Source organism: Streptomyces sp. BBFR51, assembly GCF_044591655.1.
In the GTDB taxonomy this organism is placed as follows: Bacteria; Actinomycetota; Actinomycetes; order Streptomycetales; family Streptomycetaceae; genus Streptomyces.
In genome coordinates, this window is record NZ_CP172448.1 from 5,778,966 (window position 1) to 5,892,299 (window position 113,334).

General features: G+C 70.7%; 105 protein-coding genes, 1 tRNA gene and 2 pseudogenes (2 of these 108 running past the window's edge). 63 read left to right on the top strand and 45 right to left on the bottom strand.

The window, feature by feature from the left end:
• Positions 1-60, top strand: the final stretch of a protein-coding gene (locus ACGH7X_RS26565) for a hypothetical protein (protein WP_399888900.1). The gene continues 621 nt to the left of window position 1, outside the view; only the last 60 of its 681 coding nucleotides appear in the window; its start codon lies beyond the left edge, outside the window; the stop codon is at positions 58-60.
• A gap of 215 nt (positions 61-275) precedes the next feature.
• Here the strand turns inward: ACGH7X_RS26565 and ACGH7X_RS26570 are convergent, their stop codons facing one another.
• Positions 276-950 carry a hypothetical protein gene (locus ACGH7X_RS26570; protein ID WP_399888903.1) on the bottom strand — a complete coding sequence of 225 codons (675 nt, stop codon included), beginning with the start codon at positions 948-950 and terminating at the stop codon, positions 276-278.
• 320 nt (positions 951-1,270) lie between these two features.
• Here ACGH7X_RS26570 and ACGH7X_RS26575 point away from each other — a divergent pair, with 320 nt between their 5' ends.
• Together ACGH7X_RS26575 and ACGH7X_RS26580 are read left to right on the top strand one after the other, a co-directional pair.
• Positions 1,271-3,244 (top strand): fibronectin type III domain-containing protein, encoded by a 1,974-nt coding sequence (locus ACGH7X_RS26575; RefSeq protein WP_399888906.1) that lies wholly within the window; start codon positions 1,271-1,273, stop codon positions 3,242-3,244.
• 76 nt (positions 3,245-3,320) lie between these two features.
• Positions 3,321-4,412 carry a WxL protein peptidoglycan domain-containing protein gene (locus ACGH7X_RS26580; protein WP_399888909.1) on the top strand — a complete coding sequence of 364 codons (1,092 nt, stop codon included), beginning with the start codon at positions 3,321-3,323 and terminating at the stop codon, positions 4,410-4,412.
• Between the two features lie 102 nt (positions 4,413-4,514).
• Here the strand turns inward: ACGH7X_RS26580 and ACGH7X_RS26585 are convergent, their stop codons facing one another.
• Entirely contained in the window at positions 4,515-5,993 is a 1,479-nt protein-coding gene (locus tag ACGH7X_RS26585; protein ID WP_399888912.1) for an MDR family MFS transporter, read from the bottom strand.
• A 96-nt stretch (positions 5,994-6,089) separates the two neighbouring features.
• On the opposite strand from ACGH7X_RS26585, the gene ACGH7X_RS26590 reads away from it, so the two are divergent.
• Positions 6,090-6,659, top strand: coding sequence for a TetR/AcrR family transcriptional regulator (locus ACGH7X_RS26590; RefSeq protein WP_399888915.1), 570 nt, complete (start codon positions 6,090-6,092; stop codon positions 6,657-6,659).
• A 32-nt stretch (positions 6,660-6,691) separates the two neighbouring features.
• Here the strand turns inward: ACGH7X_RS26590 and ACGH7X_RS26595 are convergent.
• The 3 genes and pseudogenes from ACGH7X_RS26595 to ACGH7X_RS26605 all read right to left on the bottom strand — a co-directional run.
• Positions 6,692-6,823 (bottom strand): annotated as a pseudogene (locus ACGH7X_RS26595) (DNA-binding protein); the annotation flags it as partial.
• A gap of 136 nt (positions 6,824-6,959) precedes the next feature.
• Complete coding sequence (locus tag ACGH7X_RS26600) at positions 6,960-8,207, bottom strand: PP2C family protein-serine/threonine phosphatase (protein ID WP_399888918.1); 1,248 nt, start codon at positions 8,205-8,207, stop codon at positions 6,960-6,962.
• Between the two features lie 948 nt (positions 8,208-9,155).
• Complete coding sequence (locus tag ACGH7X_RS26605) at positions 9,156-10,673, bottom strand: ATP-binding protein (protein WP_399888921.1); 1,518 nt, start codon at positions 10,671-10,673, stop codon at positions 9,156-9,158.
• A 317-nt stretch (positions 10,674-10,990) separates the two neighbouring features.
• Here ACGH7X_RS26605 and ACGH7X_RS26610 point away from each other — a divergent pair, with 317 nt between their 5' ends.
• Positions 10,991-11,884 carry a hypothetical protein gene (locus tag ACGH7X_RS26610; protein WP_399888924.1) on the top strand — a complete coding sequence of 298 codons (894 nt, stop codon included), beginning with the start codon at positions 10,991-10,993 and terminating at the stop codon, positions 11,882-11,884.
• On the opposite strand, the gene ACGH7X_RS26615 is transcribed toward ACGH7X_RS26610, so the two are convergent.
• The gene (locus ACGH7X_RS26615; protein ID WP_399882081.1) at positions 11,817-13,019 is read right to left on the bottom strand and encodes an IS110 family transposase; all 1,203 of its coding nucleotides are present in this window, start codon (positions 13,017-13,019) and stop codon (positions 11,817-11,819) included. The genes ACGH7X_RS26610 and ACGH7X_RS26615 overlap by 68 nt on opposite strands.
• A gap of 321 nt (positions 13,020-13,340) precedes the next feature.
• On the opposite strand from ACGH7X_RS26615, the gene ACGH7X_RS26620 reads away from it, so the two are divergent.
• Positions 13,341-14,066, top strand: a complete 726-nt coding sequence (locus ACGH7X_RS26620; RefSeq protein ID WP_399888927.1) for a hypothetical protein — start codon at positions 13,341-13,343, stop codon at positions 14,064-14,066.
• Between the two features lie 532 nt (positions 14,067-14,598).
• Positions 14,599-14,922 carry a hypothetical protein gene (locus ACGH7X_RS26625; protein WP_399888930.1) on the top strand — a complete coding sequence of 108 codons (324 nt, stop codon included), beginning with the start codon at positions 14,599-14,601 and terminating at the stop codon, positions 14,920-14,922.
• Between the two features lie 4 nt (positions 14,923-14,926).
• Here ACGH7X_RS26625 and ACGH7X_RS26630 read toward each other — a convergent pair whose 3' ends face one another.
• On the bottom strand, positions 14,927-15,826 hold the full coding sequence (locus tag ACGH7X_RS26630; protein ID WP_399888933.1) for an alpha/beta fold hydrolase: 900 nt from the start codon (positions 15,824-15,826) through the stop codon (positions 14,927-14,929).
• Positions 15,827-15,911: 85 nt separating this feature from the next.
• On the opposite strand from ACGH7X_RS26630, the gene ACGH7X_RS26635 reads away from it, so the two are divergent.
• Positions 15,912-16,502 (top strand): TetR/AcrR family transcriptional regulator, encoded by a 591-nt coding sequence (locus tag ACGH7X_RS26635; protein ID WP_399888936.1) that lies wholly within the window; start codon positions 15,912-15,914, stop codon positions 16,500-16,502.
• Between the two features lie 174 nt (positions 16,503-16,676).
• On the opposite strand, the pseudogene ACGH7X_RS26640 reads toward ACGH7X_RS26635, so the two are convergent.
• Positions 16,677-17,323, bottom strand: a pseudogene (locus ACGH7X_RS26640) (transposase family protein); the annotation flags it as partial.
• Positions 17,324-17,746: 423 nt separating this feature from the next.
• Positions 17,747-17,818, bottom strand: a tRNA-Arg gene (locus tag ACGH7X_RS26645).
• 187 nt (positions 17,819-18,005) lie between these two features.
• Here ACGH7X_RS26645 and ACGH7X_RS26650 point away from each other — a divergent pair.
• The 25 genes from ACGH7X_RS26650 (at position 18,006) to ACGH7X_RS26770 (ending at position 44,321) form a co-directional block, all read left to right on the top strand.
• Complete coding sequence (locus ACGH7X_RS26650) at positions 18,006-18,491, top strand: response regulator (RefSeq protein ID WP_399888939.1); 486 nt, start codon at positions 18,006-18,008, stop codon at positions 18,489-18,491.
• A 95-nt stretch (positions 18,492-18,586) separates the two neighbouring features.
• A complete protein-coding gene (nrtL, locus tag ACGH7X_RS26655) occupies positions 18,587-19,693 on the top strand; it encodes an ArgS-related anticodon-binding protein NrtL (RefSeq protein ID WP_399888943.1) in 1,107 nt (368 codons plus the stop codon).
• Positions 19,694-19,711: 18 nt separating this feature from the next.
• The gene (gene lysA, locus ACGH7X_RS26660) at positions 19,712-21,103 is read left to right on the top strand and encodes a diaminopimelate decarboxylase (protein ID WP_399888946.1); all 1,392 of its coding nucleotides are present in this window, start codon (positions 19,712-19,714) and stop codon (positions 21,101-21,103) included.
• A gap of 176 nt (positions 21,104-21,279) precedes the next feature.
• On the top strand, positions 21,280-22,572 hold the full coding sequence (locus ACGH7X_RS26665; protein WP_399888949.1) for a homoserine dehydrogenase: 1,293 nt from the start codon (positions 21,280-21,282) through the stop codon (positions 22,570-22,572).
• A 6-nt stretch (positions 22,573-22,578) separates the two neighbouring features.
• Complete coding sequence (gene thrC / locus ACGH7X_RS26670) at positions 22,579-23,637, top strand: threonine synthase (RefSeq protein WP_399888953.1); 1,059 nt, start codon at positions 22,579-22,581, stop codon at positions 23,635-23,637.
• Positions 23,638-23,965: 328 nt separating this feature from the next.
• The gene (gene thrB, locus ACGH7X_RS26675; RefSeq protein WP_399888956.1) at positions 23,966-24,895 is read left to right on the top strand and encodes a homoserine kinase; all 930 of its coding nucleotides are present in this window, start codon (positions 23,966-23,968) and stop codon (positions 24,893-24,895) included.
• 430 nt (positions 24,896-25,325) lie between these two features.
• Entirely contained in the window at positions 25,326-27,467 is a 2,142-nt protein-coding gene (gene rho / locus ACGH7X_RS26680) for a transcription termination factor Rho (RefSeq protein WP_399888960.1), read from the top strand.
• Between the two features lie 376 nt (positions 27,468-27,843).
• The gene (locus ACGH7X_RS26685) at positions 27,844-28,992 is read left to right on the top strand and encodes an LCP family protein (RefSeq protein ID WP_399888964.1); all 1,149 of its coding nucleotides are present in this window, start codon (positions 27,844-27,846) and stop codon (positions 28,990-28,992) included.
• A gap of 124 nt (positions 28,993-29,116) precedes the next feature.
• Positions 29,117-29,338, top strand: coding sequence for a 50S ribosomal protein L31 (gene rpmE, locus ACGH7X_RS26690; RefSeq protein ID WP_217166588.1), 222 nt, complete (start codon positions 29,117-29,119; stop codon positions 29,336-29,338).
• 108 nt (positions 29,339-29,446) lie between these two features.
• Positions 29,447-30,523 carry a peptide chain release factor 1 gene (gene prfA, locus ACGH7X_RS26695; protein WP_399888968.1) on the top strand — a complete coding sequence of 359 codons (1,077 nt, stop codon included), beginning with the start codon at positions 29,447-29,449 and terminating at the stop codon, positions 30,521-30,523.
• Positions 30,524-30,594: 71 nt separating this feature from the next.
• Positions 30,595-31,434, top strand: coding sequence for a peptide chain release factor N(5)-glutamine methyltransferase (gene prmC, locus ACGH7X_RS26700; protein ID WP_399888971.1), 840 nt, complete (start codon positions 30,595-30,597; stop codon positions 31,432-31,434).
• Positions 31,435-31,484: 50 nt separating this feature from the next.
• A complete protein-coding gene (locus ACGH7X_RS26705; RefSeq protein WP_399888974.1) occupies positions 31,485-32,132 on the top strand; it encodes an L-threonylcarbamoyladenylate synthase in 648 nt (215 codons plus the stop codon).
• The gene (locus ACGH7X_RS26710; protein WP_399888976.1) at positions 32,129-32,809 is read left to right on the top strand and encodes a protein-tyrosine-phosphatase; all 681 of its coding nucleotides are present in this window, start codon (positions 32,129-32,131) and stop codon (positions 32,807-32,809) included. Before ACGH7X_RS26705 ends, ACGH7X_RS26710 begins: the two co-directional genes overlap by 4 nt.
• 81 nt (positions 32,810-32,890) lie before the next feature.
• Positions 32,891-34,147: a serine hydroxymethyltransferase gene (gene glyA, locus ACGH7X_RS26715; protein WP_399888979.1), complete on the top strand. Its 1,257-nt coding sequence runs from the start codon at positions 32,891-32,893 to the stop codon at positions 34,145-34,147.
• Positions 34,148-34,277: 130 nt separating this feature from the next.
• Entirely contained in the window at positions 34,278-35,591 is a 1,314-nt protein-coding gene (locus ACGH7X_RS26720) for an MraY family glycosyltransferase (RefSeq protein ID WP_399888982.1), read from the top strand.
• A gap of 291 nt (positions 35,592-35,882) precedes the next feature.
• Positions 35,883-36,317 carry a hypothetical protein gene (locus ACGH7X_RS26725; protein ID WP_399888985.1) on the top strand — a complete coding sequence of 145 codons (435 nt, stop codon included), beginning with the start codon at positions 35,883-35,885 and terminating at the stop codon, positions 36,315-36,317.
• Positions 36,318-36,527: 210 nt separating this feature from the next.
• Entirely contained in the window at positions 36,528-37,364 is an 837-nt protein-coding gene (gene atpB, locus ACGH7X_RS26730) for a F0F1 ATP synthase subunit A (protein ID WP_399888988.1), read from the top strand.
• Positions 37,365-37,441: 77 nt separating this feature from the next.
• Positions 37,442-37,672, top strand: coding sequence for an ATP synthase F0 subunit C (atpE, locus tag ACGH7X_RS26735; protein ID WP_399888991.1), 231 nt, complete (start codon positions 37,442-37,444; stop codon positions 37,670-37,672).
• A 41-nt stretch (positions 37,673-37,713) separates the two neighbouring features.
• Entirely contained in the window at positions 37,714-38,268 is a 555-nt protein-coding gene (locus ACGH7X_RS26740) for a F0F1 ATP synthase subunit B (protein WP_399888995.1), read from the top strand.
• Entirely contained in the window at positions 38,265-39,080 is an 816-nt protein-coding gene (locus ACGH7X_RS26745) for a F0F1 ATP synthase subunit delta (RefSeq protein ID WP_399888998.1), read from the top strand. The genes ACGH7X_RS26740 and ACGH7X_RS26745 overlap by 4 nt, the downstream gene beginning before the upstream one ends.
• Positions 39,081-39,259: 179 nt before the next feature.
• Positions 39,260-40,849, top strand: coding sequence for a F0F1 ATP synthase subunit alpha (gene atpA, locus ACGH7X_RS26750; protein ID WP_399889001.1), 1,590 nt, complete (start codon positions 39,260-39,262; stop codon positions 40,847-40,849).
• Between the two features lie 21 nt (positions 40,850-40,870).
• On the top strand, positions 40,871-41,788 hold the full coding sequence (locus tag ACGH7X_RS26755; protein WP_399889004.1) for a F0F1 ATP synthase subunit gamma: 918 nt from the start codon (positions 40,871-40,873) through the stop codon (positions 41,786-41,788).
• Positions 41,788-43,224 (top strand): F0F1 ATP synthase subunit beta, encoded by a 1,437-nt coding sequence (atpD, locus tag ACGH7X_RS26760; RefSeq protein ID WP_399889006.1) that lies wholly within the window; start codon positions 41,788-41,790, stop codon positions 43,222-43,224. The genes ACGH7X_RS26755 and atpD overlap by 1 nt, the downstream gene beginning before the upstream one ends.
• A 130-nt stretch (positions 43,225-43,354) precedes the next feature.
• On the top strand, positions 43,355-43,729 hold the full coding sequence (locus tag ACGH7X_RS26765; protein WP_217166575.1) for a F0F1 ATP synthase subunit epsilon: 375 nt from the start codon (positions 43,355-43,357) through the stop codon (positions 43,727-43,729).
• Positions 43,730-43,871: 142 nt separating this feature from the next.
• The gene (locus tag ACGH7X_RS26770) at positions 43,872-44,321 is read left to right on the top strand and encodes a DUF2550 domain-containing protein (RefSeq protein WP_399889009.1); all 450 of its coding nucleotides are present in this window, start codon (positions 43,872-43,874) and stop codon (positions 44,319-44,321) included.
• 74 nt (positions 44,322-44,395) lie between these two features.
• Here ACGH7X_RS26770 and ACGH7X_RS26775 read toward each other — a convergent pair whose 3' ends face one another.
• From ACGH7X_RS26775 to ACGH7X_RS26785, 3 genes are all read right to left on the bottom strand, one after another.
• Positions 44,396-46,219, bottom strand: a complete 1,824-nt coding sequence (locus ACGH7X_RS26775; RefSeq protein ID WP_399889012.1) for a glycosyl hydrolase family 18 protein — start codon at positions 46,217-46,219, stop codon at positions 44,396-44,398.
• Positions 46,220-46,354: 135 nt separating this feature from the next.
• A complete protein-coding gene (locus tag ACGH7X_RS26780; protein WP_399889015.1) occupies positions 46,355-46,996 on the bottom strand; it encodes a response regulator in 642 nt (213 codons plus the stop codon).
• Positions 46,993-48,204, bottom strand: coding sequence for a sensor histidine kinase (locus ACGH7X_RS26785; protein ID WP_399889018.1), 1,212 nt, complete (start codon positions 48,202-48,204; stop codon positions 46,993-46,995). The genes ACGH7X_RS26780 and ACGH7X_RS26785 overlap by 4 nt, the downstream gene beginning before the upstream one ends.
• A gap of 152 nt (positions 48,205-48,356) precedes the next feature.
• Here ACGH7X_RS26785 and ACGH7X_RS26790 point away from each other — a divergent pair, with 152 nt between their 5' ends.
• Positions 48,357-48,959: a hypothetical protein gene (locus ACGH7X_RS26790; protein ID WP_399889021.1), complete on the top strand. Its 603-nt coding sequence runs from the start codon at positions 48,357-48,359 to the stop codon at positions 48,957-48,959.
• On the opposite strand, the gene ACGH7X_RS26795 is transcribed toward ACGH7X_RS26790, so the two are convergent.
• From ACGH7X_RS26795 to ACGH7X_RS26805, 3 genes are all read right to left on the bottom strand, one after another.
• The gene (locus ACGH7X_RS26795; protein WP_399889024.1) at positions 48,956-49,528 is read right to left on the bottom strand and encodes a cob(I)yrinic acid a,c-diamide adenosyltransferase; all 573 of its coding nucleotides are present in this window, start codon (positions 49,526-49,528) and stop codon (positions 48,956-48,958) included. The genes ACGH7X_RS26790 and ACGH7X_RS26795 overlap by 4 nt on opposite strands.
• Positions 49,529-49,541: 13 nt before the next feature.
• A complete protein-coding gene (locus ACGH7X_RS26800) occupies positions 49,542-50,291 on the bottom strand; it encodes an ABC transporter permease (protein WP_399889026.1) in 750 nt (249 codons plus the stop codon).
• A 93-nt stretch (positions 50,292-50,384) separates the two neighbouring features.
• Positions 50,385-51,167 (bottom strand): ABC transporter ATP-binding protein, encoded by a 783-nt coding sequence (locus ACGH7X_RS26805; protein WP_399889029.1) that lies wholly within the window; start codon positions 51,165-51,167, stop codon positions 50,385-50,387.
• An 81-nt stretch (positions 51,168-51,248) separates the two neighbouring features.
• Between ACGH7X_RS26805 and ACGH7X_RS26810 the strand changes: the two genes are divergently transcribed.
• The 4 genes from ACGH7X_RS26810 (at position 51,249) to ACGH7X_RS26825 (ending at position 56,302) form a co-directional block, all read left to right on the top strand.
• Entirely contained in the window at positions 51,249-51,890 is a 642-nt protein-coding gene (locus ACGH7X_RS26810; RefSeq protein ID WP_399889032.1) for a TetR/AcrR family transcriptional regulator, read from the top strand.
• A 157-nt stretch (positions 51,891-52,047) separates the two neighbouring features.
• A complete protein-coding gene (locus ACGH7X_RS26815; protein WP_399889035.1) occupies positions 52,048-52,896 on the top strand; it encodes a 3-hydroxyacyl-CoA dehydrogenase family protein in 849 nt (282 codons plus the stop codon).
• 180 nt (positions 52,897-53,076) lie between these two features.
• Positions 53,077-53,400 (top strand): STAS domain-containing protein, encoded by a 324-nt coding sequence (locus tag ACGH7X_RS26820; protein WP_003973611.1) that lies wholly within the window; start codon positions 53,077-53,079, stop codon positions 53,398-53,400.
• 286 nt (positions 53,401-53,686) lie between these two features.
• Positions 53,687-56,302: an ATP-binding protein gene (locus ACGH7X_RS26825; protein WP_399889038.1), complete on the top strand. Its 2,616-nt coding sequence runs from the start codon at positions 53,687-53,689 to the stop codon at positions 56,300-56,302.
• A gap of 82 nt (positions 56,303-56,384) precedes the next feature.
• On the opposite strand, the gene nucS is transcribed toward ACGH7X_RS26825, so the two are convergent.
• Complete coding sequence (nucS, locus tag ACGH7X_RS26830; RefSeq protein WP_399889040.1) at positions 56,385-57,056, bottom strand: endonuclease NucS; 672 nt, start codon at positions 57,054-57,056, stop codon at positions 56,385-56,387.
• Between the two features lie 280 nt (positions 57,057-57,336).
• Between nucS and ACGH7X_RS26835 the strand changes: the two genes are divergently transcribed.
• Positions 57,337-57,729 (top strand): SCO5389 family protein, encoded by a 393-nt coding sequence (locus ACGH7X_RS26835; RefSeq protein WP_399889043.1) that lies wholly within the window; start codon positions 57,337-57,339, stop codon positions 57,727-57,729.
• Positions 57,730-57,810: 81 nt separating this feature from the next.
• Here ACGH7X_RS26835 and ACGH7X_RS26840 read toward each other — a convergent pair whose 3' ends face one another.
• On the bottom strand, positions 57,811-58,839 hold the full coding sequence (locus ACGH7X_RS26840) for an LLM class flavin-dependent oxidoreductase (RefSeq protein ID WP_399889046.1): 1,029 nt from the start codon (positions 58,837-58,839) through the stop codon (positions 57,811-57,813).
• Between the two features lie 255 nt (positions 58,840-59,094).
• Here ACGH7X_RS26840 and ACGH7X_RS26845 point away from each other — a divergent pair, with 255 nt between their 5' ends.
• Positions 59,095-59,427 carry an ATP/GTP-binding protein gene (locus ACGH7X_RS26845; protein ID WP_399889049.1) on the top strand — a complete coding sequence of 111 codons (333 nt, stop codon included), beginning with the start codon at positions 59,095-59,097 and terminating at the stop codon, positions 59,425-59,427.
• A gap of 22 nt (positions 59,428-59,449) precedes the next feature.
• On the opposite strand, the gene ACGH7X_RS26850 is transcribed toward ACGH7X_RS26845, so the two are convergent.
• The 7 genes from ACGH7X_RS26850 to mce all read right to left on the bottom strand — a co-directional run bounded on the left by ACGH7X_RS26850 (position 59,450) and on the right by mce (position 69,257).
• On the bottom strand, positions 59,450-60,319 hold the full coding sequence (locus ACGH7X_RS26850) for an ABC transporter permease (RefSeq protein WP_399889052.1): 870 nt from the start codon (positions 60,317-60,319) through the stop codon (positions 59,450-59,452).
• The gene (locus ACGH7X_RS26855; protein WP_399889055.1) at positions 60,316-61,551 is read right to left on the bottom strand and encodes an ABC transporter ATP-binding protein; all 1,236 of its coding nucleotides are present in this window, start codon (positions 61,549-61,551) and stop codon (positions 60,316-60,318) included. Before ACGH7X_RS26855 ends, ACGH7X_RS26850 begins: the two co-directional genes overlap by 4 nt.
• 148 nt (positions 61,552-61,699) lie before the next feature.
• Positions 61,700-62,476 carry an ABC transporter permease gene (locus ACGH7X_RS26860; protein WP_399897372.1) on the bottom strand — a complete coding sequence of 259 codons (777 nt, stop codon included), beginning with the start codon at positions 62,474-62,476 and terminating at the stop codon, positions 61,700-61,702.
• Positions 62,473-63,465, bottom strand: a complete 993-nt coding sequence (locus ACGH7X_RS26865) for an ATP-binding cassette domain-containing protein (RefSeq protein ID WP_399889058.1) — start codon at positions 63,463-63,465, stop codon at positions 62,473-62,475. The genes ACGH7X_RS26860 and ACGH7X_RS26865 overlap by 4 nt, the downstream gene beginning before the upstream one ends.
• 96 nt (positions 63,466-63,561) lie before the next feature.
• Entirely contained in the window at positions 63,562-64,494 is a 933-nt protein-coding gene (locus ACGH7X_RS26870) for a cellulose-binding protein (RefSeq protein ID WP_399889061.1), read from the bottom strand.
• A gap of 207 nt (positions 64,495-64,701) precedes the next feature.
• On the bottom strand, positions 64,702-68,583 hold the full coding sequence (scy, locus tag ACGH7X_RS26875; protein ID WP_399889064.1) for a polarized growth protein Scy: 3,882 nt from the start codon (positions 68,581-68,583) through the stop codon (positions 64,702-64,704).
• 233 nt (positions 68,584-68,816) lie between these two features.
• Positions 68,817-69,257 (bottom strand): methylmalonyl-CoA epimerase, encoded by a 441-nt coding sequence (mce, locus tag ACGH7X_RS26880; RefSeq protein ID WP_399889067.1) that lies wholly within the window; start codon positions 69,255-69,257, stop codon positions 68,817-68,819.
• A gap of 149 nt (positions 69,258-69,406) precedes the next feature.
• Here mce and ACGH7X_RS26885 point away from each other — a divergent pair, with 149 nt between their 5' ends.
• Together ACGH7X_RS26885 and meaB are read left to right on the top strand one after the other, a co-directional pair.
• Positions 69,407-70,639 (top strand): acetyl-CoA C-acetyltransferase, encoded by a 1,233-nt coding sequence (locus ACGH7X_RS26885; protein WP_399889071.1) that lies wholly within the window; start codon positions 69,407-69,409, stop codon positions 70,637-70,639.
• A 38-nt stretch (positions 70,640-70,677) separates the two neighbouring features.
• Positions 70,678-71,634: a methylmalonyl Co-A mutase-associated GTPase MeaB gene (gene meaB / locus ACGH7X_RS26890; RefSeq protein WP_399889074.1), complete on the top strand. Its 957-nt coding sequence runs from the start codon at positions 70,678-70,680 to the stop codon at positions 71,632-71,634.
• A gap of 167 nt (positions 71,635-71,801) precedes the next feature.
• On the opposite strand, the gene ACGH7X_RS26895 is transcribed toward meaB, so the two are convergent.
• Positions 71,802-73,022 (bottom strand): RNA-guided endonuclease InsQ/TnpB family protein, encoded by a 1,221-nt coding sequence (locus ACGH7X_RS26895; protein ID WP_399889077.1) that lies wholly within the window; start codon positions 73,020-73,022, stop codon positions 71,802-71,804.
• Positions 73,023-73,323: 301 nt separating this feature from the next.
• Complete coding sequence (locus tag ACGH7X_RS26900; protein ID WP_399889080.1) at positions 73,324-73,989, bottom strand: PepSY domain-containing protein; 666 nt, start codon at positions 73,987-73,989, stop codon at positions 73,324-73,326.
• Between the two features lie 125 nt (positions 73,990-74,114).
• On the opposite strand from ACGH7X_RS26900, the gene ACGH7X_RS26905 reads away from it, so the two are divergent.
• Both ACGH7X_RS26905 and ACGH7X_RS26910 read left to right on the top strand, forming a co-directional pair.
• Positions 74,115-74,783, top strand: a complete 669-nt coding sequence (locus ACGH7X_RS26905; protein ID WP_399889083.1) for a response regulator transcription factor — start codon at positions 74,115-74,117, stop codon at positions 74,781-74,783.
• A complete protein-coding gene (locus ACGH7X_RS26910; protein WP_399889086.1) occupies positions 74,780-76,195 on the top strand; it encodes a sensor histidine kinase in 1,416 nt (471 codons plus the stop codon). The genes ACGH7X_RS26905 and ACGH7X_RS26910 overlap by 4 nt, the downstream gene beginning before the upstream one ends.
• 42 nt (positions 76,196-76,237) lie before the next feature.
• Here the strand turns inward: ACGH7X_RS26910 and ACGH7X_RS26915 are convergent, their stop codons facing one another.
• The 4 genes from ACGH7X_RS26915 to ACGH7X_RS26930 form a co-directional block, all read right to left on the bottom strand.
• Entirely contained in the window at positions 76,238-76,714 is a 477-nt protein-coding gene (locus tag ACGH7X_RS26915) for a MarR family winged helix-turn-helix transcriptional regulator (protein ID WP_399889089.1), read from the bottom strand.
• Positions 76,715-76,815: 101 nt separating this feature from the next.
• Positions 76,816-77,592: an AIM24 family protein gene (locus tag ACGH7X_RS26920; protein ID WP_399889092.1), complete on the bottom strand. Its 777-nt coding sequence runs from the start codon at positions 77,590-77,592 to the stop codon at positions 76,816-76,818.
• A complete protein-coding gene (locus ACGH7X_RS26925; protein WP_399889095.1) occupies positions 77,589-78,239 on the bottom strand; it encodes an AIM24 family protein in 651 nt (216 codons plus the stop codon). The genes ACGH7X_RS26920 and ACGH7X_RS26925 overlap by 4 nt, the downstream gene beginning before the upstream one ends.
• Before the next feature lie 2 nt (positions 78,240-78,241).
• Entirely contained in the window at positions 78,242-78,874 is a 633-nt protein-coding gene (locus ACGH7X_RS26930; protein WP_399889098.1) for an AIM24 family protein, read from the bottom strand.
• A gap of 183 nt (positions 78,875-79,057) precedes the next feature.
• Between ACGH7X_RS26930 and ACGH7X_RS26935 the strand changes: the two genes are divergently transcribed.
• From ACGH7X_RS26935 to ACGH7X_RS26955, 5 genes are all read left to right on the top strand, one after another.
• On the top strand, positions 79,058-79,402 hold the full coding sequence (locus tag ACGH7X_RS26935) for a DUF3817 domain-containing protein (RefSeq protein WP_399889101.1): 345 nt from the start codon (positions 79,058-79,060) through the stop codon (positions 79,400-79,402).
• The gene (locus tag ACGH7X_RS26940; protein WP_399889103.1) at positions 79,399-79,704 is read left to right on the top strand and encodes an MTH1187 family thiamine-binding protein; all 306 of its coding nucleotides are present in this window, start codon (positions 79,399-79,401) and stop codon (positions 79,702-79,704) included. Before ACGH7X_RS26935 ends, ACGH7X_RS26940 begins: the two co-directional genes overlap by 4 nt.
• Before the next feature lie 66 nt (positions 79,705-79,770).
• On the top strand, positions 79,771-80,280 hold the full coding sequence (locus tag ACGH7X_RS26945) for a MarR family winged helix-turn-helix transcriptional regulator (RefSeq protein ID WP_399889106.1): 510 nt from the start codon (positions 79,771-79,773) through the stop codon (positions 80,278-80,280).
• Between the two features lie 65 nt (positions 80,281-80,345).
• Positions 80,346-80,684, top strand: a complete 339-nt coding sequence (locus tag ACGH7X_RS26950; protein WP_399889109.1) for a DUF3817 domain-containing protein — start codon at positions 80,346-80,348, stop codon at positions 80,682-80,684.
• Positions 80,685-80,759: 75 nt separating this feature from the next.
• Positions 80,760-82,460 carry a methylmalonyl-CoA mutase family protein gene (locus ACGH7X_RS26955; RefSeq protein WP_399889112.1) on the top strand — a complete coding sequence of 567 codons (1,701 nt, stop codon included), beginning with the start codon at positions 80,760-80,762 and terminating at the stop codon, positions 82,458-82,460.
• A gap of 33 nt (positions 82,461-82,493) precedes the next feature.
• Here the strand turns inward: ACGH7X_RS26955 and ACGH7X_RS26960 are convergent, their stop codons facing one another.
• Positions 82,494-83,534 (bottom strand): GlxA family transcriptional regulator, encoded by a 1,041-nt coding sequence (locus tag ACGH7X_RS26960; protein WP_399889115.1) that lies wholly within the window; start codon positions 83,532-83,534, stop codon positions 82,494-82,496.
• Positions 83,535-83,604: 70 nt separating this feature from the next.
• Here ACGH7X_RS26960 and ACGH7X_RS26965 point away from each other — a divergent pair, with 70 nt between their 5' ends.
• On the top strand, positions 83,605-84,624 hold the full coding sequence (locus ACGH7X_RS26965; protein WP_399889117.1) for an NADP-dependent oxidoreductase: 1,020 nt from the start codon (positions 83,605-83,607) through the stop codon (positions 84,622-84,624).
• A 35-nt stretch (positions 84,625-84,659) separates the two neighbouring features.
• On the opposite strand, the gene ACGH7X_RS26970 is transcribed toward ACGH7X_RS26965, so the two are convergent.
• Entirely contained in the window at positions 84,660-85,298 is a 639-nt protein-coding gene (locus tag ACGH7X_RS26970; protein ID WP_399889119.1) for a TetR/AcrR family transcriptional regulator, read from the bottom strand.
• Positions 85,299-85,564: 266 nt separating this feature from the next.
• Here ACGH7X_RS26970 and ACGH7X_RS26975 point away from each other — a divergent pair, with 266 nt between their 5' ends.
• The 4 genes from ACGH7X_RS26975 to ACGH7X_RS26990 all read left to right on the top strand — a co-directional run bounded on the left by ACGH7X_RS26975 (position 85,565) and on the right by ACGH7X_RS26990 (position 89,959).
• On the top strand, positions 85,565-86,542 hold the full coding sequence (locus ACGH7X_RS26975; protein WP_399889122.1) for a tetratricopeptide repeat protein: 978 nt from the start codon (positions 85,565-85,567) through the stop codon (positions 86,540-86,542).
• A gap of 637 nt (positions 86,543-87,179) precedes the next feature.
• Positions 87,180-87,812 (top strand): DUF6230 family protein, encoded by a 633-nt coding sequence (locus tag ACGH7X_RS26980; protein WP_399889125.1) that lies wholly within the window; start codon positions 87,180-87,182, stop codon positions 87,810-87,812.
• A gap of 118 nt (positions 87,813-87,930) precedes the next feature.
• Positions 87,931-88,569, top strand: a complete 639-nt coding sequence (locus tag ACGH7X_RS26985) for a DUF6114 domain-containing protein (RefSeq protein WP_399889128.1) — start codon at positions 87,931-87,933, stop codon at positions 88,567-88,569.
• The gene (locus ACGH7X_RS26990; RefSeq protein ID WP_399889131.1) at positions 88,559-89,959 is read left to right on the top strand and encodes a hypothetical protein; all 1,401 of its coding nucleotides are present in this window, start codon (positions 88,559-88,561) and stop codon (positions 89,957-89,959) included. The genes ACGH7X_RS26985 and ACGH7X_RS26990 overlap by 11 nt, the downstream gene beginning before the upstream one ends.
• A 119-nt stretch (positions 89,960-90,078) precedes the next feature.
• On the opposite strand, the gene pyk is transcribed toward ACGH7X_RS26990, so the two are convergent.
• From pyk to pta, 3 genes are all read right to left on the bottom strand, one after another.
• A complete protein-coding gene (gene pyk, locus ACGH7X_RS26995) occupies positions 90,079-91,509 on the bottom strand; it encodes a pyruvate kinase (RefSeq protein WP_399889133.1) in 1,431 nt (476 codons plus the stop codon).
• Positions 91,510-91,582: 73 nt separating this feature from the next.
• Positions 91,583-92,803 carry an acetate kinase gene (locus ACGH7X_RS27000; RefSeq protein ID WP_399889135.1) on the bottom strand — a complete coding sequence of 407 codons (1,221 nt, stop codon included), beginning with the start codon at positions 92,801-92,803 and terminating at the stop codon, positions 91,583-91,585.
• A complete protein-coding gene (pta, locus tag ACGH7X_RS27005) occupies positions 92,800-94,893 on the bottom strand; it encodes a phosphate acetyltransferase (protein ID WP_399889138.1) in 2,094 nt (697 codons plus the stop codon). The genes ACGH7X_RS27000 and pta overlap by 4 nt, the downstream gene beginning before the upstream one ends.
• A 217-nt stretch (positions 94,894-95,110) precedes the next feature.
• Here pta and ACGH7X_RS27010 point away from each other — a divergent pair, with 217 nt between their 5' ends.
• The gene (locus ACGH7X_RS27010; RefSeq protein WP_399889141.1) at positions 95,111-96,136 is read left to right on the top strand and encodes an ATP-dependent 6-phosphofructokinase; all 1,026 of its coding nucleotides are present in this window, start codon (positions 95,111-95,113) and stop codon (positions 96,134-96,136) included.
• A 43-nt stretch (positions 96,137-96,179) separates the two neighbouring features.
• On the opposite strand, the gene ACGH7X_RS27015 is transcribed toward ACGH7X_RS27010, so the two are convergent.
• On the bottom strand, positions 96,180-96,707 hold the full coding sequence (locus ACGH7X_RS27015; RefSeq protein WP_399889144.1) for a sugar O-acetyltransferase: 528 nt from the start codon (positions 96,705-96,707) through the stop codon (positions 96,180-96,182).
• Positions 96,708-96,821: 114 nt separating this feature from the next.
• On the opposite strand from ACGH7X_RS27015, the gene ACGH7X_RS27020 reads away from it, so the two are divergent.
• Positions 96,822-97,751 carry a LysR family transcriptional regulator gene (locus ACGH7X_RS27020; protein WP_399889147.1) on the top strand — a complete coding sequence of 310 codons (930 nt, stop codon included), beginning with the start codon at positions 96,822-96,824 and terminating at the stop codon, positions 97,749-97,751.
• A gap of 32 nt (positions 97,752-97,783) precedes the next feature.
• Here ACGH7X_RS27020 and ACGH7X_RS27025 read toward each other — a convergent pair whose 3' ends face one another.
• The 6 genes from ACGH7X_RS27025 to ACGH7X_RS27050 form a co-directional block, all read right to left on the bottom strand.
• A complete protein-coding gene (locus ACGH7X_RS27025) occupies positions 97,784-98,497 on the bottom strand; it encodes a helix-turn-helix domain-containing protein (RefSeq protein ID WP_399889149.1) in 714 nt (237 codons plus the stop codon).
• 113 nt (positions 98,498-98,610) lie between these two features.
• Complete coding sequence (locus tag ACGH7X_RS27030; protein WP_399889152.1) at positions 98,611-99,450, bottom strand: carbohydrate ABC transporter permease; 840 nt, start codon at positions 99,448-99,450, stop codon at positions 98,611-98,613.
• Position 99,451: 1 nt separating this feature from the next.
• Positions 99,452-100,396: a carbohydrate ABC transporter permease gene (locus ACGH7X_RS27035; RefSeq protein ID WP_399889155.1), complete on the bottom strand. Its 945-nt coding sequence runs from the start codon at positions 100,394-100,396 to the stop codon at positions 99,452-99,454.
• Complete coding sequence (locus tag ACGH7X_RS27040; RefSeq protein ID WP_399889158.1) at positions 100,393-101,769, bottom strand: extracellular solute-binding protein; 1,377 nt, start codon at positions 101,767-101,769, stop codon at positions 100,393-100,395. The genes ACGH7X_RS27035 and ACGH7X_RS27040 overlap by 4 nt, the downstream gene beginning before the upstream one ends.
• 98 nt (positions 101,770-101,867) lie before the next feature.
• Positions 101,868-102,059: a hypothetical protein gene (locus tag ACGH7X_RS27045; protein WP_399889161.1), complete on the bottom strand. Its 192-nt coding sequence runs from the start codon at positions 102,057-102,059 to the stop codon at positions 101,868-101,870.
• A gap of 10 nt (positions 102,060-102,069) precedes the next feature.
• A complete protein-coding gene (locus ACGH7X_RS27050) occupies positions 102,070-102,843 on the bottom strand; it encodes a DUF5753 domain-containing protein (RefSeq protein ID WP_399889164.1) in 774 nt (257 codons plus the stop codon).
• Positions 102,844-103,195: 352 nt separating this feature from the next.
• Here ACGH7X_RS27050 and ACGH7X_RS27055 point away from each other — a divergent pair, with 352 nt between their 5' ends.
• Positions 103,196-103,693: an ATP-binding protein gene (locus ACGH7X_RS27055; RefSeq protein WP_399889167.1), complete on the top strand. Its 498-nt coding sequence runs from the start codon at positions 103,196-103,198 to the stop codon at positions 103,691-103,693.
• A 41-nt stretch (positions 103,694-103,734) separates the two neighbouring features.
• Here ACGH7X_RS27055 and ACGH7X_RS27060 read toward each other — a convergent pair whose 3' ends face one another.
• Entirely contained in the window at positions 103,735-104,583 is an 849-nt protein-coding gene (locus tag ACGH7X_RS27060; protein ID WP_399889170.1) for a nucleosidase, read from the bottom strand.
• Positions 104,584-104,610: 27 nt separating this feature from the next.
• Here ACGH7X_RS27060 and ACGH7X_RS27065 point away from each other — a divergent pair, with 27 nt between their 5' ends.
• Positions 104,611-105,150 carry a hypothetical protein gene (locus ACGH7X_RS27065; protein WP_399889173.1) on the top strand — a complete coding sequence of 180 codons (540 nt, stop codon included), beginning with the start codon at positions 104,611-104,613 and terminating at the stop codon, positions 105,148-105,150.
• Between the two features lie 209 nt (positions 105,151-105,359).
• Entirely contained in the window at positions 105,360-107,654 is a 2,295-nt protein-coding gene (locus ACGH7X_RS27070) for a tetratricopeptide repeat protein (RefSeq protein ID WP_399897374.1), read from the top strand.
• Here the strand turns inward: ACGH7X_RS27070 and ACGH7X_RS27075 are convergent.
• Both ACGH7X_RS27075 and ACGH7X_RS27080 read right to left on the bottom strand, forming a co-directional pair.
• Entirely contained in the window at positions 107,539-108,231 is a 693-nt protein-coding gene (locus tag ACGH7X_RS27075) for a response regulator (protein ID WP_399889176.1), read from the bottom strand. The two genes, ACGH7X_RS27070 and ACGH7X_RS27075, sit on opposite strands and share 116 nt — an antisense overlap.
• Complete coding sequence (locus ACGH7X_RS27080) at positions 108,228-109,886, bottom strand: ATP-binding protein (protein WP_399889179.1); 1,659 nt, start codon at positions 109,884-109,886, stop codon at positions 108,228-108,230. Before ACGH7X_RS27080 ends, ACGH7X_RS27075 begins: the two co-directional genes overlap by 4 nt.
• A gap of 155 nt (positions 109,887-110,041) precedes the next feature.
• Between ACGH7X_RS27080 and ACGH7X_RS27085 the strand changes: the two genes are divergently transcribed.
• From ACGH7X_RS27085 to ACGH7X_RS27100, 4 genes are all read left to right on the top strand, one after another.
• Positions 110,042-111,436, top strand: a complete 1,395-nt coding sequence (locus ACGH7X_RS27085) for a cation:dicarboxylate symporter family transporter (RefSeq protein WP_399889182.1) — start codon at positions 110,042-110,044, stop codon at positions 111,434-111,436.
• Positions 111,437-111,580: 144 nt separating this feature from the next.
• A complete protein-coding gene (locus tag ACGH7X_RS27090) occupies positions 111,581-111,979 on the top strand; it encodes a MerR family transcriptional regulator (RefSeq protein WP_399889185.1) in 399 nt (132 codons plus the stop codon).
• 14 nt (positions 111,980-111,993) lie between these two features.
• Positions 111,994-112,308, top strand: coding sequence for a thioredoxin (locus ACGH7X_RS27095; RefSeq protein WP_399897377.1), 315 nt, complete (start codon positions 111,994-111,996; stop codon positions 112,306-112,308).
• Positions 112,309-112,429: 121 nt separating this feature from the next.
• A protein-coding gene (locus ACGH7X_RS27100; RefSeq protein ID WP_399889188.1) for a HelD family protein crosses the window boundary here: on the top strand, positions 112,430-113,334 show its 5' portion. Its footprint extends 1,363 nt past the window's final position; 905 of the gene's 2,268 nt are visible here — the first part of the coding sequence; it begins with the start codon at positions 112,430-112,432; the stop codon falls past the right edge of the window.

Genomic DNA, 113,334 nt, shown 5'->3' on the forward strand with positions numbered 1-113,334 from the left:
TTCGCCCCCGACCGCCGCGCCCGGGCCACGACCTTCGCACGCCGCGACAGCCGCCAGTAGCGGCGTCGTCACGACAGTCGCCCCGACCACCCCACGCGTGACGGACCGCTCCACGCGTGCCCCGACCGCTCCACGCGTGACGGACCCTTCACGATGCCGTCCCGGCGCTCTGCCGCCGGGACGGCATCGCGTTCTGCCGCCGGAGCGGCACCGCGGTAAGTGGCGCACCGGCACCCGTCCTTCGGCACCGGTCACGGCGCCCTTCGCGACTCCCCTCAGAAGTCGTCCAACCACACCACGATCCCCGTCCGTCCCGACAGCACCGCCGCCGTGCCCGCCCGTACCGCCGCCGCGCAGCGAGCCGGGGTGAAGGACGCGGCGTCGTACGTCGAGGCCGTGCCGAGGCCCTCGCCGCGGAACGACGCGCCCGTCCAGTCGACCGCCGTGACGTTCTCCGTCGGTTCGGCCAGTTCCGCGCCGACGACCAGGAACTGCTGGTCGAGATGGTTCGGGGTGACCGTGACGAGCGGGTCGACGAGGTCCTCGCCCGCGCTGATGATCAGATCGGGGTCCAGGTCCATCGCCCGGGAGACGGCGGGGACGAGGTCGGAGGCGTCGGCCGCGGTCACGGTCTCCAGGTCGACGTCCTGCTCCCCGGCCCACTCCTGGACCGCGTTCACCAGCGTCCGGGTCGGCCGGTCGTCGCCCCTCGTGACCAGGGCCACGCGGTAGCCGGCCGAGGGCCGTACGCCGGCCCAGGAACCCGGCCGCGGGGTGATGGTCGACTCCGGCGCGGGGGTCGACGCCGGGTCGATGAACCCCGCCCCCAGCCGGCCCACGGCGGACGGGGCCGGGCGCGACGGTGACCCGTCGTCACCCGAGCCGCATCCGGTGAGCAGAGCGGCGGCGGCCACGGTCAGGGCCGCGGCGGCCAGGTGGGGGCGGCGCAAGGGATCGTCCCTCCGGGAGTGCGGTGAAGGTGATGCGGGGGATCCGTGTCCCCGGCGCTCCTCATCCTGCGCCGACGCGCACGCACTTCTCCAACGCCGAGCCCCTGAACGATCACATGTTCGTACACGGTTCGCCGCCCGCTCCCTTGCGGTTCACCGGAGGCCGTGCAGCCACGCCGGCGGCCGGGTGGAGCCCCGAAGTTCAGCCGTATCCCAGGTCGCGTTCGCCCCGTCTTCACCTGCCCCGGAGAGCTTGACGATCTCCACAGCACGCACACAAGTGCAACGGATGCACCGGAAGACGGAAGAAACGACACTCCATGAGATCCATATCCTCCGCACGGGCCGACAGGTCCGTGCGTCGCCGCATGGCCACCGGCGCCACCGCGGCCGTCCTCGGACTGACCGTGTCCCTGGGGGGCGCACTCGCCACGCCCGTGGCCGCGGCCGACTCCGCCACCCTGACCGGCATCGTCCTCGGCGTCGGCGCCAACGAGACCCAGCGCACCGTCAGCTGGTACTCCTCCGCCGACACCGCCCAGAAGATCCAGGTGGCCCCCACCGCCCGGCTCACCGGCGGCGCCTTCCCCGCCGACGCGGCCACCTTCGACGCGCTGGGCGCCGCCAACACGGTGAACGGCGGCCACAACCGCAGCGCCACCATCACCGGCCTGAAGGAGAACACCGCGTACTCCTACCGGGTCGGCGGCGAGGGCAACTGGTCGTCCACGTACTCCTTCAAGACGCAGGACTTCGAGGGCGAGTACGACTTCCTCTTCTTCGGCGACCCGCAGATCGGCTCCTCCGGCGACGTGGCCAAGGACACGGCCGGCTGGAAGGACACCCTCGACGTCGCCTACCAGGCGAACCCGGACGCCGAACTCCTGGTCTCCGCCGGTGACCAGGTCGAGAGCGCCGGCAACGAGACGCAGTGGGACGGCTTCCTCGCCCCCGACCAGCTGCGCCAGTACCCGGTCGCCGCCACCATCGGCAACCACGACGTCGGCAGCAAGGCCTACGAGCAGCACTTCGCCATGCCGAACACGGACCGGTCCGGCGCGTACTACGCCAACGGCGACCCGGACTCCAACACCTCCGGCGGCAACTACTGGTACATCTACAAGGATGTGCTGTTCATCGACATCAACAGCAACAGCTACGCGGGATCCCAGGGCGGCGGCGGAGACGAGGCGCACGCCAAGTACGTCACCGACGTCGTCAACCAGCACGGCGACGAGGCCAAGTGGAAGGTCCTCGTCTTCCACCACTCGATCTACTCGCCCGCCGCGCACGCCAAGGACAAGGACAACAAGGCGCGCCGCGCGGACCTGCCCACCACCTTCTCGAAGCTGGGCGTCGACCTGGTCCTCCAGGGCCACGACCACAGCTACTCGCGCAGCTACGAGATCAAGAACGGCGAGAAGGCGAACCCGGACGAGAAGCCCGGCCAGGGCGACATCTACCCGGGCCCCGGCGGCGTCCTCTACGTCACCGCCAACTCCGCCTCGGGCTCGAAGTACTACGACATCACGAAGCCCGACGACAGCGGCACCAGCGGAGCCGGCAACGGCGCGGACCCGAACGACCCGGACCGCTACTGGTACAACTCGGTGCAGAACCAGGAGCACGTCCGCTCCTACATGAAGGTCCAGGTGCGCGACGACAGGCTCGTCGTGGAGAACCTCCGCAGCGGCACGTGCGCGGCGCCCAACGCCTCGGTCGAGCACGGCAACTGGTGCGACAACACCAGCGAGGACCAGCCGGTCGGCTCCGTCGTCGACAAGGTGAGCATCCACCCGTACCACGGTGACGGCCAGCAGCTCCAGGTCAACGTGCCCGACGCGGCGCCGGGCGAGTTCGGCTGGACCATCGACGGCTACAACGGCCTGGTCGACCTGGGCACCGCCAAGGAGGTCGGCGGCGACCACTTCACCGCCACCGGCAAGATCAACCCGATCGTCGTCTCCGACACCCGCCGCTCGCTCTCCCCGTGGTCGGTGTCGGCCGACGTGAGCGACTTCAAGGACGCCCAGAAGACGTTCTCCGGCTCCTACCTGGGCTGGTCGCCGTACGTCCTCGACCCGGGCGCCGGCGCCAAGGCGGGCACCTCCGTCGCCTCCGGCTACGACGACCGGGGCAAGGGCCTGTCCGTCTCCCGCGGCCTGGGCTCCGCGGAGCAGGGCCACGCCCGCGGCAAGGCCAAGCTGGGCGCAGGCCTGGACCTCAAGATCCCGGACACCGTCGGCAAGGGCGGTTACCGCGCGACCCTCACGATCACCGCGCTGAGCAGCTGATCGACTCGTTTCCCGGCGGGGGCGGACCCGGCCGACCGGCCGAAGCCGCCCCCGCCCCCTCCAGGAGAACCCCGAGATGCACACCTCCGCACCCCACCGCCGCCGTCCCGCCCTGCCCCTCCTGCGCACCCTGGCCACGGCTCTGCCGGCGGCTCTCCTGACGGCCTTGGCCTTCACCGGTCTCACCACCGCCCCCGCCCGGGCGGCCGACGGCGACGTCACCTGGACCGTGCGGACGGCCTCCAACTCCTACGGCGAGGACCGCTCCAGCTTCAGCTACGGCGTCAATCCCGGCGGCGAGGTCGAGGACGCCATGGTCGTCGCGAACCGCGGCAAGACCGACCTCACCCTCGCGGTCTACGCCGCCGACGGCTACACCACCGAGAAGGGCCAACTCGACCTGCTCACCCGGGGCGAGAAGTCCACCGGCGTCGGCACCTGGCTGCGGGCCGGCCGCGACACGGTCAAGGTCGCCCCCGGCAAGGCCGCCGAGATCCCCTTCACCGTCAAGGTCCCCGACAACGCCACCCCGGGCGACTACGTCGGCGGCATCCTCACCTCCCTGCGACAGTCCGACGACACCGAGGGCATCGCCGTCGACCGCCGCCTCGGCATCCGCGTCAAGCTGCGCGTCAGCGGCGCCCTGAAGCCCACGCTCGCCGTCGAGGACCTGCACGTCGACTACCACGGCACCGCCCACCCCTTCGGCCAGGGCGACGCCACCGTCACCTACACCCTCCACAACACCGGCAACGCGCTCCTCTCCGGCGCCCAGAACGTCACCCTCACCGGCCCCTTCGGCATCCTGAGCACCGACGCCGGAAAGATCCCGGCCCCGCCGGAGCTGCTCCCCGGCGAGAAGTGGAAGGTGCGGATACCGGTGCACGACGTCACCCCGGCCTTCCGTCTCACCGCCGAGGCGACCGTCACCCCCGTCATCACCGACGCCGCCGGCTCCGCGACCTCCCTGAAGCCGGTCCACGCCACCACCACCGGCTGGGCGGTCCCCTGGCCCCTCGTCCTCCTGGTCGTCCTCGCCGTCACCGCAGCCGTGGTCACCGTCCTGCTGCGCCGCCGAACCCGGGCCCGCCGCAGGTCCCGCGAGGACGCCCGCGTACAGGAGGCCGTCGAACAGGCGCTGCGCGACCGCGCGGACCAGTCGGCCTGACGGGGCGCGGCAGGCGGCTCAGTCAGCACGACGCGCGGCCGCGCGACCCAAGGGCCGGAAAGACTGTCGCCCCCACCACTCCGACCCGGGACACCCCGATCGTTAGGCTTCGGTGGGTTCTCCGGCAGGCACGGTGTCCTGGACCACCACTTCCGGGCCGGTTCGGCCCGGCAGCAGGAGGCACAGCGGAACGGCCGCGGCGGTGAACGCGGTGGACCACCAGAAGGCTTCACCGAACCCGGAGGCCAGGGCGGCGGGCGTATGGGCGCCGGCCGTGGCACGTTCCAGGATCATGACCAGGACCGCGATGCCCACGGAACCGCCGACCTGCTGGGCGACTCGGCTGATGCTGGAGGCGGCCGGGATCTCCTCGGGTTCCAGCCCGACGAAGGCAGCGCCCATGATCGCGATCATGGCCCCTCCCAGCCCGAGTCCCCGCACGAACAGCACGGCCATCAGCGCGATGTTGCTCGTGGAGGCGCCGACGAAGCCGAACGGCACGGTGGCCGCGAAGGTGAGGGCGAAGGCGGCGACGGCGACGGGGCGCGAGCCGAAGCGGTCCATGTACCGGCCGGCCAGCGAACGGGAGAGGAGGGCGCCCACGCCCGTCGGGATGAGCAGCAGCGCGGCGCCCAGGGCGGATTCGCCGCGTACCTGCTGCCAGTACAGCGGCAGCAGGAGCATGGTCCCGTACAGGGCGGCGCCGGTCAGGAACACCAGCGCCGAGGACGAGGCCAGGGCGCGGTGGCGCAGCAGCCGGATGTCGAGCAGGGCGTCCGGTCCGCGCCGCAGCGCCCACAAGGTGTATCCGGCGAGCAGAGCCACCCCGGCGATCAGCGGCAGGGCCACCCTGAGTCCGGCCGGGCCCTCGGATCCGGAGAGCTGTATCAGGCCGTAGACGACGGCGGCGATGCCGGGTGAGAGCAGCAGCATGCCCACGGTGTCCAGGCGGGGGCGGGTGCCGGGCCGGGGCCCGTCAACGGGAAGGTTGCGCAGGGCGAGGTAGCCGCCGACGACGCAGAAGGGCACGTTGAAGAGGAAGATCCAGCGCCAGTCGCCCAGGTGCAGAAGGGCACCGCCGATGACCGGGCCGACGATGGGACCCAGGGCGGTGGGCACGGTGATCAGGGACATGACCCTGCCGATGTTGCGGCCCTTGGCCGCCTGCATGACCAGGGTGAACATCAGCACCATCATCGTGCCGCCGCCGATGCCCTGGACCACCCGGAAGGCGATCAGGCTCTGGACGTTCCACGCTCCGGCGCACAGCAGCGACCCGATGAAGAACATGCCCAGGCCGGCGATCCACAGGCGCTTGCCGCCCAGGACCGACTGAGCCCATCCGACGGCCGGCATCGTGGCGGACAGGGCCAGCAGGTAGGCGGTGGTCACCCACTGCGTGGTACTGAGCGACGTGTGGAGCTGCCCGGCGAGGCCGTCGATGGCGACGCTCATGATCGTGGTGTCGAAGATGACGGCGAGTGCGCCGATGATCAAGGTGTAGGTCAGGCGTCGCAGGGCCGGGTCGATCTGGTCGGCACCTGCGGCGACGGATGGCGGCTCGGCGCCCTTGGCGTTCATGAACACCCCTTAGGATAGACAGCTCTATCTTATCGAGGTCAGACTAAGCCGCTAGAATTAGATAGGCAAGTCTATCTAACGGTGTGAGGGGTTCGGATGGCCGAGCGACGCCGCGGAGCGGCACTGGAGAAGGCACTGCTCGACGCGGCCTGGGAAGAACTCGCCGACAACGGCTACGCCCGGTTCACCATGGACGCCGTCGTCAAGCGCGCGGGCACCAGCCCCACGGTCCTCTACCGCCGATGGTCCGACCGCGACGCACTCGTCCGGGCGACCATCCCCCACGTCCTGCGCAAACACGTCCACGACGTGCCCGACACCGGATGCCTGCGGGAGGACGTCCTCACCCTCATGCGGGAGATCAGCGCCACCCGCCTCCAACTCGTCACTGTCATGAGCGTGAACCTGGCCAGCTACTACCAGGAGACCGGAACCGGCCCCGGCGACCTGGTCGATCCCACCACGACAGGGCGCAAGGAGGCCCTCGACGTACTCTTCGACCGCGCCGTCGAACGCGGCGAGATCAAACCGGAACTCCTCACCGAACGCATCAAGTCACTCCCCTTCGACCTGCTGCGCCACGAGTTCCTCACGACCTTCGCCCCCGTACCCGACCATGTCCTCGAAGAAATCGTCGACACGATCTTCCTCCCCCTGGTGCGCTGAACCTGCCGCACCCGCGGGCGGACTCGCCGGCGCAGACCGGCGCTGGCGAGGAGGGCGGCGGCGTGACGGGCGATGTGCTCCGTGACTGGTTCGACGACTGGGCGGGACAGGGTCCATTCCAGAGCCGGGCGATTGATCCGTGGGTGGATCACCTCCACGAGCGTAGGCCGTCGGCGCGGGCGAGGGGGTCACGCGGCGCTCGCCCCGCCTCGGGTCTGCCGCTCCCGCGCTTGACGAAGTTGGTCGTGCAGACCGTTGCGCCTTGACCGACATGTGTGGTGGCAATCAAGGACGAGCTGTTCAGAGGGTGGCGAGGTGGTCGGCGGTGCCTCCGCGCCATTCGATGAGGAAGAGGGTCGCGTCATCGCTGGTGCTTCCGCCCCGTTCCCTTTTCAGCGTGTGTGAGAGGGAGCGCACTACTCCTCGCACGCCTTCTTCGCACCTTGCGACGCGTGCGACGCGGTTGATGCAGTCGATGAGTCGTTCCTCGCCGAACTGTTCCCCTCCGCGTTCATGCTCTTCGATGAGACCGTCCGTGAAACACAACACCCGGTCGCCGCGCTGCAGCGTCATCTCGCTGACCTGGGGCTCGTGACCGCCGACACCGACCGGCAAGGTGGTTGGTCCCACCAGCCGCTGGACGACCTCGCGGTCACGGATGAGCAGGGGGGCCGGGTGCCCTGCATTGACCCATTGCAGCCTGCCCGTCATCACATCCAGGCGCAGCATCTGCGCCGTGACGAACTCCTCGGCCCCGAACTGCTCCGCGACGGTCCGGTCCATGGAGGTGTACATCTCGGACAGGCCGGTGCCGGCGCGTCTGGCGTGCCGGTAGGCGCCGACGGCCATGGTCGCCATGCCGGCAGAGCCCAGACCGTGACCCATCGCGTCGATCACGGCGGCATGCAGGATGTCGCCGTTGAGTGCGTAGTCGAAGCTGTCGCCCGCGATGCGGTAGGCAGGCTCCAGGATGCCGGAGACCGCGACCAGGGGAGTGGTCATCGTGAGCGGGGGCAGCAACGACCATTGGATTTCCGCGGCCACGCTCATCGGGGCGCGACGCCGGGCAAGGAAGAACTGGTCGGTGAAGGAGTCCTTGGTGACGATCATGTCGGCGACCAGGCAGGCGAGGCGCCGCAGCAGGCGCCGTTCGTCGTCATCCACCGTGTCCAGGGTTACCGCCATCACCCCCACCTGGTCGCTGCCGTCCAGCAGAGGCATGTACATCCGCACACCGTCGTCCTGCCGCTCCTCGACGGTCTTCGCACGCAGGAAGGACTCACCCGCCGCGGAGCCGTCGACCGGCTCGGGCTCGCCGAGAACCAGCCCCCTGCCCGGTACCGGCACCAGAACCATGTGCTCGTAGTCCTGCAACATGAGAGAGACCTCGCGGCCCCCCATCCTGCCCACCTCTTCAGCGACGAGCGGGCCGATCAGGTGGGGCGGCATCTCGTGTTCCCGGTCAAGCAGCAGCCCGAGCAGCCGTTCACCGAACCCTTCGGACCGGTCCACATCCGGGGCGCCGACCTTGCGCTTAGGTTTGGTCACAAGTTGTCCGTGTCCTTACTGAGCCGCCGCCGAGCCCGTCGGTCACAGCCTGTTGCGATCTGATCTCCGCAGCCCTGATCAGGTGAGAATCGCTGCGGTTCCGAATCAGCGTGTACGTGAACGTAAGCCGATTCGCGACCACTGTGGGGCGATACGGACCCGGCGGTGTAACGGGTGGTCAGGTTGGCCTCGGAGATCGCCCTGCCGACCTCGGCCGGTACGTACGCCTCGCCTGCGTCGTCGTCACCGAACGCCACCCGCGGACGCCCCTCACGTACCCGGGACGGGCTCTCCGGGTCGCCGACGGTGGTCTTCGCCGACACTGTCAGACCTTTGTGCGGCGGCGGCTTCTTCTGTCTCGCCGGCATGGGGCACGACACAATTCTTCACCACCGTGTTCCGCGACACCTTGCACCGCCGAGCAAGCTCCCGCCCCGACAACGTCAGGCAAAGGTCAACTCACCCGACCTGTACACACCTGGACCCCGACACGACCGTCACCAACGGACCACAGCCTGGCCGAACCAACGCACACAAGCCCCAATTGCTCCATCAGTGGCGTGTCACACCCAGCCAAACAAGGGCGAGACGGCTTCACTTGCTTTGAGCCCGACCGAACCGGCATCCGCCCGCACATACGCGAAGACCCCGTTCTCAGCGAACTCGCTGATGGCGGGGTCTTGGGCACTTCCTGCGAAGTGCCCCCGGCAGGATTCGAACCTGCGCACACGGCTCCGGAGGCCGGACGTTTCCCAAGAGTTTTCGCAGGTCAGCGGGGTACCTGACGGTACGTTAGCCCCGCTGTCCCACGTATGTCCCGCGGGAATGAAATGTCCTATTTGGGGCGGCAGCCGCGCTTTCGCGTGCCGGTCAGCGTCGATCCCGCCCCGGTCGGCCACCAGGGCTGGGCCCATGGCGCCCCCGTGACTCACGCAACCCCGGCTTATGTCATGTCAGGCCGTGGATGGGGCCTTCGCCGTACAGTGCGCTGATGTCGACCAGGAGGACGTCGCGGCGGTGTTTGGCGGCGTCGATGGCATCGGGATGGAAACCGTGCAGGGAGAACAGGGCGAGGGTCGCGTCATCGGGCCGGTGCCCCTGGTCGGCGAGGAGGGTCCGGATGTGTTCGAGGCGCTCGAGGTCCTGGAGTCCTCGGGGTTGGACGGTGGCCTTGGCCTCACCGATCAGGGTGATGGCGGCTCGCGGGTTTTGAGGGCGTTCGCCGGGGGCCATGGCGAGCAGGTCGACCTCGTGCTTGGTCCGGGCGGTCGGGTCGGCGATCTCCGCTGTGCCCACCGCGCCGAGCGACAGCCCGGTCTCGTCGATGGCGAAGGAGCGGGCCCACTCGCGCGCGGTCTCCTCGAAATGCGGGCCGAGGATCTTCGAGTGGTACGTCGGCCGGGACGACTGCCACACCTGGGCACCGCGCCGTCGTTCCACCAGGTCCACCATGGGCAGGGTGATCAGCTGGTTGAAGCGGATCACCGGGTCCGCCACGCTGATGGCCGGGTGCCGCGCTTTGAGCAGGTCCTGCTCCTTGCGGACGTAGCCGGTGGACTCGAGCACCTCAAGCGGGGCGACCATGGCGGAGCGGGACCGTTCCAGCATCGAGCCGACCTTCGCCGGGGTCGAGGCGCCCCGGGCGACCGCGGACAGTACGTCGTAGTACAGCGTGCGGTGGGTGATCCGCGGGTCCTCGCGCAGCAGGTACTCCGCCTCCACCCGGGAGTACAGGGCCCGTCCCGGGTCCAGCAGGGTGCGTTCCACCCAGGGCGCGAACTCGGCCTCCCTCTGCGGGGGTTGCCCGGCGGCCAGCGGCCGATAGCCGGGGGCGCCGCCCAGCACGGAGTCGACCTGCAGTGCCACCGCCGGGTCTGCGATCCCCCAGTGGGTGCGGGCCGTGCGGTAGTCGAAGGCCGGCAGACGCAGGTCCAGAACGGCTCGGCCGCGCAGCGGCTTGGTCCCGGACAGCAACTCGGACATCACGCTCATCGCCGAGCCGCACAGCACGATCCGGCCGCCTGGCGCCTTGCCGGACTGCGACTGGTCGTAGAGCAGTTGCAGGAACCCGGGGATCTCCGGGGAGTGCTGCAGCAGGTACGGCAGCTCGTCGATGACGATCAGCGGCGCCCCCGAGGCCCGGTTCACCACGTCCAGCGCGGCGGTGAGCACATCCCGCCAGTCGTCCAGTCGCATCGCCCGGGGCCGCACACCCGCGTGCGCGGCGATCGTCTCGGTGAACCGGTGCAGCGCGGGAACCCGGCCTTCCTCCTGTACAGCGGTCAGGTACAGCCCGCCCACTGCTTCAGCGAGCGCCTCGAGCAGGAACGACTTCCCGTTTCTCCGGCGCCCCGAGACGCTGGCCAGTCGCAGCTCGGTGGATGGATCGGCGAGAAAATCGTTCAGGAGGGCCCACTCGTGCTCACGGTCAAGCAGTCGCCCCGGCTTGTCGATCTGTTCAGCCACGGCTCTCCCTTTTTTGTTCAGGTATGCCTGCACAGTATCGGTACAGGTGAACCTTAACCCTCCTCCCACGGTGTCACGCTGCGGGTGACCCGCTCACATGGTTTTCCCGATCGGCGGCCGTGCCCGTCCGGCCGCGTGCCTCCTGATGGCGTTCCGTGATCAGTCGGCGACGGACGGGAGTGACTCCGCACCGTGACCGGCTCTGTACGGTGTTCGGGTGACACACGAAGCGGAATCCGGTCTGGCCGTTTTGCTCTCTTCTCTCCTGGGGCACGGAGCATGGCGAACGTCTTGATCCAGTGGCCGCGGACGCGGTCGTGTACCTGCTAGCCCTGAGCGGCGCCAAGGTACGCGACGGGCTGCCCGAGGCCACCCCCGACCTGGTACGGGCTGTGCTGCTCGAGGCGCTGCCGGTGTTCCTGTCCGTCACACCGGGCGAGGAGGGCGCGGCACTCGCGGTACTGCGCGTGCTGGCGGACCGCACCAGAGCGGACGGGCGGCTCAACACCAAGCGGCACGCGCGGTTGCGCGAGGCGATCGACAAGTGCGCCGAGGAGCACCTGCGGGTGATGTGCGACCCGCGCGAGTTGACGCTCCCTCGCTTCTGGGGCGGCCTGCTGCGGTCGCGCGGTGTCGACGTTCGGGACGCGCAGGTGGTGCGCGGCGAGTTGGGGGAACTGGCGCGGTTGCCGTACGCGGAGCGTGCCGGGCTGCTGTCCCTGCCCGACGCGACGGAGACCCCGGAGTCGGACGCGGGCTCCCTGCGCGCGGGCCCGGCGGCGTGGGCGCTCGGCCCCTACCGGCGCGGACTGGCGATGGAGCGGCAGGCGGTGGCCGCGGTGGTGCTGGGGCAGCGCCTCGCCCTGTGTCTGGCCGAGTCGGATGAGGCGCCATGGGTGCCGGACCCTGCTGGACTCAGAGCAGGTGGCGCGTCTGATGGATGCCGATGGAGTGGACGAGTGGACCGAGGCGGTCACGAAAGCCGGGTTGCGCGTGGCCCGCCGGTGGTCGCTCGAGCCGGCCGAACTGCCGACGGCGCTTCCCGCTCCGGGTCCGCGGCCGGACGATATGGCGCTGTTTACCGCGGTGGGCAAGGTGGTCGAACAGTACGACATGCTGCGGGGGGTGCCTCTATGTCTTTCGTCAAGCGAGGCGTGGGGTTCGGTGTTCGTAGAAAGTGCCGTCTCGGAGCATCGCGAACAGCACGCTGATCCGCTGTCGGGCGAGGCGGAGAAGAGCCTGCGTGTGGGTCTTTCCTCTGGCTCGGCATCGGTCGTAGTAGGTCCGGGAGGCGGGATCGTGCAGGGCGGCGAACGCGGATAAGAACATCGCGCGTTTGAGCTGCCGGTTGCCGCCTCGTGGTGCGTGTTCGCCGTGGATCGAGGTTCCCGACGACTTTGTCGCGGGTGCGAGGCCGGCGTAGGAGGCCAGGTGGGCGGCGGTGGGGAAGCTGGTGCCGTCGCCGACGGTGACCAGCAAGGTGGCAGCGGTCCTGATCGCGATCCCCGGCATCGAGATCAGGACCTGGGAAAGAGGGTGCTTCTCCAACAGCTGCCCGATCTGTGCTTCCAGAGCTCGGCGCTGTTCGTGAACAGCCGCGAGCGAGCGGGCCAGCGACGGGACGACGATGTCGAGCGTGCCGGTGCCGGGAACGACGACGGTCTGCTCGTCGAGCGCGTCGAAGATCTCGTCGATCAGCCGCTGGGCCATGCGCGGGGCCTTGGGCCGGATTCCGTCAACGAGCCTGCGGCGTCCGGCTTTTCGCAGTGCGGCGGGGGAGCCGTAGCGTTCCAGCAGCCAGGTGACGGCCTGGTGGTCCAGGCGTGGGCCGAGGGCGCGTTCCAGGCTGGGGTGGAATTGGGTGAGCAGACCGCGTATGCGGTTGGAGGTGCGGGTGGCCTCGGCCGCGAGGTCCTGGTCGAAGCCGACGAGGACGGTCAGCTCGGCGGTGATCTCGTCGGTGAGTTCCAGGGACCGCAGGGTGTGGGGCATGGTGCGGGCGGCGTCCGCGATGACCGCGGCGTCCTTCGCGTCGGTCTTGGCCTCGCCCGGGTAGAGGTCGGCGATCCGCCGCATCGCCAGGCCCGGCAGGTAGGCGACCTTGCAGCCCGCGTCTCTTGCGACGGTCAGCGGCAGGGCTCCGATAGAGGCGGGCTGGTCCACGACCAGCAGGACGGTGCCGAACTTCGCGGCCAGCTTGTCGAAGACGGCCCGCAGCTTCGGCTCGCTGTTGGGCAGGGGCTTGTCGAAGACCTTCTTGCCGGCCGGGGTCAGTCCATGGCCGTGATGGGCGGTCTTGCCGACGTCCAGGCCGAGGAAGACGTCCACGTCGCCGGTGTCGAACATCGTGCTCTCCACTTCCTTTGGCACGGCTGGCCTGGGCATCGGTGTCGTACGCGCGCATCCACGTTATGCAGACCTGCCGCCCGTGAACTGCCCGGTATTGCACCGGACCGGACGGTGGCCGGACCTCTCATCAGCGTCTCCGACGGCACCTCTCGGGCCCGGTGAACACCACCCCCCAGGTCATACGGTTCAACAGGGGGACACAGTCATGCCGGGCTCGGAGGCCAGCGGCCCTCTTGCAGGACCGCGGAAAACATAACGGGGAGGGGGGAGGAACCCTTCGCACCGCCGCACCCGCTACCCACAAACCGGGACGGCTTCGTGTCCGTGCTGTGCGGCAGCGGGTTGCTCGCGCCCGCCGCGCAGCTCGCCGCGTCCCCGCCCGCGGACGCCAACGCGGAGGGGGCCGACTTCGCGCTCGCGACCGGTTTTCTCGTCCTGGACGAGGAAGGCAGGCCGCTGCCCGGGCCGTCCCTGGAGGCATGGCGTGAGCGGAACGCGGGCGAACTGGCGGCTCTCGCCGTGCGCGCCCTGGTGGAGCTGTGCGCGCGACTGGGCACGGATCCGGACCTTGGGGAAGACTTCGAGGGTGAGATCCTGGGCGATCTGGTGGCACTCCAATGCGCGGCGGGCGAGACCCGGTCGGTGGCGCGAGACGCGGCTGTGGCGGCCGACTGGGTGGTACCGCCAGAGGCGTCACTCGCCGCTCTGGTGCGCGGACCCGGGGACTCCACGGAGTCGGAGGAGTCCGGGTACACGGCGGAGGCGTACCGCCTGCCGTCGCTGCCCGAACTCGAACGACTGCTGCAGCTGGGCCCGTTGGACGAACAGGACGCCGCCGAGCTGGCGCCGGAGGCTCGGCGGCTGGCCGGCCCGCCTGGATCTGCTGGCGGCGGCCGATGTGGTGTGGCGGCGCGGCGACGCGTACGGGCTGACCCCGCTGGGCGCTGCGGTGCTTCGCGAGGCGCTGCTGCTGGTGTACGGCGGTGGCTGGCCACCGCGTACCGGGGAGTCGGCGCCGGAGACAGACGGGTCCGCCACGAGTGACAGGGAGGGGCAGCGGTGGACGCCGTCGAACCTGGCGGAGCGCTTCCCCACCGTGGAGGCGATGGTCGCGATGGATGCCGCACAGCTGGTCCCCGCTGCGCGGCGGTGGGACGATCCCACCGCCCACCGGGTGCTGCGCCAGTGGGTTGCGGGCGGCGAGGGGCCCGAGGCGCGCTGGCCGAGGCTGCTCGCGGCACTGGCGGCCTCCTTCCCCGCTCTCGGCTCCGCTCGCGCGGGGGGACCCCCATCGTCCACGGATCTGCTGGGGCACCGCAGGCTGGTCGACCGGCCCCGCCTACGATCCGTCAGCAGGTCGGCACACTGTGAGAACGCGGGAGGGTGCGGGGGATGCAGGAGCGGCAGCGGATCACCGCCCGCCGGAGCGAACTAGACGCTCTTGCCTAGGAATTGGGCAAGCAACTCCAGGAGGCAGGCCGAGCGGCACGAACTGGCGATCGCGGAGCGGAGTGTTGAACCGCCTGGCCGAGCAGGCCCGGGCCGATGCCGGGCTGTCGCTCCGGCATCGGCGAAGGTGGCCGGGCGGGCAGTCCTGCTCATCCCGCACCGCGGCGACGCGGCCGACGAGGGCGGGCTGCCCGGCGACTACCGCAAGATCCTTGCGATCGTGCGAGAGGTGGACGGCCCGGTGCAGGTCAGGGCGGTCGGCGAGCGGCTGGGGCTGGACGCCTCGGTACACGGCAAGCTGGAACCTTTGGGGGCGAAGATGACCAAGCTCGCCGCCCGGGGCTGGCTGCACAAGCGGGGCGATCGGGCGGTTCACGGCACGTCCGTAGGCGCGCGGGGCGGGCCCGTAACTGACGGGCCCCGACGGCAATGGGGATCGCCCTCCTGCTAGAGCACTAACGGCCGCTGAAGAAGTCGGTGAGGGCGGCGGCGACGGCCTCGGGCTGCTCCTCGGGGATGTAGTGACCGGCGTCGGGCACGATGACGCCGGTCACGTTCTCGGCCCACGGGCTGATGGAGGCCGCCATATCCGGGATCGAGCCGTGGCTGCTGGAGATTCCGAGGACGGGCGCGGTCAGTCGCCGTTGCTCGAGTGCTGCGCGGTTCTTGCGCGCGGACTCGGCGGCGTCTCGGTAGTAGGCGAGGCCGGCGCGCAGGCCGCCATCGACGGCGAGGGCCGCGCCGTAGTGGTCGAGCTCTGCTTCCTCGAACGCGTCGGGCGCGAGGGACTTGGTCTTCAGGAACCAGCCGATGTACTCCCGCTCGCGGCCGGCTATCAGAGTCTCGGGAAGATCGGGCACCACGTGGAACGCGAAGTGCCAGGTCTTGAACGCCAGAGTCGGGTCGAGGGGGATCGCTTCCGGCATGGTGATTCCGGGAATTCCGGCGTCGAGCAGCGCGACCCCGTGCAGTCGGCTCTCGTAGTTCAGGGCGAGGGAGAAGGCGACCCAGGCGCCGATGTCGTGCCCGGCGAGCCCGTAGTCGCGCACGCCGAGAGCGTTCACGGCGGCCTGGATGTGCGCGGCGACCGTGTGCGTGTCGTAGCTGAGCTGCGGATGCTCGGAATTGCCTTGGCCCGGCCGGTCGATCGCTATGACCCGGAACCGATCGGCGAGAGCAGGCATGACCTTTCGCCAGGCCCACCACGTCTGCGGGAACCCGGTGAGCAGGACGACGGCCGGTCCGTCCGGCCGACCGCCTTCGACGGCGTGCAGGCGGACGCCGTCGGCGTCGACCCAGCGGTGCGTGAATCCGGCCAGGTCATGCAGGGGCAGGGCGGGGACGGGGTTGGTCATGGGAATCCTCCATCGAGGCGGGTGGACCGTGATTCGACGCTAGCACGTCTTGAACTGGTCAGTCCAAGATGGGAGGATGGGCCGCATGGCAGGCAAGAAGCAGTTCGACATGGACACGGTGCTCGACGCCGCGATGATCCAGTTCTGGCGCTCCGGCTACGCCGACACCTCACTCGACGACCTGTCCCGGGCGACCGGCCTGAACCGCAGCTCGATCTACTCCTCGCTCGGCGACAAGGACGCGCTCTTCCTTCGCTGCCTGGATCGCTACGCCACGCGCTACGGCGACAAGTTCGACGCCGCCCTCTCGTGCGCGGCCGAAGACCCCGTCGCCGCCGTCCGTGCGTTCTTCGATGTCACCCTGGGGCGCATCGCCGACCCCGCCGTGCCCGACGGATGCCTGATGGCCCAGTCGGTCATGGCGAGTCCGGCGCTGAGCCCGAGCGTCGCAGACCATGTCAAAGAGTTGTTCGGCCTACAGCGCCCGCGCCTGCGCACCGCGCTGAAGGCCGGCGGAATGTCCGACGAAAACGCCGAGGACTTCGCCGTACACGTAGCGGCCGTGAACCAGTCTCTCGCGGTGATGGGTAGGGCCGGGTCGAGCCCGGAGCAACTCCGGGCGATCGTCGGTGTGACCGTCGACGCGCTCGCGCGGGTGCTGAGACCGGTCGGGTAGCTGGCATATCAAATTTCTGTCTGAGAGTCACAGGCGCTTCTCAATGTTCGGAGGGGCAAGACAGATGGCTGATGTAGCCGGCGTCAACCTTGGCGGGTTGGAGGAGTCGTCCCTCTGGGAGTGAGCCTTTCCATCTTGATCAGGCGGCGAGTTCGAGGGCGACGACGGCCCGGACACGACGGCAGTGATCCGGGTGGTGCTGCAGCGGAGCTTCCGCAGGAGCCGCCAGGACTTGAGGACCGCCATGGTGCGTTCACCGAGACTGCGGATCTTCGCGTGGTCCCCGTTGTGACGTCGGCGCCAACCACGCAGGTTCTTGCCACGGATCGGAACACGGATCGCAGGGCCCGCGCCGCGGTCAGGTCGTGGGTGGCTCCCGGCAGTGCGTCCGAGGCCCAGATCAGACGTCCGGCGGGGTCGGTGAGGACCTGCACGTTCATCCCGTGGTGCTTCTTCTTCCCGGAGTAGTACGGCCGGTCAGCGGCGATGCAGTCGATCGGCAGCACGGTGCCGTCGAGGATCACGTATGCCTTCTTCCGGACAGTCGTCATGGCCTGTTCCAGCGTGGGCGCGAGGGCGGCCAGGAGGTCGACGGCCTCGTGTATGTAGCGGTAAGCCGTGGCGACCCCGATGCGGAAGCCCGCGGCGAGGCGTGCGTATGTGTCGCCGCAGCGCAGGTGGGCCAGGACGAGCAGGGCCTGTCGGCCGCAGGTCAGACGACGCCACCGGGAGCCGATCCGACGGCGGTGACCTGCGAGAAGACCGGAGAGGCGTTGCAGGGTGCGGCTGGACAGATCGACGCCGGACGAGTAGACAAGCACGCGAAAGCTCCTGGCGGACTGGTGATCTTGGTCGTGAACCCGTCTACCAGGAGCTTTCTTCATGCCCGCCGCCGGGGCTGCCGGTCCAACCACCCGTCAGGTTGGAAACGGCTCACTGGCCTGGGAAAATGAAACGGCGCGTCTCTCCGTCTGTCTTGTGACCGTCCTCATCGGCAAACATGCAGGTCGCAATCGGTGTCCTTCGGCGACGACTCCGCCTTGCGACTCTCCGTCCCGCGTATGTCCCGCGCGAAGCGATTCTGCGGGATCGGACATTTCGGATTTCGTCCGCCTGGCGCCATAAAGTCGCAGGTCGAAGCCCTCTCGGGTCGAGTGTTCATGGCCAAGTCGACCGTGTGCGTCTTGGCATGCACAAGAAAGGCGCTGAACCGCGTTTCCGCTGTTCAGCGCCTTGATCCGGAGTGCCCCCGGCAGGATTCGAACCTGCGCACACGGCTCCGGAGGCCGTTGCTCTATCCCCTGAGCTACGGGGGCGTGTCCGTCGCGGTGATGTTGCTCGCGGCGACGGGTAGAACACTACCAGCTTGCCCGGGGTGGTCATGAACGGGTTTTCGCGGGTCGTGGCGCCTGTGCGGGGGTGGCCGCGGGGCGTTGTCCCCCGCACGGGGTGGAAGTGGGGAAAACCCGGACGCGGTGGCCGGTCCGGACCTACTCTCGAGTTGTGCCTAGGGCGTCTGGCCGGGTTCTTGTTGTGGACGACAACAAGGTCATCCGGCAGCTGATCAGGGTCAATCTCGAGCTGGAGGGCTTCGAGGTCGTGACCGCGGGCGATGGTGCCGAGTGTCTGGATGTCGTCCATCAGGTGCGGCCCGACGTCGTCACGCTGGACGTGGTCATGCCCCGGCTGGACGGGCTCAGGACCGCCGCCCGGCTGCGTGCCGATCCGCGTACCCGGGACCTTCCGATCGCGATCGTCAGCGCGTGCACCCAGTACGAGGTCGACGCGGGGTTCGCCGCGGGGGCCGACGCGTTCCTCTCGAAGCCGTTCGAGCCCGCCGAGCTCATCGGTCTCGTACGGCAGTTGGCCGAGCGGAAGATCCGTGGGGTCGGGGCGGCTTCCGCTGCCGCGACCGGCTCGGCGTCCGGGGTCTCCCTGCCGAGGGCCCGCGGTCGCGCGGGGGAGAACGAGTCGACCGCGCAAGCGTGAGCGTCGGGCGGGCTCCGCGCCGTTCCCGTCCACATCCCGGGATCGCCCGCAAACCGGTTCGCATACCCACCCCCCTCCTCCCATACGCTTGACCCGTGACCCCCGTAGAGCTCTCCCGCACCGTGCTGCACGCGGTGCGTCGCGCCGTCGACACGGGGGAGCTGAGCGTGGCCGTGCCGGCGCGGGCCGTGGTCACGCGGCCGGGGCCCGGGGGGTGCGGCGACTACGCCACCGGCATCGCCCTCCAGCTCGCCCGGTCGGCCGGGCAGCCGCCGCTTCGGGTGGCCGAGGTGCTGCGGCCCCATCTCGTCGGCGCCGACGGCATCGCCGACGTCGTCCTCACCGGTCCAGGGTTCCTCAACATCAGCCTCGATCGCGCCGCCCAGGGCGGGCTCGTCGCCGAGATACTGCGACGCGGGCACCGGTACGGGTACGCCGACGGGCCCGACGGCCGCATCGTGCAACTGCACTGCCCGCACGACCTCCGTGCCGTGGTCGTCGCCGAGGTGGCCGCCCGCGTCCTGCGCTCCCAGGGTGCCCTGGTGCGGGTCACCGCCGAGGCCTTCGACCCCGCGTGGACCACCGCCCTCGGTGTGCGTGTCGACGCGGCCGGCCCCGCGCCCGCCGAGCTGCCCGTCAACGTCCGGCCCGTGCCCGCCCCGGCCGACCCCCTGCCCCTCGGCCGTGACGCCGGCCGCTGGGCGCTGCTCCACCCCGCCGCCCACGACCGGCCCCGGATCGGCGAGGAGCATCTCGTCCAGCGCGAGAGCAACCCGCTCTTCCGGGTGCGGTACGCCCATGCCCGCACCCGCGCCCTCACCCGCAACGCCGCCGATCTCGGATTCGCCGCCGAGCCTGGCACCGTGACCGTCGCCGGGCCGGGGACCGCGACGGCCACCGAGCCCGGGATCGCGACCGCCACCGCCACCGCGACCGTCGCCGAGCAGGACATCCTCACCCGCCTCGCCGACCACCCCCGCGTCCTCGCCGCCGCCGCGGCCCACCGTGCCCCCGACCGGCTCGCCCGGCACCTCGTCGTCGTCGCCGACGCCGCGCTGCCCTTCCTGCTCACCGTGCTGCCGCGCGGTGGGGAGAAACCCTCGGCCGCCCACCGAGCCCGGCTGGCCCTCGCCGAAGCCGTCGGGGCGGTGCTGGCCGGCGGCCTGTCCCTCCTCGGTATCGACGCACCCGACCACCTCTGAGAGAGCACAGAAGACGCCATGAGCCGTTCCGCACACCCCGCCGGGCCCCGTCACGCCGATGTCCTTCCCGAGGGGCATTACGCCGCCCCTGCGGACGACCTGAACGCCCTCGATCCCAAGGTGTGGGCCCACACCGTCGGGCGGGACGCGGACGGGGTCGTCACCGTCGGCGGGCTGCCCGTCACCCAGCTCGCCGAGGAGTACGGCACCCCCGCCTACATCCTCGACGAGGCCGACTTCCGGGACCGGGCGCGCGCCTGGCGCACCGCTTTCGGGACCGACGCCGACGTCTTCTACGCGGGCAAGGCCTTCCTGTCGCGGGCCGTCGTGCGGTGGCTGGACGAGGAGGGGCTGAACCTGGATGTGTGTTCCGGGGGTGAGCTGGCCACCGCCCTGTCCGCCGGGATGCCCGCCGAGCGCATCGCCTTCCACGGCAACAACAAGTCGCCGGAGGAGATCGAGCGCGCCGTCCGTGCCGGGGTCGGGCGGATCGTGCTCGACTCCTTCCAGGAGATCGTGCGGGTCGCGCACATCGCCCAGTCGCTCGGCAAGCGGCAGCGGGTGCAGATCCGGATCACCGTCGGGGTCGAGGCGCACACGCACGAGTTCATCGCCACCGCCCACGAGGACCAGAAGTTCGGGATTCCGCTGGCCGGCGGGCAGGCGGCCGAAGCCGTGCGGCGGGCCCTGCAGCTCGACGGGCTCGAGGTCATCGGGATCCACTCCCACATCGGCTCGCAGATCTTCGACATGTCGGGGTTCGAGGTCGCCGCGCACCGTGTCGTCGGGCTGCTCAAGGACATCCGCGACGAGCACGGGGTCGAGCTGCCCGAGATCGACCTGGGGGGTGGGCTGGGCATCGCGTACACGAGCGACGACGACCCCCGCGAGCCGCACGAGATCGCCAAGGCGCTGACCGAGATCGTGACGCGGGAGTGCGAGGGCGCGCGGCTGCGGACGCCTCGTATCTCCGTCGAGCCCGGGCGGGCCATCGTCGGGCCCACCGCCTTCACGCTGTACGAGGTCGGCACCGTCAAGCCCCTCGACGGGCTGCGGACGTACGTCTCCGTGGACGGCGGGATGTCGGACAACATCCGGACCGCGCTGTACGACGCCGAGTACAGCGTCGCCCTCGCCTCCCGCACCTCCGACGCCGAGCCGATGCTCGTGCGCGTGGTCGGCAAGCACTGCGAGAGCGGGGACATCGTGGTCAAGGACGCCTTCCTGCCGGGCGACCTGGCACCCGGTGACCTCATCGCCGTACCCGCGACCGGGGCGTACTGCCGTTCCATGGCCAGCAACTACAACCACGTGCTGCGGCCGCCGGTGGTCTCCGTGCGGGACGGTGCGGCGCGGGTCGTCGTCCGGCGTGAGACGGAGGAGGATCTGCTCCGTCTCGACGTCGGGTGACGCCCGGGGGATGACGAGAGGGTGGGGACGAGCGAGTCGGGTGCGGGCGGAGATCTTTCGGCTCGCACCCCTTCCGAAAATGAAATAAACGTCTCACGATCCGGACGAAAGGCAGAAAATCCCGTCCGGTGCGTGAGACTGGTCCAACCGTAGACGGTATGAGGAAACGAGGTCGGATGATGCGTACGCGTCCGCTGAAGGTGGCGCTGCTGGGCTGTGGAGTAGTCGGCTCAGAGGTGGCGCGCATCATGACGACGCACGCCGACGACCTCGCCGCCCGGATCGGGGCCCCGGTGGAGCTCGCGGGCGTGGCCGTACGGCGGCCCGACAAGGTGCGGGAAGGGATCGATCCCGCCCTCGTGACCACCGACGCCACCGCGCTCGTCAAGCGCGGGGACATCGACGTCGTGGTGGAGGTGATCGGGGGGATCGAGCCCGCCCGGACGCTCATCACCACCGCCTTCGAGCACGGCGCGTCCGTGGTGTCCGCCAACAAGGCGCTCATCGCGCAGGACGGGGCCGCCCTGCACGCCGCCGCCGGCGAGCAGGGCAAGGACCTGTACTACGAGGCGGCCGTCGCGGGTGCCATCCCGCTGATCCGGCCGCTGCGCGAGTCCCTCGCCGGCGACAAGGTCAACCGGGTGCTCGGCATCGTCAACGGGACGACCAACTTCATCCTCGATGCGATGGACACGACTGGCGCCGGGTATCAGGAGGCGCTCGACGAGGCCACCGCCCTCGGTTACGCGGAGGCCGACCCGACCGCCGACGTCGAGGGCTTCGACGCCGCCGCCAAGGCCGCCATCCTCGCCGGGATCGCCTTCCACACGCGCGTGCGCCTCGACGACGTCTACCGCGAGGGCATGACCGAGGTCACCGCCGCCGACTTCGCCTCCGCCAAGGAGATGGGCTGCACCATCAAGCTCCTCGCCATCTGCGAGCGGGCCGCGGACGGGGCGTCGGTCACCGCGCGCGTGCATCCGGCGATGATCCCGCTCAGCCATCCGCTGGCCAGTGTGCGCGAGGCCTACAACGCCGTCTTCGTCGAGTCCGACGCCGCCGGGCAGCTCATGTTCTACGGGCCCGGCGCCGGCGGTGCGCCGACCGCCTCCGCCGTACTCGGCGACCTGGTGGCCGTCTGCCGCAACCGGCTGGGCGGCGCGACCGGACCCGGCGAGTCCGCGTACGCCGCGCTGCCCGTCTCGCCGATGGGCGAGGTCGTCACGCGCTACCACATCAGCCTCGACGTGGCCGACAAACCGGGTGTGCTCGCCCAGGTCGCGACCGTGTTCGCGGAGCACGGTGTCTCCATCGACACCGTGCGGCAGTCCGGCAAGGACGGCGAGGCATCCCTCGTCGTCGTCACCCATCGCGCGTCCGACGCCGCCCTCGGCGGTACCGTCGAGGCGCTGCGCAAGCTCGACACCGTGCGGGGTGTCGCCAGCATCATGCGGGTTGAAGGAGAGTAATCAGCAATGACCCACCAGTGGCGCGGAATCATCGAGGAGTACCGGGACAGGCTGCCCGTCTCCGACAGCACGCCCGTCGTGACGCTCCGCGAGGGCGGCACGCCGCTCGTGCCCGCGCAGGTGCTCTCCGAGCGCACGGGCTGCGAGGTCCACCTCAAGGTCGAGGGGGCGAACCCGACCGGGTCCTTCAAGGACCGCGGCATGACCATGGCCATCAGCAAGGCGAAGGAGGAGGGTGCGCAGGCCGTCATCTGCGCGTCCACCGGCAACACCTCCGCGAGTGCCGCCGCCTACGGCGTGCGCGCGGGGATGGTCTCCGCCGTCCTCGTGCCGCAGGGCAAGATCGCGCTCGGCAAGATGGGCCAGGCCCTCGTGCACGGCGCGAAGATCCTCCAGGTCGACGGAAACTTCGACGACTGCCTCACGCTCGCCCGCGCGCTCAGCGACAACTACCCCGTCGCACTGGTCAATTCGGTCAACCCGGTGCGTATCGAGGGACAGAAGACGGCCGCCTTCGAGATCGTGGACATGCTCGGCGACGCGCCCGACATCCACGTCCTGCCGGTCGGCAACGCGGGCAACATCACCGCGTACTGGAAGGGTTACAAGGAGTACGCCGCCGACAAGGTCAGCACGAGGACGCCCCGCATGTGGGGGTTCCAGGCCTCCGGCAGCGCCCCGATCGTGCGCGGCGAGGTCGTCAAGGACCCGTCGACCATCGCCACCGCCATCCGGATCGGCAACCCGGCGTCGTGGGACTTCGCGATCGCCGCGCGGGACGAGTCGGGCGGTGCCATCGACGAGGTGACGGACCGTGAGATCCTGCGCGCCTACCGGCTGTTGGCCTCCCAGGAGGGCGTCTTCGTGGAGCCCGCGTCCGCCGCGTCGGTGGCCGGTCTGCTGAAGGCCGCCGAGCAGGGCAGGGTGGACCCGGGGCAGCGCATCGTGTGCACCGTCACCGGCAACGGTCTCAAGGACCCGGACTGGGCCGTCGCCGGCGCCCCGCAGCCGGTCACGGTGCCGGTCGACGCGGCGACGGCGGCCGAGCGGCTCGGCCTGATCTGAGCGGTGCGGCCGTGCAACGCGCCCAGCGTATGGGGGCGTAAGCGACGCGCAGCCGGGAAAGTCACGTATGGGGGGTGCACAGGGGGCTTACGACACGCATCGTGCGCCTCCTGTGCGCCCTATGTCGCCACAGAACCTTCCTTCGATAGGCTGTACCGAACCCGCCTGCCGCATATGCCGCGGTGCCGCGCCGTCTCCGCGGTCGAATGGCGGCCGCAAGCGCGGTCGGCAGCGGTGGGCCGTTGGGCAGGCAGCGGCGAGCCCCAGGGTTCCGTACGTCATCGAATGTCATTCGACAATCACGCAGCTCAAGGAGAGTCATCGAGCGATGGCCGGTCCAGCGTTCCGCGCCGCCGCCGTCAGGGTGCGCGTCCCCGCCACCAGCGCCAATCTCGGCCCGGGCTTCGACGCCCTCGGCCTCGCGCTGGGTCTGTACGACGACGTGGTCGTCCGGGTGGCCGACTCCGGGCTGCACATCGACATCGCGGGGGAGGGCAGCGAGACGCTGCCGCGCGACGAGAAGCACCTCCTCGTCCGCTCCCTGCGCACCGCCTTCGACCTCCTGGGCGGGCAGCCGCGCGGCCTGGAGATCGTCTGCGCCAACCGCATCCCGCACGGCCGCGGCCTCGGCTCCTCCTCCGCAGCCATCTGCGCCGGCATCGTCGCCGCGCGCGCGGTGACCATAGGCGGCGAGGCCCGCCTCGACGACGCCGCGGTGCTCGACCTCGCCACCGAGATCGAGGGCCACCCCGACAATGTGGCGGCCTGTCTGCTGGGCGGCTTCACCCTGTCCTGGATGGATTCCGGGGCCGCCCGGGCGATCAGGATGGAGCCCCGCGATTCCATCGTTCCGGTGGTTTTCGTGCCCGGAAAGCCGGTACTGACCCAGACCGCGCGGGGACTGCTCCCGCGCAGCGTCCCGCACGTGGACGCCGCCGCCAACGCGGGCCGCGCCGCACTGCTCGTGGAGGCGCTCACCAGGCGCCCCGAGCTGCTGCTGCCGGCCACCGAGGACCGCCTGCACCAGGAGTACCGCGCGCCGGCCATGCCGGAGAGCGCGGCACTGGTGGAACGGCTGCGCGGCGACGGCATCCCCGCGGTGATCTCGGGTGCCGGACCCACGGTGATGGCACTGGCCGACGCCGACACGGCCGACAAGGTCGAGGCGCTGGCCGGAACGGACTGGGCGGCCAACCGGCTCAGCCTGGACCAGCAGGGCGCGAGTGTCCTGCCGCTGGCGACCTCCGGCGACATTTAAGACGCGGACGGTTGCCGGATTTCGAGAGGGGGAATGTTTGTTGGATCCGGTAGTGTTAACCTCAAGTCTGCACCCGACCCCACCATGGCGAGGTGCCTCGTGTCCCCGTCCGGGACAGACATTCTTCCGGGAGCCCCCCAAGCCGCATTGTGCAGTGGACGTCGTACGTGATCAGTACGGCCGACACGGGCACTGAGCGGCCCGCCGGTGGGGTTACCCCCTCTGGGGGAGCTTCGGAACCGGTGCGACCACTCCGCCTGACACAGACACTGGGTGCCACGGCTGGGGGAAGCGCCATCACCAGATATCTCTTCCGCCGTTCAGGCGGACCACCGCCCCGGCACGGTTCACACAGCAAGGACCGAAGCCGGACAGCACAACCGGTCGCCGAGCCAGACAGGCCGACGTCCGCTCCAGGGAAGGACCCTTCGTGAGCGACACCACCGATCTGATGGGCGCACGTGTCGAGGAGACCGCTGCCGCGCCCGCCACGGACGCCTCCGCGCCTGCCAGCGGTGCCGGCTCCCGGCGGCGCCGCGGTACCGGCCTCGAGGGCATGGTGCTGGCCGAGTTGCAGCAGGTCGCATCCGGCCTCGGTATCAGGGGCACCGCGCGGATGCGCAAGAGCCAGCTGATCGAGGTCATCAAGGAGGCGCAGGCCGCGGGGGGAGCCCCCGCCAAGGCCGCGCCCGCCGCCGCGGACGGCGCGGGCGAGACCAAGCCGAAGCGCCGCAGCACCTCCCGGACCCGTACGGGCGACGAGGCACCCGCCGAGAAGGCGGAGAAGGCCGGCAAGGTCGACAAGAAGGCGGACAAGGCGGCCGCCGACAAGGCCGCCGCCCAGCAGCAGATCGAGATCCCCGGTCAGCCGTCTCCCAAGGTCAACGCCTCGGCCGAGCAGGCCGGCGCTCCCGGTGAGGACGCCCCCTCCGAGCGTCGTCGTCGCCGGGCCACCGCAGACGCGGGCAGCCCGTCCGCCGCCACCGAGACGGTGGCCGTCGAGACCCGCGGCGAGTCGAAGACCGACGCGTCGGCCCAGCAGCAGTCGCAGGGCAACCAGCAGGGCCAGGGCGACGCCCGTTCCGACGGCGACGGCGGCGAGGGCCGCCGTCGAGACCGCCGGGACCGTGGCGACCGCGGTGACCGTGGCGACCGCAGCGATCGCGGTGACCGTAGCGATCGCGGTGACCGTGGCGATCGCGGTGACCGCGGACGCGACCGCGACCGCCGCAACAAGGGCGACGACCAGCAGAACCAGGGCGGCGGCCAGCAGCGCCAGCAGCAGGGCGGCGGCCGCCAGGACCGTCAGCAGCAGCACGACGACGGTTACGACGACGACGGGAGCGGCCGCCGCGGCCGCCGCGGCCGTTACCGGGACCGCCGGGGCCGTCGCGGACGCGACGAGATCCAGGAGCCGCAGATCAACGAGGACGACGTCCTCATCCCGGTCGCCGGCATCCTCGACATCCTCGACAACTACGCGTTCATCCGGACCTCCGGCTACCTGCCGGGCCCCAACGACGTGTACGTCTCCCTCGCCCAGGTCCGCAAGAACGGCCTGCGCAAGGGCGACCACATCACCGGTGCCGTGCGCCAGCCCAAGGACGGCGAGCGCCGCGAGAAGTTCAACGCGCTGGTCCGCCTGGACTCCCAGAACGGCATGGCGCCCGAATCCGGGCGCGGACGCCCGGAGTTCAACAAGCTGACGCCGCTGTACCCGCAGGACCGCCTCCGCCTGGAGACGGACCCCGGCGTCCTCACCACCCGCATCATCGACCTGGTCGCGCCCATCGGTAAGGGGCAGCGCGGTCTGATCGTGGCCCCGCCGAAGACCGGCAAGACCATGATCATGCAGGCGATCGCCAACGCGATCACGCACAACAACCCCGAGTGCCACCTGATGGTCGTCCTGGTCGACGAGCGTCCGGAAGAGGTCACCGACATGCAGCGGTCGGTGAAGGGCGAGGTCATCTCCTCGACCTTCGACCGCCCGGCCGAGGACCACACCACGGTCGCCGAGCTGGCCATCGAGCGCGCCAAGCGTCTGGTGGAGCTGGGTCACGACGTCGTCGTACTGCTCGACTCGATCACGCGTCTGGGCCGTGCGTACAACCTCGCCGCCCCGGCCTCCGGCCGCATCCTGTCCGGTGGTGTCGACTCGACCGCCCTGTACCCGCCGAAGCGCTTCTTCGGTGCGGCCCGCAACATCGAGGACGGCGGTTCGCTGACCATCCTCGCCACCGCGCTGGTGGACACCGGGTCCCGCATGGACGAGGTCATCTTCGAGGAGTTCAAGGGCACCGGCAACGCCGAGCTGAAGCTCGACCGGAAGCTCGCCGACAAGCGCATCTTCCCGGCGGTGGACGTCGACGCGTCCGGCACCCGCAAGGAGGAGATCCTGCTCGGCAGCGAGGAGCTGGCCATCACCTGGAAGCTGCGCCGGGTGCTGCACGCCCTCGACCAGCAGCAGGCGATCGAGCTGCTCCTCGACAAGATGAAGCAGACCAAGTCGAACGCCGAGTTCCTGATGCAGATCCAGAAGACGACCCCGACGCCCGGCAACGGCGACTGACGTCTTCGCACCGCACAGGGCCGCCCCCGTCACACCGGTGACGGGGGCGGCCCTGTGCGGTGTCCGCGCACGCGTGTCCGCGCCCGCAAGCGCACTATCGCGACCTTCGCCACACCGGTGCAGATCGGCGGCGGGTTCGGCAGCCACCACGGCTTCGGCTGAATCCGCAGGTGAACGCGTAATTGGCGGCCGGTTCGGCGACTCTCCGTGCCCGGCACGCCACGCGTCGGTCACAGACCGTTGTGCAACCCTGTCCCGAGTTCCGCCGTCTCAGCTACGGAGGGACGATGGTGAGGTACCGGCACGAACCCGCCGGAGCCAGCGACCCGACCCTGAGCGCAGGGGGTAACCGACCGGACGAACACCTGAGGAGCACATGTCCGCCGAGAGCACGCCCGATCCCGCGATACCCGGCCCGGGGGAGTCCGCGACCGACGGATCCCGCCGCCGGGGCAAGGGCCGCCGCCGCAGGCCCCGCGCCAAGCGGCGCAAGGCGCTGCTCGTCGCGGCCTGGAGCGCCGCGGGCATCGTGGTCCTGGGCGGCACCGGCGCCGGGGTCCTCTACTTCAAGCTCAACGGGAACCTCACGAGCGTCGACATCGACCAGGCACTCGGCGCCGACCGGCCCGACAAGGCCGACAACGGCTCCGAGAACATCCTGGTCCTGGGCTCGGACACCCGCTCCGGCGGCAACAAGAAGCTCGGCGGCGGCACGGACGACGGCACCGCCCGCTCGGACACCGCGATGGTCGTGCACGTCTACAAGGGCCACAAGAAGGCCAGCGTGGTCTCCATCCCGCGCGACACCCTCATCGACCGCCCCGACTGCACCGACACCGACGGCGGCGAGCACCCGGCCGCCGAGGGCGTGATGTTCAACTCCGCCTACTCCACCGGTGGCGCCGCCTGCGCCGTGAAGACCGTCGAGTCCGTCAGCGGTCTGCGCATGGACCACTACCTCGAGGTCGACTTCAGCGGCTTCCAGAACCTCATCGACGACCTCGGCGGCGTGCGGGTCACCACCACCGAGGACATCAAGGACCCCGACAGCCACCTCGACCTCACGGCCGGCACCCACCGGCTCGACGGCGAGCAGGCCCTCGGCCTGGTCCGCACCCGGCACGGCGTCGGCGACGGCTCCGACCTCGGCCGCATCCAGCTCCAGCAGGCCTTCGTCAAGGCCCTGGTCGACCAGGTCAAGGACGTGGGCCTGCTCGGCAACCCCAAGAAGCTGTACGACATCGCGGACACCGCCACCAAGACCGTGACCACCGACTCCGACCTGGGCTCGGTGAACTCCCTGATGTCCTTCGCGAGCGGCCTCAAGGGCATCGGCCCGGACAAGATGCACATGGTCACCATGCCGGTGATCTACGACCCCGCCGACGCCAACCGGGTCCTGGTGGAGAAGACCAAGTCCGAGCAGGTCTGGACGGCCCTGAAGAACGACCGCCCGATCCCGAAGTCGGCCACCGAGGGCACCGCCACCGGCGAGGCCAAGGGCGTGGTCGACGCCGGGGAATAGATCACGACGGCCCCCGGTTTTGGGGGATGGCCCCAGTCCTGGCAGACTGGTACGTCGGCTCCGGTTCACGCTCCCGCATCCCGCGGCTGCGACCCGGCGCCCTCCCGGAACAGTAGGAGACACCTTGAAGCGCGACATCCACCCCGAGTACATCGAGACGCAGGTCAGCTGCACCTGTGGCGCGTCGTTCACCACCCGCAGCACCATCGCGTCCGGCACCGTCCGGGCCGAGGTCTGCTCGGAGTGCCACCCGTTCTACACGGGCAAGCAGAAGATCCTCGACACCGGTGGCCGTGTGGCCCGCTTCGAGGCCCGCTTCGGCAAGGCCGCCGGCTCCAAGAAGTAGCGAGCCCCCAATCGCCGGTCCACGGCCGCATCCCCACCAGGGGAGCGCCGGGACCGGCGTTTTTGGTCGCCCGCCTTCCCCTTTCCCAAGCAGTAGCAGGAGCCCAAGATGTTCGAGGCCGTCGAGGAACTCGTCGCCGAGCACGCCGACCTGGAGAAGAAGCTCGCCGACCCGTCGGTCCACTCCGACCAGGCCAACGCGCGCAAGCTGAACAAGCGTTACGCCGAGCTCACCCCGATCATCGCCACGTACCGCTCCTGGAAGCAGACCGGGGAGGACGCCGAGACCGCCCGCGAGTTCGCCGCCGACGACCCGGACTTCGCCGCCGAGGTCAAGGAACTGGAGAAGCGGCGCGAGGAACTCACCGAGAAGCTGCGCCTGCTGCTCGTCCCGCGCGACCCCAGCGACGACAAGGACGTCATCCTCGAGATCAAGGCCGGCGCCGGCGGCGACGAGTCGGCGCTCTTCGCCGGCGACCTGCTGCGCATGTACCTGCGCTACGCGGAACGGATCGGCTGGAAGACCGAGATCATCGACTCCACCGAGTCCGAGCTGGGCGGCTACAAGGACGTCCAGGTCGCCGTGAAGACCAAGGGCGGCCAGGGTGCCACCGAGCCCGGCCAGGGCGTCTGGGCGCGGCTGAAGTACGAGGGCGGCGTGCACCGCGTGCAGCGCGTGCCCGCGACCGAGTCCCAGGGCCGGATCCACACCTCCGCGGCCGGCGTGCTGGTCACGCCCGAGGCCGAGGAGATCGACGTCGAGATCAACCCGGGCGACCTGCGCATCGACGTCTACCGCTCCTCCGGGCCCGGCGGCCAGTCCGTCAACACCACCGACTCCGCCGTGCGCATCACGCACATTCCCACCGGAGTCGTCGCCTCCTGCCAGAACGAGAAGAGCCAGCTGCAGAACAAGGAGCAGGCGATGCGTATCCTGCGCTCCAGGCTGCTCGCGGCGGCGCAGGAGGAGGCGGAGAAGGAGGCCGCGGACGCCCGGCGCAGCCAGGTCCGCACCGTCGACCGCTCCGAGAAGATCCGTACGTACAACTTCCCGGAGAACCGCATCTCGGACCACCGCGTCGGCTTCAAGGCGTACAACCTGGACCAGGTCCTGGACGGCGAGCTCGACCCGGTGATCCAGGCCTGCGTCGACGCGGACTCGGCCGCGAAGCTCGCCGCCGCGTAAGCCCCCGTACGACAGCTCGGAGGACCAGCGTGCAGCAACATCACGGGGGACGCCCCCCGAACCCCCGCAGCGTGCTGCTCACGGAGGTGGCCCAGGCCACCCAGCGGCTGGCCGACGCCGGCGTGCCCTCGCCGCGCACCGACGCGGAGGAACTCGCCGCGTACCTGCACGGCGTCAAGCGGGGCGAGCTGCACACCGTGCCGGACGCGGACTTCGACGCCCGCTACTGGGAGGTCGTCGCCCGCCGCGAGGCACGCGAGCCGCTCCAGCACATCACCGGCCGTGCCTACTTCCGCTACCTGGAGCTCCAGGTCGGCCCCGGCGTCTTCGTGCCCCGCCCCGAGACCGAGTCCGTCGTCGGCTGGGCCATAGACGCGGTACGCGCCATGGACGTCGTCGAGCCCTGCATCGTCGACCTGTGCACCGGCTCGGGCGCCATCGCGCTCGCGCTGGCCCAGGAGGTGCCGCGCTCGCGCGTGCACGCCGTGGAGCTGTCCGAGGACGCCCTCAAGTGGACGCGCAAGAACATGGAGGGGTCCAGGGTCGACCTGCGCCAGGGAGACGCCCTGGCGGCCTTCCCCGACCTCGACGGCCACGTCGACCTGGTGGTCTCCAACCCGCCGTACATCCCGCTCACCGAGTGGGAGTACGTCGCCCCCGAGGCCCGCGACCACGATCCCGAGCTGGCCCTGTTCTCCGGCGAGGACGGGCTCGACCTGATCCGCGGCCTGGAACGCACCGCCCACCGCCTGCTGCGTCCCGGCGGCGTGGTCGTCGTCGAGCACGCCGACACCCAGGGCGGCCAGGTGCCGTGGATCTTCACCGAGGAGCGGGGCTGGGCCGACGCGGCCGACCACCCCGACCTCAACAACAGACCTCGTTTCGCGACGGCCCGCAAGGCACTGCCGTGAGCACCGCCCCGACTTTCACCCCGCAGTACGTGTACGAGGAGGCCCGCTAAATGGCACGGCGATACGACACCAACGACGCGACCGACCGAGTGACCGGTCTGCGCGAGGCCGCGTCCGCCGTCCGCCGGGGCGAACTGGTGGTGCTGCCGACGGACACCGTGTACGGCATCGGCGCCGACGCCTTCACCCCGGAGGCCGTCGGTGACCTGCTCGAGGCCAAGGGCCGCGGCCGCAACATGCCCACGCCCGTCCTCATCGGCTCGCCCAACACCCTGCACGGCCTGGTCACGGACTTCTCCGAGCTGGCCTGGGAGCTCGTCGACGCCTTCTGGCCGGGCGCGCTGACGCTGGTCGCCAGGCACCAGCCGTCCCTCCAGTGGGACCTCGGCGAGACCCGCGGCACGGTCGCCGTCCGCATGCCGCTGCACCCCGTCGCCATCGAGCTGCTCACCGAGGTCGGCCCGATGGCCGTCTCCTCGGCCAACCTGACCGGCCACCCCGCGCCCGAGGACTGCGACGCGGCCCAGCAGATGCTCGGCGACTCCGTCTCCGTCTACCTCGACGGCGGCCCCACCCCCGGCAACGTCCCGTCGTCCATCGTCGACGTCACCCGCGAGGTGCCCGTGCTGCTGCGCGCGGGCGCGTTGTCGGCCGAGGAGCTGCGCAAGGTGGTACCCGACCTCGAGGTGGCGAATTGACGGCCCCTGAGACGGGGCGTGGCATAGGCAACGGGGAACGTGCCGCGGAACTCACGACGACCTTCGTCGGGCTCCCGCGCGACAGCTTCCGCATCCTCCACGTCAGCACCGGCAACGTCTGCCGCTCGCCCATCACCGAGCGGTTGACCCGGCATTTCGTGACGGAGCGGCTCGGCATCCTGGGCGGCGGCCTGATCGTGGAGAGCGCCGGCACCTGGGGCCACGAGGGCGCGCCCATGGAGGCGAACGCCGAGGCGGTCCTCGCGGACTTCGGCGCGGACGCCGCCGGCTTCACCGGACGCGAACTGCTCGACGAGCACGTGATCCGCGCGGACCTGGTGCTCACCGCCACCCGCGACCACCGGGCGCAGGTCATCTCCATGGGCCACTCGGCGGGCCTGCGCACCTTCACCCTCAAGGAGTTCACCCGCCTGGTGAACGCCATCGACCCCGCGACCCTGCCGCCCCTGGAGGACGGCCTGGTCATCCGTGCGCGCGCCCTGGTCCGCGCGGCCGCCGCGCTGCGCGGGTGGCTCCTCGCGCCCACGGTGGAGGCGGACGAGGTGTACGACCCGTACGGGGCGCCGCTGACGTTCTTCCGGTCGATCGGGGACGAGATACACCAGGCGCTGGATCCGGTGGTGACCGCCCTGACGGGGGTACCCACCCGGACGTGAGCGGCGCGACGGCCGAGCGCATCGCCGACGTGGGGCCTACATTGGTGCTACGTCACCGTCGACGCACGCCCGGAGCGCACCATGTCGGTCACCCACGACGTCCCCCAGACCGATGACAGCCCGCTGGGAGACCTGCTGCGCCAGGACCCCGAGCTGGCCGAGATCCTGTTCGCCGAACGCCGCCGGCAGTCGACGACCCTCCAGCTGATCGCCGCCGAGAACTTCACGTCCCCCGCCGTGCTGGCCGCCCTCGGCTCCCCGCTGGCCAACAAGTACGCCGAGGGCTACCCGGGCGCCCGGCACCACGGCGGCTGCGAGATCGTCGACGTCGCCGAGCGGCTCGCCGTGGAGCGCGCCCAGGACCTCTTCGGCGCCGAGCACGCCAACGTGCAGTCCCACTCCGGCTCCTCCGCCGTACTGGCCGCCTACGCGGCCCTGCTGCGCCCCGGCGACACCGTCCTCGCCCTCGGCCTGCCCTACGGCGGTCACCTCACGCACGGCTCGCCGGCCAACTTCTCCGGCCGCTGGTTCGACTTCGTCGGCTACGGCGTGGACGCGGAGACCGGGCTCGTCGACCACGACCAGGTGCGCACCCTGGCCCGCGCGCGCCGCCCCAAGGCGATCGTGTGCGGCTCGATCGCCTACCCCCGCCACCTCGACTACGCCTTCTTCCGCGACGTCGCCGACGAGGTGGGCGCCTACCTCATCGCGGACGCCGCCCACCCGATCGGGCTGGTCGCCGGGGGAGCGGCCCCCAGTCCGGTGCCGTACGCCGACATCGTCTGCGCCACCACGCACAAGGTGCTGCGCGGGCCGCGCGGCGGCATGGTGCTGTGCGGGAGCGAACTGGCCGAGCGGGTGGACCGCGCCGTCTTCCCGTTCACGCAGGGCGGGGCGCAGATGCACACCATCGCCGCCAAGGCCGTCGCCTTCGGGGAGGCGGCCACCGGGGCCTTCGCCGCGTACGCCCACCAGGTGGTCGCCAACGCCCGCACCCTGGCCGCCCACCTGGCCGCCGAGGGCCTGGTCCTCACCACCGGCGGCACCGACACACACCTGCTCACCGCGGACCCGGCCCCGCTCGGCGTCGACGGCAGGACCGCGCGGGGCCGGCTCGCGGCGGCCGGGATCGTCCTGGACTGCTGCGCACTGCCGCACGCGGACGCGCGGGGGCTGCGCCTGGGCACCGCCGCCGTCACCACGCAGGGCATGGGGGAGCGGGAGATGCGGGCGGTGGCCACACTGCTCGCGGCCGTGCTCCGCGGTGACACGGACCCGGCCGCGGCCCGGGACGACGTACGGGATCTGGTCGCGCAGTTCCCGCCGTATCCGGACTGAGGCGGGGTAGGCGCACACGCGTGCACAGCCACACGTGCAACCATCGTCGCTACCCGGAAGTCCTCAACCATATGCGCGCATCGCTAGGGTGTGGGGCTGAGGACGCCAAGCGAGACCTGTGGGGAAGCCCGTGCGTGAATACCTGCTGACGCTCTGCGTCACGGCCGCGGTGACGTATCTGCTGACTGGGCCGGTACGGAAGTTCGCGATCGTGGCGGGGGCGATGCCGGAGATCCGGGCACGTGACGTGCACCGGGAGCCCACTCCGCGGCTCGGCGGGATCGCGATGTTCTTCGGGCTGTGCGCGGGCCTGCTGGTCGCCGACCACCTCACCAACCTCAGTGAGGTCTTCGAGAAGTCCAACGAGCCGCGGGCCCTGCTGTCCGGGGCGGCCCTGATCTGGCTGATCGGCGTCCTGGACGACAAGTTCGAGATCGACGCCCTGATCAAGCTGGGCGGCCAGATGATCGCCGCCGGCGTGATGGTGGTGCAGGGTCTGACCATCCTGTGGATCCCGCTGCCGGGCATCGGCACGGTGGCGCTCACCCAGTGGCAGGGCACCCTGCTGACGGTGGCGCTGGTCGTCATCACCATCAACGCCGTCAACTTCGTGGACGGCCTCGACGGACTCGCGGCGGGCATGGTGTGCATCGCGGCGGCGGCGTTCTTCATGTACGCCTACCGCATCTGGTACTCGTACGGCATCGAGGCCGCGGCTCCCGCCTCGCTGTTCGCGGCCATCCTGATGGGCATGTGCCTGGGCTTCCTGCCGCACAACATGCACCCCGCCCGGATCTTCATGGGCGACTCCGGCTCGATGCTGATCGGCCTGGTGCTGGCGGCCGGCGCGATCTCGGTCACCGGGCAGGTCGACCCGGACGTGATGAAGCTGTTCTCCGGTTCCGAGCGCAACGCGGTGCACCAGATGGTGCCGGTCTACATCCCGCTGCTGATGCCGCTGACCATCATCGCCATCCCGGCCGCCGACCTGATCCTGGCGATCGTCCGGCGCACCTGGCGCGGCCAGTCGCCGTTCGCCGCGGACCGGGGGCACCTGCACCACCGGCTGCTGGAGATCGGGCACTCGCACAGCCGCGCGGTGCTGATCATGTACTTCTTCTCCGCGCTGATCGCGTTCGGCGCCCTCGCCTACTCCGTGAACGCCGCGTCCATGTGGATCGTGCTCGGCGTCGTCTTCCTCAGCGCGATCGGTCTTGTCCTGCTCCTGCTGCCGCGCTTCACTCCGCGCGCCCCGCGCTGGGCCGAGCGCGTCGTGCCGCCCCGCTACCGGCGCCGCCGGGCGGCCGCCGCAGGCGACGAGGCCGCGCAGGAGGCCGCGGCGGACGCGGGCGAGGACGAGGACGAGGAGAGGGTGCCCGTCACCGTGGGGGCCTCGGGTGTCAACGGGGCCACCGCCGTCGGGCCCCGTTCGCGGGCAAGGTAAGAATCTGACTAGAGCATTGCCAACTCGTGGTGGAACGAAATACCCCATTACCAGACAACTGGGTGCAGTAATTGCACAAACGCGCGCCGTCACTCTCATGTGTGACAGCGAGCACACCCACAGGTAAAGACCTCATCAAATAGTTTGTGATACGGTTCACGAGTAATCACCGGGTAGAGCCCAAGGACCGTAGTGCGACGGTCTCTTGGACGTGAGGACCCCGTCCGACCCGGGACTACGCTCGTCCATGACGACACCTGCCCCCTGTGTGTTGAAAGCGGAGTTGCCGCCATGCCGTCCAATGACGTCCGGATCCTGCTTCAGGCTGCCGTACCCACCGCTGCCGTCGGCGCCGTCGCCGCCGCCGTCAGCGCCGTGGTCGCCGGCGGCAAGGGGGCGGTCGGAGCCGTGGTGGGAACGCTGGTGGTGATTCTCTTCATGGGGCTCGGCCTCTACATCCTGCAGCGCACCGCCAAATCGCTTCCGCACCTCTTCCAGGCGATGGGCCTGATGCTCTACGCGGCACAGATTCTTCTGCTGTTCGTCTTCGTCGCCGCGTTCAAGAACACGACGCTGTTCAATCCCCGGGCCTTCGCGCTCACCCTGGTCGCCGGCACCCTTGCCTGGATCGCGGCCCAGACGCGCGCCCACATGAAGTCCAAGATTCTCTACGTCGAACCCGAATCGTCGGGCGAAAAGCCCGAAAAGACGGGCCACTCGTCGTGAGGGGTAGGGCCGGGATAAAGAGGCATCCGAAGTCCTGCTATCGTCCGGTGCCAACTGCGGCATCGCGGGCGCGGGCATACGAGCTGACGCCTGCTCAATCGCGAGGCGAGATGCCCCACAGCCGCCCCCACATCCGTAACACCAGTCCCGTGCCGAACTGCGGCTCCGCGCCGCGCCGACACAACGAGGTTGCCGTACCCATGCGCCACGATGAAGGAGCCCGCGGTGAGTGCTGACCCGACGCAGGTGCTCGCCTTCGAGACCGACTGCCACATCTTTGACGGCTGTGGCTTCCCTTCTCCCGGCCTGCACTCGTTCCTGTTCGAGCCCCTGTGGGGCGACCACGACAGCAACTTGTACTTCAACAAGCCGATGCTGCTGGCGCTGCTCGGTTCGATCGTCATCGTCGGGTTCTTCTGGGCGGCCTTCCGCAAGCCGAAGGTCGTCCCCGGCAAGCTCCAGATGGTTGCCGAGGCGGGATACGACTTCATCCGGCGCGGGGTCGTCTACGAGACCATCGGCAAGAAGGAAGGCGAGAAGTACGTTCCGCTCGTCGTCTCGCTCTTCTTCTTCGTCTGGATGATGAACCTCTGGTCGATCATTCCGGTCGCCCAGTTCCCGGTCACCTCGATCATCGCCTACCCGGCCGTGCTCGCCGCGATCGTCTACGTCACCTGGATCTCGCTGACCTTCAAGCGTCAGGGATTCGTCGGCTTCTTCAAGAACGTCACCGGCTACGACAAGTCGCTCGGCCCGGTGCTGCCGCTGGCCATGCTGATCGAGTTCTTCTCGAACATCCTGATCCGGCCCTTCACCCACGCCGTGCGACTCTTCGCGAACATGTTCGCGGGTCACACCCTGCTGCTGCTCTTCACGATCGCCAGCTGGTACCTGCTGAACGGCATCGGCATCGCCTACGCGGGCGTCTCGTTCATCATGACCGTGGTGATGACCGCCTTCGAGCTGTTCATCCAGGCTCTGCAGGCGTACGTGTTCGTCCTGCTGACGTGCACCTACATCCAGGGCGCCATGGCCGAGCACCACTGAGTCAAGCGCGCCTGCGAACCCCACTGATCGTCCGGTGGCCAACCCCCACCGGTCCGTAAAGAAAAGGAAAAACTGGCATGAACCAGACCCTTGCTGCCGTCGAAGGTTCCCTCGGTTCCATCGGTTACGGCCTCGCTGCCATCGGTCCCGGCGTCGGCGTCGGCATCATCTTCGGCAACGGCACCCAGGCCCTGGCCCGTCAGCCCGAGGCGGCCGGCCTGATCCGCGCCAACCAGATCCTGGGCTTCGCCTTCTGTGAGGCGCTCGCCCTGATCGGTCTGGTCATGCCGTTCGTCTACGGCTACTGATCGCTGATCCCAGACCAGCCGACTAGACGAAAGGCAAACCCATGAGCCCGATGCTTCAGATCGCGGCCGAGGAGATGGAAAATCCCCTCATCCCGCCGATCCCCGAGCTCGTCATCGGCCTGATCGCCTTCGTCATCGTCTTCGGCTTCCTCGCCAAGAAGCTCCTCCCGAACATCAACAAGGTTCTGGAAGAGCGCCGCGAGGCCATCGAGGGCGGTATCGAGAAGGCCGAGGCCGCGCAGACCGAGGCCCAGAGCGTCCTCGAGCAGTACAAGGCCCAGCTCGCCGAGGCCCGTCACGAGGCCGCGCGACTGCGCCAGGAGGCGCAGGAGCAGGGCGCCACGCTCATCGCCGAGATGCGCGCGGAAGGACAGCGGCAGCGTGAGGAGATCATCGCCGCCGGTCACGCCCAGATCCAGGCCGACCGCAAGGCCGCCGCGTCCGCGCTGCGCCAGGACGTCGGCAAGCTGGCCACCGAGCTGGCCGGCAAGCTGGTCGGCGAGTCCCTCGAGGACCACGCCCGCCAGAGCCGCGTCATCGACCGCTTCCTGGACGAGCTGGACGACAAGGCGACGAAGGCCGAGGCCACGCGATGAACGGAGCGAGCCGCGAGGCCCTTGCCGCCGCACGTGAGCGTCTCGACGCGCTGACGGACTCCACGTCCGTGGACGCCGGCTCGCTCGCCGACGAGCTGGCCGCCGTCACCGCGCTGCTCCACCGCGAGGTGTCGCTGCGTCGGGTCCTCACCGACCCGGCGCAGTCCGGCGAGGCCAAGGCCGAACTCGCCCAGCGCCTCCTCGGCACCCAGGTCAGCGGCACCGCCGTCGACGTGGTGGCCGGCATGGTGCGCGCCCGCTGGTCGCAGTCCCGCGACCTGGTGGACGCACTGGAGGAGCTGGCGAACACCGCCGACCTGACCGCCGCCCAGAAGGCGGGCCGGCTCGACAACGTGGAGGACGAGCTGTTCCGGTTCGGCCGGATCGTCTCCTCCACCACCGAGCTGCGCGCCGCGCTCACCAACCGGTCGGCCACCACCTCGGCCAAGGGCGAGCTGCTGCGCAGCCTGCTCGGCGGCCGGGCGGACCGGACCACCGAGCGTCTGGTCACCCGTCTTGTCACCGCGCCGCGGGGACGTAGCCTGGAGTCGGGACTCGAATCCCTGTCCAAGCTCGCCGCCGACCGGCGGGACCGGATGGTCGCCGTCGTCACCTCGGCGGTGCCGCTGAGCGACACGCAGAAGCAGCGCCTCGGCGCCGCTCTCGCGAAGGTCTACGGCCGCCCGATGCACCTCAATCTCGACGTGGACCCCGAGGTCGTCGGAGGGATCCGGGTGCAGGTCGGTGACGAGGTCATCAACGGCTCCATCGCGGACCGCCTGGAGGACGCCGGCCGCCGCATGGCGAGCTGACGCCCCGCGCGACAACAGCAGCGACAAAAGCACAGCAAGCAGTAGCAGTAGCAGTACGTACTTACGACGGCCCTGGTTGGGCCGTGCAGAGGATTCACCTCTTATTGGGGGGAGTCCCCGACTCGTGGAATACCCCCCAAGTGAAACTTCGGGCCCAACAAGGAGAGCAGGGAACTCAGATGGCGGAGCTCACGATCCGGCCGGAGGAGATCCGGGACGCGCTGGAGAACTTCGTCCAGTCGTACAAGCCGGACGCGGCCTCGCGCGAGGAGGTCGGTACGGTCACCCTTGCCGGCGACGGCATCGCGAAGGTCGAGGGTCTCCCCTCGGCCATGGCCAACGAACTGCTGAAGTTCGAGGACGGCACCCTCGGCCTCGCCCTCAACCTCGAGGAGCGCGAGATCGGTTGCGTCGTCCTCGGTGAGTTCAGCGGTATCGAGGAGGGCCAGCCGGTCACCCGCACCGGTGAGGTCCTGTCGGTCGCCGTGGGCGAGGGCTACCTCGGCCGCGTCGTCGACCCCCTCGGCAACCCGATCGACGGCCTCGGCGAGATCGAGACCGAGGGCCGCCGCGCCCTCGAACTGCAGGCCCCCACGGTCATGCAGCGCAAGTCGGTGCACGAGCCGATGGAGACGGGCTACAAGGCCGTCGACGCCATGACCCCGATCGGCCGTGGTCAGCGCCAGCTGATCATCGGCGACCGCCAGACCGGCAAGACCGCCCTGGCCGTCGACACGATCATCAACCAGCGTGACAACTGGCGCACCGGCGACCCGAACAAGCAGGTCCGCTGCATCTACGTCGCCATCGGCCAGAAGGGCTCCACCATCGCGTCCGTGCGCGGCGCACTGGAGGAGAACGGCGCGCTGGAGTACACGACCATCGTGGCCGCCCCGGCGTCCGACCCGGCCGGCTTCAAGTACCTGGCGCCGTACACCGGCTCGGCCATCGGCCAGCAGTGGATGTACGAGGGCAAGCACGTCCTGATCATCTTCGACGACCTCTCGAAGCAGGCCGACGCCTACCGCGCCGTGTCGCTGCTGCTGCGCCGCCCGCCGGGCCGTGAGGCCTACCCGGGTGACGTCTTCTACCTGCACTCCCGTCTGCTGGAGCGCTGCGCGAAGCTCAACGACGCCGAGGGCGCCGGCTCGATGACCGGTCTGCCGATCGTCGAGACCAAGGCCAACGACGTGTCGGCGTTCATCCCGACCAACGTCATCTCCATCACCGACGGCCAGTGCTTCCTGGAGTCCGACCTGTTCAACGCCGGTCAGCGTCCGGCCCTGAACGTCGGCATCTCGGTCTCCCGCGTCGGTGGCTCCGCCCAGCACAAGGCCATGAAGCAGGTCTCCGGCCGGCTCCGCGTGGACCTCGCCCAGTTCCGCGAGCTGGAGGCGTTCGCCGCCTTCGGTTCCGACCTGGACGCCGCGTCGAAGTCGCAGCTGGAGCGCGGTCAGCGCATGGTCGAGCTGCTGAAGCAGGACCAGTACCAGCCGATGGCCACCGAGGACCAGGTCGTCTCCGTCTGGGCCGGCACCACCGGCAAGATGGACGAGGTGCCGGTCGCCGACATCCGCCGCTTCGAGAAGGAGCTGCTCGAGTACCTGCACCGCCAGGAGCAGGGCCTCATGACCTCCATCCGCGAGGGCGGCAAGATGTCCGACGACACCCTGCAGGCCATCGCCGAGGCGATCACGGCGTTCAAGAAGCAGTTCGAGACGAGCGACGGCAAGCTGCTCGGCGAGGACGCCCCGTCCGCCGCCAAGTGACGTAAGGAAGGGACCTGACTCATGGGAGCTCAGCTCCGGGTCTACAAGCGTCGCATCCGATCCGTCACCGCGACCAAGAAGATCACCAAGGCGATGGAGATGATCGCCGCCTCGCGCGTCGTCAAGGCGCAGCGCAAGGTGGCGGCCTCCACGCCGTACGCGCAGGAACTGACCCGCGCGGTCACGGCGGTCGGTACCGGTTCGAACACCAAGCACCCGCTGACCACGGAGGCGGACAACCCGACCCGTGCCGCGGTCCTGCTCCTCACGAGCGACCGCGGTCTGGCCGGCGCCTTCAACTCCAACGCCATCAAGGCGGCGGAGCAGCTCACCGAGCGCCTCGAGCGCGAGGGCAGGCAGGTCGACACGTACATCGTCGGCCGGCGCGGTCTGGCCCACTACAACTTCCGCGAGCGCAAGGTCGCGGAGTCGTTCACGGGCTTCACCGACGAGCCCTCGTACGCGGACGCCAAGAAGGTCGCGGCGCCGCTGATCGAGACCATCGAGAAGGACACCGCTGAGGGCGGCGTGGACGAGCTCCACATCGTCTACACCGAGTTCGTCTCGATGATGACGCAGACGGCGGTCGACTCCAGGCTGCTTCCGCTGCGCCTCGAAGAGGTCGCGGCGGAGTCGACGACGAAGGACGAGATCCTTCCGCTGTTCGACTTCGAGCCGTCGGCGGAGGACGTCCTGGACGCCCTGCTGCCGCGCTACGTCGAGAGCCGCATCTACAACGCGCTGCTTCAGTCGGCCGCTTCCAAGCACGCCGCCACGCGGCGCGCGATGAAGTCGGCCACCGACAACGCGGGCGAGCTGATCAACACGCTCTCCCGTCTTGCCAACGCGGCCCGCCAGGCCGAAATCACCCAGGAAATCAGCGAGATCGTCGGTGGCTCCAGTGCCCTGGCCGACGCGAACGCGGGGAGTGACAACTAATGACCACCACTGTTGAGACCGCGACGGCCACGGGCCGCGTCGCCCGGGTCATCGGCCCGGTCGTCGACGTGGAGTTCCCCGTCGACGCGATGCCGGAGATCTACAACGCGCTGCACGTCGAGGTGGCCGACCCGGCCAAGGAGGGTGAGCTCAAGACGCTGACCCTCGAGGTCGCCCAGCACCTCGGTGACGGCCTGGTCCGCACCATCTCCATGCAGCCCACCGACGGCCTCGTCCGCCAGGCCCCGGTGACCGACACGGGTTCCGCCATCTCCGTCCCCGTCGGCGACTTCACCAAGGGCAAGGTGTTCAACACCCTCGGTGAGGTGCTGAACGTCGACGAGACCTACACCGGTGAGCGCTGGCCGATCCACCGCAAGGCTCCGAACTTCGACGAGCTCGAGTCGAAGACCGAGATGTTCGAGACCGGCGTCAAGGTCATCGACCTGCTGACCCCGTACGTCAAGGGCGGCAAGATCGGTCTGTTCGGCGGTGCCGGCGTCGGCAAGACGGTGCTCATCCAGGAGATGATCTACCGCGTCGCCAACAACCACGACGGTGTCTCCGTGTTCGCCGGTGTCGGCGAGCGCACCCGTGAGGGCAACGACCTCATCGACGAGATGAGCGAGTCCGGCGTCATCGACAAGACCGCGCTTGTCTTCGGTCAGATGGACGAGCCGCCGGGCACCCGTCTGCGCGTCGCGCTGGCCGGCCTGACCATGGCCGAGTACTTCCGTGACGTCCAGAAGCAGGACGTGCTGTTCTTCATCGACAACATCTTCCGCTTCACCCAGGCGGGTTCCGAGGTGTCGACCCTGCTCGGCCGCATGCCCTCCGCGGTGGGCTACCAGCCGAACCTGGCCGACGAGATGGGTCTCCTCCAGGAGCGCATCACCTCGACCCGCGGTCACTCGATCACCTCGATGCAGGCGATCTACGTCCCCGCGGACGACCTGACCGACCCGGCCCCGGCCACCACCTTCGCCCACCTCGACGCGACGACGGTGCTCTCCCGTCCGATCTCCGAGAAGGGCATCTACCCGGCCGTGGACCCGCTGGACTCGACGTCCCGCATCCTCGACCCGCGGTACATCGCGGCGGACCACTACCAGGCCGCGATGCGTGTGAAGAACATCCTGCAGAAGTACAAGGACCTGCAGGACATCATCGCGATCCTCGGTATCGACGAGCTGGGCGAAGAGGACAAGCTCGTCGTCCACCGTGCCCGTCGCGTGGAGCGCTTCCTGTCCCAGAACACCCACGTCGCCAAGCAGTTCACCGGCGTGGACGGTTCGGACGTGCCGCTGGACGAGTCGATCACCGCGTTCAACGCGATCTGCGACGGCGAGTACGACCACTTCCCGGAGCAGGCGTTCTTCATGTGCGGTGGTATCGAGGACCTGAAGAACAACGCCAAGGAGCTCGGCGTCTCCTGAGCCTCGTGCTCACCGTGAGCCCCCGGGCTCACACCGGAGGGGGCGGGCGCGTCCCGCCCCCTCCGTCACGCCCCTTAGACTTGTAACCAACACCCGGCTCTCCCGCCGGGTGGTGACCCGAGGAGCCACCTTGGCTGCTGAGCTGCACGTCGCGTTGGTCGCGGCCGACCGAGAGGTCTGGTCCGGCGAGGCCACCCTGGTCGTCGCGCGCACCACGTCCGGCGACATCGGCGTCATGCCCGGTCACCAGCCGCTGCTCGGTGTGCTGGAGTCGGGCCCGGTGACCATTCGTACGAGTGACGGTGGGACGGTCGTCGCCGCGGTGCACGGCGGTTTCATCTCGTTCGCGGACGACAAGCTGTCGCTGCTGGCCGAGATCGCCGAGCTGTCGGACGAGATCGACGTCCAGCGCGCGGAGCGGGAGCTCGAGCGCGCGAAGACGGAGGGCGACGCCCACGCCGAGCGTCGCGCGGACGTCCGACTGCGCGCGGCGGCGGGACGCTGATCCACAGCACTGTGCGATAGCGTCGTGCCATGACGTCACTCAGCCGCGGCTGGGACCGGAGCCATCCGGACCCGGCCGCGGCTGAGGCAGATCCGGGTGTTTTTTCCGTTCCGTTACCTAGGAGACGAGGAGGTCGGTGTCGATGGCCCTCGCTCTGACTGTGTGCGGAATTGTCGTCGCCCTGGTGGTGATCGGGCTCTTCGTCTTCGGCCTGCGCCGCCGGCTGATCCAGCGCTCGGGGGGCACCTTCGACTGTTCCCTGCGCTGGGACGCCCCCAAGGAGGGCGACACCACCGACGGCAAGGGCTGGGCCTACGGCGTGGCCCGCTACAACGGTGACCGGATCGAGTGGTACCGCGTCTTCTCGTACTCGCCCCGCCCGCGCCGCGTGCTCGAGCGCTCCGCGATCGAGGTGGCCGGCCGCCGGGTGCCGGACGGCGAGGAGGAGTTGGCGTTGCTCTCCGACGCCGTGGTCCTGGCCTGTCTGCACCGGGGCACACGGCTCGAACTGGCGATGAGCGAAGACGCGCTGACCGGATTCCTCGCGTGGCTTGAGGCAGCCCCGCCCGGTCAGCGAGTGAATGTGGCGTAGCCACATTCACTCGCTGGTTGGGGGTCCCCCCGGACTAAGTCTGGGGGAGCGTCAATGTTGCCTAGTGCTGTCGGTTACTTCAGGCCGCTGTCGATGGCGCTCACCAGTTCGCCGTTCGCGGTGTCGCCGCTGAACTCCCAGAAGAAGGCCCCGCCGAGCTTCTGCTGCTGGGCCCAGTCCATCTTGGACTTGACGGTGGCCGGGGTGTCGTAGGACCACCAGTTGGTGCCGCAGTGCGCGTAGGCGGTGCCGGCGACGGTGCCGGTGGCCGGGCAGCTGTTCTTGAGGACCTTGTAGTCCTCGATGCCCGCCTCGTACGTGCCGGTCGCCGGGCCGGTCGCGGTGCCGCCGGGGGCGGACTGGGTGACGCCGGTCCAGCCGCGGCCGTAGAAGCCGATGCCGAGCAGCAGCTTGTCGGAGGGCACGCCCGCCGCCTTGAACTCGGCGATCGCCTCGGCGGAGTTGAAGCCCTGCTGCGGGATGCCGTCGTACGAGGTCAGCGGCGAGTGCGGGGCGGTGGGACCGTTCTTCGCCCAGGCGCCGAAGAAGTCGTACGTCATCACGTTGTACCAGTCGATGTACTGCGCGGCGGTGCCGTAGTCGGCGGCCTCGATCTTGCCGCCGTCGGAGGCGTCGGCGGTGACGGCCGCGGTGACCAGGTCATTGCCGAACTCGGTGCGCATGGCCTTCATCATGGAGCTGAAGGCGTTCTTGCCGCTGGTGGTGTCACAGCTGAGACCACAGGCGTTCGGGTACTCCCAGTCCAGGTCGATGCCGTCGAAGACGTCGGCCCAGCGCGGGTCCTCGACCAGGTCGTGGCAGGACTTCGCGAACGCGGCCGGGTTCTTCACCGCGTCGGGGAAGCCGCCGGACCAGGTCCAGCCGCCGAAGGACCAGATGACCTTGATGTTCGGGTACTTGGCCTTCAGCTTGCGCAGCTGGTTGAAGTTGCCGCGCAGCGGCTGGTCCCAGGTGTCGGCGACGCCGTCGACGGACTGGTCGGCGGTGTAGGCCTTGTCGTAGTCGGCGTAGGCGTCGCCGATGGTGCACTTGCCGCCCTGGACGTTGCCGAAGGCGTAGTTGATGTGCGTGATCTTCTCGGCGGAGCCGGAGGTGACCAGGTTCTTCACGTGGTAGTTGCGCCCGTAGACGCCCCACTCGGTGAAGTAGCCGAGCTTGACCGCGTCGCCGCCGCCCGGGTTGCCGTCGTCGCCGCCGGTGGTGCGGACCTTGACCGCGCCGCTGGCCGGGCCGGTCTGGTCGGCGGTGTCGCGGGCCTGGACCGTGTACGAGTAGTCGGTGCCCTTGGTCAGGCCGGTGTTGGTGTAGGTGGTGCCGGTGACGGTGGCGACCTTCGCGCCGTCACGCAGGACGTCGTAGTTCTTGATGCCCTTGTCGTCGGTCGCCGCCGACCAGGAGAGCTTCACCGAGGTGTCGGTGATGTTCGAGGCGGTGGGCGTGCCGGGCGCGGAGGGGGCCGCGTCACCGGGGACCGAGGTGCCGTCGCAGCTGCCGCCGTTGAGCTTGCAGTTGGACGGGGAGCCGGGGCCGCTGCCGTTGAAGCCGAAGGAGACCGAGGCGCCGGGGGCGAGCGTCCCGTTCCAGCCGACGTTCTTGGCGGTCCAGTGGTCCGCGGAGTTGGTGACCGTGGCGTCCCAGGCGGAGGTGACCTTGGTGCCGGAGGGGAAGTCCCACTCGACGGTCCAGGAGTTGATGGTGGTGGTGCCGGTGTTCTTCACCGTCCAGTTGCCGCCGAAGCCCGTGCCCCAGTCCGAGGTCTTGGCGAAGGTGGCCGTCGCGCTGGTGGCCGCCTGGGCCGGGCTCGCGAGGCCGACCAGACCGGCCAGCGGGAGCGACAGGGTCGCGAGAAGTGCCGCGGCTCTGTGTCTGAAGCGCATGGTGCGCCTCCTTATGTGGGGTTGTCGGCGCGGGCCGACTGAGCCGGCGGCCCGCAGTGCGGCGAGAATAGAAAGGTCTGGACCTTAGGTCAATAGGTCTGGACCAGTGCCCACGGCCAGTGATTGAGGGAGGTACTAGATCCCCAACTCCTGCGCCAGCACCGCCGCTTGCACCCGACTGCGCAACCCGAGCTTCCCCAGCAGTCGGCTGACGTGCGTCTTCACCGTGGCCTCCGCCATGTCCAGCCGCTCGGCGACCGCGGCGTTGGACAGTCCCTCGCCGAGACAGGACAGGACCTCGCGCTCACGCCGGGTCAGGTCCCGCAGCACCGCCGGATCGGCGGCCGGCTCCCGCACCGGCTTCGCCGCGAACTCGGCGATCAGCCGCCGGGTGACCGCCGGGGCGACGATGCCCTCGCCGCCCGCCACCGTGCGCACGGCCGTCAGCAGGTCCCTGGCGTCGGTGTTCTTCAGCAGGAAGCCGGCGGCGCCCGCCCGCAGCGCCCCGAAGACGTACTCGTCCAGGTCGAAAGTGGTCAGCACCAGCACGTCGGCGAGGCCCTCCCCGACCACCAGCCGGGTCGCCGACACACCGTCGAGGCGGGGCATCTGAACGTCCATCAGCACCAGGTCCGGCCGCAGCTCGCGGGCCAGTGCCACCGCCTGCTCGCCGTCCGCTGCCTCCCCGACCACCTCGATGTCCGGCGCGCTGCCCAGGATCAGCACCAGCCCCGCGCGGACGGCGGACTGGTCCTCGGCGACGAGGACGCGGATCATGCGAGGTCTCCTTCGGTCAGGGGCAGGGTGGCGCGTACGGCCCAGATCTTGCCGCCCGCCGAGTCGGGGTCCGAGTCCGTGTCCGTCACCGCTCCGGCCTCGAACGTGCCGTGCAGCAGCGCGGCCCGCTCCCGCATGCCGACCAGACCGGCGCCGGAACCGGGGGCACGGGGGGTGTCCCGGTCGCCGTAGGGGCTGGTCACCCGGACCCGCAGGGCGTTGTCGTCATCGCGGGCGAGCAGGACCCGGACCGGTCCCTTCGAGGCGTGCTTGAGCGCGTTGGTGAGCGACTCCTGCACGATCCGGTACGCGGCCAGCTCGACCGGCGCGGGCAGGTTCTCGCCGGGCGCCGCGTCCAGCGTGACGTCGAGTCCGTTGGCGCGGGCGCCCTCGACCAGCGCGCCGAGCCCGTCGAGGGTGGGGGCGGCGGCGGGCTCGGTGTCGCCGCCCTCGTCCCGCAGGATGCCGATGAGGCGTCGCATTTCGGCCAGTCCCGCCACGCTGTTCTCGCGGATCACGCCGAGCGCCTGCCGGGTGGTCGCCGCGTCGTCCAGGGAGAGCGCGGCGGTGGAGTGGATGGCGATCGCGGAGAGGTGGTTGGCGACCATGTCGTGCAGCTCGCGGGCCATCCGGGAGCGTTCCGCCGTCACCGCCTGGGCCCGGTCCATCTCGGCCAGCAGCGCGGTCTGTTCGGCCCGCAGCAGGGCGGCGTCGGCGGCCTCGCGGTGGTTGCGCACGATCAGACCGGTGGAGGCGGGCGCGAAGGACACCACCCCCACGGCGACGCCGATCAGCAGCGCCTCGGGCACCCGCAGCACCGCGTACGGCACCACCGTCCCGGCCACCGTGAGCAGCCCGGTGATCCACGGGATGCGGCGGGCCGAAGAGGGCGGGCCGTACAGGACGGCGGCGTACATCAGGTCGGTGTACATGAGCAGCGTGACGAGATTGCCCTGCGTGAGCGTGTCCGCGACGATCGCGGCGGTGCCGATCAGCAGGCCGGTGCGCGGAGCCTTCCGGCGCAGCAGCTCACAGCCCGCCATGACGACCAGCGGGGCCAGCAGCGGCCAGCGGCCGTCGAACAGCACGGCAGGCTCGTCGGCGGGCCGCATCCCCAGCCCGATGGCCCACAGCAGCAGCCCGCCGAGCAGTCCGCCCACGGCGACGTAGACGTCGAAGCGGTGCGGACGGGGGAGTCGTACGGCCATGCCACCATCCAACACGGCCCTCGCCCCGCCCGCCTGATCCCGGGGAAGGGTCCCGCACTGCATCTTTCGATGTACCGGAGGTTCGTCACCGGTGACGACGAAGGCGGCTCATTGCGACGGGAGCCTGGAAGGGTGAGGGAAGGGAGTACGTCGTGGTCGTCACGTTGATCATCGCCTGTGAGATCGCCTTCTGGGTGCTGCTGGCGCTCGGGCTGGGCGCCCGCTACCTGCTGAAGTGGCGGCGCACCAGTGTGTTCCTGCTGCTGTGCGAGCCCGTGCTCGAACTGGTGCTGTTCGCCGTGACGGCGTGGGACCTGAAGAACGGGGCCGAGCCGAGCTGGGAGCACGGGGTGGCCGCGCTGTACATCGGCTACACGGTCGGATACGGCCACTACACGATCCGCTGGCTCGACGGCCACGCCGCCCACCGCCTGGGCGGGGGCCCGCCACCGCCGAAGCCGCCGCGCCACGGGCTGCCCCGGGCCGCCCACGAGGGCCGGATGTGGCTGCGGACCGTGGTGGCCGCCGCCGTGGCGTGGGCGCTGCTCCTTGCGGCGACCTGGTACGTCGGTGACGGGGGCGACAACTCGTCCCTGGAGGCCTGCCAGGGGGTGGTGCTGAAGGCCGTCGCCATCCACGGCCTGATCGCCCTCACGTACCTGGTCTGGCCGAAAAAGGCCCCCGCGGGTACGGCCGCCTCCGCTGGTACGGCCGAGCGGCAGGAGCCCTCCGAGACCACCCGGGCGAGGTCCTAGCGCTCCCCGCCCGGTACCCACAGCACGTCGCCGACCTCCTTGTTGGCGACGCGGGCCAGGATGAAGAGCAGGTCGGAGAGCCGGTTCAGGTAGGTCGCGGTGAGCGGGTTCATCGTCTCGCCGTGGGCCTCCAGCGCCGCCCACGTCGAGCGCTCGGCCCGGCGGACCACCGTGCACGCCTGGTGCAGCAGGGCGGCGCCGGGGGTGCCGCCGGGGAGGATGAAGGAGCGGAGCTTCTCCACCTCGGCCAGGTGGCGGTCGCAGTCCGCCTCCAGCTTGTCGACGTAGAAGTGCTCGACCCGCAGCGGCGGGTACTCCGGGTTCTCCACCACCGGCGTGGAGAGGTCCGCGCCCACGTCGAACAGGTCGTTCTGGACGCGGACGAGGACCTTGACGACCTCCTCGCGCAGGCCGCCCAGTGCGATCGCCGTGCCGATCACCGCGTTCGCCTCGTTGGCGTCGGCGTACGCCGAGATCCTGAGGTCGGTCTTGGGGACCCGGCTCATGTCACCGAGGGCGGTGGTGCCCTGGTCGCCGGTCCGGGTGTAGATGCGCGTCAGGTTGACCATGAGGTCAGCGTAGTTACGCCCCGGCCGTACGGAAGACACGTGTGCCGACCGTCACGGCCAGCGCGGTGAGGGCGACGGCGGCCAGGACGCCGTACAGCATGTGCGCCGTCGCGTACGAGCCGACGTACGCGTCCCGCACCGCGTCCACCAGATAGCGGAACGGCATCAGGTGCGACAGCACGTCCAGCCACGCCGGGCCCAGGGTCATCGGGAGCATCAGGCCGGACAGCAGCATCGACGGCATCGTCAGCGCGTTGATCGTGGGCCCGAACTCCTGCGGCGTACGGACCTTCATCGCCAGCGCGTACGACAGCGAGGCCAGCGAGACCGTGAGCAGGGCGACGAACGCGAAGCCGATCAGCACGCCGGGCAGTGGTGCGCGCAGGCCCATCACCACGGCCGCCAGCACCAGCAGCACCGCCTGGAAGGCGAAGACGGTGGCGTCCCGCAGCACCCGGCCCAGCAGCAGCGCCAGCCGGCTGACCGGCGTGACCCGCATCCGCTCGACCACCCCCTGGCTGTTCTCGATGATGATGGAGAATCCCGCGAAGGAGGCGCCGAACAGGCCGAGTTGCAGCAGCAGTCCGGGCACGAGCACCTGCCAGGAGCTGCCCTGCCCGCCGAGCGGCAGCTCGGTCAGCAGCGGGCCGAAGAACAGCAGGTACAGCAGCGGCATCAGCACGCCGAACAGCAGCGCGAAGCGGGAGCGCAGGGACTGGCGCAGATAGCGGCCGTAGATGAGCGCGGTGTCGTGGAGCAGCATCGGGTCGGATCCTCGGTCTTCGGGTCTTCGGGTCTTCGGGTCTTCGGGTCTTCGGGTCTAAGGGGGCTTGGGGGCTTGGGGTCTGTCAGGGCGCTATACGGCGACGGGGGCGGCGTCGGCCGGCGCGGCGCTGCGGCCCGTGATGGCGAGGAAGGTGTCCTGGAGCGGGGCGTCGAGCGAGCCGCCGTACTCGAGCTTCAGCGCGGCCGGGGTGCCCTCGGCGACCACCACACCGCCGTCCACGACGATCAGGCGGTCGGAGAGGGCGTCGGCCTCGTCGAGGTAGTGGGTGGTGAGGAAGACCGTCGTGCCGTGCACGTCGCGCAGCCGGCGGACCAGGTCCCACAGGTCGGCGCGGCTGCCCGGGTCGAGGCCGGTCGTCGGCTCGTCCAGGAAGAGCACCTTCGGGCGGTGCGTGAGGGCCATCGCGATGTCCAGCCGCCGCCGCTGACCGCCCGAGAGCGCGCCGCACCTGCGGTCCAGCAGCTCGGTCAGGTCCAGGTCGCGGGCCAGCTCCCCGGCGCGCTCGACGGCCCGCGCCCGGGGGAGCCGGTACAGGCGGCCCTGGGTGACCAGCTCCTCCCGCACGGTGATCTGCGTGTCCACCCCGCCCGACTGCGCCACGTACCCGCAGGCCCGGCGCACCCCGGCCGGGTCGGACACCAGGTCGTGACCGGCGACGGTGGCCGCGCCGCCGGTGGGGGCGAGCAGCGTCGTGAGCATCCGCAGGGTGGTGGTCTTGCCGGCGCCGTTGGGACCCAGGAAGCCGAGGATCTCGCCCTCGCGGACGGTCAGGTCGATGCCCCGCACCGCCTCGACCGGGCCGCGCTTGGTCGCGAAGGTCCGGGCCAGTCCCGCCGTACTGATGATTGCCATGCGTTCCAGAAAAACAGAGTGACTTGAATTTTGCAACGTCCCCAAGTTTTCATCGGCACCAGGGAAGCTTAGGATGACGGCATGGCCGAGGGACTCAGGGAACGGAAGAAGCGGCAGACCCGGCAGTACATCTCGGATGTCGCCACGGGGCTGTTCCTGGAGCGCGGTTTCGAGGCGGTGACGGTCGCCGAGGTCGCCCAGGCCGCGGACGTCTCCGTCAACACCGTCTACAACTACTTCCCGGCCAAGGAGGACCTCTTCCTCGACCGCTCCAAGGGTGTGATCGACCGGCTCTCCCGCTGGGTGCGGGGGCGGCCCGACGGTGAGTCCGCCGCGGGCGCCGTCCTGCGGGAGCTGCGCGACGAGGTCGAGTCGGTGTCCCCGCGCGTCGGCCTGATGGACGGATACGCCCGGTTCATGAAGGTCGTGCACGAGTCGCCCGCCCTGCGGTCCAGGATGTGGGCCATCGGCCAGGAGGTCCTCGTCAACCTGGAGGTGACCCTCAGGGACGAGACCGGCGCGTCGGCCGACGATCCGGTGCCCGCCCTGATGGCCGGTCAGATCAACTGGCTGCACGGCACCGTGATGATGACCATCGGGCAGCGCATGGTCGCCGGTGGCAGGCCCGCCGAGGTCTCCCGCGACACGCTCCTGCTGCTGGACGAGATGGAGGAGCTGTTGAGCGAGAAGGTGCTCAACTACGCCGTACGAGGCGCGCAGTGACACCCGAATGGCAGCCCGCGGTGTGATGTCCGTCATGTGAGACGTGACGCGCGTTACTAACCGGTCACACAGCCCCTCACTCCCGCTAATCTCCGGCCGAGAGGACAGGGTCGTCGGACAGGCCCTCAAGGACAGCCTGTATCAGGGGAGTCGCACAGTGGCACGCAAGCTCGCCGTCATCGGAGCCGGTCTCATGGGATCCGGCATCGCCCAGGTCTCCGCACAGGCGGGCTGGGACGTCGTCCTGCGGGACGTCACCGACGAGGCGCTGCGGCGCGGGACCGACGGCATCAGGGCCTCCTACGACAAGTTCGTCGCCAAGGGGAAGCTCGCCGCCGACGACGCCGAGGCCGCCCTCGCGCGCATCACCGCGACCACCGACCTGGACGCGGCCGCCGACGCGGACGTCGTCGTCGAGGCCGTCTTCGAGAAGCTCGAGGTCAAGCACGAGATCTTCCGCGCGCTCGACAAGCTGGTGAAGGACGGGGCGATCCTCGCGTCCAACACCTCCGCCATCCCGATCACCAAGATCGCGGCCGTGACGGAGCGCCCCGAGCGGGTCGTCGGCACCCACTTCTTCTCGCCGGTCCCCATGATGCAGCTGTGCGAGCTGGTGCGCGGCTACAAGACCAGCGACGAAACGCTCGCCACCGCCCGGGAGTTCGCCGAGTCCACCGGCAAGACCTGCATCGTCGTCAACCGCGACGTCGCCGGTTTCGTGACCACCCGTCTCATCTCCGCCCTCGTCGTCGAGGCCGCGAAGCTGTACGAGTCGGGCGTCGCCACCGCCGAGGACATCGACCTCGCCTGCAAGCTGGGCTTCGGCCACGCCATGGGACCGCTGGCCACCGCCGACCTGACGGGCGTCGACATCCTGCTGCACGCCACGGGCAACATCTACACCGAGTCCCAGGACGAGAAGTTCGCCCCGCCGGAGCTGATGCGCCGGATGGTGGACGCCGGTGACATCGGCCGCAAGAGCGGGCAGGGCTTCTACAAGCACTGAGGTCACATCAGCCCCGGAAAACGTCACACGCCGGGGTGAATTCGGTATCGGTTCGCTTACAGGCGGCAACCTCCGGTCGTTTCGGCCAGTCAGAGGGTGCAACACCTGATATCGCCGAGAGACCACAACGCAGCGAACGCAACGGACGACGAAGAAGAAGACGCACGCCGGGGAGCGCATATGCACATCAGGGGCGACCACGTCGAGCTGGTCGTCGGGGGCCGCCTCGACGTCCGCAGCGCGGCGGACGCCCGTACGGTCCTGCACTCGGCCGTCGACGACGGAGTCGGCGACCTGGTGCTCGACCTGTCAGAGCTGGACTCCTGGGACGCCACCGGACTCGGTGTGATCATGGGAGCCCACCGGAGGGCGGGCCGCTGCGGCCGGCGACTGGTGCTGCGCGGCGTGCCACCGCAGATGCAGCGCCTGCTGGTGGCCACCCGGCTGCACCGGATCCTGGCCATCGAGGGCGGCATCGGCGTGGAGACCCTGCCCAGGGTGTGACGCCCCGGGCCGCCGTGCCCGGGCGGGCCGGGGAGACCCGGACGGTGCTCGGCGAACCGTCCGACAATCACCCGACACACGCAATCCTCACGAGACCGTGACGTCTCGGACGGGTCGGCACCCCGGACTGTCGGACATACTGAGCGAAGGTTTAGGGTCTGGCTGCCCGCCCACTTGCAACCCACCGGCGGGCCCGGACCAGAAGCGACAGCGCGGTGTGCGGCAAGGCCGGGAGGGTGGTCCCGACCGGGGCCCTGCACACGACGCTTTTGGGGGGCTTGAACCTATGGACCCGAACAACCGGGGACCTGAGGAGTACGGCCAAGACGGCGACCACCAGGCGCCGCGCCCGCGCCCTCCCAGGGACCCCCTCACATCCGACTTCGGACAGCACGCGCCGGCGCTCGCCCGCACGGTGCAACTGGTGTCCGGCGACTTCCTGCTCACCGTCAACCCCGTCGACGGCAGCGAGATCGAGGTCTGCCCGCCCGCGGAGCGGCCCGCCCGGCCCGAGAAGCTCACCGCGGCCGAACGCGCCGACGCGGAGCGCGCCGCGAAGCCGCCCGTCCCACCGGGACCGGTCCGCACGATCCTGGGCCTGCTGGCCCGCGAGGACGAACGCGAACGCCTGGTGCGTCTGCTCGCCCGCGGCCGTTCCGTCCGGCTCACCGGCCCCGCCGGCTCCGGCCGCACCAGCCTCCTCGACGTCGTGGCCGAGGACTGCGCGGGCCTCGCGCCCGACGGCGTCATCCGGCTCAGCGGCTTCCACCGCACCGCCGACGACCTGCTCCACGACCTCTTCTACGCCGTGCACCGCGCGCCCCTGCACCGCCCGGACCGGGACGAACTCCTCGGCCGGCTCCGGGAGGTCGGCGCGGTCGTCGTCCTGGACGACGTCGAGTTCGGCGGCACCGCCCTCGACGAACTCCTCGACGCCACCCCCGAGTGCGCCTTCCTCGTCGGCGCCACCCCGGACGTGCCCGCCCCCTCCGCCGACTCGGCCGTCGAGGAGGTCTTCCTCACCGGCCTGGACCGCTCCGACGGCGTGGAGCTGCTGGAGCGCGCCGCCGGCCGCACCCTGACCGAGGAAGAGGCCAACTGGGCCGGCGACCTCTGGTTCGAGTCCGAGGGCCTGCCCCTGCGCTTCGTCCAGGCCGGTGCCCTGCTGCGCCGGCGGGACCGGGAGCGGGCCGGCGCCGACGCCGTCGACGAGTTCGGTGTCTTCGCCGACGCCCGACCGGCCGACGACACGCCCTACGACGCCACCGAGGCCGACGAGGTACCCCTGCCGTCCCTCGGCGAGGCCGCCGCGCCCGCGCCGCTGCTCGCCTCCCGGCTGAGCGCCTCCGCCCGGGCCACCCTGGAGTTCGCCGTCGCGCTCGGCGGCGAGGTGCCGCACCAGGCGCATCTGCCCGCCCTGGTCGGCGACACCCACGCGGACGCCGCCCTCGGCGAGCTGACCGACTGCGGACTGGTCTCCCCGGTCGGCTCCCGCTACCGGCTGGCCGCCGGGGTCCTCACCCAGCTGGAGAGCGCCGGATACGCCGACGGCGTACGGGAGCGGGCGTCCGCCGCCGCCCAGCACTACTCCTGGTGGGCCGGGCACCCCTCGGTCACCCCGGAGCGGGTCTGCGCCGAGGCCGACGCCGTACTGGCCGCCCTCGCCGTGCTGGTGCCGGCGACGACCCCGACCGCCGAGGACGAGGGGAGCCCGGCCGTCCAGCTGGCCCGCACCGCGGCGCCCGCCTTCGCCGCCGGACTGCACTGGAGCGCCTGGGAACGGGCGCTGCGCTCGGGCACCGAGGCCTCCCGGCTCGCCGGGGACGTCGCCGAACAGGCCTACTTCCACCACGAACTCGGCGTCCTCGCGCTGTGCGAGGACCAGCTGGACCGGGCCCGCGCCGAGCTGGAGGCCTCCATCGGGCTGCGCGGCGCGCTCTCCGACAAGCGCGGCGCCGTGGCCGGCCGCCGTGCCCTCGCGCTGGTCGCCGACCGGACCGGGGACACGCCCGGCCTGGGCAGCGGCGCGGGCGCCTTCGGTGCCGCGGGGGCCGCGGGGGCCGCTGCCGGGCTCGGCGTCGTCGGCCTCGGACCGACCGCGGGGGAGGAGGTGCCCGACGCCCGCAACGAGGAGTCGCTGTCGCCGTCCGCGGGTGTTCCCGCGCCCTTCCCGCCGCTCCAGCCGCCTCCCCAGTCCCCGACCCTCGTCACCCGCCGCGAGCCCTCCGAGGAGCCGTCCCGCACGGTTGGCGGCGGCATCAAGGGCTTCGCGCGGCGCAACCTGGTGGCCGCCGGAGCGGGCGCGCTGCTCGTCGCCGTGCTCGGCACGGTGGTGACCCTCGGCGCCACCTCCGAGAGCGACGCAGGCGACCCCTCCAACGAGGTCGGCGTCAACCCGTCGGCCAGCCAGGGCATCGACGACGGCGACCTCGGCGCGGACCGGCCCTCCGACGACGGCCAGGGCCAGGGCGCGACCGGCAGCCCGACCGACACCGGCACGCCCAGCACCTCGGACGCCCCGACGCCCACGGAATCAGGGCAGCCTTCGGACGGTCCGAGCAGTACGGGCAGCACCGACCCCGGTGACGACGAGAGCCCGGACGACCCCGGCTCACCGGACGAGCCGAGCAAGTCGCCGAGTTCGCCGACGACGAAGCCGACGTCGCCGGACCCGACGGAGAGTGAACCGGACGACCCGTCCACCCCGCCGACCGAGTCGCCCGACCCCTCTCCGACCGAGACGGAGACGGACCCGCCGTCCACCACTCCGTCCACGTCCGACACCGCCAGCGGGCCCAACACGCCCACGGCCACCGCCGACTCCCCGGCGGACACCCCGACCGCCGCGCAGAGCAGCACGGCGACCGGCGGCCCGGACCCGGCGGGGGATCAGATCATCTGAGGCCCCGCTACGGGGAACAGCACAGGAGGGCCGGGTCCGCGCGTCGGACCCGGCCCTCCCGTACGTCGTACGCGACGTCCGCTCAGAACAGCCGCAGCTTGTCGTCCTCGATGCCCCGCATGGCGTTGTAGTCCAGCACCTGGCAGCCGATGCCGCGGTCCGTGGCGAGCACACGGGCCTGCGGCTTGATCTCCTGGGCGGCGAAGACGCCGCGCACCGGGGCGAGATGGGGATCGCGGTTCAACAGCTCGAGGTAGCGCGTGAGTTGCTCCACGCCGTCGATCTCGCCGCGCCGCTTGATCTCGACCGCGACGGTCCCGCCCTGGGCGTCCCGGCACAGGATGTCGACGGGGCCGATGGCGGTCATGTACTCGCGGCGGATGAGGGTGTAGCCCTCGCCCAGCGTCTCGATGCGGTCGGCGAGCAGTTCCTGGAGGTGTGCTTCCACGCCGTCCTTGATCAGGCCGGGATCGACGCCCAGTTCGTGCGAGGAGTCGTGGAGGATCTCCTCCATCGTGATGATGAGCTTCTCGCCCGCCTTGTTGACGACGGTCCAGACGCCCTCCTCCTCGCCCGTGCCCTCCTTCAGCGTGCAGGGCGGCGACATCCAGTTGAGGGGCTTGTAGGCCCGGTCGTCGGCGTGGATCGAGACGCTGCCGTCCGCCTTGACCAGGATCAGCCGGGGTGCCGAGGGGAGATGGGCGGTGAGCCGCCCGGCGTAGTCGACGGAGCAGCGGGCAATGACGAGACGCATGGTCGGCAACGCTACTCGACGTGCCCGGCCCGGCGCGATTCGCCGGTACCCGAGCAACCCCGCACGCTGTCCCACTTCTCCCATTGGCCCCGTCTTGCGCACTGGCCGATTGTGGGCCTACCGGATGGTGTCCATCTGGGCATTCTCCTGGTGCGGTCACGATCGGTTGCTTACGGTATTGAACGGGAGGTCGCGAACTGTGTACGCAGCGTGTTCGACATCGCGCACTCCCTTAACTGTCCGGCAACCCCTGCTGGTCGGGGGTGCGAGAGGAGAACCCATGTCGCTCGACGTCTCACCGGCCCTACTCGAACAGGCCGAGCGAGGCGAGGTCGACGAAGCAGCCTTCGTCGACTGCGTCCGGACTTCCCTGCCCTACGCATGGGAGATGGTCAGCTCCCTGGTGGCACAGCTGAAGGTCGACGGCGGAGTGTTCGCCGACAACCAGACGCCCCCGCCGGACGAGCAGGCGCGCGGTCAGCTGCTGCGTGCGCTCGCGAGTGACGCCATACGCGGTGCACTGCAGCGGCACTTCGGGGTGCGGCTGGCCTTCCAGAACTGCCACCGGGTGGCGGTGTTCCCGTTGGACTCCTCTGTCGACGAGACGCTGACCCGATTCACCTCGGTGCGCAGCCAGGTGCTGAACCAGTCGCCCGAGTTCCGCGACTGCTGACGCCACGGTGTTCGCTTGCCGCTCCGTACGCGGGAGGTGCGGTTTCGTACCGGAGCGGCAAGCTCCCCGTCCCCGGCCCGCTCAGCGGAGCTGGGGGAGCACCTCGGCCCCGAGCCGCCGTACGTTCTCCTCGGTCGCCGCGAGGTCTCCGGACCCCTCGACGAGCAGGGCGAAGCGGGTGATGCCGGTCCGTTCGCCGGTCGCCGCGAGCCGGTCCGCGCACAGCCGGGGCGTGCCCACCGGGTGCAGCCCGCAGAGCAGTTCGGTGTACGCGTACGGGTCGCGCATCTGCCGGGCCCGGCCGTCCACCGTGACATGGGCGCCAAGGCCCTGCCGCAGCCAGCCCGGCATCGACTTGAGCAGGGTCTCCGCCGCGTCCGTGCGCCGGTCCGCGATCTGGCAGACGCCGGCCGAGACATGGGCCGCGCCGTGAATCTGATGCGCCGGCCGTCCGGCGGCGCGGGCGTGGCGCCGCCACAGGGCGACCATCTCCGCCTTCTCCTCGTCGCCGACGTGCATTCCGAGCAGCATCGGCAGTCCCCGCTCGGCTGCCATGCGCACGCTCGACGGGGACGTGCAGGCGACGACGACCTCCGGGCCCGGCTCCTCCGAGAGGGACTCCGAGGGACGCGGGACCACGGGCACCTCGCGGAACCGGAAGCGTTCCCCCGAGGCCCCGACGGACGGTTCGCGCAGCCAGCGCACCAGCAGATCGAGTGACTCCGGAAACCCCTTCTCGTACGCCTCCAGGCCCGCGCCGAACACCTCCAGGTCGACCCACGGGCCGCCCCGGCCCACGCCCAGCGAGAACCGGCCGCCGCTCGTGACGTGCAGCAGCGCGGCCTGCTCGCCGAGTGCCACGGGGTGGACGGTGGGCAGCACGCTGACCGCGGTGCCGACCCGGATGCGCCGGGTGCGGCCCAGCAGCAGCGCGGCCAGCGTCACGGCCGACGGACACGTGCCGTACGGCACGAAGTGGTGTTCGGCCAGCCAGACCGCGTCGAGCCCGGCCTCCTCGGCGACCTCGGCCGAGCGGACCGCGCGGTGCAGCGCCTCCCCCTGGCCCTGGCCCGGGAACTGGGCGCCCAACACGAAACTTCCAACGCGCATTGCTCTTTCCTGCTTCCTCGGCCCCGACACGGAGCTCCCCCACAGGGCATAACCGGCCGACACGTGCCGAGGACACGGCCGGGCAAAGGGATTTGCGGATTGTCTGCAGAATCGGCCGTTGTGGGCGGGCCCGAGGGCCCCGACGACTACCCCGCGCGGAGACGCTCGCGGTGTTCGGTGGCGTACGCGTACCCGTGTCCGTGCCGCGTAGGCTGGATGCCGCCCTGCTTCCCGTATAGCTCCGTGAGGTGTCCTGTGTCCCCGCGTCGCAACCGACCCAAGGAAGCCGGTTCGCCCGGCCGGAGCGCCGATGACGACGGCTCCGGCCGCTACGGTGGCTGGCAGTCCTCGGAGAGCTGGCGGGGCGAGGAGTGGAGCGTACGGCACGTGGCCGGCGCGAGCGCGCAGGGCAAGTCGTACCGCTGCCCCGGGTGCGACCAGCTCATTCCGGACGGCGTCCCGCACGTGGTGGCCTGGCCGGCGCACTCGGGCGTCGACGACCGCCGGCACTGGCACAAGTCCTGCTGGAACGCGAAGGACCGCCGCACCACGCGGGTGCAGCGGTCCCGTAACGCGCCGAAGTTCTGAGGCCGTCCAGCCGTCCAGCCGTCTACACGTCCCGCTTCTCCAGCAGGGCGAAGGCGGCGGCGAACGCGGCCGCCGTCACGCCGAGCGCGATCCACAGCGGGTCCCAGCCCGAGGGCCCGGACTCGGAGAGCGAGTTGGCGTAGAAGATGCTCATCTGGTTCGGGATCGAGTACTCGAACAGGGCCTGCTGCACGTCCGCCAGCGACTCCGAGAACATGAACAGCGCGATCACCAGCGGAGCGAGCAGGACGCCGATCATGATGGTGATGGCGCCCGCCGAGTGCCGGATGATCGAGCCCATGGCCAGCGAGAGCAGCCCGAGCAGCGCGATGTAGAGCGAGACGCCGACGGTGCCCTTCAGCCACTCCGCGCCGGTCGGGTTCGCGGCGCCGTTGCCCTCCAGCATGGCCACGTGGGCCAGCCCGACCAGGGTCGCGGCCACCAGGGTCACCACGAAGGCCACCAGGAAGAACACGATGCCCTTCGCCGCGAGCACCCGGCCGCGGCTGGGGCAGGCGGTCATCGTCGTACGGATCATGCCCGTGCCGTACTCCGACGCGGTGGTCAGCACGCCGAGCGTGATCACGCACATGCTGCCGAGCAGCAGCCCGAAGAAGCCGAGGCTCAGCGCGCTCTCGCCGGCCAGGTCGGAGGACGAGTTCGCCACGATCACGCCGGTGAGCAGTCCGATACCGACGACCAGCAGGACGAACACGCCCAGCGTCCAGATCGTCGAGCGCACCGACTTGATCTTCGTCCACTCGGAGGCGATCGCGTGCACGATGCTCGTGCGCACCACCGGGATCGGCGAGGTGTAGCCGGGGTACGGCGAACCCGGCGCCGCCTGCCAGTCGGGTGCGGCCTGCTGCGTCGGGGGCTGGGGCGTGCTCATCGGGCGTCCTCGGGCTTGGTCGGGTCGGTGACGGGCGCGGAGGCGGGAGCGGGGGCCGTGGCGGGCGGCAGAGGGGCCTGCGGCTGCGCCGCGTACGGGTTGGCGGGCTGGGCGCCCGGCACCGCGCCGGGCGCCGCCGGGGCGCCGTACGGGCCTGCGGGGGCCTGGCCCGGCGCGCCCTGCGGCGCGGCGAAGGGCTGGCCGCTCTGCTGGGGCGGCGGCGGGGCGTACCAGCCGGGCTGGCCCTGTCCGGGCACCGGCATGGGCGGCTGCGCGCCGGGCGGCAGCGGCTGCTGGAGCCCGGCCTTCTGGTCGTCGGTCGAGCGGTAGTCCACCGCGCCCTGCGTCATCCGCATGTACGCCTCCTCCAGCGAGGCCTGGTGCGGCGACAGCTCCCACAGCCGTACGTCGCTCTCGTGCGCGATGTCGCTGATCCGGGGGAGCACGAGACCGGTCACGCGCAGCGCGCCGTCCTGCTCGGGCAGCACGTGCCCGCCCGCCTCGGTCAGCGCCGAGGTCAGCTTCTCGCGCAGGTGCGGCTCCGTGTCCGGCGTCCGCACCCGTGCGAAGTCGGCGGAGTTCGCCGAGATGAAGTCCGTCACGCTCATGTCGGCCATGAGCTGGCCGCGCCCGATGACGATCAGGTGGTCGGCGGTCAGCGCCATCTCGCTCATCAGGTGCGAGGAGACGAAGACCGTACGGCCCTCCGCCGCGAGCGCCTTCATCAGGTTGCGCACCCAGTGGATGCCCTCGGGGTCGAGGCCGTTGACCGGCTCGTCGAAGAGCAGCACCTGGGGGTCGCCGAGCAGCGCCGCGGCGATGCCGAGCCGCTGGCCCATGCCGAGGGAGAAGCCCTTGGAACGCCGCCTGGCCACGTCCTGGAGACCCACCACGCCGAGCACCTCGTCCACCCGCCGGGCCGGGATGCCCGACAGCTGGGCCAGGCTCAGCAGGTGGTTGCGGGCGGCCCGGCCGCCGTGCACGGCCTTGGCGTCCAGCAGCGCCCCGACCTGACGGGGGGCGTTCGGCAGCCTGCGGTACGGGTGGCCGCCGATCGTCACGTACCCCGCGCTGGGGTTGTCCAGGCCGAGGATCATCCGCATCGTCGTCGACTTGCCCGAGCCGTTGGGCCCCAGGAAGCCGGTGACGGCACCGGGCCGCACCTGGAAGGACAGGTTGTACACAGCGGTCTTGTCGCCGTAGCGCTTGGTCAGGCCGACAGCCTCGATCATGCTCCGCACCCATCGAAAGGTTCAGGACAGCAGGGCACACGCCCCCGTAAGGGTTAGGAGGATATCCACGCTCTGACGGTTCCGTTCAAGCCCGGGCAAAATCCGGCGCCGTCCGAGCCCGTTCCGGGCGTCCCGTCCAGGCCCCCCGCTAGGCGTCCCGCCGCTTCAGCACCACGTACCCGCCGACGAGTGCCGCGATCACCCACACCGCCATGATCCCGAGGCCGCCCCACGGTCCGTACGGGACGTCGTCGTCGATCGGTGTGACCACCTGCATGATCTTGCTGCCGGCCTGGTCGGGCAGGAACCGGCCGACCTTCTCCGTCGCCGGGACGTTGCCCAGGATGTTGGAGATCAGGAAGAAGAACGGCATCAGGATGCCCAGCGACAGCATCGGTGAGCGCAGCATCGCGGCGACGCCCATCGAGAACATCGCGATGAGGGTCATGTAGAGGCCGCCGCCGATCACCGCCCGCAGTACGCCGGGATCGCCGATGGATGCCTTGAGGTCGCCGAGCATCGCCTGGCCGAGGAAGAAGGTGGCGAAGCTGGTGATCATGGCCACGACCAGGGCGAGACCCGTGGCCACCGCGATCTTGCTGGACAGGAAGGTGCCGCGCCGCGGCACGGCCGCCAGCGAGCTGCGGATCATGCCGGTGCTGTACTCGTTGCCCACGACCAGGACACCGAACACGATCATCGCCAGCTGCCCGAGGCTCGTCCCGGCGAAGCTGATGAAGGTCGGGTCGAAGGAGAGCTTGTCCTGCTCGCTCATGCCGTCGAACTCGCTCTTCGACAGCGCCGAGATCAGCATGCCGAGGGCGATGGTGACGACCACGGCGAGGCCCAGCGTCCAGACCGTGGACGCGACCGACCGGATCTTGGTCCACTCGGACCGGACGACCTGTGTCGCCGCCATGGTCAACCCCTCTTCCAGTCGCTGCCCCACGGCTGCTGTGGAGGCTGCCCCGGTGGCTGTTGCTGCTGCGGTAGCGCGCCGGGCGGCTGCCCGTCGTGCGCGTGGTACTCCACGGACTCCGCGGTCAGCTGCATGAACGCCTCCTCCAGTGAGGCGCGCTGCGGGCTCAGCTCGTGCAGCACGATCTGGTGCCGCGCCGCCAGCTCGCCGATGGTCTGAGCCTTGTCGCCGTCCACCTCGAGCGCCTCGCCGCCGGTCTCGACGACCGTGATGCCGTCACCGTGCAGGATGTCGAGCAGTTGCTCGCGCTGCGGGGTGCGGATCCGGACGTAACTGCGCGAGTTCTCCTCGATGAACTCGGCCATCGACGTGTCCGCGAGCAGCCTGCCCTGGCCGATGACCACCAGGTGGTCCGCCGTCAGCGCCATCTCGCTCATCAGGTGGGAGGAGACGAACACCGTACGGCCCTGGGAGGCCAGGGTCTTCATCAGGTTGCGGATCCAGTGGATGCCCTCGGGGTCGAGGCCGTTGACCGGCTCGTCGAACATCAGGATCCGCGGGTCGCCGAGCAGCGCGCCGGCGATGCCGAGCCGCTGGCCCATGCCGAGGGAGAAACCCTTGGTCTTCTTCCGGGCGACCGCCGAGAGCCCGACCGTGTCCAGGACCTCGCGCACCCGGCCCGCCGGGATGCCGTTGCTCTGCGCGAGGCACAGCAGGTGGTTGTAGGCGCTGCGCCCGCCGTGCCACGCCTTGGCCTCGAGGAGCGCGCCGATGTACGTCAGCGGGTCCTTGAGCTGCTCGTAGTGCTTGCCGTCGATCCGTACGTCCCCGGCGGTCGGCCGGTCCAGGCCCAGCACCATCCGCATGGTGGTCGACTTGCCCGCCCCGTTGGGGCCGAGGAAGCCCGTGATGATGCCGGGTCTGACGGTGAAGGAGAGATTGTTGACCGCCACCTTCTCGCCGTACCGCTTGGTCAGCCCCTCGAGCTCGATCATGGCGACCACGCTAAAACGGGACGAGGCCCGCTGCCACCCCAGTGACAGAAGACCTCGTCCCTGTTCCGCACTTGTCCGGCCGGCGGACGCCCCGGGTCAGCGGGACTGCTGGGCCGGGACCCCGCGGGAGACCGACTCGTCCTCGACCGACGGACCGGCGGCCACCGCGGCGCCGGTGAGGGACGCCAGCATCTCGCGCACGTTGGTCAGCTGCGCGTTGATGGAGTCGCGGCGGTTGGTGAGGGCGGCCAGCTCGCGCTCCGACTCCGAACGGATCCGGTCGGCCTTGGCGTTGGCGTCGGCCACGATGTCCTCGGACTGGCGCTGCGCCGTCTCGACGGTCTGGCGGGCCCGGCGCTCGGCGTCCGTGCGCAGCTTCTCCGCCTCGAGGCGCAGCTGCTCCGCGCGGTGCTCGATCTCCGCGAGCCGCTTCTCGGCCTTGGCCTGACGGGAGGCCAGGTCGCGCTCGGACTGCTCGCGGCGCTTGGCGAGGTTCGTCTCGAAGTCGGCGGCGGCCTGCGCGGCCTTGGCGCGGGTCTCCTCGAAGAGCGCGTCGGCCTCGTCGCGCTTGGACTGCGCGTCCTTCTGCGCCTCGGAGCGCAGCTGGGAGGCGTCGCCCTTGGCCTTCTCGACGATCCGGACGCCCTCGTCCTCGGCCTTGGACTTGCGCTCCGAGGCGTACGACTCCGCGTCGTTGCGCACCTGCTGGGCGGCCGACTCGGCCAGCTCGCGGTGCTGCTCGGCGGCGCGCCGGGCCTCCTCGCGCAGGTCCTTCGCCTCTTCCTCGGCGAGACGCAGGATCTTCTCGACCCGGGCACCGAGACCGGCGTACGACGGCTCGGCGTCGTTGACCTGGGCCTGGGCGTTCTGGGTCTCGAGGTGGAGCTCCTCGATGCGCTTTTCCAGAGCGGTGATGCGGGCGAGAGCGCTGTCACGGTCGGAGACGAGCTTGGAGATGCGTTCGTCCACCTGAGCGCGGTCGTACCCACGCCGCACAAGCTCGAAGCCGTAGGGGGAAGTGTCGCTCATGGGGTTCCTGTCGAAAGAGACCGGGTGAGGTGATAGAGGGAATCCTAGGCGCCAATGCGGTGTGTCATCGAGCGGATGCACGTTTGATACGGAGAATGACACCTCTTTTGAGTGGCTGACCCTCGGATGGCTTGCCAAAGTTCTGGTCAACGGTTCCGTCGGGACTCGGCCAAAGACCTCCAGCAGACACCGAATCCGCCCCGGACGCTAGCCGTCTGACGACTTGCCACCCGAACGTGGGGCGCCCACCGTCGCTCCGGCCTTCACCCCGTTGTCCTTCGCACCCGTCGGAGCCTCGAAGGACTCGAGGGCCTCCAGCACGTCCTGCACCCGGGAGATCTCCGCGTTGATGTCCTCGCGGCGCCGCACCAGGATCTCCAGCTCGCGCTTGCCCTCGTCGACGGTGCGCCGGGCCTCCTGGACCGCCTCGGCCTTCAGCTCCTCGGCCTCCCGGACGAGGGTGGCCTTCTTCTGCTCGGCCTCCTTGAGCAGTCCCTCGGCCTTCTTGACGGCGGCGATGCGGACCTTGCCGGCCTCGGAGTTGGCCTCCGACACCAGCTCCTTGGCCTTCGCCTCCGCCTTGGCGAGCTGCTCCTCGGCGGCCTTGATCAGCGCGTCGCAGCGGTCGCCGGCCGACTTCATGGTCTCGGCGGCCTCGCGGCGGGCCCGCTCGTGCAGTTCCTCGATCTCGGAGGTGAGGCGCTCGCGCAGCTCCTCCGCGCGCTCCCTGATGGCGGTCGCGTCCCGGCGGGCGCCGACCAGCAGCTCGTCCGCGTCCGTACGGGCCTTCTCCACCCGGCCGTTGCCCTCGACGGTCGCCTCCGAGACGAGCCGGTCGGCCTCGGTGCGGGCCGCGCCGACCATCGTGTCGGCCTGCGACTCGGCGTCGGCGGTGGTCTTCTGGGCCTGCTGCTGCGCCTCGGTGAGCAGCTTGTCGGCCTCCGCCGTGGTCTCCGTGATGAGCGTGTCGACCTGCTCGGCCGCCTCCGAGCGCCGCTTGTTGGCGTCCTTGCGGGCCTCGTCGAGGGTGCGCTCGGCCTCCTCGCGGGCGGCCGTGGTGACCCGCTCGGCCTCCGCCGCGGCCTCGCCGCGGACCCGGTCCGCCTCGGTACGGATCCGCTCGGCGTGCTGCTGGGCGGAGCCGACGGTGTCGGCGGCCTCGGCCCGTAGCCGCTCCGCCTCCCCGGTGGCGTCCGAGACCAGCTGCTCGGCCCGGGCGTTCGCCTCGGTCCTGACCCGCTCCGCCTCCGCGGTCGTCTCCGTCCGGATCCGGCCGGTATCGGCCACCGTCTCCGTGGTGAGCCGCTCCGCCTCGGAACGCGCCTCGGTGATCAGGGTGTCCGCCTGCGTCGCCGCGTCGGACCTGATGCGGTTGGCGTCCTCACGGGCGTCGGCCCGGGTGCGGGACGCGGCCTGCTCGGCCTCGGCGATCGCGTCGGAGGCCTCGGTGCGCACCCGCTGGGCGTGCTCGGAGACGTCCGCGCGGATCCGGTCGGCCTCCGTGATGGCCTCGGACACCGTCCGCTCGGCCAGCGACTTGGCGGCCTCGGTCTCCTCCTGCGCCTCGTGCCGCAGGCGCCCGGCGTCCTCGCTCGCGCGCTCCCGCTCCGCGTAGGCGTCGGCGCGGACGCGGTCCGCCTCCTCCTCGGCCTCGCGCCGGGTGCGCTCCGCCGCGTGCTCGGCGGCACTGCGCAGCCCGGTGATCTCCTCCTGGGCCTGCTCGTGCAGCCCGGAGACCGACTCCCGCACCTGCTGTGCGTGCTGCTCGGCGGCCGACACCATCTCGGTGGCACGCCGGTCGGCCTCCTCGACCAGCCGGGTCGCCTCGGCCTGCGCCTCCTCCACGCGGTTGCGCGCCGAGGCCAGCAGATCCTCGCTCTGCTCACGGGCCCGCTCGCGCTCCTGGTCGGCCTCCTGCCGGGCGGAGCCGAGCAGTTCCTCGGCCTCGCGGCGGCGCCGGGCGGCCTCCTCCTGGGCGGCGGCCAGCGCCTCGGACGCCTCGGCGGCGATGCGCTCGGCGGCGCTCTGCGCCTCCGCCCGTACCCGGTCGGCGCTGTCCTGCGCCTCCGACTTCAGCCGCTCCGCCTCGTTCGACGCCTCGGAGCGCAGCCGTACGGCGACGGACTCGCCCTCCGCGCGGGAGGCGGAGGCGTCCGCGGCGGCCTCGGTGCGCAGCCGCTCGGCCTCCGTCTCGGCCTGCTGCTGGAGCGCACGGATCCGCTCCGCGGCCTCGGTGCGCAGCCGCTCGCTCTCCTCGGCGGCCTCGCGCCGGATCCGCTCGCCCTCCTCGCGGGCCTCGGACAGCGCCTCCTCGGCGGCGGTGCGGCGCTCCTCGGCCTCGGTGTGCAGCCGCGTCAGCTCGTCGGCGGCCTCCGCCTTGCGGGCCTCGACGGCGCGCTCGGTCTCCTCGCGCAGCTCGCGGGCGGCGCGCTCGGCGTCCGCCTGGAGCTCCTCCACGCGCTCGGCGGCCTCCGCGCGGTGGCGCTCGGCCTCGGCGCGGGTGCGCTCCAGGGTCTCCTCGGCCTGCCGGCGCAGGGTCGTCGCCCGCTCGATGGCCTCGGTGCGGACCTTCTCGCTGTCCGTCGTCGCGGTCTGCCGCAGCTCGTCCGCGTCCGCCTTGGCCTTGGAGAGCAGCTCCTCGGCGGTCTTCGCCGCCTCCTCGATCTGCGCCACGGCCTCCTTGCGGGCCTCGGCGCGGATCTTCTCGCCCTCGGCGACCGCGTCGGCCCGCAGCTGCTCGGCCTCGCCGCGCAGCCGGCGCGCCTCCTCCTGCAGCTCGACCGTCTTGGCGCGGTACTCCTTGGTGTCGTCCTTCGCCGCGCCCTTGAGCTGCTCGGCGATGTCGTGCGCCTCGGCGCGCAGCCGGTCCGCCTCGGCCTCGGCCTCGGTGCGGATCCGCTCGGCCTCCTCGGTGGCGGCCTTCGTGGTCCCCTTGGCGTCCTCGGACGCCTTGTTCAGCACGTCCTCGGCGGTCTTGGCCGCCTTGGACAGCTGGGTGGCCGACTCCTCGGCGGTGAGCGTGCGGGCCTTCTCGGCGGCCTCGGCGACGATCTTCTCGGCCTCGGCGCGGGCGTCGGCGACCAGCTGCTCCGCCTCGGCCCTGGTGGACTCGGCGTCCTTGGTGGCCTCGCCGACCAGCCGGGCGACCTGCTCCTTGGCGGTGCGGGTGCGCTGCTCGTTGGTCGACTCGGCGCCGGAGAGCGCCTTGGCCGCGGCCTCCTTCGCCTCGGCGACCACCTTCTCGGCCTCGGACTGCGCCTTGCGCAGCGCCTCCTCGGCCTCGGACATCCGCTGCTCGGCGGCCCGGCTCAGCTCCTGGACCTGCCGGCGGGTGGAATCCGACTCGGTGGCGGTGGAGCTGCGCAGCTGCTCGGCGTGGTCGGTGGCCTCCTGCGCCTGCGTGGAGGCGGCGTTCAGCAGCCGCTCCGCGTCGGTGCGGGCGCGGCGCAGGATCTGCTCGGCCTCGGTGCGCGCGCTCTCCGCGTCGCTCTGCAGCCGCTGCCGGGCCTCGGAGGTCAGCCGCTCGGCCTCCGTACGGGCCGCGGTCATGGCCTGCTCGGCCTCCGCGCGGGACTCGTCGAGCAGCCGGCGGGCCTGCTGCTCGGTGCGGGCGCGCAGCTGCTCCGCCCAGGCCACGTTCTCGTTGACGTGCGACTCGACGGTCTGCCGGCGCTCGGCCAGCTCCTGGTCAAGCTGCTGGCGGCGGGTCACCGCCTCCTGGTGCAGCTCGGCCTGGAGCCGGGCGGCCTGCTCGGCGTGCTCCTGGAGGATGCGCTGGGTCTGCGCCCGGGCCTGGCTCAGCTCCCGCTCGGCGTCGGAGCGCAGCTGGTCGGCCTGCGTCTGCGCGTTGCGCAGCAACTGCTCGGCCTGGTACCCGATGTCGCCGCCGTCGAAGGCGGGCCGGGACATGATGGTGCGCCGCGCCTCGTGCAACTTGGCGCGCAGCACCTCGACCTGGTAGCCGAGGTCCTCGGCGTGCTGGATCGCCTTTTCCCGCTCGGTCTTCAGCCGCTTCATCTCGGCCTCGAACCGAGAGAGGTGGTCGACGTCAGCCGCCGGCTCTCGCTCCTGGCTCTCGTAGCCCCGCACTGCGCGGTCCCATCCGTCCCCTGGTCGCAAATCTTCCCGAACGGGCTCCGTCCGTCCGCCGAACGGGGCCCCCGGGGAATGGTGTCAGATCAACGGCGGGGCATGTGCTGCTGCCCCGTCGTCCGCCCCCCGAAACACGACCCCGGCGATCCCGTCGTCGCGGACGACAGGACCGGGTCACCCTGGATTGAGCGGCGACCGCACCCAACCCTACCGGCCCTTATGTACGAGGGTCAGTGCTCAGGTGACTCAACGGCCGCCGAAGTGACCAGTTCTGTCAGTACGCCATGGCAGTCCTTGGGGTGCAGGAAGGTGATCCGCGACCCCATCGAACCCCGCCGGGGCTCGTCGTACAGCACGCGTACGCCCTTGTCCCGGATGTCCGCGGCGTCCGCGTCCACGTCCGCCGTGCCGAACGCGATGTGGTGGACGCCCTCGCCGTTCTTCGCCAGCCACTTCCCGACCGCGGAGTCCTCGCGGGTGGGCTCCAGGAGCTGGAGGTAGGAGGCGCCGCCGTCCGACGTATCGTTGATCTTGAGCATGGCCTCGCGGACGCCCTGCTCCTCGTTGACCTCGGTGTGGAACACCTCGAAGCCGTAGGTGGCACGGTAGAACTCGACGGTGGTGTCGAGGTCGTGGCAGGCGATTCCGATGTGGTCGATTCGCGTCAGCATGGATTCAGTGGAGCGCTCCGGAGGTGGTTACGCAACGTGCGCGCGATCACACCGACGGCCGGGTGACGGGCGGGATACCGCTCAGTACATTCGAGTAAACCCTCGTTCACTCCTCGGCCTGTGCGGGCCGGAAAAGGGGATCGCAGCTCATGTCTTCTGGAACTCCTGGAACTCCCGAAACCTCTGGAACGAACGGCACGACCTCCGTCGTCGTCGCGGGTGCCCGCACCCCGATGGGACGGCTGCTCGGCTCGCTGAAGTCCTTCTCCGGGGCCGACCTCGGCGGCTTCGCGATCAAGGCCGCCCTCGACCGTGCCGGGATCGGCGGCGACCAGGTCCAGTACGTGATCATGGGCCAGGTGCTCCAGGCCGGCGCCGGGCAGATCCCCGCCCGCCAGGCCGCCGTCAAGGCCGGCATCCCCATGAGCGTCCCGGCGCTCACCGTCAACAAGGTCTGCCTCTCCGGCCTCGACGCCATCGCCCTCGCCGACCAGCTCATTCGCGCGGGTGAATTCGACGTGATCGTCGCGGGCGGCCAGGAGTCCATGACCAACGCCCCGCACCTGCTGCCGAAGTCCCGCGAGGGCTACAAGTACGGCGCGGTCCAGATGATCGACGCCATGGCGTACGACGGTCTGACCGACTCCTTCGAGAACATCGCCATGGGCGAGTCGACCGAGAAGCACAACACCCGCCTGGGCATCGCGCGGCCCGAGCAGGACGAGATCGCCGCCCTGTCCCACCAGCGCGCCGCCGCCGCCCAGAAGAACGGCGTCTTCGCGGCCGAGATCGCCCCGGTGGAGATCCCGCAGCGCAAGGGCGACCCGGTGCTGTTCAGCGAGGACGAGGGCATCCGCGGCGACACCACCGCCGAGTCGCTCGGCAGGCTGCGCCCCGCGTTCAGCAAGGACGGCACCATCACCGCGGGCTCCGCCTCGCAGATCTCCGACGGCGCGGCGGCCGTGGTCGTGATGAGCAAGGCGAAGGCGCAGGAGCTGGGCCTGGAGTGGATCGCGGAGATCGGCGCGCACGGCAACGTCGCCGGCCCCGACAACTCTTTGCAGTCGCAGCCGTCCAACGCCATCCGGCACGCCCTGAAGAAGGACGGCCTGGAGGTCGGCGACCTGGACCTGATCGAGATCAACGAGGCGTTCGCGGCCGTCGCCGTGCAGTCAATGAAGGACCTCGGCGTATCCACCGAAAAGGTGAACGTCAACGGCGGAGCCATCGCCCTGGGACACCCCATCGGCATGTCCGGCGCCCGCCTGGTGCTCCACCTCGCGCTGGAACTGAAGCGGCGCGGCGGCGGGGTCGGCGCGGCGGCGCTGTGCGGCGGTGGCGGCCAGGGCGACGCGCTGATCCTGCGGGTGCCCAGGGCCTGACCCCCCAGAGTTACGACTTCTCACCGAACGGAGCTGTGATGCAGGACGTCTCCTCACTGGTGGCCCAGGCCAGGGAAGGCCGACCGCGGGCCGTGGCCAGGCTGATCTCTCTGGTGGAGGGGGCGTCCCCGCAGCTCAGGGAGGTCATGGAGGCGCTCGCGCCGTTGACCGGCGGGGCGTACGTGGTCGGTCTGACGGGTTCGCCGGGCGTCGGCAAGTCCACCTCCACCTCGGCGCTGGTGACCGCGTACCGCAAGCAGGGCAAGCGGGTCGGCGTCCTCGCCGTCGACCCGTCCTCCCCCTTCTCCGGCGGCGCGCTGCTCGGCGACCGGGTCCGGATGTCGGAGCACGCGTCCGACCCGGGCGTCTACATCCGCTCGATGGCGACCCGCGGCCACCTCGGCGGCCTTGCCTGGGCGGCGCCGCAGGCCATCCGCGTCCTGGACGCCGCGGGCTGCGAGGTGATCCTGGTCGAGACGGTCGGCGTCGGCCAGTCCGAGGTCGAGATCGCCTCGCAGGCCGACACCTCCGTCGTACTCCTGGCCCCCGGCATGGGCGACGGCATCCAGGCGGCCAAGGCCGGCATCCTCGAGATCGGCGACGTCTACGTCGTCAACAAGGCCGACCGGGACGGCGCCGACGCCACCGCCCGCGAGCTGAACCACATGCTCGGACTCGGCGAGGCCCGCGCCGCCGGCGACTGGCGCCCGCCCATCGTCAAGACCGTCGCCGCCCGCGGCGAGGGCGTCGACGAGGTCGTCGAGGCGCTGGAGAAGCACCGCGCGTGGATGGAGGAGCGTGACGTCCTCTCCGAACGCCGCCGTGCCCGCGCCGCCCGCGAGGTCGAGACCATCGCCGTCACCACTCTGCGCGAACGCATCGGCGACCTGCACGGCGACCGCCGCCTCGGCGCCCTTGCGGAACGCATCGTGGCGGGCGAACTCGACCCCTACCGCGCGGCGGACGAACTCGTGGCCGGACTGACCCGGGGCTGACCGGGCGCGGTCGGGATTCTGGCGAGGGGCTTCTCTCGCCCCCGTCGACCCTTCCCGTTCCCGACCCTGGGGGCTCTGCCCCCCGTTTCCGGGCCCGGCCCGGTGCCTGCCGCCTGGTGCAACACGGCCTTGAATCCTCCCCTCCCTGAAGGGAGGGGATTCCTGGCTCAGGCTGCCTCCTGGAGCGGCGCTCCAGGAGGTCTTCGGCCTTCGGCGCCAGCCGGGTTGAGACCAGCCCGGAGGAGCATGACGCGTGCGGAGTTCTTGTCCCTGGGGGATGCGGTTCCGGAGGCGGTGCAGGTGTGGGTGCGTTCACCCAGCGGCAGTGCGTGCTTGGCTCTCGCTCCGCACCGCGCGCAGTCCATCGTGGTGTACGCGGGGTGGACCAGGCGGATGTCCCGCCCGTGTTTGCGTCCCATCTCGATCAGGGCGGCCTTGGTGGCGCCGATGGCGGCGTCCGCCGCCTTGCGGGCCATCGTGGACTTGGCCAGGAACTTCGGCCGGAAGTCCTCGACCGCGACGGCATCATGGTCACGGGCCACCTTCTTCGCCCACTTGCGGCCGGTGTCCTCACGCTGCCTCGCGACCTTCTTGTGGGCCTTCGCCCGCAGCTTCTTCGCTGTCCGGTAGCCCCTCGACCCGGACGTCCCCTTCTTCGGCCTGCGGCGGGCCATCATCCGGTCGTAGCGGGCCAGCCTCACCCGGGCCTTCCCGCCGTGCTCGGGGTGCGGCAGGTCGTGTGCGTCGGATGTCGTGGTCGCCGTCTCCCGCACACCCCAGTCGACGCCGAGGACCCGGCCGGTCTTCGGCAGGGGCTGGACCTGGGCCGGGACGACGAACGAGGCGTACCAGTGTCCGAGGCTGTCCTGGTACACGCGCACCGAGGACGGCTCGCCCGGCAGCCCCCGCGACCACACCACCGACACGACGATGCCGCCCGCCAGGTGCAACCGGCCGTCCTTCAGCCGGAACCCGCGCCGGGTGTAGTTCAGCGCCGCCAGTGCCTCGCGCCTGGTCTTCCATGTGGGCATCCCGGCCCGGCGCGCCACGGGCAGACGCCCGGCGATGTCCTGCTGCGCCTTGGCGCGGGAGCGGCCGAAGTCGCGGATGATCTGCTGCTGGGGAACGCACGAGCCCTCCCGCAGCCACGGCGTACGGGCGCGGGCCCCGGTCAGCATCCTGTCCAGCTGCGCCGGGCCGCACGTGGTCTTCTCGCCGGTCGCCCTGTTGTGCAGGTGCACGGCCCTGGACTTGGCGACGCACTCGTTCCACAGCCAGCGGCACCGGCCCCACTCCGCCTCCAGAGCGGTACGGGCAGTCGACGACACCCGCAACCGGTACGTGTACCGGGCATGCCCGCCCTCCGCCCCCGCCCCCGACTGCAACATCCCGCCCCCCTTCACGACCGCGGCCAGGACACCGTGCCGTCCCCAACCCCTGCGAAGGACCATACGTACGACAGCCGCACACACACCCGCCGATCCCGCGACCGCCACCCCAACCAGCGACTGCGGGCACGCACGTTCGCATTGCCTTTGGTTATGCCAGCAGTAACACGAACGCTCCGTCCCGGAAGCGGGCTGTGGCGACGTTGCCGGTCTGCTTCGATGTCCGGCACGGTCGCCGTGGCGGCGGCGCTGGTGCCGGGCCGGCGCCGCCGCGGTGGATCTGCCGAGCGGGTGGGGCCGCTCAGTCGTCGTCCGAGTCGGCCGTGACCTTGCCGGTCTTCAGGTCGACCCGCCAGTCCTGCTCGCCCTTGCCGGTGGTGCGGGTCTCGACCTCCCAGGCCGCCCTGCCGTCGCCGTCGTCCTCGTCGTCCAGGTCCACGGAGGTCACCGTGCCCTTGCCGGCGGCGGCCCGCGCCGCCTCGGCCGCGTTGACGGAGGTGCCCTTGAGGGCGGCGCGCACCTCGGCCGTGTCGTCCTCGTCGTCGGTGTGCGAGCCGAGGACCTTGCCGGAGGCCGGGTCGATCCGGACGCTGTGCCAAGTGCCGTCGCCGGAGAGGACGTCGACCTCCCAGACGGCACGCTCACGGCGGTCGTCGCCGTCGTCGTCTCCGTCGTCGTCCTCGTCGTCCAGCTCGGCGGAGACGGCGGTGCCCAGAGTGTCCCGCAGCGCGGAGGCGATGGCGTCGGCCGCCATCACCTTCGCGGAGGACACGCGGGCGGTGTCGCCGCGGTCGTTCTCGCCCCGGTCGTCGGACTCGTCCCGTACGCCGCCGTCGTCGGACACGCTCACGTCCGCCTTGGGCGCCGTCCCGCGGCCGTCGTCCCCTGTGGTCGCCAGAGCCGTCGCCGTACCGCCTCCGACCAGTGCGGCGGCGGTGACGGCGGCGATCACGATGTTGCGCTTCATGCGAGTTCCTTCCAAGTCGTCCGGAGTCCAGTCGTTTTCGACGTCCTCACTGTCGCGGACCGACGCTGAGCCCAGGCTGAAGCCGCCTGAAGGGATCTTCAGCTTGGGTTTGCCACTCTGTAGCCATGCGCCTGTTGATCGTGGAGGACGAGAAGCGTCTCGCCGTGTCGCTCGCCAAGGGCCTCACCGCGGAGGGCTACGCCGTGGACGTCGTCCACGACGGACTGGAGGGTCTGCACCGCGCCGGTGAGGGCACGTACGACCTCGTCATCCTCGACATCATGCTGCCCGGCCTCAACGGCTACCGCGTCTGCGCCGCCCTGCGCGCCGCCGGGCACGACGTGCCGATCCTGATGCTCACCGCCAAGGACGGCGAGTACGACGAGGCGGAGGGCCTCGACACGGGCGCGGACGACTACCTCACCAAGCCCTTCTCGTACGTCGTCCTCGTCGCCAGGGTGAAGGCCCTGCTGCGGCGGCGGGCGCAGGGCGGCGGGGCCTCGCCCGTGCACGTACACGGTGATCTGAAGGTCGACACCGCCGCCCGCCGGGTGTTCCTCGGCGAGAGCGAAGTCACCCTCACCGCCAAGGAGTTCGCCGTCCTCGAGGAGCTGGTGGTGCGGGCCGGGCAGGTGGTGTCCAAGGCGGAGATCCTGGAGCACGTCTGGGACTTCGCCTACGACGGCGACCCCAACATCGTCGAGGTGTACGTCAGCGCGCTGCGGCGCAAGCTGCGCGCCGGGCTCATCCGGACCGTGCGCGGCGCCGGCTACCGGCTGGAGAGCGGGCGATGAGCCGCCTCTTCGCCTCGGTGCGGGCCCGCGCCACGCTCGCCGCGACCCTCGTGGTCGCCGTCGCCCTCGTCGCCGCCGGCACGGCCGTCCTGCTGTCCCTGCGCTCCAACCTGCTCGGCGAGGCGGGCACCCAGGCGGAGCGCTCCGCGCGGGAGGTCGCGACGGAGCTGGCCGTCGGGACGCCGTACGGCGACCTGTCGCTGGACGTGGACGACCGCCCGGTGCAGGTCGTCGACGAGGACGGCGCGCTGGTCGCCGCCAGCGAGGACCTGGAGCGGATCACCGGCACCGGCGTAGACACGGTGAAGCCGCAGCCGGCCGCCTCCCGGGACAAGGAGGACGCCGACGACGATGACGATGACGATGCCGGGGAGTCCCTCGAACCCGGTGAGATCGGTGAGCGGACCACCGTCAGCGACGGCTCGGCGACCATCGACGGCGACACGGAGGACTACCGCTTCGCCGCCGTACCCGTGGAGAGCGACGACCGGGGCCGGCTCACCGTCTACGCGGGTGCCCCGCTGTCCGCCGAGCACGGCGCCGTGAACACCGCGCTGACCGTCATGCTGATCGGCTTCCCGGTGCTGCTCGCGGTCGTCGCGTGGGTGACCTGGCTGGTCACCCGGCGTGCGCTGCGCCCGGTGGAGGGCATCCGGCGGGAGCTGGCCGCGATCACCGCCAGCGAGGACCTGGCGCGCCGCGTCCCGGTGCCGGGCACCCACGACGAGGTGGCCAGGCTCGCCTCGACCACCAACGAGACGCTGACCGCCCTGGAGTCCTCGGTGGAGCGGCAGCGCAGGTTCGTCGCCGACGCCTCGCACGAGCTGCGCAGCCCGATCGCCTCCCTGCGCACCCAGCTGGAGGTGGCCGCCGCCCACCCCGAGCTGCTGGACCTCGACGGCGCCGTGGAGGACACCGTGCGGCTGCAGCGGCTCGCCGCCGACCTGCTGCTGCTGGCCCGGCTGGACGCGGGGGAGCGGCCCGCCGACGCACGGGTCGACCTGGTGGCGCTCGCGCGGGAGGAGGCCGAGGGCCGCACCGGGGTCGGTGTGCGGGCCGAGGGCGCGGTGCACGTGGCCGGCTCGCGCGGGCAGCTGGGACGGGTGCTGGCCAACCTGCTGGACAACGCCCGGCGGCACGCCCGCTCGGCGGTGGAGGTGTCCGTGCGCCGGGAGGGCGACCTGGCCGTGGTCGCGGTGGCCGACGACGGGGACGGTGTGCCGGCGGCCGACCGGGAGCGGATCTTCGAACGGTTCGTCCGGCTCGACGCCGCCCGCAGCCGCGACGACGGCGGCGCCGGTCTCGGGCTGGCCATCGCCCGCGACGTCGCCGTACGGCACGGTGGCACGCTCACGGTGCGGGACGCACCGGCAGGCGGCGCCCTGTTCGAGCTCCGCCTGCCGGGTGCCTAGGCCTTCATGGCATTGGCGCGGGGTACGTGATCAGGGTCGTGATCAGGGACGTCCCCGCTGTCCGCGCAGGTGTTCCGCGATGGGCTTGAGCGCCTTGTCCAGCTCCGTCAGGGTCTCGGGCGCCAGCAGGTCGATGAAGTGCCTGCGGACGGATGCCACGTGGTGCGGCGCGACCTTCCGCATCGTCTCCATGCCGTGCTCGGTGAGGACGGCGAAGAGCCCACGGCGGTCGGACTCGCAGTTCTCCCGCCGGACCAGGTTCGCGTTCTCCATGCGGGTGATCTGGTGGGACAGGCGGCTCTTGGACTGCATCGTGGCGGTGGCCAGGTCGCTCATCCGCATCCGGTCGTCCTCGGACTCGGAGAGGTTCACCAGGATCTCGTAGTCGTTCATTGTCAGGCCGAACGGCTGCAGGTCCTTCTCGAGCTGGTGCGTCAACAGCCTGTTGACCTCCAGGTGGGTGCGCCAAGCACACTGCTCCGTATCGGTCAGCCAGCGGGTGGCCGTCTCGGTCTCCATGAATGAAGTCTACCTAAAAGGTTGAAAGGCGAACTAGTGAGGGGTTTTCCGTGACGGTGACGGTGCGCACGCGTTCGATGTCACACTCCGCAGATTACCGCTCACAGCCCGAAGCGGCGCTGGAGGTCCCCCAGCTGTCCGGGAAGCCCCGGTACCCCGGACCGGCCTCCCTGCGCCCCGGAAGCCCCGCCTCCGGGTACTCCGGCCTGCTGCGGCGGAGCCCCCACGGCCTGCTCCGCCATCAGCGCCTCGCTCGACTGAAGCAGCACCGTGCCCGCTCCCACGAACTCGAACTGGTGCTCCTCGCCGGAGGCCCCGCCGAGCCCCGTCATCGCACGTAGACCGCCCAGCAGGCCGGTCATGTACCCGTGGTCGTAGTGGTGGCACGGCGACGGGCAGTCGGCCCAGCCGACCAGGGCCTGCGGGTCCACCCGGATCGGCGGTTCCATGAACACCACCGGACCGTTCGACGCGGCCACGAACTTTCCGGTTCCGATGAGTGTCAGAAAACCCGGCACGATCGACTGCTTGAGCGCGAGACTTGGCTGAAAAGCGAGCAAGTTGCCCGAGCGAATGGTCAGGTTGCCCTCCGCAAGGTCATACGAATTCACGTCGAAGGCCCGGTCGGCGAGGAGCATCTTGCCCGAACCCTCCGCCACGACCCAGTCGCTCGCGTGCAGTGGCGAATGGAACGACGTACGCACCAGACGGTCCAGCCGGCCGTGCCCGATGCCGTTGAAATCGATCGTCCCGTAGTAGGCGATCATCTTCCCCTTCTGCAGGAACCACTGGCTCCCCTTGAGCTCCACGCAGAAGGTGTACGCGTTGACGTTGTCGTCGGCCGGCAGCGTCGCCGGGTCGTGGTGGACCGTGCTCACAGCTTCTCCTCCGACGCCTGGACGAACACCGTGCCGCTGCCGCTCAGCTCCAGCTGGAACGCCTCGCCGGAGCCGCGCCCCACCATGTCCCGCCAGCCCAGGGCGGTGGACAGCTTGTTGCGTACGTCGCCGTGGTGGGCGACATACGCCTGCGGGTCGACGCGCACCGGGCGCTGCGGGGTGATGGGCACCTCGAAGACGCCCCCGTGGGCCATCACGGCCACCGAGCCGTGGCCCTTGAGGGTGGTGGTGAACAGCCCCTGGCCGCTGACCTGGCCGCGCACCATGCCCATGACCCCGCCCTGCGAGCCGAGGAACACCGTGCCCTGCTCCAGGGTGCCCTCGAAGGCGAGGAGGCGGTCCGCCTCGACGTACAGGGTGTCGCCCGACAGGTTGATCACCTGGATGTGGTGACCGCCGTGCCCGAAGAACACCGTGCCGCTGCCCTCGACGGTCATCAGCGGCGTGTCCTCGTTGGCCACCCGGCGTCCGATCATCGACATGACGCCGCCCTGGCCGCCGCGCAGGTTGGGGGTGAAGGACACCTCGCCCTGGTAGGCGAGCATGGCGCCGCGCTGACTGAACAGCCGCTGCCCGGGTGCGACGGTCGCCTGGACCATCTTGGAGTTGATCTCCTGGAAGGCCATGGTCAGACATCCCCCGCGATCGTGTTCCGCTCGCTCGGCTGCACGTACACCAGTCCGTCGCCCTCGAAGCGGATCTGGAAGGCCTCCCCGCCGCCCTCCCCGAACAGCGTGCGGAACGTCACACCCGACTGGAAGGACTGCCGCAGGTTCCCCTGGTGCGCGACGTACGCGCCCGGGTCGACGGTCAGCGGGTACTGCGCGCTGACCCGCAGCACCACCGCGGGACCGTCGGACATGATCGCCGCCTGCCCGTGCCCCTCGATCGTCGTGGTGAACAGCCCGTTGCCCTGGGACGCGCCGCGCGTGCCCGTGAAACTCGTGCCGGTCCGCAGCCCGGCGTCCGCCGCCAGGAAGTTGCTCGACTCGACGAACAGCTTGTCGCCCCGCAGCCCCACCAGGTTGATCTCCGAGGCCCGGTCCGCGAACCAGCAGGTCCCCTGCCCCTTCACCTCCATCACCGTCATCTGCTCGCCGGTGATCCGCCGGGTCACCATGCCCCGGATGCCCTCACCGCCGCCGCTCAGCTTCTTGAAGGCCATCTCCCCGTCGTACGCGACCATCGAGCCGTTCTTCGCCTTCACGGCGTCTCCGGTCATGTCGACGGCGAGTACCTTGCTGCCTTGAAGTCGGAACATCGCCACAAATGCGACCGTAGCCGTCGGCCGGGCGCTCCGACAGTACTTCCGGGCGCGCTGCGACCCCCTCGCCCGGGCGCGCCGGGGGTTTGCCACAATGGACGCGCGCTTGTGCGTGTGTTCACAAAGCACCCGGCGAGCACCAGCCCGTCGTGTCCGATGACTCCCCACCGAAGGTGACCCGTGGACCTCAAGACCGCCTCCGCCCTCCGCCGCCTCCGCCTGGTCTCGGGCCCCGAGGCGATCTCGTTCCTCCTGCTGCTGATCTGCTCGGTGCTCAAGCGGACCACCGACTTCAACGCCGTGCCGGCGATGGGCATGATCCACGGCGTCCTCTTCGTCCTCTACGTGATCTTCTGGGCGGACGCCTGGAACCGCGCCAAGTGGCCGCTGAAGACCGCCGCCCTCTACTTCGTCCTCTCGGTCCTGCCGACCGGCGGCTTCTTCGCCGAGCGCAAGCTCAAGCGCGAGGCCGAGAGCGCGGTCATCGCCTCCCGTGCCCGCCAGGAAGGGGTCGTGGGCGCATGATCGTCGCCTTCTCCGTGACGCCGCTCGGTGTCGGCGAGGACGTGGGGGAGTACGTCGCCGACGCCGTGCGGGTGGTCCGTGAATCCGGTCTGCCGCACCGCACCGACGCGATGTTCACCTCGATCGAGGGCGAGTGGGCGGAAGTCATGGACGTCGTCCGGCGGGCCGTGGCGGCCGTCGAGGCACGGGCGCCGCGTGTCTCCCTGGTCCTCAAGGCGGACATCCGCCCCGGCGTGACGGACGGCCTCACCTCGAAGGTGGACACGGTGGAGCGGTACCTCGCCGGCCGGGACGGGTCCTAGAGGTTCCGGTATCGAAGGGCGAGACGGGGCTGACCGGCATGTGACCGGCCGGTAAGGTCTGATGCCGTGCCGAAGCCCCTCAGTCTCTCCTTCGACCCCATCGCCCGCGCCGACGAACACTGGAAGCAGCGCTGGGGCGGTGTGCCGTCCATGGCCGCCATCACGTCGATCATGCGGGCGCAGCAGATCCTGCTGGCCGAGGTCGACGCGGTGGTCAAGCCCTACGGGCTGACGTTCGCGCGGTACGAGGCGCTGGTGCTGCTCACCTTCTCCAAGTCGGGCGAACTGCCGATGTCCAAGATCGGTGAGCGCCTGATGGTGCACCCCACCTCCGTGACGAACACGGTCGACCGCCTGGTGAGGTCCGGCCTGGTGGACAAGCGCCCCAACCCCAACGACGGCCGCGGCACGCTGGCCACGATCACCGACAAGGGCCGTGAGGTCGTCGAGGCGGCCACCCGCGACCTGATGGGGATGGACTTCGGCCTGGGCGCGTACGACGCCGAGGAGTGCGGCGAGATCTTCGCGATGCTCAGGCCGCTGCGGGTCGCCGCGGGGGACTTCGAGGAGGACTGAACGCGCCGGGCGAGTCGCCCGACCCGCCCGAAGATCGCGCGAAACGGGCGGTTACGCTCGTAGCCATGAAAAAGAGCGTGCTGACCCGCTACCGGGTCATGGCGTACGTCACCGGTGTGCTGCTGATCGCACTGTGCCTTGGCATGATCGCCAAGTATGTGCTGGATCTGGGCGGCGCCGCCGACTTCACGCAGGTCGTCAGCATCGCCCACGGCTGGCTGTACGTGATCTACCTCGTCTTCGCCTTCGACCTGGGGTCCAAGGCGAAGTGGCCGGTGAAGAAGCAGCTCTGGGTGCTGCTCGCCGGGACCGTTCCGACGGCCGCCTTCTTCGTGGAGCGACGGATCAGCCGGGAGCTGGACGCGAAGGTCGCCGAGGCCGAGCCGGCGGTCGCCCGGGCCTGACCCCACCGCCGTGCGGACCACCCGTACGGCGGTCCCCCATCGACATTTACTTGGACGTCCTAGTAAATTGGGGGTATGGACGCTCACGCCATAGAGGAGGGCCGCCTTCGCTGGCAGGCCCGGTACGACGCGGCGCGCAAGCGCGACGCGGACTTCACCACGCTCTCCGGAGACCCCGTGGAGCCGGTGTACGGGCCCCGGCCGGGGGACGAGTACGAGGGCTTCGAGCGGATCGGCTGGCCGGGGGAGTACCCCTTCACCCGGGGCCTGCATCCGACCGGGTACCGAGGGCGTACGTGGACCATCCGGCAGTTCGCCGGCTTCGGCAACGCCGAGCAGACCAACGAGCGCTACAAGATGATCCTCCGCAACGGCGGAGGCGGGCTCTCGGTCGCCTTCGACATGCCGACCCTGATGGGCCGCGACTCCGACGACCCGCGCTCGCTCGGCGAGGTCGGGCACTGCGGGGTGGCCATCGACTCGGCCGCCGACATGGAGGTGCTGTTCCGGGACATCCCGCTCGGCGACGTGACGACCTCCATGACGATCAGCGGGCCCGCCGTGCCCGTGTTCTGCATGTACCTGGTCGCCGCCGAACGGCAGGGCGTCGACGCGTCCGTCCTCAACGGCACGCTCCAGACCGACATCTTCAAGGAGTACATCGCCCAGAAGGAGTGGCTCTTCCAGCCCGAGCCGCACCTGCGCCTGATCGGCGACCTCATGGAGTACTGCGCGGCCGGCATCCCCGCCTACAAGCCGCTCTCCGTCTCCGGGTACCACATCCGCGAGGCCGGTTCGACGGCCGCGCAGGAGCTGGCGTACACGCTGGCGGACGGCTTCGGGTACGTGGAGCTGGGCCTGTCGCGCGGACTGGACGTCGACGTCTTCGCCCCCGGCCTCTCCTTCTTCTTCGACGCGCACCTCGACTTCTTCGAGGAGATCGCCAAGTTCCGCGCGGCCCGCAGGATCTGGGCACGCTGGATGCGCGACGTGTACGGGGCGCAGACCGACAAGGCGCAGTGGCTGCGGTTCCACACCCAGACCGCCGGCGTTTCGCTGACCGCGCAGCAGCCGTACAACAACGTCGTACGGACCGCCGTGGAGGCGCTGGCGGCCGTGCTCGGCGGCACCAACTCCCTGCACACCAACGCGCTCGACGAGACCCTCGCCCTGCCCAGCGAGCAGGCCGCGGAGATCGCCCTGCGCACCCAGCAGGTGCTGATGGAGGAGATCGGCGTCGGCAACGTCGCCGACCCGCTGGGCGGTTCCTGGTTCATCGAGCAGCTGACCGACCGCATCGAGGCCGACGCCGAGAAGATCTTCGAGCAGATCAAGGAGCGCGGGCTGCGCGCCCACCCCGACGGGCAGCACCCCGTCGGGCCGATCACCTCCGGTCTCCTGCGCGGCATCGAGGACGGCTGGTTCACCGGCGAGATCGCCGAGTCCGCCTTCCGCTACCAGCAGGCCCTGGAGAAGGACGACAAGAGGGTCGTCGGCGTCAACGTCCACACCGGCTCCGTCACCGGCGACCTGGAGATCCTGCGGGTCAGCCACGAGGTCGAGCGCGAGCAGGTGCGGGTCCTGGCCGAGCGCAAGGGCGCCCGCGACGACGCGGCCGTGCGCACCGCCCTGGACGGCATGCTCGCCGCGGCCCGCTCCGGCGGCAACATGATCGGACCGATGCTGGACGCGGTGCGCGCGGAGGCGACGCTGGGCGAGATCTGCGGGGTGCTGCGGGACGAGTGGGGGGTGTACACGGAGCCGGCCGGGTTCTGAGCGAAGCCGACACCGGGGGCGCCCCCGCGCCCCCTACGGACCCGAGGAACCCGAGGAACCCGAGGAACCCGAGGCACGGAACGTGCGCCGGTACGCCGACGGTGCCACCCCGGCCTCCGCCGCTAGGTGCCGTCGCAGCGAGGTCGCGGTGGCGAAGCCGACCTCGTGGGCCACCCGTTCCACCGACAGGTCGCTGGACTCCAGCAGGTGCCGCGCCCGCCGCAGCCGCTGCTGGGTCACCCAGCGGCCGGGGCTCAGCCCGGTCTCCTCCCTGAAGCGCCGGGCGAAGGTACGGGTGCTCATCGCCGCGTGCGCGGCCAGCTCCTCCAGCGACAGGGGCAGTTCCAGCCGCCGCAGCGCCCAGTCGCGCGTCGGCCCGGTGCCGGTCGCGCTCGTCGGGGGCAGCGGCCGCTCGATGTACTGCGCCTGCCCGCCGTCCCGGTAGGGCGGCACCACACAGCGACGGGCGACCTCGCTCGCCACCTCGCTGCCGTGGTCCTGGCGCACCAGATGCAGGCAGACGTCGACACCGCTCGCCGCCCCCGCGGAGGTCAGCAGGTCGCCGTGGTCGACGAAGAGCACACCGGCGTCCAGCTCGACCCGGGGGAACAGCTCCTGGAAGTGGTCGGCGAGCGCCCAGTGGGTGGTGGCCCGGCGCCCGTCCAGGAGACCGGCGGCGGCCAGCAGGAAGGCGCCGGTGCAGATGGACACCAGCCGGGTGCCGGGGCGGACCCGGGACAGCGCGGCGAGGGCCCGCGGGTCCGGGGTGGCGGCCGAGGCGGCGGTGATCGCGTACGGGGGGATGACCACGGTGTCCGCCCCGGCCAGCACCTCGGGACCGTGCGCCGGGGTGACGGTCAGGTCCGAGTCGGTGCGCACGGGCCGTCCGTCCACGCCGGCGGACAGCACCTCGTAGCGGCCGTCGGCGGAACCCAGGACCCGGTGCGGGATGCCGAGTTCGAAGGGGTAGACGCCGTCCAGGGCGAGGACGACGACTCTGTGGGCGCCGGGCCGGGGCTCCGGGCGCATCCGGCGCTCCAGTTCGGCCGCGCGGGCGGCGACATCGACGAGCATGGCACGAATGTATCGGATGATGACCTTCTCGCCATCGCCCCGGGCCGTACCGTACGGCCAGGATCGGGGCATGACCTCGACGGACACCTCTGCGAACCCCGCCTCCCCGGACCCCGCGGCCTCCCCGGACCCGGTGGCCTCCCCGGACGCCGCCCCGGTGATGCTCGCCCTGCACCAGACGGCCCTCGGCGGCCCCGAGGTGCTGCGGCTGACCGAACTGCCCCGGCCCGCACCCGGCCCCGGCGAGATCCTCGTCGCCGTGCACGCGGCCGGCCTCAACCCCACGGACTTCAAGCACCGCGCCGTGAGCATCTTCCTGCCGCCCCCGCCGCTGACCCTCGGCTGGGACGTCTCCGGCACCGTCGTGGAGGCCGGCTTCGGCGTCACCCTCTTCCGGCCAGGCGACGAGGTGTTCGGCATGCTGCCCTATCCGCACGGGGCCGGCTCCCACGCCGAGTACGTGACCGGACCCGCCCGCGCCTTCGCCGCCAAGCCCGCCGGGATCGATCACGTCCAGGCGGCCGCCCTGCCGCTGGCCGCGCTCACCGCCTGGCAGGCCCTCGTCGACACCGCGGACGTCCGGGCCGGACAGCGCGTGCTGATCCACGCGGCGGCGGGAGGCGTCGGCCACCTCGCCGTACAGATCGCCAAGGAGCGCGGCGCGCACGTCACCGGGACGGCGAGCGCCCCCAAGCACGACTTCCTGCGCGAGCTGGGGGCCGACGCCTGCGTCGACCACCGCACCGAGGACTTCACCGACACCGACGCGCGCTACGACGTCGTCCTCGACGCCGTCGGCGGGGAGACCGCCGCCCGGTCGGTGAGCGTGCTCCGCCCCGGCGGTGTCGTCGTGTCCCTGCTGCCGGTCACCGCGGAGACCCGCACGGCCGCGGAGAAGGCGGGCGGCCGCGCCGTAGGGCTGCTGGTCGAGCACGACCGGGCCGGGATGCGCGCCATCGCCTCACTCGTCGAAGCGGGCAGGCTGCGCGCCCACGTCTCCGGCACCTTCCCGCTCGCCGAGGGCGCCCGCGCGCACGCTCAGGGGGAGACCGGCCGCACCACGGGAAAGCTGGTCATCACCGTGCGCTGAGGCGAACCGGGCCGGCCGTGGCCCGGGCCCGGGTCCTAGTGGGGCGCGGCCGGCTCCTCCGCCCCGCCGGCCAGGCCCGTCAACAGGACACGGGTCAGGCCGCGCACCCACTCCTCGTCGGCGGTCTCCGCGCTCACCAGGGTGCGGTGCACCACCGCTCCCGCGACCAGGTCGAAGATCAGGTCCACGGTGCGGGCCGCCTCCGCGGCGTCCGGCTCGGGCGGCAGTTCGCCCCTGGCCTGGGCGCGGGCCCTGCCCTCCAGCACCAGGCGCTTCTGCCGTTCGACGATCGACGTGCGGATGCGCTCGCGCAGCGCGTCGTCGCGGGTGGACTCGGCGACCACCGCCATCAGCCCGCTCTTGGCCTCCGGCCGGGCCAGGATCGCCGCGAACTGGAGCACCACGCCCTCGATGTCGGCGGCCAGTGAGCCCCGGTCGGGGAGCCGGAGTTCGTCGAACAGCTCCGCCACCGCGTCGACCACCAGCTCGTTCTTGCCCGCCCAGCGGCGATAGAGCGTCGTCTTGGCAACCCCGGCCCGGGTGGCGACGTCTCCCAGGGTGAGCTTCGACCAGCCGAGGTCGACCAGGGCGGCCCGCGTCGCGGCCAGGATCGCGGTGTCCGCCGCGGCGCTGCGCGGGCGGCCGGCACGGCCGGCGGGGCTGCTGCTCTGCATCCCCCGACCTTAACCGGCGGGTAACACGCGCCCGGTCGTGAGACAGATCACCGCGACGGGGTCTGGCGGTGGGGTGTTCCGACGGGCCGTCCTGGCATTACGCTACGACTCGTAGCGAAAGCGCGGGTCCGCCCGCGCCCCAGCGACGACCACGGGCGTGGGGTGGGGACCCGGCGCCGAACGGCACACACGCAGAACAGCACACGTCCGGGCGGGCTTTCGACCCGCTTTTCACACGCGCGCGCAGGACGGGGGAGGATAGACCCATGCAGCCACGGAACATGTCCATGAGCGGGGTCGTCGACCTCGCCGCGGTGAAGCAGGCCCAGGAGGCCAAGACCAAGGCGGAGCAGGCCCGCGCCGAGGCCGCCCGTCACGGGGGAGCGGGAGCCGTCTCCCCGGCCGACCTCGTCATCGACGTCGACGAGGCCGGCTTCGAGAGCGATGTACTTCAGCGGTCCACCGAGGTCCCGGTCGTCATCGACTTCTGGGCCGAGTGGTGCGAGCCCTGCAAGCAGTTGAGCCCGGTCCTGGAGCGGCTCGCCGTCGAGTACAACGGGCGCTTCCTCCTCGCCAGGGTCGATGTCGACGCCAACCAGATGCTGATGCAGCAGTTCGGCGTCCAGGGCATCCCGGCCGTGTTCGCGGTCGTCGCCGGACAGGCGCTGCCGCTCTTCCAGGGGGCCGCGGGCGAGGCGCAGATCCGCCAGACCCTGGACCAGCTGGTGCAGGTCGGCGAGGAGCGCTTCGGTCTGACCGGTCTCGTCGTCGACCCCGAGGCGGAGCCGGGCGCCGCGCAGCCCGCCGCCCCCGAGCGTCCGGCCGGCCCGCACGACGCGGCCCTCGACGCCGCCGTGCAGGCGATGGACGCGGGCGACCTGGGCGGCGCGGTCCAGGCGTACAAGAACGTGCTGGCCGAGGACCCGGGCAACACGGAGGCCAAACTGGGTCTGGCCCAGGCCGAGTTGCTCCAGCGGGTGCAGAACGCCGATCCGCAGCAGGTCCGTCAGGAGGCGGCCGACAAGCCGGGCGACGCCCAGGCGCAGATCGCCGCCGCCGACCTGGACCTGGTGGGCGGTCACGTGGAGGACGCCTTCGGGCGCCTCATCGACGCGGTGCGCGTCACGGCCGGGGACGACCGCAACGCCGTACGGCTGCGGTTGCTGGAGCTGTTCGAGGTGGTCGGTGCCGACGATCCGCGGGTGACCGCGGCGCGCCGGGCGCTGGCCCGCGCCCTGTTCTAGTCGGTTCTGGTCGGCGTTTTAAACGCCGTGGACGTGTTGCGCGTGTGAAGGAGCTGTCGACGAGGCGTCACTGCGGCCGCGCTTTACCAAAGCTTGGTAATCGCGGCCGCTGTTACTGCCAGTAAGTCGAGGCCGTCGATCTGTCGGACTCTGTCCATCGATCAATAGTTTTGTTCCGCCCTCATGGCACACCCAGCGTCGCCGTTCGGGGCCGGTGCGTCGCCCCGCGGTTATCCGGCCGTTACTAGCGAGTAACGAACCCCCTTGTGCCGACGGCGAGAATGCACCACGATCGGCGACGCTCGGTCCATTCCCGTACCCCGAAAGCCAGTCGGGTCGCGGGGGTTCCTGGGTCCCCACCGAGCAGGGTCGGCGGCAGTGACGCCGGCTCTTGGGCAGGGGGGTCTTCGCTCATCCGGCGAAGCCTGTCCAGCAGGGTTGTGCGTGATGCGTGTCAGGCGCGACCAGTGGTTGTCGCTCGGGGGTGATCGCCGGTTGTTCGGGCGCGTTGTACGTGCCGCCGAGGACAGGCGCTCTCCTTCCCGAGGACGTAGCACTTCTCCCATCCCTGCCAGGCCGAGCCACCGAACCGGAGGCCGGACGAGGCCAGGAGATGTACGTCCGAGAAGGAGGAAATATGGAGTCCCAGGTGCGTGGCGGGACCAGATGGAAGCGGTTCGCTGTGGTGATGGTGCCCAGCGTCGCCGCCACGGCTGCGATAGGTGTCGCGCTCGCGCAGGGCGCTCTCGCCGCCTCGTTCAGCGTGTCGGGTCAGTCGTTCAAGGTGACGGCGGACCAGCTCGACGGCACGGGCTTCTCCCAGTACGGGGCGATCGACTCGGGTTACACGCTGAAGGGCGAGAAGACGGCTCACCCCGTCGCCGTCTCGGCGTTCAAGTCCGCGTCGATCAAGAACATGTGCCAGTCCGTGGTCACCCCGGACATCCCGCTGATCGGCTCGGTCAGTCTCATGCTGAAGGCCGGCGGTGGCGACACCCCGGTCAAGGCGGAGAACCTGTACATCGACGTCGAGGACCTCGAGGCCGATGCCACGTTCCGCGGCATCGACATCGGTGTGGCCGCCAAGGACGCCAACAAGGGTCCTGGCATCAAGAAGGGCGACACCACGAATCCGTACGGATTCGCTCAGCAGGCCGACTCGGCCACGCTGAAGAACGTGAAGCAGACGGCGTGGGCGACCACGGCCGGAACCTTCAAGCTCAGCGGTCTGAAGATGTCGCTGTCCAAGGGTGTCAAGGAGTGCTACTAAGCACCCCTTGACGGGCGGGGGAGCCGGTGGCGCCCCCGCCCGTCCCCACTCCGGCCGCGCCTTCACACGCGGCCCACATCTCCACCACAGCAAATGCCGTACCAGGGAGCTGTATTCCATGAGCGCCGAGACTCCTGCCGCCGTCGGCCAGTTCACCCGCCGGAGGCTGCAGTTCCGTGCCTGGCGTGGCGCGCGGCCGTTCTGGGCCGGCCTGTTCGTCGCGCTCGGCGGAATCCCCATCGCCTACTTCCCGTACGCGAACCTCCAGATCGGTCACCTGACGCTGGCGATGGCCACCACCGCGGGCTCCGGGTCCCTGATCATCGGCGTGCTGCTGGTCGTCCTCGGCATCAGCCTCTGGTTCCAGAAGCATGTCCGGGTCTTCGCGGGCGTCGCGGCGATCCTGCTGGCGCTGGTCTCCATCCCCGTGTCCAACCTCGGCGGTTTCCTCATCGGCTTCCTGCTCGCGCTGGTCGGCGGAGCGATGGCCGTGTCGTGGGTGCCGGGCGAGCCGCCGCAGGCCGAGCCGCCGCTGGAGGGCAGGGGAACGGGTGACGCGCCCGAGGGCGTGGTCCCCGGCACCGGGCTTCCCGGCATCCCGGCGCCCGGCGGCACGGCGTCCGACGCCACGGTGCCGAGGCCGAGGGACGGCATGGAGGGCGGGGGGCCCACCCAGGCCTTCGGGACGCTGGGGGCGCACGATCTGTCAGGAACGATCCCGGCCAACGGGGCGAACGGGAGGCACAGTGCCGGCTGACGAGGTGACCCGCGGGACTGACGTGGAGTCGTCCCGTGTGAGAACCGGGCCGCGCCACGCGGCACCCAAGAAGCCGTTGTTCACCAGGTTCCACATGCCGGCCGGCAAGGCGATAGCCATCGCGGCGATGCCCACCGCCGTCCTCATGGGGATGGGGTTCACCCCGACGCTGGCCCTCGCCGACGGCAACGACACGGCGCCGGCCTCCAACAGCCTGACGGCCGACGAGTACAAGGACTGCGTGGCGGCCCTCGAGGACGCCGAGAAGGACCCGTCCGAGTCGCCCACGCCGTCGCCCTCGGCGACCGACGGGGCCGACGACGGCAAGGACGACTCGAAGGAGCCGAGCCCCTCGGACTCCGCCGGGGACGCGGGCACGGACAAGGGTGAGTCCTCTTCGTCGGATTCAGGTTCCGACGACAAGGACGACACGGGCGACAAGGGTGCCGAGGCCGGCGACGGCGACAAGGCCGACCCCGCCCCGAGCCCCTCCGCGTCGCAGAGCCAGGAGTCGTCCGCCGGGAGCGCCGCGGAGCCGTCCCCCTCCGAGTCGCAGGACAAGGGCGGGCTCCTGGACGGCCTCGGCGACGCCATCGAGGGCATCTTCACCGGCGGCAAGAAGGCCGAGGAGAGCCCGAGCCCCACGCCTTCGGCGTCCGAGAGCGCCTCGGGCGACGCGTCCGACCCCGTGAAGGAGACCACCGACAAGGTCACCGGCACGGTGGAGGACACCGTCTCGGGCGTGACGGACACGGCGTCGAAGGCGGCCGAGGACACCAAGGACTCGGTGGACAAGGCGGCCGAGGCGGCCGAGAAGGCGGCCGAGGAGGCCAAGGAGGACGCGGAGAAGGTCAAGGACGACGCCACCGCCTCGCCCAGCCCCAGCGCCTCCGAGAGCGCCGGTACGGACCCCGAGGACTGCCCGGCCGCCACCGACGACGAGGGCGGCGTCGACAACAAGGTGCCGCTGCCCGACGACCCCTGGTACCTCAACGCCAGCTCGCTGACGCTGAAGGGCGCCTCCTACAAGGGCATCGTCGAGGTGAAGACCGCCAACGGCACCACCAAGAAGGTGCTCAAGTACGTCATCTCGGGAGGCACGGACATCGGCGACCTGCACCAGACGGTGCAGGACAAGCAGGCCGGCAAGACCTACCACGTCCAGGCGGCCGAGGGCTCGACGTCCACCATCCGCGACGGGGACACGGTGTTCTACACCGAGAGCATCTCGGGCAACCTGCTCGGGCTGATCCCGATCACCTTCGACCCGGAGAACCCGCCGCCGCTGGACATCCCGCTGATCTACTTCACCAAGGTGAAGGTCGTGCAGGCCGGTCAGTTCGGCGGCACGCTCCACGTCCCGGGGCTGCACCAGTACACGACCGACTGAGCGCGCCCACGAGCCCGTTCGGGAGCCGCGCAACGCCTGAGGGCGCCCCCTGTCGCAGGGGGCGCCCTCAGCGCCGTACAGAAGCCGCACCGAAGCCCGGTGCGGGACCGTCGGTCGCGTCAGCCGCGGCGGGTCTCGCCCAGGTGGTGCACGCGGACCATGTTGGTGGTGCCGGGCACGCCGGGGGGCGAACCGGCGGTGATCACGACGATGTCGCCGTCGTGGAACCGGCCGAGGCGCATCGTCTCCTGGTCCACCAGGTCGACCATCTCGTCGGTGCTGTTCACGAACGGCACCACGTGCGGCTCCACGCCCCAGCTGAGCGCCAGCTGGTTGCGGGTGGACTCGTCGGTGGTGAAGGCGAGGATGGGCTGCGCCGCGCGATAGCGGGACAGCCGGCGGGCGGTGTCACCGGACTGGGTGAAGGCCACCAGACCCTTGCCGCCGAGGAAGTCGGCGATCTCGGCGGCGGCACGGGCCACCGAACCGCCCTGCGTGCGCGGCTTCTTGCCCGGCACCAGCGGCTGGAGGCCCTTGGAGAGCAGCTCCTGCTCGGCGGCCGTGACGATCTTCGACATCGTCTTGACCGTCTCGATGGGGTACGCGCCCACGCTCGACTCGGCGGACAGCATGACCGCGTCGGCACCGTCCAGGATCGCGTTGGCCACGTCGGAGGCCTCGGCGCGGGTCGGACGGGAGTTGGTGATCATCGACTCCATCATCTGGGTCGCCACGATCACCGGCTTGGCGTTGCGCCGGCACAGCTCGATCAGGCGCTTCTGCACCATGGGGACCTTCTCGAGCGGGTACTCGACGGCCAGGTCGCCACGGGCGACCATGACGGCGTCGAAGGCCGCGACCACGTCCTCCATGTTCTCGACCGCCTGCGGCTTCTCCACCTTGGCGATGACGGGAACGCGGCGGCCCTCCTCGTCCATGACGCGGTGCACGTCGGCGACGTCCTTGGCGTCCCGGACGAAGGAGAGGGCGACCATGTCGCAGCCCATGCGCAGCGCGAACCGCAGGTCCTCGACGTCCTTGTCGGACAGCGCGGGCACGTTCACCGCCGCGCCGGGCAGGTTGATGCCCTTGTGGTCCGAGATGACGCCGCCCTCGATGACGATCGCCTTCACCCGCGGGCCCTCGACACCGGTGACCTTCAGCTCGACGTTGCCGTCGTTGATGAGCACCTGGTCGCCCTTGGTGACGTCGCCGGGCAGGCCCTTGTACGTCGTGCCGCAGATCGTCCTGTCGCCCGGCACGTCCTCGGTGGTGATGGTGAACTCGTCACCGCGCACCAGCTCGACGGGGCCCTCCGCGAAGGTCTCCAGGCGGATCTTCGGTCCCTGGAGGTCGGCGAGGACACCCACGGCCCGGCCGGTCTCCTTGGCGGCGGCCCGGACACGGTCGTAACGCCCCTGGTGCTCGGCGTGGCTGCCGTGGCTGAAGTTGAAGCGGGCCACGTTCATGCCGGCTTCGATCAGCGTGACGAGCTGCTCGTGGGAGTCGACCGCGGGGCCGAGAGTACAGACGATTTTCGAACGGCGCATGGGGCGATCCTATCGGTTTGTTTCGCTGCGGAATATTCCGTCTGGCGGAAAACACAAAAGGGCGGGATGCCGCTCAGGTGAGATTGAGATTCCCCGATTCATTTACCAGCGCGTAGGTCTGTGTCGCGATCTCCATTTCCTCGTCGGTCGGCACCACGGCCACCGCCACCCGGGCCCCCGCGGGCGAGATCAGCCTGGCCGCGTCGCCGCGTACGGCGTTCAGTTCGCCGTCGACCGCCAGGCCGAGCCCGTCGAGGCCCGCCAGGGCGGCCTCCCGCACCGGCGCCGAGTTCTCGCCGACCCCGGCCGTGAACGCCACGGCGTCCACCCGCCCGAGAACGGCGTAATAGGCCCCGATGTACTTCTTGAGCCGGTGAATGTAGATGTCGAAGGCCAGCCGCGCCCGCTCGTCGCCGGCGTCGACACGGCGGCGGATCTCCCGCATGTCGTTGTCGCCGCACAGCCCGATCAGACCGCTCCCCTTGTTGAGAAGAGTGTCGATCTCGTCGGCGGACATTCCCCCAACACGCATCAAATGGAAGATGACGGCCGGGTCCATGTCTCCCGAGCGCGTACCCATCACGAGCCCCTCCAAAGGCGTCAGCCCCATGGAGGTGTCCACGCAGCGCCCGCCCCGCACGGCCGAGGCGGACGCCCCGTTGCCCAGGTGCAGCACGATGACGTTCACGTCCTCGGGCGCCCGGCCCAGCAGCCGCGCGGTCTCGCGCGAGACGTAGGCGTGCGAGGTGCCGTGGAAGCCGTAGCGGCGGATGCGGTGGGCGTCTGCGGTCTCGACGTCGATCGCGTAGCGGGCCGCGGACTCCGGCATCGTCGTGTGGAAGGCCGTGTCGAACACGGCGACCTGCGGCAGGTCCGGGCGCAGCGCCTGCGCGGTGCGGATGCCGGTGAGGTTGGCCGGGTTGTGCAGCGGGGCGACCGGGATGAGCCGCTCGATCTCCGCGAGCACGGCGTCGTCGATCACGGTCGGCTCGGTGAAGTGCTTCCCGCCGTGCACCACCCGGTGCCCGATCGCGGCCAGCTCGGAGGAGTCCAGGCCCAGCCCGTCCTTGGCCAGCTCCGCCGCCACCGCCTTGAGCGCGGCGTCGTGGTCGGGGACGGCCCCGCTCCACTCCCGGCTCCCACCACCCGCCGGCGTGTGCTTCAGCCGGGAGGTCTCCTCACCGATCCGCTCGACGAGCCCCACCGCCAGCCGCTCGCCGCCGCGCATGTCGATCAGCTGGTACTTCACCGACGAGGAGCCGGAGTTGAGGACGAGGACGCGGGTACCACTCACAGGTCGGACGCCTTCTCGGTCGGGGACTGCTGGGCCTGGATCGCCGTGATGGCGACGGTGTTGACGATGTCCTGCACGAGCGCGCCCCGGGACAGGTCGTTGACCGGCTTGCGCAGACCCTGGAGCACCGGGCCCACGGCGATGGCGCCGGCCGAGCGCTGCACCGCCTTGTAGGTGTTGTTGCCGGTGTTCAGGTCCGGGAAGATCAGCACGCTGGCCTGCCCGGCGACCGCCGAACCGGGCAGCTTGGTCGCGGCCACCGACGGCTCGACCGCGGCGTCGTACTGGATCGGCCCCTCGACACTGAGGTCCGGGCGGCGCGAGCGGACCAGCTCCGTCGCCTCGCGCACCTTGTCGACGTCCGCGCCCGAACCGGACGTGCCCGTCGAGTACGACAGCATCGCGATCCGCGGCTCCACCCCGAACTGCGCCGCCGTCGACGCCGACTGCGTCGCGATGTCGGCGAGCTGCTCCGCGTTCGGGTCGGGGTTGACCGCGCAGTCGCCGTAGACCAGGACCTTGTCGGCCAGGCACATGAAGAAGACCGACGAGACGATCGCGGCGTCCGGCTTGGTCTTGATGACCTCGAATGCGGGGCGGATGGTCGCCGCCGTCGAGTGCACGGACCCCGACACCATGCCGTCGGCGAACCCTTCCTGCACCATCAGCGTGCCGAAGTAGTTCACGTCGGAGACCACGTCGTACGCCAGCTCCACGGTCACGCCCTTGTGGGCGCGCAGGGCGGCGTACCGCTCGGCGAAGGAGTCGCGCAGCTCGCTCGCGGCCGGGTCGATCAGCTCGGCGCCGGCCAGGTCGATGCCCAGGTCGGCGGCCTTCTTGCGGATCTGCTCGACCGGGCCGAGCAGCGTCAGCTCGCACACGCCGCGGCGCAGCAGCACCTCCGCCGCGTGCAGCACCCGGCCCTCGGTGCCCTCCGGGAGCACGACCCGGCGCAGGTCGGAGCGGGCCTGCTCGAGCAGCTTGTGCTCGAACATCATCGGCGTGACGCGGTCGCTGCTGGGGGCGGAGACCCGCTGGTTCAGCTCGGCGGTGTCGACGTAGCGCTCGAACAGGCCGAGCGCGGTCTCCGCCTTGCGCGGGGTGGCCGCGTTCAGCTTGCCCTCCAGGGAGAACAGCTGCGCGGCGGTGGGGAAGCTGGTGCCGGGCACCGACAGCACCGGTGTGCCGGGGGCCAGGCGGGCGGCGAGGGTGAGGATGCCGTCGCCGGGAACCTCGTCCAGGGTCAGCAGGACCCCGGCTATCGGCGGGGTGCCGGCGCTGTGCGCGGCCAGCGTGCCGATCACCAGGTCGGCGCGGTCGCCCGGGGTGATGACCAGGCAGCCGGGCGTCAGGGCGCTCAGCAGGTTGGGCAGCATGGCCCCGCCGAAGACGAAGTCCAGCGCGTCGCGGGCGAGCCCCGAGTCGTCGCCGAGGACCACCCGGGCGCCCAGGGCGTGCGCGATCTGGGAGACCGTCGGCGCGGACAGGGCGGGCTCGTCCGGCACCACCCAGCACGGCACCGGCAGCCGGTGCTCGAGCCGCTCGGCGATCTCGTCCCGGTCCTCGCGGGCGACCCGGTTGGTCACCATGGCCAGCACGTCGCAGCCCAGCCCGTCGTAGGCGCGGAAGGCGTTGCGGGTCTCCGCGAGCACGGACTCGGCGCTCTGGCCCCGGCCGCCGACGACGGGCAGGACCGAGGCGCCGAACTCGTTGGCGAGCCGCGCGTTCAACGACAGCTCGTCCGGGAACTGGGTGTCGGCGTAGTCGGTGCCGAGGACCAGGACGACGTCGTAGTCCCGCGCGACCAGGTGGAACCGGTCGACCAGCGCGGACACCAGTTCGTCCACGCCCTGTTCCGCCTGGAGGACGGACGCCTCCTGGTAGTCCATGCCGTAGACCGTCGCCGGGTCCTGCGAGAGCCGGTAGCGGGCGCGCAGCAGCTCGAAGAGCCGGTCGGGCCCGTCGTGGACCAGGGGACGGAAGACGCCGACCCGGTCGACCTGCCGGGTGAGCAGCTCCATCACCCCCAGTTCGACGACCTGGCGGCCGTCGCCGCGGTCGATACCGGTCACGTACACGCTGCGCGTCACGCGAGCTCTCCGTTTCGTCTGGTGTTCGTCCGGTGGCGGCTGTCCCGTGCACGGAGAGCGCCCACCGGGGTGAGCGGAACGCTCTTGACAATACCTCCGGCGATGGTTAAGGCGCCCGTCAGTGCCCGTCAGCCTCCGCCGTCGTCCACTGTCGTCCGGGGCATGGAACAATTGGATCGGCTCACCGGTGTCAACAGCGAGCAGGAGACACAGCACGATGCGTATCGGAGTTCTCACCGCAGGCGGCGACTGCCCCGGCCTGAACGCAGTGATCCGGTCGGTCGTGCACCGAGCGGTCGACAATTACGGCGACGAGGTCATCGGCTTCGAGGACGGCTACGCGGGCCTGCTGGACGGCCGTTACCGCACCCTCGACCTCAACGCGGTCAGCGGCATCCTCGCCCGCGGCGGCACCATCCTCGGCTCCTCCCGCCTGGAGCGCGACCGGCTCCGCGAGGCCTGCGAGAACGCCTCGGACATGATCCAGAACTTCGGCATCGACGCCCTGATCCCCATCGGCGGCGAGGGCACGCTCACGGCCGCCCGGATGCTCTCCGACGCCGGCCTCCCCGTCGTCGGCGTACCGAAGACCATCGACAACGACATCTCCTCCACCGACCGCACCTTCGGCTTCGACACCGCCGTCGGCGTGGCCACCGAGGCGATGGACCGCCTCAAGACCACCGCCGAGTCCCACCAGCGCGTGATGGTCGTCGAGGTCATGGGCCGGCACGCCGGCTGGATCGCCCTGGAGTCCGGCATGGCCGCCGGCGCCCACGGCATCTGCCTGCCCGAGCGCCCCTTCGACCCCGCCGACCTGGTCAAGATGGTCGAGGAGCGCTTCGCCCGCGGCAAGAAGTTCGCCGTCATCTGCGTCGCCGAGGGCGCCCACCCCGCCGAGGGCTCCATGGACTACGGCAAGGGCGCCATCGACAAGTTCGGCCACGAGCGCTTCCAGGGCATCGGCACCGCGCTCGCCTACGAGCTGGAGCGCAGGCTCGGCAAGGAGGCCAAGCCGGTCATCCTCGGCCACGTCCAGCGCGGCGGCGTACCCACCGCGTACGACCGTGTCCTCGCCACCCGCTTCGGCTGGCACGCGATGGAGGCCGCGCACCGGGGCGACTTCGGCCGGATGACCGCGCTGCGCGGCACGGACGTCGTCATGGTGCCGCTCGCGGAGGCCGTCACCGAGCTGAAGACGGTCCCGAAGGACCGGATGGACGAGGCCGAGTCGGTGTTCTAGGCGGCACGTGATCGGCCACGAACCGGACCCTGTTCAGCCGGGCTCAGTCGATCTTCTTGATCACCCGGGCGGGCACTCCCGCGACCACGGTGCCGGCAGGAACATCACGAGTGACCACCGCACCGGCAGCGACCACCGCACCGGCACCGATGGTCACCCCCTGCGTGATCACGGCAGCCGTCCCGATCCAGACGTCGTCCTCGATGACGACCGGGGCGAAGGAGAGGTACTCGCGACGCTCGGCCAGGGGCAGTGGATGGCCTCCGGTGATGAGGCTGACCTTCGGGGCGATCATGACGCCGTTCCCGATGCGGATGCCTCCCTTGTCCATGAAGGTGCATCCCTGGTTGACGAAGACGTTCTTCCCGAACGTCGTGTTCAGCCCGTACTCGGTAAAGAACGGCGGGTAGATCGTCACCGATTCCGGCAGCGGGCCACCGAACACAACGGAAAGTAGTTCCGCGCGGCCCTCGCCGTCGCTGAACGGAAGCACGTTCAGTCGAGACGTCGCATCGGTCACCTCCACGATCCGCTCCGCATGGCGCGCGAACTCGGGCGTCTGGACATACATGACCTGCTCTGTGCGGGTAGACATGCGCTGATCCCATCACCGCGCAGAACACTCGATCAAACAACCCCGCACCACACCAGCCACAACCAATGGTTGTGAAAGTAGGGTGGAAGCGTGGATGTTGAAGCGCTGCGGACGTTCGTGGCCGTCGCCGAGACCGGCCAGTTCCAGGCTGCGGCCGACGAGCTGGGGATCAGCCAGCAGGCGGTCTCCAAGCGGATCGCGGCCCTGGAGAGGCATATCGGGGTCACGCTCCTGGTGCGGACCTCCCGAGGCTCCCGGCTGAGCGTGGACGGGCAGGTCTTCCTGCCGCACGCCAAGAAGGTCCTGGCGGCCATCGAGCAGGCCGAGCAGGCCGTGCGCCCCGGAAGCCGTCCCTTGCGCGTCGATGTCCTCAATCGGCGCATCTCCCCGGCCCAGGCCGTCTACCGGTTTTACCGCTCCCGCCCCGAGACGAACCTGGACGCGGTCACGCTGAGCAACGAGAACGCCGCCCAGGCCGCCCAGGCGGTGCTCGAAGGGACCGTCGACGCGTCCTTCCGCGCCCTGCCGGCAGACCGGGTCCCGGCCGGGATCACCGCCGAACGACTCCTGGACGCACCCCTGGAGCTCCTGGTCGGACCCGGCCACCCGCTGGCCGACACGCCCTGGGTCAGTCCTGCGGACCTGGCCGGCCACCGCATCTGGATCCCCGGGATCAGGCCGGACACGGAGTGGGCCGCGTTCTACCAGGCGCTGTCCGAGGCCTTCGGCCTGAGTATCGACGCGCTTGGCCCCAACTTCGGTGACGAGGCCCTGATGGACGCGCTGGCCGACTCGGCCGCTCTGGCCACCCTCGTCGGCAGCGGGGACCGGTACCTGTGGCCCCAGAACCACGACCTACGGCGCATCCCGTTGCACGACCCGACCCCGGTCTACCCGCACGCGCTGCTGTTCCGCAGCGGAGACCAGCACCCCGTGCTGACCGCGCTACGCGACCATCTGCGCACCGCAGGCCCGCGAACCCCGCACGACGCGTGGGTGCCGGACTGGGCGGACCGCTGACCGGACGACCGGAGGCACGGGCTTCCGCGGGCTCACGGATGCCGCTCCACCGCCGACCAGAAGTGCTCCACGATCCGGTCGAGGAAGTCGCGGCCCCCGGCGCCCGCGTCGCCGCTGCCGCCGCCCCAGCTGAGGGTGGCGGCCATGCGGCCCTGGTAGTCCTGGTGCAGCACCTGGAGGACGTTCTCCAGGACGCGCCGGTCCAGCGGGGCCAGCTTGGCGATCGGGCGGACACAGCCCTGCCAGCGGGTGGTCACGGCGCTCGACAGCAGGTCGGCCAGTTTCTCCTCGCGCCCCGTGACGGTCACGAAGTCGGGCAGCGAGAGGCCGAGCAGGTCGGCGAGCTGGGCCGACTGGCGGTCGGTGCCGCGCCAGTCGTCCGCCTCCTCCATCCGCTGATACGCCGGGAGTCCGAGCCCGACCGCACGCGCCACGTCCTCGGGCGCCAGACCGCGGGCGACCCGGTGCTCGCGCAGGGACTGCGGCCGCCCGATCAGCTCACCCGGCGAGCACCACAGCACACCGGCGAGCGCGGTGAGCTCGGGGCCCTCGGGGGAGGCCGTCCCCCGCTCCCAGGCGACGACGAGGTCCGGGCTGACGTACGGCAGCCCGTACGAGACCCGTATGCCGTGGGCGACGTGCTCGGGGCCCATGTTGAGGGCGGCACGCAGCCGGCGGGCGGCGAGGGCGTTGAACGGGGGACCCGACTGGCTCGGGTGGGGTGAGGGTCGGCGCACGCGCCACACCGTAGAGGTCCGGAGCGATGCTGACTACGGGCTGTTCGGCCAGCGATACGGATTGTGGGAACGTACGGAGCGGCCCTGCGCTCCGCACCCCGCGCCCCGTACTCACCACGTACTCACCCCTTGACCGCCCCGCCCAGCGCGAACCCCCCGCCCAGCCGTCGGGAGATCAGCACGTACAGCAGGACGACCGGCGTCGAGTAGACGATCGAGAACGCCGCCAGTTGCCCGTACGCCACCATGCCCCGGTTGCCGAAGAAGTCGTTGATGCTGACCGAGGCGGGCATCTGGTCCGGGGTGAGCAGCAGCATGAAGGGGACGAAGAAGTTGCCCCACATCATCACGAACGAGAACACCGTCACCACCGCCACCCCGGGACCCATCAGCGGCAGCACGATCCGCAGCAGTGACTGGAAGGACGAGGCGCCGTCCGTCCAGGCCGCCTCCTCGAGCTCCTTGGGCACGCCGTCCATGAAGTTCTTCATGAGCCAGATGGCGAAGGGGAGTTGGGAGGCGGCGAAGAAGAAGATCGTCCCCTGCATGGTGTCGATCATGTTCACCCGTACGAACAGGGCGTAGACCGGCACCATGATCGCCGTGATGGGGAGGCTGGTCGCGAACAGGATCGTCAGCAGGAACGGCCGGTTCAGGCGGGAGCGGAAACGGGAGAGCGGGTACGCCGCGAGCGCCGCGCACACCACCGTCAGCAGCGTCGCGCCGCCGCACAGGATCAGGCTGTTGAGCAGCGGCGTGAAGGTGATCTCCGGGGTGAGGATCGCGTCGAAGTTGTCCAGCGTCACCCCGTCGGGCACCTTCACCCTGAGGCCCGCGTGCGGGTCCAGGGCGGACAGCACCACCCAGGCCAGCGGCAGCACGAAGGCCGCGGCCGCCACGAGCAGTCCCGCGTCGGCGGCCGTCCGGCGCCTGTTGCGTCGGGAGGCGGGCGTCATCGCCATGTCAGACCTCCGTCCGCAGCAGGCGCAGGTACACGACCGAGAACAGCGAGCCGATCAGCAACAGCAGCAGCGCCACCGCCGTGCCGTAGCCGATCAGGCTGTTCTGGAAGGCCTGCTCGTACATGAACAGCGGCAGCGTCTGGCTCTTGCCGCTCGGCCCGCCCCGCGTCATCACCCAGATCAGCCCGAAGACCGACAGTGTCTGCAGGGTGTTGAGCATCAGGTTGGTGCCGATGGAGCGCCGGATCATCGGCAGCGTGATGTGCCACATCCGGCGCCAGCCGCTCGCGCCGTCGACCTCGGCGGCCTCGGTGACCTCCTTGGGGATCTCGTTCAGCGCGGCGGAGTAGACCAGCATCGAGAACGCCGTGCCCCGCCACACGTTGGCGAAGGACACCGCCAGGATCGGCAGTGTGAACAGCCAGTTCTGGGAGGGGAGGTGGAGCCAGTCCAGGATGGCGTTGAGGGTGCCCTCGCGCCGGAAGAAGGCGTAGAGCAGGAAGCCCGCCACCACCTCCGGCAGCACCCAGGCCGTGACAACGATGCCACCGGTGAGCGTACGGACCGGCTTCGACGCCCGCTGCATCAGCGAGGCCAGCGCGAGCCCCAGGGTGTTCTGCCCGATCAGCGACGACAGCACGGTGAACACCAGGGTCAGCCATACGGCGTTGAGGAACGCCTCGTCCTTGAAGGCGCGGGTGAAGTTGTCGAAGCCGACGAAGGACTCCTGCGCCTGCCCGGTGAGCTGGAGGTCGGTGAAGGCGATGACGACGCAGTACGCGATCGGGCCGGCGAGGAACAGCACCAGCAGCACGACGGCGGGGGAGAGCGGCAGGGCCCGGAACAGGGAGCGGCGGACGGTGCCGGTCCGCGCGCCGGAGGGGGCCGGGGAGGCCGGGGTCTTACGGATCTCCGGCCCCGCGTGCCCCGGCGCGGTCGCCGTCACTTGCTCACCACCTGGTTGTCGGTCGCCTCCTTGAGCGCCTCGTCGTAGCCGCGCGCCGCCTCCCCGACCGACTTGTCGCCGGTCGTCACGCCCTCCATCGCCTCCTGGATGGCGACGGACACCTTCGGATACGCCGGGTAGGCGGGCCGGTAGTGGGTGTCGGCGACGAGATCGGTGAAGAACTTGATGCCGGGCTGGGCGTCGACGTAGGCGGGGTCCTTGGCGACGTCCTCGCGGACGGAGATGCCGGAGTTGGCGACGTACCACTTCTGGGCGTTCGCCTTCGTCTGCATCGTCTTGATGAACTCGAAAGCCAGGTCCGGATTCCCCGCCTTGGCCGGAATCGACCAGGTCCAGCCCCCGGACATGCTCACCCTGCCCGGAGCCTGCCCGTTCTGCGTGGGCATGGCGGCAAGACCCAGCTCCTTCGACCACTCGGGCCACTCGTGCCCGCTGCCCTCCAGCCAGTCCTGCGGCAGCCAGGAGCCGTCCAGGTTGATGCCGAGCTTGCCCTGCGGGAGCAGCTCACCGCGGATCTTCGTGGAGAAGTTGGGGTCGAGCGCGTCGGAGACCTCCGGGCCGAGCTTCTCCTTGTACACGCTCTCCACGAAGGAGAGGGAGTCCTTGAACCCCTGCCCCGCCGTGATCCACTTCTTGCTCCCCTTGTCGTACAGCGGGTCCGCGGCCCCCTCGCCCGTGCCGTACAGCAGCATCTCGAAGCCCTGCATGGTGGCCATCTCACCGGCGGGCTTGCCCGTGTACACGTTGAGCGGCGTGACGCCGGGCACCTTCTCCTTGATGGTGCGGGCGGCGTCGAGGACCTCGTCCCAGGTCTTCGGCTGCCAGTCGGCGGGCAGCCCGGCCTTGGCGAAGACGTCCTTGCTGAACCACAACCCGCGGGTGTCGGTACCGTCCGGCACGCCGTACGTCTTGCCGTCCTCGCCCTTGGCCGCGGCCTTCGCCGTGTCGATGAACTGGTCCCAGTCCTTCCACTTGGCCAGGTAGTCGTCGAGCGGCTTCAAGTACCCGCTGGTGATGTCGGAGTTGATGAGGAAGGTGTCCTCGTAGACCAGGTCGGGGGCGGTCTTGGGGGAGCGGAGCATCTGCTGGAGCTTGGTGTAGTACTCCGAGTCCGGCGCCTTGATGGGCACCAGCTCGACCTTCTTCCCTGGGTTGGCCTTCTCGAACTGCTTCTTGATGTCGCCGAGGTACGTGTCCATCACCTTGATGGAGTTGTCCGTCGACTGCTTGAAGGAGACCTTCACCGTGTCCGGATCGCTGCCGGAACCGCTGCCGCAGGCGGCGAGCGCGGTGGAGGCGAGCGCGGTGAGGGTGAACAGGGTGGTGAACCGGACGGTGGGGCGCACGGGCATGACCTCCTACGGGCACACGACGCTGTGGCCTGGACGGCTGCGTGGCGAACGTAAGAGGAGTGGTCTAGTCAGGTCAATGCGTGTGCGCAGGATTGGGCCTACAGGAGGTGATCGGCCTTGCCGGCCTTGATGTCACGGATGAGGGCGCGGAGGGCTTCGCCGGTGTCGGTGAGGTAGCGGTCCTCCTGTCCGGCGACGGCGACGTAGGCGTTGCCGTCCGGGTCGGTGCCTATGCGGAAGCAGTTGGCGCCTTCTCCGCAGAACGGTTCTTCCCAGGTGATGTCGTTCACCGCTGCTCTCCTAGAGGTCGTGGGCCAGGGTCTGGACGAAGTCGCGTGAGGCAGGCGGGTCGAGGGCAACTGTCTCTGCGGCATCCAGTTGGGCGCGATACTTGGCAAGCTGGGCGTCGTCGTCGATGAACTCAGGGCCGTGGGTGCTGTCGAGCTCCACAGTGTCGAGGCGGGGGACGGCTGCCTCGGCGTAGACGACGGACTGCCCGGCCCCGGGGAAGCCGCCTGCCTTGAACGGGATGACGCGCAGGTTCACGTTCTCGCCGTCCGAGATGCGCAGCAGACGCTCCAACTGGCGCCGCGCGACCGCAGGGCCGCCGAACTCCATACGCAGGGCGGCCTCGTGGACGATCACGTCGAGCCTCGGGGGATCAGGACGGTTCAGCACCTGATGCCGGTCGATCCGGTGAGCGACTCGGACGTCGATGTCGTCCGAGGACAGGCGGGGGATCACCGCCTCGAAGACCGCCCGGGCGTGCTCCTCGGTCTGGAGCAGCCCCGGCAGGTGGACGGTGACGGCGATTCGTAGGCGGGTGGCGTGCCACTCCATCTCGGCGATGTCCAGGAAACCGTCCCGGAGCTGTCCCTTGTACGCCTCCCACCAGCCCTTCTCGCGCCCGGCGGCCATGGCGGCGAGGGCCTCGACGAGGGCCTGGTCCGTGCAGCTGTAGTTTCCCGCGAGGGTGCGTACCCGTTCCGCGCTGATGCCAGAGCGCCCGGACTCCATGTTGGGCACATTGGTCCGTGGAACGTCCAGCAGGGCGGCGGCGCGCTCCGTAGTCATCCCGGCCGCGACACGCAACTTGCGCAACTCGGCCCCGAGTCGTCGCTGACGCTCCGTCGGAGCGCTCCTCGGCGGCATTCGTCCTCCCGTTCTGCGGTGTGACGGGGACAGTCTGCCGCTGGTGTGTCTGGGCGGTCCACTGAGGACTTTCCGGAGAGTAGTACCTGTACTCCGTGCTTGCTCTACAGTCGGTGATGAGCCGCTTACGGTCCGACGCCGTTGGAAGTGCATCGCGCGAGCCTGCCCACGTACTCCTTCCCTGGGAGGGGTGGGCCGCGCCAGGGAGACAGGCCACCACTGGTCGAGGTGTCGGCGCGCTGTCGAATGCCCGTAGCCAATAAGGGAGTCACCCATGTCCGCGTCCGTAGTCGGAGTCTCCGCCTGTCCCGTCTTCGCCGAGGAGCCGGACTTCGCACCGCCCTCACCCGAGATGCTCACCTACAGCTTCACCCTGCCCGCCGGTCCGACCAGCCCCCGTGTCGCGCGCGTCGCCACGCGGGCCGTGCTTGCAGGGCACGGGCTGGACGACATGGCCGACGCGGTGGTGCAGGTGGTGGGGGAACTCGCCGCCTGCGCCTGCCGTTTCACGCCGGGAGACGAGGTGTACGTGTCGCTGCGGTACCGGGAGGGCGCCCTGCGGGTGGTGTTCTTCGACGGGCACCGGCGGCACGAGCACCCTCGGCTGGTCGCGGCCTGCGATGCGCGCAGGCGGGCGGCGTTGCGGGTGCTGGGGTGCGTGGTGCGGGCGTGCGAGGGGGAGTGGGGGTTCGGGGAGGCCCGGGAGCCCGGAGGTGGGACGCGGATGTGGGCGGTGGTGCCTCGGGGCGGGGCTCGGAGGTATGTGGGTTGAGCGTCGAGTTCGGCAGCGCGGGCGGGCCGGGCGTGCTGCCCCTACCGTCGCCTGTCGCCCTTACCGGTGACGGGGCCGTGGAAGGTGCCGCCCCGGAAGTCGATGTGGTCTCCGCCGTACGTCGCTTCTTGGGGCACCTCCTCGGAGTCGGAGCAGCCCTCCCGAGGCCGGTGCTTGTGCAGCACCGCCACCGTCACTGCCGCAGCCTGCTTGGCGGCGCGCTGCTGTGAACCCGAGGCGTCGGCCCTGTGCTTCTTGGCGTCGGCGCGGTCGCTGATGCCCCGGATCACCAAGGCGTTCAACTGGCCGCTCAGGTGGGCCGCCCGGAGTGCGCCCGAGCCCTCCATCTCGATCGCGCCCGCATCGTTGTAGTTCCGGCGGACGAACCGGGCGATCTCGGACTCGGCGTCGGCCAGGACGACATCCCCCGTGGCGATCGGCATGAAGTGCGCCCGTACGCCGGGCATGTCCCGCACCGCGGAACGGGCCGCCTGCTCCAGCGCGTGCGAGCCCGGCAGGGCCTTCGGCCGGACCAGGAAGCCCTCTGGCGTCTGCTTGCCGCCGTGGATCTCGTACACCTGCGTGCCCACGACGACGTCGCCGATCCCGACGTCGTCCTTCAGGCTGCCGGCGACACCGACGAAGAGCACGGCCTCGGGGCGCAGCCAATTGATGAGCTGGGTGGTGAGTACGCCGGCGCGCTCGGCGCCCATGCCCAGCTCGGCGAGGGCAACGTGCCAGGAAGCCGACGTCAGTCGGCCCACTTCGACCCGGGTGCCGTCCCGGTGCACTCGTTCCTCCCGCTCCTCCACGTGCGCGCGGATCGCGGCGTATTCGAGCGGGAGTGCGGTCAGCACCAGAACGGTGGGCTGGATGTCCGGCATAGTCATAAGTTACCGCTGAGAGAAGGGATTCGAGTGCCGGAACAGGACGTCACGGTCGGGCAGTTGCTGCTCGCCGAGTACGAGACCGTGAAGAGCGAGCAGAGGGCGAGGATCGGGTTCCGGGACAACCTCCTCTACGTGACGCTCGCCGTCGTGGCCGCCGTCATCGCCGCCACGGCACAGGCGGAGCGGCCCTCGATGCTGCTCGCGCTGCCACCGGTGTGCCTCGTCCTCGGGTGGACCTACCTCGTCAACGACGAGAAGATCTCGGCGATCGGCCTCTACGTCCGGGACGACCTGGGTCCCAAGCTGGCCGAACTGGCCCCGCAGGGGAGCCGCTTCGCGACCTTCGGGTGGGAGGCGTACCACCGGAGCGACACCCGGCGCCGGTCCCGCAAGACGATCCAGACCGTGATCGACCTGACGGCGTTCTGCGCGGTACCCCTGGCGGCGCTGATCGTTTTCTGGACGAACGGGGACGCCGCCCGACTGCTCGTCGTGCTCTCGGTACTGGAGGCGCTCGCCGTGGCGGGGCTCGCCTCGCAGGTCGTGTGGTATGCGAAGGCGGGGTGAGCGACCCTCCGCCAGGAGAGGGAACGGCGCGCATGGAAGCGGCATTGCTGACGGCTCTGTCCGAGGGTGCGGGTGGTGACGAAGGACGCCGGGCGGTGGAGAGGCTGGCGCGGACGGTGGGTCTCGACGCCGGTGCGTCCCTAGGGGACATCGCGAGGGCGGTGGCAGAACCGGCGTGGCGGGATGCCGTACGCCAGTGGGGCGAGACGGTGGCCGAGCTGCTTGCAGCCGGACCGCCCGGCGTCGCCGGTGCCGTCGCACGGGCCATGGACCGGTCGGCGCCGGGCAGCGGGACGTCCTGGTACGGCGGCGACCACACCGACTTCCGGGGCGGGGTCTTCCTGCGCGAGGTGGTCGGCGTACAGGTCGTGGTCCAGGAGGGCGGGGCTGCCGTCCCGGAGGCGATGGCGGGTCTGCCGCCCAGGCCCGGCGGGTTCACCGGCCGGGAGTGCGAGATCGAGGGCCTGTTGTGCGCGCTGGACCCGGCCGGGGCTCGGTCCAACGAGACGGCCCTGACCCTCGTCGCCGCCGTGTCCGGTCTCGGCGGCATCGGCAAGACCGCGCTCGCGGTCGAGACCGCGCACCTGGCCCGTGAACGGGGTTGGTTCCCCGGCGGGGTGCTCTTCATCGACCTGCACGGCTACGACCGGGAGCCCGTCACCGCCGACCGGGGCCTGCAAGCCATGCTGCACGCCCTCGGCACTCCGCCGGAACACGTCCCCACCGAGACCGACGAGCGGGCGGCGCTCTACCGCTCGGTGCTCGCCGCCCGGGCCCACGAGCGCGGCAGGGTGCTGGTCCTGGCCGACAACGCCTCGTCGGCCGACCAGGTGCGGCTCCTTCTGCCGGGTGACTCCCGGCACCGCATCCTGGTCACGTCACGCGATCGCCTGCCACAACTCGGTGCGCGGCTCCTGCCCCTGGACCAACTCGGGACGAGGGAGGCGTACGAACTCCTCGACCGGGCGCTGCGGATCGCCGACCCGTACGACGCCCGGGTGGGCGAGGACCCCGGAACGAGCGACCGACTCGCGAGCCTCTGCGGGCACCTTCCGCTGGCCCTGCAGATCGCGGCCGCCCTGCTGACGGTCGACCCGGGCAAGCGGGTGGCCGAACTCGTGGCGGAACTGACCGAGGCCCACGACCGCCTGGACCACCTCGACGACGGCGAACGCAGCGTTCGCGCCGCCTTCGAACTGTCCTACCGTCGACTGCCGCCCGGGCAGGCCCGGCTCCTGCGCTTGCTCGCTCTCGCGCCGGGGTCCGAGGTGAGCGACGAGGTCGTCGCCGCGCTGGTCGGCGCCGGCCGTCCTCCGGCGCGTGACCAACACGCCCTGGCCCGGGCGCACCTCGTGGAGAGGGGGCGCACGCGCGGGTGGTGGCGGTTGCACGACCTGGTGCGGGTGTTCGGGGCGGGATTGGTGGTCCGGACAGAGGGTGACGCTGCGCGGGCGCGCGTGCTGCGGCACTACCTGGAGCGGGCCCGCGCGGCGGACGCCCGGCTGAAGCCCCGCATCGAGGACGGCAAGGAGACCGGGCCGTTCCGGAGTCGTGAGGAGGCACTCGCCTGGTTCGACGCGGAGCGCGCCGGGCTCGTGGCCGCCGCCCAGTGGGCAACGGACCGCCCACTGGCCTCCGACGCCGTCCGGCTCGCCAATGCGCTCGGTGAGTACTTCGAATGGCGGCGCTTCTTCGACGACACGGTCGCCGTGTGCCGGGCCACCTGTGCCGCCGCACGCCGGGAGGGCGACAAGGCCGTCGAAGCCGCCGCCTGGAACAGGATGGGAAACGCCTTGCGGGGAGGCAGCCGACTCAGGGAGGCGTGGGCAGCGCACCAACGGGCGGGCGACCTCTACCACGCCGTGGGCCACGACAACGGCAAGGCGATGGCGGTGTCCAACCTCGGCGTCGTCCTCGGCGACGTGGGGCACATCGACGAGGCCGTCGAAGCCTTCCACATCGCACTCGGCCTCTTCCGGCGCACAGGGGATCGGCACAGCGAGGCCGGTGCCTGGAACAACCTCGCCCTCACACTGCGCAAGTCCGGCCGCGTCGACGAGGCCCTCAACGCCCTGCGCACTGCCCTCGACCTCTACCGGGAGACAGGGGACCGGCCCCGCGAGGGCAGGGCCTGGCACAACTACGCCGTCGCCCTCAACGCGCGGGGCCGTACGGCGGAAGCCGTGACCGCCTGCCTCGACAGTCTGGACATCTGCGAGGAGTTCGAGGACTGGCACGGCAGTGCCCGCACGCTGTACGCCCTCGGGCTCGTGCACGAGACGGCCGGGGACGCCGAACGGGCCCGCGCGCGCATGACGCAGGCCGCCGACGCCTACGAGCGGGCGGGCTCGCCCAAGGAGGCCGAGCAGGCCCGCAGGGCGGCGCGGCTCACCGGCCCCGTACCCACCGGTACACCAGCTCCGGCCGCCCCACCTGCCCGTACTGCGGGCTCCGCCCAGCCCGGCCCGCGTCGACCAGGTGCTCCAGGTAGCGCCGGGCGGTGATGCGCGAGATCCCCACCGCCTCCGCGACCCCGGCCGCCGTGAGGCCCGTGTCCGAGCCGCGCAGGGCGCCCGTGACCCGTTCCAGGGTCGGTCCGCTCAGGCCCTTGGGCAGGGCCGCCGGGCCGGGGGCGCGGAGGGTGGCCAGGGCACGGTCCACCTCGTCCTGGCCGCTCGCCTCGCCTGCGGTGCCCCGGAACTCCGCGTACCGCACGAGCCGGTCGCGCAGGGTGGCGAAGGTGAACGGCTTCAGCACGTACTGGACGACGCCCAGCGACACGCCCTCGCGCACCATCGTCAGGTCCCGCGCCGACGTCACCGCTATCACGTCGGTGTGATGCCCCGCCGCCCGCAGCGAACGGGCCAGCTGGAGCCCGTGCACGTCCGGCAGGTGCAGGTCGAGCAGGAGCAGGTCCACCGGCGTACGGTCCAGCATCCGCCGGGCCTCCGCCCCCGTGTGCGCCTTGCCGACGGCCACGAACCCCGGCACCCGGCCGACGTACATCACGTGCGCGTCGGCGGCGACCGGGTCGTCCTCGACGACCAGGACCCGGATGGGCTGCGGGTTGGCGGTGCTCACACCGCACCCCCGGCGCCCGATCTGTCCGTCGCGGTGGCCGGCGTCGCCGCGTCTCCCAGCGGCAGCCGTGCCTCGAAGCGGGCGCCGCCGCCCTCGGCCTCCGCCACGGTCAGGGTGCCGCCGTGCCGCCGTACCGCCTGCCGTACCAGGGCGAGCCCCAGGCCGCGCCCGCCCTCGCCGGCCGGCTTGGTCGAGTAGCCCCGCTGGAAGACCAGGTCGGCATGGGCGGGATCGACCCCGGCGCCGGTGTCCGAGACCCACAGCACCAGCTCGGAGCCACCGCCCCCGGGCGCTTTTGTGTACGCCGCCACCGTCACCCGCGAGGGCACCGCACCCTGCGCCGCGTCCACGGCGTTGTCCACCAGGTTGCCCAGGATCGTCACCAGGTCCCGGGCGGGCAGCGACGGCGGCAGCAGCCCGTCGTCCAGTCGGCTCTCCTGCGACACCACCAGCTCCACTCCCCGCTCGTTGGCCTGCGCCGTCTTGCCCAGCAGCAGCGCCGCCAGCACCGGCTCGCTCACCGCAGCCACCACCTGGTCGGTGAGCGCCTGCGCCAGCTCCAGTTCCGCCGTCGCGAACTCCACCGCCTCCGGCGCCCGCCCCAGCTCGATCAGCGAGACGACCGTGTGCAGCCGGTTCGCGGCCTCGTGCGCCTGGGAGCGCAGCGCCTGGGTGAAACCGCGCTCCGAGTTCAGCTCGCCCGTCAGCGACTGCAGTTCGGTCACGTCCCGCAGCGTCACCACCGTGCCCCGGCGCTCACCGCCGGAGACCGGCGAGGTGTTCACCACCAGCACCCGTTCCGCCGCCAGGTGCACCTCGTCCACCCGCGGCTCCGACGCCAGCAGCGCCCCCGTCAGCTGCGACGGCAGCCCGAGGTCCGCCACCGAGGCGCCGACCACGTCACCGCTCACGCCGAGCAGCTCCCGTCCGCCGTCGTTGATCAGCGCGACACGGTACTGCCCGTCCAGCATCAGCAGCCCTTCCCGCACCGCGTGCAGCGCCGCCTGATGGTAGTCGTGCATCCGGCTCAGCTCGTCCGCGTTCATCCCGTGCGTGTGCCGGCGCAGCCGCGCGTTGATCACGTACGTGCCGACCGCGCCGAGCAGCAGCGCGCCCGCCGCCACCCCCGACAGGGCCGTGAGCTGCTCCTGCGCCCGCTTGCTGATCTCCTCGACCTTGATCCCGGCGGAGACGAGGCCGACGATCCGGCCGTTGTCCACGATGGGCGTGACCGCCCGCACCGAGGGCCCGAGCGTGCCCGTGTAGGTCTCCGTGAAGGTCTCGCCCCGCTGCGCGCGCTCGATGTGCCCCTGGAAGAGATGGCCGATTTCTGTCGGCTCCGGGTGGGTCCAGCGGATGCCCTCCGGATCCATGATCGTCACGAAGTCCACGTCGGTGTCCTGCATGACCCGCACCGCGTACGGCTGCAGGCGCGCCGTCGGGTCCGGGGTGCGGATCGCCTCCGCCACGGACGGCGAGTCGGCGATCGCCAGCGACACCGACCTGGCCTGCCGCCCGGCGGCCTCCTCGGCCTGCCCCCGGTCGCTGATGTAGGTGAACAGCGCGTACCCGACCACGACGACCGTGATGAGCACGGCCTGCATGGCGAAGAGCTGCCCGGCCAGGCTCCGGGGTCTCGGGACGGGGAGGCGCATGCAGCCAGTCTCCCCCCTGGCTGGATTGTGAACTAAATGAACGCAAGGGTGACCGCGCTCACACACCGGGAGATAGTCACCGCATCCCCGATACAAACCCCCGGACGTGAGCCGCACGCCGGTGAGTACCGACGACGTCGTCAAGGAGGGCAGCCGTGACCAGCAACGCCGCTACGGCACCTGCCGCACCCAAAGCCAAACGGGACCGCACGCACTATCTCTACATCGCGGTGATCATCGCGGTCGCCCTCGGCATCGCCGTCGGTCTCGCCGCCCCGGACTTCGCGACCGAGCTGAAGCCGCTCGGCACCGGTTTCGTGAACCTGATCAAGATGATGATCTCCCCGATCATCTTCTGCACGATCGTGCTGGGCATCGGCTCGGTCCGCAAGGCCGCCAAGGTCGGCGCGGTGGGTGGTATCGCCCTGGGCTACTTCCTGGTGATGTCGCTGGTGGCGCTGGCCATCGGCCTGATCGTCGGCAACATCCTGGACCCGGGCACGGGCCTCGCGGTCACCGACGCCGTCAAGGAGACCGGTCAGGCGCAGGTCGACGCGGAGGCCAAGGGCACCGTCGACTTCCTGATGGGCATCATCCCGACGACGATCGTCTCGGCGTTCACCGCGGGCGAGGTCCTGCAGACCCTGCTGATCGCGCTGCTCTGCGGCTTCGCGCTGCAGGCCATGGGCAACGCCGGGCAGCCCGTGCTGCGCGGCATCGAGCACATCCAGCGGCTCGTCTTCCGCGTCCTGGCGATGATCATGTGGGCGGCCCCGGTCGGCGCGTTCGGTGCCATCGCCGCGGTCACCGGATCGGCCGGCGTCGACGCCCTCAAGAGCCTGGCCGTGCTGATGCTCGGCTTCTACGCGACCTGCGTCATCTTCCTCTTCCTGGTGCTGGGCACGGTGCTGCGCGTCGTCTCCGGGGTCAACGTCTTCTCGCTCTTCAAGTACCTGGGCCGCGAGTTCCTGCTGATCCTGTCCACCTCCTCGTCGGAGTCGGCGCTGCCGCGCCTCATCGCGAAGATGGAGCACCTGGGCGTCAGCAAGCCGGTGGTCGGCATCACCGTCCCGACCGGCTACTCGTTCAACCTCGACGGCACCATGATCTACATGACCATGGCCTCGCTGTTCATCTCGGACGCCATGGGTACGCCGATGTCGATCGGTGAGCAGATCCCGCTGCTGCTCTTCCTGCTGGTGGCCTCCAAGGGCGCCGCCGGTGTCTCCGGCGCCGGTCTGGCCACGCTGGCCGGCGGTCTCCAGTCGCACAAGCCGGCCCTGGTGGACGGCATCGGCCTGATCGTCGGCATCGACCGCTTCATGAGCGAGGCCCGCGCCCTGACCAACTTCGGCGGCAACGCGGTGGCCACCGTCCTGATCGGCACCTGGACCAAGGAGATCGACAAGGACCGGGTGAACGAGGTGCTCGCCGGCCGGGCCCCGTTCGACGAGAAGACGCTGCTGGACGACCACCACGGCGCGGACGGCGCCGAGGACACGCCGGAGCTGCCCGAGCAGGGCGGCGAGAAGGAGCTGGCGAAGGCCTGAGGCCCGCGCGACGCCCCGCACGCCGGGCGGCTGAGGTGCTCCCCCCGTTGCTCAGCCGCCCGGTCCCCCCCCAAGAAGCCCCGCGCCTCCCCCGGTGCGGGGCTTCTTGCCTTGACGTCCGCGTCAAGGCTTACGTTCGTTCCCATGCGAATCGGCGAGCTGGCCGCACGGGCCGGGACCACGACCCGGACGCTGCGGTACTACGAGTCGCGGGGCCTGCTGCCCGCGCGGCGGGGCGGCAACGGTTACCGGACCTACGACGAGGAGGACCTGAAGCTGCTGCGGCAGATCAGGACCCTCCAGGACTTCGGGTTCGACCTGGAGGAGACCCGCCCGTTCGTGGAGTGCCTGCGCGCGGGACACCCCGAGGGCGACTCCTGCCCGGCGTCCCTGGTGGTCTACCGGCGCAAGCTGGCGGAGCTGGACACGCTGATCGAGCAGCTCACGTCGGTGCGCGCGCAGGTGGGCGCGCAGCTGGCGCGGGCCGAGGCGGCGGCTCCGGGGGGTCCGGAGCCCAAGTGCGAACTGGGAGGACACGCATGACCGCGATCACCGGAGTGCCCGAGGTGACGGACGCGGATTTCGCGACGGAGGTGATCGGGGCGGAGCTGCCCGTACTGGTGGAGTTCACCGCGGACTGGTGCCCGCCGTGCCGGCAGATGGCCCCGGTGCTCAGCGCCCTGGCCGAGGAGGAGGGCGACCGGCTGAGGGTGGTGCAGCTGAACGTCGACCAGAACCCGGAGACCACGAACGCGTACAAGGTGCTGTCGATGCCGACGTTCATGGTGTTCCGCGGGGGTGAGCCGGTGAAGTCGATGGTCGGCTCCCGGCCCAAGCGGCGGTTGCTGGCGGAGCTGGCCGACGTGATCTGACCCGAGGCGGATACAAAGAAATCCCCCGAGCAATTGCGCTCGGGGGATTTCTCTGCGTATATTCAATGATTCGTGACTTCAGGGCAAATGAAGGCGCGAAGAGGTTCAGTAGGCACAGTATATGCGGCCGGGAGTGGAATTGTCAAACACCGAATTTCCGGACGATGAATTGCTGCACGAGCAGGAATTCGTCGACGGGCTGTACGCGCGCGTGGACGCGCTGCGCGGCGACACCGAGACCTCGGTGACGGACGCGCTCGCGCAGGGCAACACCCCCCAGCAGGCCCGGCTGGAGCGGGACATCCTGGTCGCCGAGCGCTCCGGGCTGCTCGCCGCGCTGAACGCGGTGGACGGCTCCCTCTGCTTCGGCCGGATCGACCTCACCTCCGGGGACACGCACCACATCGGCCGGATCGGACTGCGCACCGACGACGCCGAACGCACCCCGGTCCTGATCGACTGGCGGGCCGACGTCGCCCGCCCCTTCTACCTGGCCACCGGCCACACCCCGATGGGCCTGCGCCGCCGCCGGCACATCACCAGCGAGGGCCGCACGGTCACCGACCTGCACGACGAGATCCTCGACCTCGGCGACGAGACCCGGACCGGTCACGAGGACCCGTCCGGCGACGCCGTGCTGCTGGCCGCGCTGAACTCCGCGCGCACCGGCCGCATGGGCGACATCGTGCAGACCATCCAGGCCGACCAGGACCGCATCATCCGCGCCCCGCACCGCGGCGTCCTGGTCGTCGAGGGCGGCCCCGGCACCGGCAAGACCGCCGTCGCCCTGCACCGCGCCGCCTACCTGCTCTACGAGCACCGCGAACTGCTCGCCAAGCGGGCCGTCCTCATCGTCGGCCCCAACCCGGCCTTCCTCGGCTACATCGGCGAGGTGCTGCCCTCGCTCGGCGAGACCGGTGTGCTGCTGTCCACCGTCGGCGAGCTGTTCCCCGGCGTGAAGGCCACGGCCTCGGACCCGCCGGGGGCGGCCGCCGTGAAGGGCCGGGCCGACATGGCCGACGTGCT

Bases quoted from the DNA above. Each gene is read 5' to 3' on its own strand.
- ACGH7X_RS26870 (WP_399889061.1), bottom strand. From the start codon at position 64,494: ATGAGCGACACTTCCCCCTACGGCTTCGAGCTTGTGCGGCGTGGGTAC.
- ACGH7X_RS26590 (WP_399888915.1), top strand. From the start codon at position 6,090: ATGGCCGAGCGACGCCGCGGAGCGGCACTGGAGAAGGCACTGCTCGAC.
- mce (WP_399889067.1), bottom strand. From the start codon at position 69,257: ATGCTGACGCGAATCGACCACATCGGAATCGCCTGCCACGACCTCGAC.
- ACGH7X_RS26775 (WP_399889012.1), bottom strand. From the start codon at position 46,219: ATGCGCTTCAGACACAGAGCCGCGGCACTTCTCGCGACCCTGTCGCTC.
- ACGH7X_RS26580 (WP_399888909.1), top strand. From the start codon at position 3,321: ATGCACACCTCCGCACCCCACCGCCGCCGTCCCGCCCTGCCCCTCCTG.
- ACGH7X_RS26635 (WP_399888936.1), top strand. From the start codon at position 15,912: ATGGCAGGCAAGAAGCAGTTCGACATGGACACGGTGCTCGACGCCGCG.
- ACGH7X_RS26905 (WP_399889083.1), top strand. From the start codon at position 74,115: ATGCGCCTGTTGATCGTGGAGGACGAGAAGCGTCTCGCCGTGTCGCTC.
- ACGH7X_RS26705 (WP_399888974.1), top strand. From the start codon at position 31,485: ATGGCACGGCGATACGACACCAACGACGCGACCGACCGAGTGACCGGT.
- ACGH7X_RS26910 (WP_399889086.1), top strand. From the start codon at position 74,780: ATGAGCCGCCTCTTCGCCTCGGTGCGGGCCCGCGCCACGCTCGCCGCG.
- ACGH7X_RS27050 (WP_399889164.1), bottom strand. From the start codon at position 102,843: ATGACTACGGAGCGCGCCGCCGCCCTGCTGGACGTTCCACGGACCAAT.
- ACGH7X_RS27040 (WP_399889158.1), bottom strand. From the start codon at position 101,769: ATGCCCGTGCGCCCCACCGTCCGGTTCACCACCCTGTTCACCCTCACC.
- ACGH7X_RS26825 (WP_399889038.1), top strand. From the start codon at position 53,687: ATGGACCCGAACAACCGGGGACCTGAGGAGTACGGCCAAGACGGCGAC.
- ACGH7X_RS26970 (WP_399889119.1), bottom strand. From the start codon at position 85,298: ATGCAGAGCAGCAGCCCCGCCGGCCGTGCCGGCCGCCCGCGCAGCGCC.
- ACGH7X_RS26940 (WP_399889103.1), top strand. From the start codon at position 79,399: ATGATCGTCGCCTTCTCCGTGACGCCGCTCGGTGTCGGCGAGGACGTG.
- ACGH7X_RS26930 (WP_399889098.1), bottom strand. From the start codon at position 78,874: ATGTTCCGACTTCAAGGCAGCAAGGTACTCGCCGTCGACATGACCGGA.
- ACGH7X_RS26575 (WP_399888906.1), top strand. From the start codon at position 1,271: ATGAGATCCATATCCTCCGCACGGGCCGACAGGTCCGTGCGTCGCCGC.
- ACGH7X_RS27010 (WP_399889141.1), top strand. From the start codon at position 95,111: ATGCGTATCGGAGTTCTCACCGCAGGCGGCGACTGCCCCGGCCTGAAC.
- ACGH7X_RS26780 (WP_399889015.1), bottom strand. From the start codon at position 46,996: ATGATCCGCGTCCTCGTCGCCGAGGACCAGTCCGCCGTCCGCGCGGGG.
- ACGH7X_RS26820 (WP_003973611.1), top strand. From the start codon at position 53,077: ATGCACATCAGGGGCGACCACGTCGAGCTGGTCGTCGGGGGCCGCCTC.
- ACGH7X_RS26630 (WP_399888933.1), bottom strand. From the start codon at position 15,826: ATGACCAACCCCGTCCCCGCCCTGCCCCTGCATGACCTGGCCGGATTC.
- thrB (WP_399888956.1), top strand. From the start codon at position 23,966: ATGGCCGGTCCAGCGTTCCGCGCCGCCGCCGTCAGGGTGCGCGTCCCC.
- ACGH7X_RS26665 (WP_399888949.1), top strand. From the start codon at position 21,280: ATGATGCGTACGCGTCCGCTGAAGGTGGCGCTGCTGGGCTGTGGAGTA.
- ACGH7X_RS26740 (WP_399888995.1), top strand. From the start codon at position 37,714: ATGAGCCCGATGCTTCAGATCGCGGCCGAGGAGATGGAAAATCCCCTC.
- ACGH7X_RS26975 (WP_399889122.1), top strand. From the start codon at position 85,565: ATGCAGCCACGGAACATGTCCATGAGCGGGGTCGTCGACCTCGCCGCG.
- ACGH7X_RS26840 (WP_399889046.1), bottom strand. From the start codon at position 58,839: ATGCGCGTTGGAAGTTTCGTGTTGGGCGCCCAGTTCCCGGGCCAGGGC.
- ACGH7X_RS26805 (WP_399889029.1), bottom strand. From the start codon at position 51,167: ATGGCAATCATCAGTACGGCGGGACTGGCCCGGACCTTCGCGACCAAG.
- ACGH7X_RS26925 (WP_399889095.1), bottom strand. From the start codon at position 78,239: ATGGCCTTCCAGGAGATCAACTCCAAGATGGTCCAGGCGACCGTCGCA.
- thrC (WP_399888953.1), top strand. From the start codon at position 22,579: ATGACCCACCAGTGGCGCGGAATCATCGAGGAGTACCGGGACAGGCTG.
- ACGH7X_RS26615 (WP_399882081.1), bottom strand. From the start codon at position 13,019: ATGTTCGACACCGGCGACGTGGACGTCTTCCTCGGCCTGGACGTCGGC.
- ACGH7X_RS26785 (WP_399889018.1), bottom strand. From the start codon at position 48,204: ATGGCCGTACGACTCCCCCGTCCGCACCGCTTCGACGTCTACGTCGCC.
- ACGH7X_RS26850 (WP_399889052.1), bottom strand. From the start codon at position 60,319: ATGAGCACGCCCCAGCCCCCGACGCAGCAGGCCGCACCCGACTGGCAG.
- atpE (WP_399888991.1), top strand. From the start codon at position 37,442: ATGAACCAGACCCTTGCTGCCGTCGAAGGTTCCCTCGGTTCCATCGGT.
- ACGH7X_RS26885 (WP_399889071.1), top strand. From the start codon at position 69,407: ATGTCTTCTGGAACTCCTGGAACTCCCGAAACCTCTGGAACGAACGGC.
- ACGH7X_RS26855 (WP_399889055.1), bottom strand. From the start codon at position 61,551: ATGATCGAGGCTGTCGGCCTGACCAAGCGCTACGGCGACAAGACCGCT.
- ACGH7X_RS27090 (WP_399889185.1), top strand. From the start codon at position 111,581: ATGCGAATCGGCGAGCTGGCCGCACGGGCCGGGACCACGACCCGGACG.
- ACGH7X_RS26585 (WP_399888912.1), bottom strand. From the start codon at position 5,993: ATGAACGCCAAGGGCGCCGAGCCGCCATCCGTCGCCGCAGGTGCCGAC.
- ACGH7X_RS26745 (WP_399888998.1), top strand. From the start codon at position 38,265: ATGAACGGAGCGAGCCGCGAGGCCCTTGCCGCCGCACGTGAGCGTCTC.
- ACGH7X_RS27080 (WP_399889179.1), bottom strand. From the start codon at position 109,886: ATGCGCCTCCCCGTCCCGAGACCCCGGAGCCTGGCCGGGCAGCTCTTC.
- ACGH7X_RS26900 (WP_399889080.1), bottom strand. From the start codon at position 73,989: ATGAAGCGCAACATCGTGATCGCCGCCGTCACCGCCGCCGCACTGGTC.
- meaB (WP_399889074.1), top strand. From the start codon at position 70,678: ATGCAGGACGTCTCCTCACTGGTGGCCCAGGCCAGGGAAGGCCGACCG.
- atpA (WP_399889001.1), top strand. From the start codon at position 39,260: ATGGCGGAGCTCACGATCCGGCCGGAGGAGATCCGGGACGCGCTGGAG.
- ACGH7X_RS26960 (WP_399889115.1), bottom strand. From the start codon at position 83,534: ATGCTCGTCGATGTCGCCGCCCGCGCGGCCGAACTGGAGCGCCGGATG.
- ACGH7X_RS27060 (WP_399889170.1), bottom strand. From the start codon at position 104,583: ATGACTATGCCGGACATCCAGCCCACCGTTCTGGTGCTGACCGCACTC.
- ACGH7X_RS26965 (WP_399889117.1), top strand. From the start codon at position 83,605: ATGACCTCGACGGACACCTCTGCGAACCCCGCCTCCCCGGACCCCGCG.
- ACGH7X_RS26985 (WP_399889128.1), top strand. From the start codon at position 87,931: ATGAGCGCCGAGACTCCTGCCGCCGTCGGCCAGTTCACCCGCCGGAGG.
- ACGH7X_RS26895 (WP_399889077.1), bottom strand. From the start codon at position 73,022: ATGTTGCAGTCGGGGGCGGGGGCGGAGGGCGGGCATGCCCGGTACACG.
- ACGH7X_RS27015 (WP_399889144.1), bottom strand. From the start codon at position 96,707: ATGTATGTCCAGACGCCCGAGTTCGCGCGCCATGCGGAGCGGATCGTG.
- ACGH7X_RS26950 (WP_399889109.1), top strand. From the start codon at position 80,346: ATGAAAAAGAGCGTGCTGACCCGCTACCGGGTCATGGCGTACGTCACC.
- ACGH7X_RS26865 (WP_399889058.1), bottom strand. From the start codon at position 63,465: ATGATCGAGCTCGAGGGGCTGACCAAGCGGTACGGCGAGAAGGTGGCG.
- prfA (WP_399888968.1), top strand. From the start codon at position 29,447: ATGTTCGAGGCCGTCGAGGAACTCGTCGCCGAGCACGCCGACCTGGAG.
- nucS (WP_399889040.1), bottom strand. From the start codon at position 57,056: ATGCGTCTCGTCATTGCCCGCTGCTCCGTCGACTACGCCGGGCGGCTC.
- ACGH7X_RS26800 (WP_399889026.1), bottom strand. From the start codon at position 50,291: ATGCTGCTCCACGACACCGCGCTCATCTACGGCCGCTATCTGCGCCAG.
- ACGH7X_RS26770 (WP_399889009.1), top strand. From the start codon at position 43,872: ATGGCCCTCGCTCTGACTGTGTGCGGAATTGTCGTCGCCCTGGTGGTG.
- ACGH7X_RS26980 (WP_399889125.1), top strand. From the start codon at position 87,180: ATGGAGTCCCAGGTGCGTGGCGGGACCAGATGGAAGCGGTTCGCTGTG.
- ACGH7X_RS26835 (WP_399889043.1), top strand. From the start codon at position 57,337: ATGTCGCTCGACGTCTCACCGGCCCTACTCGAACAGGCCGAGCGAGGC.
- ACGH7X_RS27030 (WP_399889152.1), bottom strand. From the start codon at position 99,450: ATGGCGATGACGCCCGCCTCCCGACGCAACAGGCGCCGGACGGCCGCC.
- glyA (WP_399888979.1), top strand. From the start codon at position 32,891: ATGTCGGTCACCCACGACGTCCCCCAGACCGATGACAGCCCGCTGGGA.
- atpD (WP_399889006.1), top strand. From the start codon at position 41,788: ATGACCACCACTGTTGAGACCGCGACGGCCACGGGCCGCGTCGCCCGG.
- ACGH7X_RS26685 (WP_399888964.1), top strand. From the start codon at position 27,844: ATGTCCGCCGAGAGCACGCCCGATCCCGCGATACCCGGCCCGGGGGAG.
- pyk (WP_399889133.1), bottom strand. From the start codon at position 91,509: ATGCGCCGTTCGAAAATCGTCTGTACTCTCGGCCCCGCGGTCGACTCC.
- atpB (WP_399888988.1), top strand. From the start codon at position 36,528: ATGAAGGAGCCCGCGGTGAGTGCTGACCCGACGCAGGTGCTCGCCTTC.
- ACGH7X_RS27055 (WP_399889167.1), top strand. From the start codon at position 103,196: ATGTCCGCGTCCGTAGTCGGAGTCTCCGCCTGTCCCGTCTTCGCCGAG.
- ACGH7X_RS26810 (WP_399889032.1), top strand. From the start codon at position 51,249: ATGGCCGAGGGACTCAGGGAACGGAAGAAGCGGCAGACCCGGCAGTAC.
- ACGH7X_RS26795 (WP_399889024.1), bottom strand. From the start codon at position 49,528: ATGGTCAACCTGACGCGCATCTACACCCGGACCGGCGACCAGGGCACC.
- ACGH7X_RS26955 (WP_399889112.1), top strand. From the start codon at position 80,760: ATGGACGCTCACGCCATAGAGGAGGGCCGCCTTCGCTGGCAGGCCCGG.
- ACGH7X_RS26755 (WP_399889004.1), top strand. From the start codon at position 40,871: ATGGGAGCTCAGCTCCGGGTCTACAAGCGTCGCATCCGATCCGTCACC.
- lysA (WP_399888946.1), top strand. From the start codon at position 19,712: ATGAGCCGTTCCGCACACCCCGCCGGGCCCCGTCACGCCGATGTCCTT.
- ACGH7X_RS26725 (WP_399888985.1), top strand. From the start codon at position 35,883: ATGCCGTCCAATGACGTCCGGATCCTGCTTCAGGCTGCCGTACCCACC.
- ACGH7X_RS26915 (WP_399889089.1), bottom strand. From the start codon at position 76,714: ATGGAGACCGAGACGGCCACCCGCTGGCTGACCGATACGGAGCAGTGT.